Origin of the sequence: Streptomyces sp. CLV115 (assembly GCF_038448545.1) — a bacterium.
In the GTDB taxonomy this organism is placed as follows: Bacteria; Actinomycetota; Actinomycetes; order Streptomycetales; family Streptomycetaceae; genus Streptomyces; species Streptomyces sanglieri.
Genome location: NZ_JBCEWQ010000014.1, coordinates 1 through 107,915, shown reverse-complemented (window position 1 = coordinate 107,915; position 107,915 = coordinate 1). Strand labels below are relative to the sequence as shown.

Sequence of the window (107,915 nt, the reverse complement as noted above, 5' to 3'; positions counted from 1 at the left end):
GAACGGACGCTTCCTTTGTACTCACCCGCAGAACACTCTCTGGGGCTTTCCTCCGGGCTTTTCCCTTCGGTCTTGCGTTTCCGACTCTATCAGACTCTTTCGTGTCCGATTCCCGGTCGAAGCGGGATCCTGCTTTTTCGCTTTCCAGTTCTTCGCTTTCGCGTTTCCCTTTCCGGCGGTTCCAACCTTACCAGACTCTTTTCGTTCCGTTTCCGGTCCGAATTTGAATTCCGGTGACCTTGGAGAGGCCTTGCCTTTCGGCGTGTCCGCTACATTAGTCGATTTCCTTGGCGGCTCATAATCGAGCCGAAAGGGATTGAATTACGGCATGCCGAATTCGCACCCGCCAGGGTGATTCGTAGGTAGTGGTTGGCCGCTCAGGGATGCTTCGGATGTGGTCCGGTGGACCTCATCGACAGCAGCACCCGTCTCAAGCGGCTCGGACTACATTAGGCGTCCCTCAAGGGCGAGTCAAGTTGCGCGTCGACGTGGCACATGGGCCCGGTAGGGGCTCACCGTGGGGTCACCGTCGATCCAGAATCGCCAGGGATGTGCGGCGCCGTCGCCGCCCACTCCGGTCCGGGGGCCGTTGCGTACCTGGTCGCGTGGGGGCGGGGTGCCGTGCAGTACGGACAGCGGGGCGCCGGGACGGGCGATGGCGTCGGTGCCGTTCAGCGCTCGGTCGACATCGAGGGCGGTGGCCAGGCGGGCCGGGCCTTTGGCCAGTTCCTTGTCATTGCGGGCCGAGTTTCGACGTTCGCGGGTGAGTTCGGCACCGACCTGGATGTCGCCGGCGCGGAGCAGGACCCCGCTCGCCCTGCCCTCGGGGCCGCACACCAGGTTGAGGCAGTGCCACATGCCGTAGGTGAAGTAGACGTACGCATGGCCGGGCGGTCCGAACATGACGCTGTTGCGTGCGGTGCGGCCTCTGAAGGCGTGCGAACCGGGATCGATCTCGCCTGCGTATGCCTCCACCTCGGTGAGGCGGAGCTCGATGGGTCCGTCCGGTGTGGCTCGCACCAGGGTCCGGCCCAGGAGGTCGGGTGCCACGTCCAGTACGGGGCGGTCGAAGAAGTCGCGTGTCAGCGGCGTACGGTCCAAGCCCTCGATCATGGCGGTCGAGGGTACCGGGAACCGACTACGGTCGTGGCGCGTATCTAGGGGTCAGGACCAAGGAGGAGTAAACATGGGCTTCAAGCGGCTGCTCGCGAGCATGGGTGCCGGTGGCGCTTCGGTGGAGACCGAGCTCTCCGAGCTCAACGTCGTACCGGGTGGGGTCGTCCAGGGCGAGGTGCGGGTCCAGGGCGGTTCCGTGGATCAGCGGATCGAGGGACTCTCCGTGGGCCTGCAGGCGCGGGTCGAGGTCGAGGGCAACGACACGGAGACCAAGCAGGACATCGAGTTCACCAAGCTGCGCCTCGGTGGCGCGTTCGAGGTGCGGGCCGGTGCCGTGCACGTCGTGCCCTTCGGGCTCGAAATTCCCTGGGAGACGCCGATCACGATGTTCGCCGGTCAGCATCTGCACGGCATGAACATCGGTGTGACCACGGAGCTGGAGATCGCGCGGGCGCTGGACTCGGGCGACCTGGACCCGATCAATGTGCACCCGCTGCCGGCCCAGCAGGCCATCCTCGACGCCTTCGGCCGGCTCGGCTTCGGCTTCCGCAGCGCGGACATGGAGCGCGGTCACATTCGCGGTACGCGTCAGCGGCTGCCCTTCTACCAGGAGATCGAGTTCTTCCCGCCGCAGCAGTACCGCGGGCTGAACCAGGTGGAGCTGACGTTCGTCGCGGACGACCGTGAGATGGACGTCGTCCTGGAGATGGACAAGAAGTCGGGCCTCTTCAGCGAGGGCAGCGACTCCTACCGCTCGTTCAAGGTCGGGCTGCACGACTACCAGGGGACCGACTGGGCGGCGTACCTCAATCAGTGGCTGGCGCAGGTCGGCGGTCAGCGCAACTGGCTCTAGGGTCGGTGGGAGACCTGCTGACAGCAGGAGAGCGATCAGGAGAGGTGCTGACGTGACCGAGCCGAAGAGGGCGCCGCTGCCGCACGACTTCCATCCGGAGGTGCCGTCGTTCACGGTGGCGAGCGAGGATCTCGCCCCCGGTGCCGTGCTGGCGGACGCTCAGGTGTTCGCGGCCGGGAACACCTCGCCGCAGCTGCGGTGGGAGGGTTTCCCGGCCGAGACCAAGAGTTTCGCCGTGACCTGCTTCGACCCCGATGCCCCCACCGGCAGCGGGTTCTGGCACTGGGTGCTCTTCGACATTCCGGCGTCGGTCACGGAGCTCCCGGCCGGTGCGGGCGGCGGGAAGTTCGAGGGACTGCCCGCCGGCGCCGTCCAGGCCCGTAACGACTACGGGTCGAAGGACTTCGGCGGTGCCGCTCCGCCGGCCGGGGAGAACCACCGTTACGTGTTCACGGTGTACGCGGTGGACACCGAGAAGCTGGGTGTCGACAGCGATGCGTCGCCCGCGGTCGTCGGTTTCAACCTGCGGTTCCACACGCTGGGCCGTGCTCAGCTGATCGGCGAGTACACCGGTCCCGCCTAGTACCCGGTGAGCCGAGAGTTCCCCCGCTGTTTGCCCTGCCCTGGTCCTGGAGAGATCAGGGCAGGGCATTTTTTTATTGCGTTGTCCATCACGGCTCGCCCGGCCAGAGTTGATCCGGGCCTGCCAGGGGGCGGCCGGCACACGGGAGGTGGGCGAGATGCGGGACACGCTGGTACTGAACGCGAGCTTCGAGCCGCTGTCGACGGTGACGCTGAACCGTGCGGTGGTGCTGATTCTTCAGGACAAGGCCGTCGTCGAGCAGTCGCATCCCGATCTCCGTATGCGTGGTGCCGCCGTGGACATTCCGGTGCCCCGGGTGATCAGGCTCTGCCGGTACGTACGGGTGCCGTTCCGAAGACATGCCCCCTGGTCGCGGAGGGGTGTGCTGATACGGGACCAGCACCGGTGCGCGTACTGCGGGCGGCGGGCGAGCACCGTCGACCACGTGGTGCCGCGCGCCCAGGGGGGTCAGGACACCTGGCTCAACACGGTGGCGTCCTGTGCCGAGGACAATCACCGCAAGGCGGCCCGGACGCCGGAGCAGGCGGGGATGCCGCTGCTGCGCCAGCCGTTCGTGCCGTCTCCCGCGCAGGCGATGCTGCTGGCGATGGGGTCCGGTGACCGGTCGGCGCTGCCGGAGTGGCTGGAGGGCACCGCAGCGTAGGCGGTGTACGCATTTCGTCGTGGTGAAGCCCGTCTCCGTGGGGAGGCGGGCTTCGCCGTGTCAGCGGAGCAGCAGCTGGACGATGGCGGCCGTGCCGACCGCGACGATGAGGACGCGCAGCACGGTGGGGCTGAGGCGGCGGCCGATCCTGGCACCGATCTGGCCGCCCAGCGCGGAGCCGACCGCGATCAGTACGACGGCTGTCCAGTCGAAGTGCGCGACGAAGAGGAAGAAGAGCGCGGCGATGCTGTTGACGACGGCGGCCAGGACGTTCTTGACGGCGTTGAGGCGCTGCATGGTGTCGTCGAGCAGCATGCCCATCAGGGAGAGGTAGATGATCCCCTGGGCGGCGGTGAAGTAGCCGCCGTAGACGCTGGCGAGCATCAGGCCGACGAACAGCAGCGGTCCGCCGTCGGGACGGGTGGGGGTGCCGGTGTGCTCACGCCGGCGCTGGACCGCTTTGCTGATGCGTGGTTGCAGGATGACCAGGACCAGAGCCAGGGCCACCAGGATCGGCACGATGGTCTCGAAGGCCGTCGAGGGCAGGGCCAGCAGGAGGGTGGCACCGGTGAGGCCGCCCACGAGGGCGCCGACCGCGAGCTTGAGTACGCGGCGGCCCTGTCCCTTGAGCTCCTCGCGGTAGCCGATGGCGCCGCTGACGGAACCGGGTATCAGGCCGAGGGCGTTGGAGACGGTCGCCGTGACCGGGGGAAGGCCGGTGGCGAGCAGTACGGGGAAGGTGATCAGCGTTCCCGAGCCGACGATCGTGTTGATCGTGCCTGCGCTGATGCCCGCGACGAAGACGGCGAGCATCTCCCAGATGTTCATTGCGTACCCCCCGTGCATGATCGGTGCTTGGTGCATTGATCATGCACGGGGCGTGTACGCGTCAGTCGACCGGGGGCTGTTCCCGGCGTTCCTTGCTGGTGTCGAAACCGGGGGCGCCGTTGCCGAGGTTGCCGAAGGCGCCGCTGAGGCCCTTGAGGGCGTCGCCGATCTCGCTGGGCACGATCCAGAGCTTGTTGGCGTCGCCCTCGGCGATCTTCGGGAGCATCTGGAGGTACTGGTACGAGAGGAGCTTCTGGTCCGGGTCGCCGGCGTGGATCGACTCGAAGACCGTACGGATCGCCTGGGCCTCGCCCTCGGCCCGCAGGGCCGATGCCTTGGCCTCACCTTCGGCGCGCAGGATCGCGGACTGCTTCTCGCCCTCCGCGGTGAGGATCGCGGACTGGCGCGTTCCTTCGGCCTGGAGGATCGCGGCGCGCTTGTCACGGTCGGCGCGCATCTGCTTCTCCATCGAGTCCTGGATGGAGGTGGGCGGCTCGATCGCCTTGAGCTCGACGCGGTTGACGCGGATGCCCCACTTGCCGGTGGCCTCGTCGAGGACGCCGCGCAGGGCCGCGTTGATCTCCTCGCGGGAGGTCAGGGTCCGCTCCAGGTCCATGCCACCGATGATGTTGCGGAGGGTGGTGACGGTGAGCTGCTCGATCGCCTGGATGTAGCTGGCGACTTCGTAGGTCGCGGCCCGCGCGTCGGTCACCTGGTAGTAGATGACGGTGTCGATGTTGACGACCAGGTTGTCCTGGGTGATCACCGGCTGGGGCGGGAACGGCACGACCTGTTCACGGAGGTCGATGCGGTTGCGGATGGAGTCGATGAATGGAACGACGATGTTCAGGCCCGCGTTGAGCGTGCGGGTGTAACGGCCGAAGCGTTCCACAATGGCGGCGCTGGCCTGCGGGATGACCTGGATCGTCTTGATCAGGGCGATGAAGACGAGCACCACCAGAATGATCAGAACGATGATGATCGGTTGCATCGTGTTCCTCGTTGCCCTTCGGTTGCCGACGGATCGCGATGATCGAGGTCGAGTTCGCGGGAGGGGCCGGAAGCTGTACCGGCCCCGATCTCATGATGATCGACATCGAGTCTGACAGAACGCGCTCTGCCTTGTGGGTGGTTCGGTCACATGACGACTGCCGTGGCTCCGTCGATGTCGACGACATCGACCTGTTGGCCGGGATCGAAGCTCTGGCCCTCGTCGAGTGCGCGGGCGGACCAGATCTCACCGGCCAGCTTGATCCGGCCGCCGCTGCTGTCGACCCGCTCCAGGACAACTGCCTGACGGCCTTTCAGCGCATCGATGCCGGTGGCGAGTTGGGGCCGGTCGCTGCGGTGTCTGGCGGCGATCGGGCGGACCACCGCGATGAGCGCCACGGAGACCACGACGAACACCAGCACCTGGGCCACGATGCCGCCGCCGAGTGCCGCGACGACAGCCGCTGCGACCGCTCCGACGGCGAACATGCCGAACTCGGGCATCGCAGTCATGACGAGTGGGATGCCCAGTCCCACTGCGCCGATCAGCCACCACACCCACGCGTCGATGTCCACGGGGCCATGGTAGAACCGCGACCGCCCTCGCGGACAGGGCGCAAGCCGGCCGCTGCGCCGAGTTGCGGCCGGGAGCCGGTGCCGGCGGGGGTTACGAGAGCGGCAGTCCGTGGGCCGTGTAGCGGTCGCCGGTGTGCTCGACGACGAGCGGCAGTCCGAAGCACAGGGAGAGGTTGCGGGAGCTGAGTTCGGTCTCCATGGGGCCCGCGGCGAGCACCTTGCCCTGGCGGATCATCAGGACGTGGGTGAACCCGGGGGCGATCTCCTCGACATGATGGGTGACCATGATCATGGAGGGGGCGTACGGGTCGCGGGCCAGCCGGCCGAGGCGCCGGACCAGGTCCTCGCGGCCGCCGAGGTCGAGTCCCGCCGCCGGCTCGTCGAGGAGCAGCAGTTCGGGGTCGGTCATCATGGCGCGGGCGATCAGGGTGCGCTTGCGCTCGCCCTCGGACAGGGTGCCGAACTTGCGGTCGAGGTACTCGGTCATGCCGAGCCGGTCGAGGAAGGCGCGGGCGCGCTCCTCGTCGACGGCCTCGTAGTTCTCGTGCCAGGTGGCGGTCATGCCGTACGCGGCGGTGAGCACCGTCTGCAGCACGGTCTGGCGCCGGGGCAGCTTCTCGGCCATGGCGACGCCCGCGATGCCGATGCGGGGACGGAGCTCGAAGACGTCGGTGCCGACGCCGCCGAGCTGCTCGCCGAGGATCTTGGCGGTACCGGTGCTCGGGAAGAGGTAGCTGGACGCGATGTTGAGGAGGGTGGTCTTGCCGGCGCCGTTGGGGCCGAGGATGACCCAGCGCTCCCCCTCCTTGACCGACCAGGAGACGTCGTCCACCAGAGCGCGTCCGTCGCGGACCACGGATACGTCCACCAGCTCCAGTACATCGCTCATGGCGCGTTGTCTCCCCATGCAGTGTCGAGATCGTCGGTACCTGTGGGCACAGCTCCCAGGGAAATCTACGCCACCGCGCGAGTGCTCCCGGCGCTGGGCCCGAGTGACGACAGCCCCCGGGTCCGTTCCCTAGGGTGTTCCCATGCTTTCGGAACCACGCTCAGGGCTGTTGGCCGCTTGGGGAAACGCGCTTCTGGCGGGACTGGTGTCGCCGGACGAGGCGGCGCTCGCCATTGTCGGGGAGGACGCGGTGCACCGCGTGGAGGGGCTGCCGGGCGAGGCGGGGCCGGTCGGGCTCACGCTGGCGCTCGGCCGGCTGCGGGGTCTGGGGGTGACGGGCTTCCGGGTGGCGCTGCCGGCGCCGGGCCATCCGCTGGGGCTGAGCGGACCGCCGGACTTCAACGCGCGGGCGTTGGAGGCCGAGGAGGCGGTGGTGGCCTTCGGTGCGCCGTACGGACTGGTTCCCGAGGTGCGTGAGGTGGGACCGGCCGGGGATCTGCACATCGAGGTGGTGTGGCGTTGTCTGGCGGTGCGGGAGGCGCCGCCGGCCGATGTGCCGTCGCTGGGCGAGGCGGAGCGGGAGCTCGCCGAGGCGTTGCGGGACGCGACGGCGGTGCTGTCGCGGTTGGACGTGGCCGGTTCGGGGCCGGTGGCGGACGCGGCGGTGGACGCGTACCGGGCGCGGGCGGAGCGGGGGCGCGAGGTGCTGGCTCCGGGTTATCCGCCGCGGGCGGTGCGGGTGCTGGAGCTGGCGCAGCGGGTGGGGCTGCTGATCTCGGTGGCGTACGAGAACGGGCACGGCGGGGCGGTGAGCGCCTCGGAGATCGCGGCCAGGGGCGAGGCGCTGCGGCCGGTGGAGCGGGTGGCCCGGCGGGCGCAGGTCGCCGCGTACAACGCGTATGTGGAGGAGCGCGAGCGGGAGCGGTGAGCGGGAGCCGCCGGACGGGCGGACGGCGGGAGCCGCCGGACGGGCTCGATGCGCCCGTCCGGCGAGGTGTGACCGTGGCGCCGGCCGGCCGCGGGGTCGGTCAGCCGTTCAGGCCGAGGTTGCCGAAGGCCGGGTTGAGCAGGCCGATCACGTCGACCGTGCTGCCGACCACGTCGACGTGCACCGGGACCTGAATCAAGTTGCCGCTGACCACGCCCGGGAGTGGGCCGCGTCGCCGCCGGCGCCCGCGCCGTGTCCGGTGGCGGAGGCGGCGCCCGCGCCGGCGGCGACGATCCCACCGGCGATCACGGTGACGGCAGCGGCCTGCTTCAGGATCCTCCTGGCGTGGCAGCGGCCGACCGCCGCAGCACCCCGGAGAACGCCCCGGGGCCGAACAGGTTGCGCCGTCCGGGTGACACACACCCGGCAGTATGAATCTCAGCCCGGAGGAAGACGGTCCGCGCCCGGACGAAGACGGTCCGCTCCGGCGCAGGTCAGCCCGCCGCCCCGTGTCGCACCGCCCACAGGGCCGCCTGGGTCCGGTCCGAGAGGTCGAGCTTCATCAGGATGTTCGAGACGTGTGTCTTGACGGTCTTCTCGGAGAGGACCAGCGCTCGCGCGATCTCGCGGTTGGAGCGGCCGTCGGCGATCAGTCCGAGCACCTCCCGCTCCCGTTCGGTGAGGGTGCTCCCCCGGCCCGTGCCGCTGCCCGAGTCCTCCTGGGCGAGCAGGGCCCCCGCGACCTCCGGCTGGAGCAGGACGTGGCCCGCGTACACCGAGCGGATCGCACCGGCCAGGGCGTCCGGGTCGACGTCCTTGTACACGTAACCGGAGGCTCCGGCGCGCAGCGCGGGGACCACGGTGCGCTGCTCGGTGAAGCTGGTGACGATGAGGACCTTGGCCGGGCTCTCCAGCTCACGGAGCCTGCGCAGCGCCTCGATGCCGTCGGTGCCGGGCATCTTGATGTCCATCAGGACGACATCGGGGCGGAGCTCCTCGGTCCTGGCCACTCCTTCGGCACCGTCGGCCGCCTCGCCGACCACCTCTATGTCGTCCTGGATCTCCAGGAACGTCCGCAGGCCGCGGCGGACCACCTGGTGGTCGTCGACCAGCAGCACCCTGATGATCTTGTCAGGCACCGGGTACCTCCATCTCGATCGTGGTGCCCCTGCCGGGCGCCGATTCAACGTTGAGCCTTCCGCCGACGCCGTTCGCACGGTCCCGCATGGACACCAGGCCCAGGTGCCTGCCCGCCTGCCGGATCGCCGCGGGTTCGAAGCCGCTGCCGTCGTCGGTGATCCGCAGCAGTGTGCCGCTGCCGTGCCGGGCCAGTGTGACCTCGACGTGCTCCGCCCCGGAGTGGCGCAGTGCGTTGTGCAGGGCCTCCTGGGAGACCCTCAGCAACGCCTCTTCGTGGGCGGCCGGCAGGGCCCGGGTGCCCAGGCTCTCGAAGGTGACCCGGGCGGTGTGGGCCCGGTCCAGGACCTGGATCTGGGTACGGAGGGTGGCGACCAGGCCGTCCTCGTCGAGCGCGGCGGGGCGCAGCTCGACGACGGCGGCGCGCAGCTCGTCCACGGCTTCCGCGGCGAGCGCGGCAACCTGCTGGAGCTCACCCTTGGCGCGGGCCGGGTCGCGGTCCACCAGGGCGGCGGCGGCCTGGGCCGTCAGCCGCAGCGAGAAGAGCTTCTGGCTCACCGCGTCGTGCAGCTCGTGGGCGAGCCGGGACCGCTCCTCGGCGATGGTGAGCTCGCGGCTGCGTTCGTAGAGCCGGGCGTTGGTGAGGGCGATCGCCGCGTGCTGGGCGAGGATGGCCAGCAGTTCCTCGTCCTCGGCGGTGAAGCCGCAGCTGCCCTCGGGCTTGGGGCAGCGCTTGTTGGCGAGGAAGAGCGCGCCGATGACCTCCTCGCCGTCCCTGATGGGCAGGCCGAGGAAGTCGGACATGTCGGGGTGGGCGGCGGGCCAGCCCTCGAAGCGGGGGTCCTTGCGGACATCGGCGAGCCGCTCGGGCTTCGCCTCGTGGAGCATCGAGGCGAGGATGCCGTGCTGTCTGGGCAGCGGGCCGATGGCCTTCCACTGCTCGTCGCTGACACCGTCGACGACGAACTGGGCGAAGCCGCCGTGGTCGTCTGGGACGCCCAGGGCGGCGTACTCGGCGTCCAGCAGCTCGCGGGCCGAGACGACGATCTTCTTCAGGACGTCGCGCACTTCGAGATGCCGGCTCATGGCGAGCAGCGCGGCGCTCACGGCGGCGAGACCCGACGACGGGCGATGGCTCATGGCCTCACCGTACCGGCGGGGTTCGAACGCCGTATCGGCCTGTGGACGGCCGCCGGTTAGGGCGCAGGGACTAGGTCCCTCCGCCAGTTCGCGAGAACCGCCTCCCCTCAGGGACGGCCTTCCTCCAGGACCGGCCTCCTGTACGGGAACGGCCCCGCACACAAGGGATGCGGGGCCGTCAGATACCCCACACACCCCGGAATCTCACACTCCGGATTGCTGGAGCAACGGTTTGTGAGGTTGCCACCCGCCCGGTGTGAGGCCGCGCATAGGACCCACGTCACTTACGAAGTCTGCTAGTGGACACATAAGCGCCACATCAATGGTTATGAGCGCGGGCCGACACGTTCGAGCGGAGCCCCGGTCCACTACCCGGGTTCGTACGTCACACCTTTGCCACCAGATTTTGCGGGCGCTAAGAATTGCTCTCGTCCCCGACGGAGATGCGCGAACGCCTCCCGTCTTCGTCCTCCGTGAGGACTCCCGCTATTCGAAGAGGTGCGTCTGCATGTCCGTGTCCAGCATCCCCGGCCGTCGTCGTCGCCTGAACAAGACCCAGAAGCTCTCCGTCGCGGGAATCTCCGCCATGGCCGTCGCCGCACTCTCGTTCTCGCTCGTCCCCGCCAACGCCGACCCCAAGCCCGAGGCCGAGACCCCCGTGTCCGCCGCCCCCGTGGTCCTCGCGTCGGCCGCCGGTACTCCGCAGGCCAAGGCCGTGCAGGCCAGCATCATCGAGCAGCACTCCACCGCCGAGAAGCTGGTGAAGGCCGCCGACCTCGCCAGGGCCAAGAAGGCCGCCGCCGCGAAGGCCAAGGCCGCCAAGGCCGCCGAGGCCGCCGAGGTCAAGGCCCGGGCCGCCGCGAAGGCCAAGGCCGAGGCCGCCGCCAAGGTGAGGGCGAAGGCCGTCGCCGCCGAGCGCACCGCGCCGCAGGCCGCCAGCCGCTCCGAGGCCCGTACCCCGGTGTACGCGAACAACCTGGACGGCTGGATCAACCAGGCCCTGGACATCATGCGGGCGAACGGCATCCCCGGCTCGTACAACGGTCTGCACCGCAACATCATGCGCGAGTCGACCGGCAACCCGAACGCGGTCAACGGCTGGGACATCAACGCCCAGAACGGCACCCCGTCCTGCGGCCTGCTCCAGGTCATCCAGCCGACGTTCAACGCGTACCACGTCCCGGGCACCTCGTCGAACATCTACGACCCGGTCGCCAACATCACCGCCGCGGCCAACTACGCGGCCGACAAGTACGGCTCGATCGACAACGTCAACAGCGCCTACTGACCGGCACCGCGGATCGCCGGACGGCATCCGCACACGCCGAAGGGCGGCACCCCGCGTGGGGTGCCGCCCTTCGGCGGTCGTGTGCCGGGCCCGCGCTACTTGCGCATGACCTCCGGCTCGTGGCGGCGCAGCAGTCGCGCGACCACGACGCCGCAGATGATGCCGAGCAGCAGCAGCACCGAGATGTTGATCCCCCACTGAGTGGCCGAGTGCTCCCACAGCGGGTCGAGATCGGTCGGGTTCTTCGGATCCCACGGCGCCATGAGGTGCGAGAGGTCGAGCGTCGTGCCCGCGCCCGCGATGGCCCAGCGGGACGGCATCAGCCAGGCGAACTGCTCCAGGCCCGGCGAGCCGAACACCTGGAAGAGGATGCCGGTGAAGACGACCTGGACGATCGCGAACATGACCAGCAGCGGCATGGTCTTCTCGGCGGTCTTCACCAGCGAGGAGATCACCAGGCCGAACATCATCGAGGTGAAGCCGAGCACGATGATCGTCAGGCAGAGCTCGACGGCCGGCGGCATGATCAGGCCCTCGGCCGGCAGCTCGCGGGTGGCGAAGCCGATGCCGCAGATGATGACGCCCTGGAAGGCGGTGATCACGCCGAGGACGATCACCTTCGACATCAGATAGGCGGAGCGGGAGAGGCCGGTGGCCCGTTCCCGTTCGTAGATGACGCGTTCCTTGATCAGTTCTCGTACGGAGTTGGCCGCGCCGGAGAAGCACATGCCGACCGCGAGGATCAGCATGATCGTTCCGGCCGCTCCGTTGAACCGGGACGGCGGCTTCGGCGGGGCCAGGCCGAAGTCGGCCGGGATGACCACGCTGACGACGCCGAGCACCGCGGGCAGGATCACCATCAGACCCATGAAGCCCTTGTCGGACGCGATCACCGAGACGTAGCGGCGCATCAGGGTCCACAGCTGGGCCGACCAGCTCTGCGGCTTCGGCGGGCGCATCTGCTGCGGGGGCGGCATGTGTACGGACTGTGCGGCGACGGCGTCGATGTCCGCGGCGTACATCTGGTAGTGCTGCGATCCGCGCCAGCGGCCCGACCAGTCGTAGTCGCGGTAGTTCTCGAACGCGGAGAAGACGTCGGCCCAGGTGGTGTAGCCGAAGAAGTTGAGCGCTTCCTCCGGCGGGCCGAAGTAGGCGACGGACCCGCCCGGCGCCATGACCAGCAGCTTGTCGCAGATCGCCAGCTCGGCGACGGAGTGCGTGACGACCAGGACGGTGCGGCCGTCGTCCGCCAGACCGCGCAGCAACTGCATGACGTCGCGGTCCATGCCCGGGTCGAGGCCGGAGGTCGGCTCGTCCAGGAATATCAGCGACGGCTTGGTGAGCAGCTCAAGGGCGACGGAGACGCGCTTGCGCTGACCGCCGGAGAGCGAGGTGACCTTCTTGTCCTTGTGGATGTCGAGCTTGAGCTCGGCGAGGACTTCGAGGATCCGGGCCTGGCGCTCGGCCTCGGTGGTGTCCGCGGGGAAGCGGAGCTTGGCCGCGTACTTGAGCGCCTTGGTGACGGTGAGTTCCTTGTGCAGGATGTCGTCCTGCGGGACCAGACCGATGCGCTGGCGCAGTTCGGCGAACTGCTTGTACAGGTTCCGGTTGTCGTAGAGCACGTCGCCCTGGTTGGCGGGCCGGTAGCCGGTGAGCGCCTTGAGCAGGGTGGACTTGCCGGAGCCGGACGGGCCGATGACCGCGACGAGCGACTTCTCCGGGACGCCGAAGGAGACGTCCTTGAGGATCTGCTTCCCGCCGTCGACCGTCACCGTGAGGTGGCGGGCGGAGAAGGAGACCTCACCGGTGTCGACGAACTCTTCGAGCCGGTCGCCGACCAGGCGGAAGGTCGAGTGGCCGACACCGACGATGTCGTTCGGCCCGATCAGCGCGGAGCCCGACTTCTGCAGCGGCTGACCGTTGACGTACGTGCCGTTGTGGGATCCGAGGTCACGGATCTCGAAGCGGCCGTCGGGGGTCGCGTGGAATTCGGCGTGGTGGCGGGAGACCTGGAGGTCGGAGACGACCAGTTCGTTCTCCAGCGCACGACCGATGCGCATGACGCGACCGAGGTCCAGCTGGTGGAACGTGGTCGGGCTGCGGTCTCCGTACACCGGCGGAGCCCCCGCGGCTCCGCCCGTGCCGGGCGGGTTCGCCACGCCCTGCTGCTGCGGGACCTGCGGTTGCACGGGCTGCTGCGGCGGCACTCCCTGGGGTGCCTGCTGCGGCCAGCCCTGCTGCGGCTGCTGCGGCTGGTGCGGGGCGGGGGCCTGCCGGCCGGGCCAGCCGGCGCCGCCCTGCTGGGGCTGCTGGACCGGTGCCTGCTGGGCACCCGCGCCCTGTCCGCTGTACGCGTCGGCACCCGCCGCGGCGGTGAGGCTCAGCCGCGGGCCGTCAGTGGCATTGCCCAGGTGCACGACCGAGCCGGGGCCGATCTCCAGTTGCTGGATCCGGTTGCCCTGCGCATAGGTTCCGTTGGTGCTGCCGTGGTCCTCGATGAACCAATTCCGGCCTCCCCAGCTGATCGTGGCGTGCCGCCACGACACTCTGGCGTCGTCGATCGTCAGGTCGCCCTGCGGATCGCGACCCAGGGTGTACGACCTGGACGGATCGAGCGTCCAGGTCCTGCCATTCAATTCCAGTACGAGTTCCGGCACTCCGCGCCCCACTAGTTGTCCCCCGAGTTACCCCCATCGCAGGGAGTCTAGGGATGCTGAACATCGTGGGGAACTATTCCAGGAGCGGTCCCCGATACGAAAGTCGAGCAGCCCGAAGACCCTGCCTGGACCTGCATCGTTACGGTGCCGACACGAACCGCGGAAGCGGCGCGCGGCCAAAGGGAACAGGGCACGGCAAGCGACCCGAGTGCGCATGAATCACCGGTTTCCGGAACATCCCGGTCACCCCGCGCCCGTGGTCCCGCAGCCCTGCCGGACACCGGCCGGATCCGGGCGCGCGCGGTCCGTCACCACGCGCGGGCGCCGGGCGGGTGTGGGTGTCCGACGCGCTGTCCGGTCCTCGGGACGGGCCGCCGGAGCGCCGGGGCGGACCGATACGGTGGAAGCACCATGAGCGCATCTCAGCCACCTCGGTCCTCCTCGTCTCCTGAGTCCCCTGAGTCCCGTTCCGAGCCCCCCGGGTCCTCTCGGGGCGCCGGCACCCCCACCCTTCTCGTGAAGATCTTCGGGAAGGACCGCCCCGGTATCACCGCCGGGCTCTTCGACACCCTCGCCGCCTACTCGGTCGACGTCGTCGACATCGAGCAGGTCGTCACCCGTGGCCGCATCGTCCTGTGCGCGCTGGTCACCGCCCCGACCGCGGGCGGCACCACCGAGGGCGATCTGCGGGCGACCGTGCACAGCTGGGCCGATTCGCTGAAGCTCCAGGCCGAGATCATCTCCGGTACCGGTGACAACCGGCCGCGTGGTGACGGGCGTTCCCATGTGACGGTGCTCGGGCACCCGCTGACCGCGGAGTCGACCGCCGCCATAGCGGCCACGATCACCTCCACCGGCGGCAACATCGACCGCATCTTCCGGCTCGCGAAGTATCCGGTCACGGCGGTCGAGTTCGCCGTGTCCGGCACCGCCACCGAGGAACTGCGCACCGCACTGGCGACGGAGTCCGCCGGCATCGGCGTCGATGTCGCGGTGGTGTCGGCCGGTCTGAGCCGCCGGGCACAGCGCCTGGTGGTCATGGACGTCGACTCGACACTCATCCAGGACGAGGTCATCGAGCTCTTCGCCGCCCACGCGGGCTGCGAGGACAAGGTCGCCGAGGTGACCGAGCAGGCGATGCGCGGCGAGCTCGATTTCGAGCAGTCGCTGCACGCGCGGGTGGCGCTGCTGGCCGGGCTCGACGTGTCGGTGGTGGACAAGGTGCGTGCCGAGGTGCGACTGACGCCGGGCGCGCGCACCCTGATCCGTACGCTGAAGCGGCTCGGCTATCAAGTCGGTGTGGTCTCGGGCGGGTTCACCCAGGTCACCGACGATCTGAAGGAACGGCTCGGGCTCGACTTCGCCTCTGCCAACACGCTGGAAGTGGTCGACGGAAAGCTCACCGGCCGGGTCGTCGGCGACATCGTCGACCGGGCCGGCAAGGCCCGGCTGCTGCGCAGCTTCGCCGAGCAGGCCGGGGTGCCGCTGGCGCAGACCGTCGCGATCGGTGACGGTGCCAACGACCTGGACATGCTGAACACCGCCGGGCTCGGGGTGGCCTTCAACGCCAAGCCGGTGGTCCGCGAGGCCGCGCACACCGCGGTGAACGTGCCGTTCCTGGACACCGTGCTGTATCTGCTCGGCATCACCCGCGAGGAGGTCGAGGCCGCCGACGGCCTCGTCGACTGACGCGTTCGCACAGCGTCGACCGACGCGACTCACGCGTTCGCACAGATGTGTCGCAGGCCCCCGGCGCTACTCGCGCCGGGGCCCTGCGACGTACGGGAACGAGGTCAGTCGTTGGGCGTCCAGTACTCGACCAGCTTGCCCACTCCGTGTTCCACGCCCTTCCAGGAGCCGGTGAACTCGACGACGGCGAACGCCGCGGTGGGGAAGCCGCCGCGGGTCATCCGGGACAGTGCGTCGCCCTCGGACGACTCCGAGAGGGCGTCGGCGACCGCGTGCATACCGGGGTTGTGGCCGATGACCAGGAGGTTGTGCACATCGTCGGGGGTCTCGTTGATCAGCGCGATCAGCTCACCGAGGGATGCCTCGTACAGCCGGTCCTCGTACACGGTCCTGGGGCGCTGCGGCATCTCGTGGACGGCCAGCTTCCACGTCTCGCGGGTCCGGGCCGCGGTGGAGCAGAGGGCCAGCTCGGGGGCGATCCCGGAGTCGACGAGTTTGCGGCCCGCGACGGGGGCATCCTTGCGGCCGCGCTCCGCGAGCGGTCGCTCGTGGTCGGAGTCCTGCGACCATTCCGCCTTTGCATGCCTGAGAAGGACGATCCTGCGAGGTGTATCGACGCTCATACACCTCAGCTTCGCATGAAATGTGCCGCCCGGCGCAGGGTGTTGGCGGGCTTCCGCGGGGTGCGCGGACGACGTCAGCCGGTCACCAGGGCCGTGATTCGCGCGAGCAACCGGCTGATCGCCGGGTCGGCGGTCGCGGCCTGCGCCTCGCCGGATCCCATGATCAGCAGCAGAAGTGCGGCGAACGCGATCGCGGGCAGCGCGATGGCCCACCAGGGCAGCCGGACCTCGACGCTTCCGGTGGCCGGGTGGGTGGTCGGGGTGTGCGTTCGGGCCGGCATGTCCGCCTCCGCGGGTCTTCGGTGCTGATACCGAAAACCTACGGACTCGGGGCGGCCTGCCCCATCCGGCGGTCCACCCACTTCACCCTGACCCTGGCCCCCTAGGGGACACGGGGGCCAGCCCCACCATCGGCGGCCGTACGGCCCGAAGGACGCGTACGGCCGGGGGTGCGCATGGCCGGTGGCCGTACTGCTCAAGGAGATGCGTACGGCTCATGGGGCACGTACGGCTCAGGGGGACGCGATCGAGGCGATCACTGCGACGATCACGGTGATCAGCAGCATCGCCCCGAGCACCATGAGGAACTTCTTCTGACCGTTCTGGGGATTCGGGTCGAGCACAGGAGACATGGGCTCAGTCTCGCACTTCAGCATTCGTCCTCGATGGTCCGGTCCCGCCCGGCGAGGATTCCGACCGCCATCTGCGGCACCATGAGGCCCGCCATCAGTGCGATCGGCAGTTCCCAGCCGCCGCTGTGCTGGTAGAGCACACCGATCAGCAGCGGTCCCGGGATCGAGATCAGATAGCCGACGGACTGCGCGAACGCGGACAGCCGGACCACTCCGGCCCCGCTGCGGGACCGCATGCCGATCATGGTCAGGGCGAGCGGGAAGGAGCAGTTCGAGATGCCCAGCAGCAGCGCCCAGGCCCAGGCGCCGCCGGCCGGTGCGAGGTAGAGGCCCGCGTAGCCGAGGAGGCCGCAGCTGCCGAGGAAGACGACGATCGCGCCCTGGTTCTTCATCCGGGTCGCGACCCGGGGGATGACGAAGGCGAGCGGCACGCCCATCGCCATGGTCACGGCGAGCAGCACACCCGCCGTGCCGGCCGAGACCCCGGCGTCGCGGAAGATCTGCGGCATCCATCCCATGGTGATGTACGCGGCGGTGGCCTGCAGCCCGAAGAAGCAGGCGAGGGCCCAGGCGGTACGGCTGCGGGTGATCCGCAGGGCGGGGGCGTCCGGCTGCTGGGCGGCCTGCTTCCCCGGGGCACCGCCGCGGTCCCGTACCAGCGGGATCCAGGGCAGGATCGCGGCGGCGGCGAGCACGGCCCAGACCCCGAGCCCGAGCCGCCAGCTGCCGCCCATCGCACTGGTCATGGGCACGGTCACGGCGGCGGCCAGCGAGGTGCCGAGGGCCAGGGCCATCGAGTAGAGCCCGGTCATGGAGCCGACCCGGTCCGGGAACCAGCGCTTGACGATCACCGGCATCAGGACGTTGCTGACGGCGATGCCCATGAGGGCGAGGGCGCTCGCGGCGAGGAAGCCGGCCGTCCCGCCGACGAGCGGCCGGATCACCAGACCGGCGGTGATGGCGGTCATGCCGGCGCAGACGACCGCGCCCGGGCCGAAGCGGCGGGCGAGGCGCGGCGCCATGATGCCGAAGACCGCGAAGCAGAGCGGCGGTACGGAGGTCAGGACACCGGCGACGCTGCCGCTCATGTGCAGCCCGTCGCGCACCTCTTCGAGGAGGGCGCCGAGGCTGGTGATGGCGGGGCGGAGGTTGAGCGCGGTGAGGACCAGCCCGACGACGACCAGCCGGAGCATCCAGGGGGCGGCCCCGTCGGCGGCCGGTGTTGTCCGGGAGGCCGGCGGGGTCCGCACGGCCGTGGCTGTCCGCGCGGCCGTGGATTTCGTGGGGTCGTCCACCGTGGTGGCGGGGGTCAAGGTCCGGGTCTGGGGCCGGGTCTCGTCGTCGGGCATGAGGCCCATCATAGAATCATGGGATGATTGATTGTCCAATCGTTCTGGAGCCACCCCGGTAACGGGCCGCTCTGAGACGATTCGCGGCAGGCGGAGCAACGTTCCCGCCGTCCCCGCAGCCCCCGTCCGCCACCCAAGCAACCCGACCAAGGAGCACCATGACGCTGACGTCTCCGCGGCGTTCGGCCCTCGCCGACCAGGTGATCGCCCAGTTGAGGAACCAGATCACCTCGGGCGAGTGGCCCGTGGGTTCGCGCATTCCCACCGAGCCCGAGCTGGTGGAGCAGCTGGGGGTGGCCCGCAACACCGTGCGCGAGGCCGTGCGCGCCCTCGCGCACAACGGCCTGCTCGACATCCGGCAGGGCTCGGGCACCTATGTCGTGGCCACCAGCGAGCTGGCCGGGGTGATGCACCGCCGTTTCGCCTCCGCCGATCCCCGCCATGTCGCCGAGCTGCGCTCCACCCTGGAGTCCTCGGCGGCGAGGCTGGCGGCCGCCCGGCGCACCGAGCGGGATCTCAAGCAGCTGGACGCGCTGATGGCGCGCCGGGAGGAGACCTGGGCCGAGGGTGACGCCGAGGCGTTCGTCGCGGCGGACGCGACGCTGCACCTGGCCGTGGTCGCCGCCTCGCACAACGACGTACTGACCGGTCTCTACGCCGACCTGGGCGATCTGCTGCGCGACTATCTCCGCGGCGACATCGGTCATGAGCTGCGGCCGGAGAACCACATGGACCACGGCAGGCTGGTCGAGGCGATCCGGGCGGGGGACGGGGAGGCGGCGGCGGCCGAGGCCGCGAGCCATGCGTTGAGCTGTCTGGTGGACCGGGTATAGGCCCCTCGTCCGGGTCATGCCGGGTTCGCGTGCCCCGGTGCCGGGCCGCTGCGAGGTCTCAGGCCGTCGACGGGTCACGCACCTGGTGCGTGACCCAGACGGCGCCGACTTCCTTCCAGCAGCGGTCGTCGATCCGTACGGTCCGGCCGGGGGCCACGTCGACCGGGGCGGCGTCGGCGTCTATGTCCCACCAGCGGCGGCACTCGGTGTGCAGCTGTACCCGGTCGGTGGAGGGGTACGGGTTGTGGCAGTACGTGACGACCCGGGAGCCCCGGACCGACGTACGGCATTCGGCTCCGGCGGGGTCGGGAGGAGCGGCGGGGGCGGACGCCCCGGCCCCCATCCGCCCCGCCACGGATATCCCCACCGGGGCGGCGAGTCCGGCGACGGCTATGGAGGCCGCCAGCAGGGCGCAGGTCCGGCGACGTGTGGCGCGCACGGCGACCTCCTCCCCGCAGCCTGACCCGAAGTCCGGTTCACCACATTCTGCGGTGGATCGACCATCTTTTCGACTTGAGCGGGCCGGAGCCGGGCCCGGACGCACCGGAGCCGCGCACCACCTGCTCGGAGGTGGTACGCGGCCCGGTCCGTGCCTGTCCCGCGGGGTCAGGCACCCATCATGTGCACGCCACCGTCGACGTGGATGATCTCGCCCGTGGTCTTCGGGAAGAAGTCCGAGAGCAGCGCGACGATGCCGCGGCCGGCCGGCTCCGGGTCCGTCATGTCCCAGGAGAGCGGGGAGCGGGTGTTCCACACGTCCGCGAGCTCGGTGAAGCCGGGGATGGACTTCGCGGCCATGGACTTGAGCGGTCCGGCCGAGACCAGGTTGCAGCGGATGTCGTCCTTGCCCAGGTCACGGGCGAGGTAGCGGGAGGTGGCCTCCAGCGCGGCCTTGGCCGGGCCCATCCAGTCGTACTGCGGCCAGGCGAACTGCGCGTCGAAGGTGAGGCCGACGATCGAGCCGCCGTCGTTCATCAGCGGCTTGCAGGCCATGGCGAGCGACTTCAGCGAGAACGCCGAGACGTGCATCGCGGTGGCGACGGACTCGAACGGGGTGTTGAGGAAGTTGCCGCCGAGCGCGTCCTGCGGCGCGAAGCCGATGGAGTGGACGACGCCGTCGAGCGAACCGAGCTCGTCCCGGACCAGGCCCTCCAGCCGGTCCAGGTGCTCGGTGTTGGTCACGTCCAGCTCGATGACCTTGGCCGGCTTCGGCAGCTTCCTGGCGATGCGCTCCGTGAGCGTGGGGCGGGGGAAGGCGGTCAGGATGACTTCGGCACCCTGCTCCTGGGCCACCTTGGCGGCGTGGAAAGCGATGGACGACTCCATCAGCACACCCGTGATGAGGATGCGCTTGCCGTCGAGAATTCCGCTCATGGTGATCAGTGACCCATGCCCAATCCGCCGTCAACGGGGATGACGGCTCCAGTGATGTACGACGCGTCGTCGGAGGCGAGGAAGCGCACCGCGGCGGCGATCTCCTCGGGCTGCGCGTAGCGGCCGAGCGGCACCTGGGACACGATGCCCTTGCGCTGCTCCTCGGTGAGCACCTGCGTCATGTCGGTGTCGACGAAACCGGGCGCGACGACGTTGAAAGTGATGTTCCGCGAACCGAGTTCACGGGCCAGCGACCGGGCGAAGCCGACCAGACCCGCCTTGGACGCGGCGTAGTTCGCCTGCCCGGCCGAGCCGAGCAGTCCGACGACGGAGGAGATGAGGACGACGCGGCCCTTCTTGGCGCGCAGCATGCCGCGGTTGGCGCGCTTGACGACCCGGAAGGTGCCGGTGAGGTTGGTGTCGACGACAGACGTGAAGTCGTCCTCGGACATCCGCATCAGCAACTGGTCCTTGGTGATACCGGCGTTGGCGACCAGCACCTCGACGGGACCGTGCTTCTCCTCGATCTCCTTGTAGGCCTGCTCCACCTGTTCGGCGTCCGTGATGTCGCAACGGACCGCCAGGCAGCCCGCCTCGATGAGTTCCCGGGGCGGCTCGCCGGAGCGGTGGGTGATCGCGACCTTGTCGCCGTTGTCGGCGAAAGCGCGGGCGATGGCGAGGCCGATGCCCCGGTTTCCTCCGGTGACGAGAACCGAGCGGCTCAACGGATCACCCTTTCCCTAGCGGTCTGGTACATCGAAAACCTATCGGTACCCGGTGCTCCACGAGGAATCGGCCCCTGACAGCGCCTCCCCCCGGGCACTGTGGGGTTCCTACAGAGGGACGCCGGCCGGGCCGCGCCGTGTCCGGACCGGCGGCGGACGGCCTCCGGGATCCCCGGTGGGGGCACCGTCCGGCGTGATTCACTTCCGTGGTGCATCGAGAAGGGAATTTCCTGTGCCCCACGAGGTAGATCAGTCATTCCTGGCCCTGCCGCTGCGGGCCCTCGCCGACGCGGCGCTCGCCCGCGCGCGTGCGCTGGGTGCCGCGCACGCGGATTTCCGTCTGGAGCGGGTGCGCAGCGCGTCCTGGCGGCTGCGCGACGCCCGGCCTTCCGGGTCCTCGGACACCACCGATCTGGGCTACGCGGTGCGGGTGGTGCACGGCGGGGCGTGGGGGTTCGCGTCCGGCGTGGACCTGACGATGGACGCCGCGGCGAAGGTGGCCTCGCAGGCCGTCGCCATGGCGAAGCTGTCGGCGAAGGTGATCGCGGCGGCCGGCTCGGACGAGAGGGTCGAGCTGGCGGACGAGCCGGTGCACGGCGAGCGGACCTGGGTCTCGGCGTACGGCATCGACCCCTTCGACGTACCGGCCGAGGAGAAGGCGGGGCTGCTCGCCGAGTGGAGCGGTCGGCTGCTGGGCGCCGAGGGCGTCGCGCATGTGGACGCCTCGCTGATGACCGTCCACGAGAACAAGTTCTACGCGGACACGGCGGGCACCGTCACCACCCAGCAGCGGGTGCGGCTGCATCCGCAGCTCACCGCGGTGGCCGTGGACGGGACGACCGGTGAGTTCGACTCGATGCGGACGACCGCCCCGCCGGTGGGCCGCGGCTGGGAGTACCTGACCGGGACCGGCTGGGACTGGGACGACGAACTGGCCCGGATCCCCGGGCTGCTGGCCGAGAAGATGCGGGCGCCGAGCGTCGAGGCGGGCACGTACGACCTGGTCGTCGACCCGTCCAACCTCTGGCTGACCATCCACGAGTCGATCGGGCACGCCACCGAGCTGGACCGGGCGCTGGGCTACGAGGCGGCGTACGCCGGGACCTCGTTCGCCACCTTCGACCAGTTGGGGAAGCTGACGTACGGCTCCCCCGTGATGAACGTGACCGGTGACCGCACGGCCGAGCACGGGCTCGCGACCATCGGGTACGACGACGAGGGCGTCGAGGCGCAGTCCTGGGACCTGGTCAAGGACGGGACGCTGGTCGGGTACCAGCTGGACCGGCGGATGGCGAAGCTGACCGGGCTGGGCCGTTCCAACGGCTGCGCGTTCGCGGACTCGCCCGGCCATGTCCCCGTCCAGCGGATGGCCAATGTGTCACTGCGGCCGGACCCGGGCGGGCTGTCCACGGAGGACCTGATCGGCGGGGTGGAGCGCGGGATCTACGTGGTCGGCGACCGGTCCTGGTCGATCGACATGCAGCGCTACAACTTCCAGTTCACCGGTCAGCGTGCGTACCGGATCCGCAACGGCCGCCTCGCGGAGCAGGTCCGCGACTTCGCGTACCAGGGGGTCACACCCGAGTTCTGGGGGTCCATGGAGGCCGTGGGCGGACCCTCCACGTACGTGCTGGGAGGGGCCTTCAACTGCGGCAAGGCCCAGCCGGGGCAGATCGCCGCCGTCTCCCACGGATGCCCCACGGCACTGTTCCGGGGCGTGAACATCCTGAACACGACGAACGAGTCGGGGCGCGACTGACGACGCGCCCGCCGGGTCCGGGAGCTGCCGACCGGTTCGTGGGGGGCCCGCGGGCCCCGCACGACCGCTCCCCCGCGGCCGCTCGCCGCAGCCTCGGAAACACCGGGTTGCGGCGGCGTATCACGGCGTATCGTCGGGGACGAAAATTTCCGTGGTGACTGTTCGGGGGACGTCGATGAGTGGTGGACCGGGTCCATGGGGACCGTACGGCGGTGGACCGCAGCCAGGGGGAGGACAGCCCGGGTGGCCGCCCCGGCCGCAGGGCCCGGGAGTGCCGCCGCAGGGCCGGCCGCCGAACGGGGGGCCGCAGCCGGGGTGGGCCCCTGCCCGGCCCGGGTCCGCAACCGGGGTGGGGTCCGCAGCCCGGACCGTCGCGGCCGCCGTCGCGGATGCGGCGGGCGTTCCGGCTGCTCAACCCGATCGCGGCCGGGCGCCAGGTGTGCAAGCCGTCGCGGCCGGACCGGGTGGACGATCCGGCGGTGAAGCGGATCCAGGTCCTGCGCATGGTGGTCGGTCTCGCCGCGATGGTGTGGATCCTGGTGTCGTACCGGATCACCTCGGACGCCAAGTCCCTGGCCTATCAGCGGTTCGACCAGATCCTGACGTCCGCGACCCTGCTGGCGGCCACGTTGCCGGTCGCCGTCGGCGCGTTCGTCCTCGCGAGCCGCTCGCACACCCGGCGCCTGTATCTGCGACGGGCGCTGAAGCCGCTCGGGGCGCTGCTGGCGCTGGCCGGCACGATTCTGTACTTCGTGCTGATCACCTCCGGCGCGCTGACCGGCGGCCCCTTCGGGCAGATGCCCGAGAAGCCGTCCACGGCCGACTACATGCACCTCATGTACGAATTCTTCCTCATCCTCGTGATGCTGTGGGCGTTCGTGTTCGTGGTCTACGGTGCCGGCCTGGCGCTGGTGCACGTGTTCCGCACCGCGGACATCCACGAGGTGCTGCCCCCGGTCATCGCGATCGTGCTGGTCTGGGAGCTCGCGGTCGCGGACCTGTTCTCGAACACCTTCGACGGTGTTCCCGCACTGGTGCGGGGCGCGGCGGTCTTCGGCGGTCCGCTGTCGGTCACCGCGGTGAGCCTCTGGGAACTGCGGCGCCTCAGGACCCGGCACGGGCTCACCCTGCGTCGGGCGCTGGGCCGCTGACCCGGTCGACAACCGGGTGGCGGGGCCGGACCGCTGGATAGTGTGTGTGATCTCAATACGACGCAGGAGGCCGGACGATGAGCCGCGACAGCAAGCCGCACGAGATCGTCGAGCGGGCGCTCGAACTGTCCACCGCCGACGGCTGTGTGGTCATCGCCGACGAGGAGTCGTCCGCGAACCTGCGCTGGGCCGGCAACGCGCTCACCACGAACGGGGTGACGCGGGGGCGGACCCTGACCGTCATCGCGACCGTCGACGGGGCACAGGGCACCGCGTCCGGTGTGGTGTCCCGGTCCGCGGTCACCGCCGACGACCTGGAGCCGCTGGTGCGGGCCGCCGAGGCCGCCGCGCGGGGAGCCGGTCCGGCGGAGGACGCGCAGCCCCTGGTCACCGGGGTGCCCGCGTCTCCGGACTTCACGGACGCACCGGCCGAGACGGACTCGGACGTCTTCGCGGAGTTCGCCCCGGCGCTCGGCGACGCCTTCGCCCGCGCGCGCTCCGGCGGCCGTGAGCTGTACGGCTTCGCCCACCACGAGCTGACCTCGACGTACCTCGGTACGTCGACGGGGCTGCGGCTGCGCCACGACCAGCCGACCGGGAAGCTGGAGCTCAACGCGAAGTCCCCCGACCGCACCCGTTCGTCCTGGGCGGGCCGCTCGACGCGCGACTTCAAGGACGTCGACCCGGCCGGGCTGGACGCCGAACTGGCGCAGCGGCTGCGCTGGGCCGAGCGCCGCATCGCGCTGCCCGCCGGGCGGTACGAGACACTGCTGCCGCCTTCCTCCGTCGCCGACCTGCTGATCTACCAGCTGTGGTCGTCGGCCGCGCGGGACGCCGCGGAGGGCCGGACGGTGTTCTCCGCGCCGGGTGGCGGGACCAGGCTCGGCGAGACGCTCTCCGGACTGCCGCTGACGCTGAGCAGCGATCCGTACGCGTCCGGCCTGGAGGCCGCGCCGTTCGTGATCGCCCACGCGTCCGGGGACAGCTCCTCGGTCTTCGACAACGGACTGCCGCTGGCCCGGACCGACTGGATCCGGGACGGCCGGCTGGAGCATCTGACGACCACCCGGCACACGGCGGGGCTGACCGGGCAGCCGGTCGCACCGGCCGTCGACAACCTGGTGCTGGAGGCCGGCGGTGAGCGGTCCCTGGACGAGATGGTGGCCGCGACGACCGGGCGCGGGCTGCTGCTGACCTGCATGTGGTACATCCGGGAGGTCGACCCGGCGACGCTGCTGCTGACCGGGCTGACCCGCGACGGGGTGTATCTCGTCGAGGACGGCGAGGTCGTCGGCGAGGTGAACAACTTCCGGTTCAACGAGTCGCCGGTGGACCTGCTGTCACGGGCCACGGAGGCGGGCCGTACGGAGAAGACGCTGCCACGCGAGTGGAGCGACTGGTTCACCCGGGCCGCGATGCCCGCGCTGCGCGTCCCGGACTTCAACATGAGCTCGGTGAGCCCGGGCGTCTGACCCGCCTAGACTGGGCGGGAAAACTTCTTTCCCCCATTCATCATGAGGAGCACCGGAACCGTGACGGACATCGTCGACGAGCTGAAGTGGCGCGGGCTGTTCGCCCAGTCCACTGACGAGGACGCACTGCGCAAGGCTCTCGCGGACGGTCCCGTCACCTTCTATTGCGGCTACGACCCCACCGCGGCCAGTCTGCACGTCGGCCATCTGGTGCAGGTGCTCACCATGCGCCGGCTCCAGCAGGCCGGTCTGCGGCCGCTCGCCCTGGTGGGCGGGGCCACCGGTCAGATCGGGGATCCGCGGCCGACCGCGGAGCGCACGCTGAACGATCCGGAGACGATCGCCGGCTGGGTGACGCGGCTGCGGTCCCAGATCGAGCCGTTCCTGTCCTTCGAGGGCGAGAACGCGGCGGTCATGGTGAACAACCTGGACTGGACCTCGGGCATGTCCGCGATCGAGTTCCTCCGGGACATCGGCAAGCACTTCCGGGTCAACAAGATGCTGACCAAGGAGTCCATCGCCCGGCGGCTGGAGTCCGACGAGGGCATCAGCTACACGGAGTTCAGCTACCAGCTGCTCCAGAGCATGGACTTCCTGGAGCTGTACCGGCGCTACGGCTGCACCCTCCAGCAGGGCGGCAGCGACCAGTGGGGCAACCTCACCGCGGGTCTCGACCTGATCCACCGTCTGGAGCCGGGCGCCGAGGTGCACGCGCTGGCGACGCCGCTGATGACGAAGGCGGACGGGACCAAGTTCGGCAAGTCCGAGAGCGGGGCCGTCTGGCTGGACCCGACGATGACGACGCCGTACGCGTTCTACCAGTTCTGGCTGAACGTGGACGACCGGGACATCTCGCGGTACATGCGCGTCCTCAGCTTCCTCAGCCCCGCGGAGCTGGAGGAGCTGGAGAAGGTCACCGAGGAGCGTCCGCAGGCCCGGACGGCGCAGCGCGCGCTGGCCGAGGAGCTGACGACGCTGGTGCACGGTGCGGATCAGTGCGCCGCGGTCATCGCCGCGTCGAAGGCGCTCTTCGGTCAGGGTGAGCTCGGCGAGCTGGACGAGGCGACGCTGAGCGCCGCTCTGTCCGAGGTGCCGCACGCGCGGGTCACCGAGCTGGGCCCGCTGGTGGACCTCCTGGTGGAGGTCGGCCTGGCGCCGAGCAAGTCGGGCGCCCGCCGCACGGTGAAGGAGGGCGGTGCGTACGTGAACAACGTCAAGGTCACGGACGGTGAGAGCGCACCGGCCCGCGAGGAACTGCTGCACGGGCGCTGGCTGGTGCTGCGCCGGGGCAAGAAGAACCTCGCGGCCGTCGAGGTCACCGGCTGATCCCGGACCGCGTCGACACTGCGGCCGGACACGCGTGACGCGTGTCCGGCCGCAGTTCTCCGTGTGCCCGGTGTTTCAGGTCTCCCGGTGCTTCACGTCTTCTGTCTGGTGCCGCGGATCGAGGCCCACAGCATGTCGCCGACGCCGACGACCACCACCGCGCCGATCAGCTGGAGCAGATGGCGGATCCAGTCGATGCCCTTGGTGTCGTTGACTCCGATCCAGGTGGCGACGGCGTTGCCGAGGACGCTGCCGATGATGCCGAAAATGATCGTCAGCCAGAGTGGGATGTTCTGTTTGCCGGGCAGGATCGCCTTCGCGATCAGACCGAGCACCAGGCCCACGATGATTGCCCACAACCAGCCCATGTCGCCTCCTCGTGCGACGCGATGTCGCGCATGTGCGCCCAGTCTCGGCCCGGGAGCCGTGCCCCGCATGCCGGAGGGGCCGTACGTGGGGCGCGGATACCGATATGTACGAACACAGTGCGCCCCGGTCTCGAAGCCCCGGGCCGCCGGGCGTACCGTGGTTCGCGGTCCGGTCCGGGGAGCGTCCGGTGCGGGAACGATGTGTCCCCCGGCCCGCGAGGCACCGGGGGAAGGGTGATGGAGACGTGATGCGGAAGCAGAGCGACGGTGAGGTCTTCCGGATCACGGGGGCCCGGCAGGGGCTCGCGGACGATGTACGCGGCAGACAGCGGCGCTATGTGATCTCGATGTCCGTGCGGACGGTCGCGGTGATCCTGGCCGCGGTGCTGTGGAACGTGGAGCGGTACGTCGCGATCGTGGCGCTCGCGCTCGGGGTGCTGCTTCCGTACGTGGCGGTGGTCATCGCCAACGCGGGCCGGGAGAACACCCCTTCGCTGCCCTCCACCTTCGTACCGGCGCCGATGCGGCCGGTGCTCGACGCGGCGCCGGTGGCCGGTGCCGCGGACCCGGGTCCGGAGGGCGACGGGGTGCGGCGCGGCGGGGAATCGGCCTGAACCCGGTCGGGTGCGCACTACACCGTAGGCTCAAGAAAACCTCAGATCAATCATGAAGTTACGGTGCACTGGACCCCGGTCTGCGTGACATACTTCGTAGGCGCTCCGCATCCCCCGTCGGAGCGACGGACCGACGCCGGGCAGCTCCCCCCGTGGCTGCTCGGCGTCGTTTTTTCTCCGCCCGGGAGTGCCCGGGCCGTCCGGTGAGCCCGGCCGGGCCGAGGGCCCGTATCCGCGCTGACCTAGGGTTGAGTCCGTGAACTCCCCTGAAACCGCGGCCGGGAACGCCGCCGCCGCACCGATCTGTTCCGCCAAGGGCTGCCGGGCCGACGCCGTGTGGGTGCTCGCCTGGAACAACCCGAAGCTGCACACCCCGGAGCGCCGCAAGACCTGGCTGGCCTGTGAGGAACACCGGGAGCACCTCTCCTCGTTCCTGGACGTCAGGAGTTTCCTCAAGGAAGTCGTGACCCTGACGGAGTGGGAGTCCCGCGGACCGGGACCGGACGCGCCCTAGGGCCCCAAGCTCAAGAAAAGCTCAGATCAATCGTGAGGTTGCGGTGCAACCCTCCCCGTTGCTCGTGACAGACTTCGTACGCGCTCCGCGTCGTTCCTCGGGGCAGGCTCGCTGACGGACGGGCCGTCAGCGGGGCTGCTGGACGAACGAGGAGGAGCTGTGAGTGATCAATGCGATGTGAAGCCTCGCCGGCGAAGGTGGACCGATGCCGAGAGGTGGCAGGTCTGTCTGGCGATGGCAGGGCTGTTCGTGGCGATCATTGCCGCTGTGGGGCAGTTCATGCAGTAGCGGTCCCCACACACGAGACGGTCGCGACCGGAGCTGCATACGCAGAAGCCCGGTCGACAGTTGGGCGACCGGGCTTGTGAACTGCGCCGGAGGGTCTGGCTCGGGGTGCATCCCGGGCCGGGCCCTTCGTGCCGCTCGGCACCGGGTGAAAGCCGACACCCGGTGATTCGGCACGGAGAAATATATCGCAGACCTGAGCCGTGTCCGTGGAGTCCCGCCTGGATCGCGACGCTCTTTGGGCGTACGACGGAGCTTCACGGACGCTGCCTGAGGGCTGTCCCGCAATTCCTGGCGGGACAGCCCTTAGCCGCCGATCGCCGACATCGGCCGGTCCGGTTGCAGGAAGGACGGATCGTCCAGGCCGGATCCGGCCTTCTTCCCCCACATCGCGAGCGTCCAGATCCGGGCGATCTCCTCGTCCGGCGCGTCCGAACGCAGGGCGCCGCGCAGGTCGGTCTCCTCGCGGGCGAAGAGGCAGGTGCGCACCTGGCCGTCGGCGGTGAGCCTGGTGCGGTCGCAGGCCCGGCAGAAGGGCCGGGTGACGGAGGCGATGACGCCGACCCGGTGGGGGCCGCCGTCGACGAGCCAGCGCTCGGCGGGGGCGGAACCGCGCTCCCCGGCGCCCTCCTCGGTGAGGGTGAAGCGGGTGCGCAGCGAGCGGAGTATGTCGCCTGCCGTGATCATGCCGTCGCGCTTCCAGCCGTGCTGGGCGTCGAGCGGCATCTGCTCGATGAAGCGGAGCTCGTACCCGTGCTCGACGGCCCAGGCGAGCAGCTCGGGGGCCTCGTCGTCGTTGAGCCCCGGCATCAGGACGGTGTTGACCTTGACGGGGGCGAGTCCGGCTTCGCGGGCGGCTTCGAGGCCGGCCAGCACGTCGTGATGGCGGTCGCGGCGGGTGAGGGTCTTGAAGACGTCGGGGCGCAGGGTGTCCAGCGAGACGTTGACCCGGTCGAGCCCGGCGGCCTTGAGGGCGGCGGCGGTGCGCCCCAGGCCGATGCCGTTGGTGGTGAGCGACATCCGGGGGCGCGCGGCGAGGGCGGCGCACCTCTCGACGATGGAGACGAGCCCGGGGCGCAGCAGCGGTTCGCCGCCGGTGAAGCGGACCTCCGTGATGCCGAGCCGGGTGACGGCGATGCCGATCAGCCGGACGATCTCGTCGTCGGTGAGCAGGTCGGGCTTGGCCAGCCATTGCAGGCCCTCTTCCGGCATGCAGTACGTGCACCGCAGATTGCACCGGTCGGTCAGCGAGACGCGCAGGTCGGTGGCTACCCGGTCGTAGGTGTCGATGAGCATGTGGGCCCCCTCCCCCGATTGCTTCCCGGTGCCGATTGCGCTCTGTGTCCGGCCCTTCCGGCTGACTCCTTCGAGACTACGCGAGAGCGGTGACATCGGCGGGGCCCGTTTGGCACGAGGTGGGGCGCGGCCGTGTCGTAGGGTCCTACGACACGGCCCCGGAGCGGGAGGGCGCCCGGGCGCCGCTCGCTCAGTGCGCTCCGACGCCGGTGAGGGACTTGACCTCCAGCTCGGCGTACTTGCCCTTGTCCGGCTCCTCCTTCGAGAGGAGGGAGCCGATCCAGCCGAGCAGGAAGCCCAGCGGGATCGAGATCAGGCCGGGGTTCTCCAGCGGGAACCAGGCGAAGTCGACGCCCTTGAACATCGACGTCTTCGGGTTGCCGGAGACGACCGGCGAGAACAGCACCAGGATCACCGAGCTCGCCAGACCGCCGTAGATCGACCAGAGGGCGCCCTGGGTGGTGAACCGCTTCCAGAAGAGGCTGTAGAGGATGGTCGGCAGGTTGGCGGAGGCGGCGACGGCGAACGCCAGTGCCACCAGTCCGGCGACGTTCATGTCGCGGGCGAAGGCGCCCAGCACGATCGCGACCGCGCCGATGAGGACGGTGGCCCAGCGGGCCGCCCGCATCTCCTCCTTCTCGGTGGCCTTTCCCCTGCGGATGACGTTGGCGTAGATGTCGTGTGCGAAGGAGGACGAGGAGGCGAGGGTGAGTCCCGCGACGACGGCGAGGATGGTGGCGAAGGCGACGGCCGAGATCACGGCGAGGAGCACGGCGCCGCCGGTGGTGCCCACCCCGCCGAGGTATTCGGCGAGCTGCGGGGCGGCCGCGTTGCCGGCCGGGTTCTTCGCCTTGATCTCGTCGGGGCCGATGAGGGCCGCGGCGCCGAAGCCGAGGGCGATCGTCATCAGGTAGAAGGCGCCGATGATGCCGATGGCCCAGTTGACCGACTTGCGGGCGGCCTTGGCGGTCGGGACCGTGTAGAAGCGGATCAGGATGTGCGGCAGGCCGGCGGTGCCGAGGACCAGGGCGATGCCGAGCGAGAGGAAGTCCAGCTTCGAGGTGCCGGTGGCACCGTACTTGAGGCCGGGCTCCAGGAACGCCGCTCCGTGGCCGCTCTTCTCGGCGGCCGTGCCCAGCAGGTCGGAGATGTTGAAGTCGAACTTCAGCAGCACCAGGAAGGTCATCAGCAGGGCACCGGCGATGAGCAGCACGGCCTTGACCATCTGCACCCAGGTGGTGCCCTTCATGCCGCCGATGGTGACGTACACGATCATCAGTACGCCGACGAGGGCGACGATGAGGATCTTGCCCGCGTCGCTGGTGATGCCGAGCAGCAGGGAGACCAGGACGCCCGCGCCCGCCATCTGGGCCAGCAGGTAGAAGATCGAGACGACGATGGTGGAGACGCCGGAGGCGGTACGGACCGGGCGCTGGCGCATCCGGTAGGCGAGGACGTCACCCATGGTGTAGCGGCCCGAGTTGCGCAGGGGTTCGGCGACCAGCAGCAGGGCGACGAGCCAGGCGACGAGGAAGCCGATGGAGTAGAGGAAGCCGTCGTAGCCGAAGAGGGCGATGGCCCCGGCGATGCCGAGGAAGGACGCGGCGGACATGTAGTCGCCGGAGACCGCGAGTCCGTTCTGGAAGGCGGTGAACTGGCGGCCGCCCGCGTAGAAGTCGGACGCGCTCCTGGTCTGCCGGCCGGCCCAGACGGTGATGCCCAGGGTCGCGGCGACGAACACGGCGAAGAGCGTGATGATCAGCGGCCGGTGCTCGGTGGTCGAGGAGCCGGCGGCCAGCTGGACGGCGGTGTGCGAGTGGTACGCGGCGCTCATGCGTCGGCCTCCATGCGGGACTTGATGGCCTCGGCCTTCGGGTCGAGCTTCGCGGCGGCGTGCCGGGAGTAGAACCAGGCGATGAGGAAGGTGGTGACGAACTGGGCGAGGCCGAACACGAAGGCCACGTTGATGTTGCTGTACACCTTGGTACCCATGAAGCCGCCCGCGTAGTTGGACAGCAGCACGTAGAGCAGGTACCAGAGGACGAACGCGATGGTCAGCGGAAAGGCGAACGAGCGGTACGAACGGCGCAGTTCACCGAACTCCCCGCTCTCCTGCATCTCGACGAAGTCCTCGGTGGTGGGCCGGTCAGGGCGGGTGTCCGTACTGGCCTCGGGCGGGGGTGCATCGGTAGCCACGGAATCTCCTCGCGACGCGGGTGCGGTGGTGTCGGTGACGGTGGATCTCACTGGGAACGCGGGGTGTCGGGGGCGTCGGTGCACCTCCCCCGACAACGGCACGGAGGGCACGGCGAAGCGGTTCATGGCGGATCCGTACTTCTCCCGGGCGCCGTTTCACGTCCGTCCGCCGGAACCGGTCCCGCGAACTCATTGAACAGCGGGGATGATCAGCGATAACTTCCTGGTCATGTACGCGACTGGATGCGCCCCGTGTCCGGTCGACCGGTACGGATGATGTGGAGACCCCATGGCTCATCTGGGATCCAGACGGACGCGCGCACTGTCGTTGCCCGTCGGATTGGCACTCACCGCTTCGCTCGGTTTCCTGCCGACCGCGGCCGCCTCTGCCGCACCCCTGGACGCGCAGCCCGCGGCTGCGGTGTCGACGGACGGCCCGAAGCTCTCGTACGTGGTCAACACGCGGAGCAGCCACGGGACCGTCAAGCAGGTGAAGAAGGCGATAGCCGCGGCCGGCGGCACGGTGGTGGTCGCCTACGAGCAGATAGGCGTCATCGTCGTCCACTCGCAGAACCCGGACTTCGCGCAGACGATCCGCCGGGCCAAGGGCGTCGATTCGGCCGGGGCCACCCGCACCAACCCGATCGTTCCTCAGGCCACCACGGACACCGGGGTCGAGCAGCCGCTCACCGCCGCGCAGGCAAAGGCCGCGTCGGCCGAGGCCACGGGCGACCAGGATCCGATGGAGCCCCTGCAGTGGGATCTGCCCGCCATCAAGGCGGACCAGGCGCACAAGCGGACGCTCGGCAGCAGCAAGGTCACGGTCGCGGTCATCGACACGGGCGTCGACGACACCCACCCGGACCTGGCGCCGAACTTCGACCGCGGCGCGTCGGCGAGCTGCGTCTCCGGGGCGCCGGACACCACGGACGGGGCCTGGCGTTCGGCGCCGACCGAGAGCAACCACGGCACGCACGTCGCGGGCACCATCGCCGCCGCGAAGAACGGCGTCGGGGTGACGGGTGTCGCCCCGGGCGTCAAGGTCGCCGGCATCAAGGTGGCGAACCCGGACGGCTTCTTCTACACCGAGTCGATCGTCTGCGGCTTCGTCTGGGCCGCCGAGCACGGTGTCGATGTCACCAACAACAGCTATTACACCGACCCGTGGATGTTCAACTGCAAGAACGACCCGGACCAGGGCGCCCTGGTCGAGTCCGTCGCGCGCGCCACGCGGTATGCGGAGAGCAGGGGCACGGTCAACATCGCCTCGGCCGGCAACAGCGGCTTCGACCTGGCCTCCGACGCGATCGAGGACACCACCAGCCCGAACGACACCTCGGCCGTCACCCGGACGATCAACCCGCGTGAGTGCCTCGACATCCCGGTGCAGCTGCCGGGCGTCGTGACGGTCTCCGCGACCGGCGCCAAGGGTCTGAAGGCCTCCTACTCGAACTACGGCAACGGCGTCATCGACGTCGCGGCCCCGGGCGGCGACTCCACGGTCTACCAGACGCCCGCCCCGCCGGCCACGAGCGGCCTGATCCTGTCCACGCTGCCGGACGGCAAGTACGGCTACAAGGCCGGTACGTCGATGGCCTCCCCGCACGTCGCGGGTGTCGCGGCCCTGATCAAGTCGACGCACCCGCACGCCTCGGCGGCCACGGTGAAGGCGCTGCTGAGCGCCCAGGCCGACGCCACCGCGTGCGGTGCCCCGTACGACATCGACGGTGACGGCAAGATCGACGCCGTCTGCGAGGGCGGCAAGAACCGCAACGGCTTCTACGGCGCCGGTGTGGTGAACGCGCTGAACGCGGTCCGCCGGTAGTCGGGACGCGGAACGACGGGAGGGCCGGTCCAGAGTCTCCGGCCGGCCCTCCCGGGCCCCTTTCCCCTCGATGGCACTCAGTGCCATAGTGCGGGAATGAATCAGGCCCCCCTGTCCGGTACCGAGCAGGCCTGGGCGGCGCTCGGCGGCGACCCCGCGCTCCTCGCGCGCCTCGGGTCCTCTGCGCACCTCGGGTCCTCGACACCCCCCGGGTCTCCTGCGCACCTCGGGTCGCGCGGCTCCGGCGAGCTGCTTCCCGCCCGGCTGCCCGTCATGGAGCTGGCCCGTTCCGCCGTCGCGGTCTGTTCGCTGGCCGCCGCCGAACTGGCCGCGCGCCGCACCGCGCGCCCCGTGCCACGGGTCCGGATCGACGACGGCGCGGTGGCCACGGCGTTCACCAGTGAGCGCCATCTGCGGATCGACGGGCGCGCGGCAACCACGTTCGCCCCGCTGTCCCGGTTCTGGCGCACGGCCGACGGCTGGGTGCGCACGCACGCCAACTACCCGCACCACCGGGCCCGGTTGCTCGCCACGCTCGGGCTGCCCGCGGACACCCCGGACGACATCGCCGTGGACACCGCCGCCGCCTCGTTCGCCGGGCGCGCGAGCGACGAGATCGAGCGGACGGTGTACGCGGCGGGCGGCCTGGCCGTGGCCGCCCGTACGCCCGGCGAGTGGGCGGCCGACCCCCGTGGCGCGGCCCTCGCGGGCACTCCGCTGGTGGGCAGGGACCGTATCGACCATGCGACGGCGCGCCGGACGGCGGCGCTCGCCGGTGAACCGCTGCTGCCCGCCGCCGGGTTGCGCGTGCTGGACCTCACCCGGGTCATCGCCGGGCCGGTGGCCACCCGTACGCTCGCGCTGCTCGGCGCGGACGTCCTGCGGATCGATGCCCCGCAGCTCCCGGAGAGCCCGGACGCACACTGCGACACCGGTTTCGGGAAGCGGTCGGTGGACCTGGATCTCGGCAGCCGCTCCAGTGCGGCCGCGTTCGACGGGCTGCTGGCCGACGCGGACGTGGTCGTCGTCGGCTACCGGCCCGGTTCCGTCGAACGGTTCGGGCTCACGCCGCAGGCCCTGGCCGCGCGCAGACCGGGGCTGGTGATCGGGCGGCTCTCGGCCTGGGGGCACGGTCCGTGGGCGCGGCAGCGCGGTTTCGACAGCCTGGTCCAGGTGGCCACCGGCATCGCCTCCGTCGAGGCCGCCGGCCCCGGGGCCCGGCCCGGAGCGCTGCCCGCCCAGGCGCTCGACCACGGCACCGGCCATCTGCTGGCCGCCGCCGTGCTGCGGGCGCTGACCGAGCAGCACGACGAGGGCGGCTCCCGGCTGGTCACGCTATCGCTCGCCCGGACCGCCGCCTGGCTGCTCGACGAACTGCCGCGCTGCGGGAAGCCGCATGCGGACGCGGATGCGGGCGCGAATGCGGGCGCGAATGCGGGCGCGGGCACAGCGGCGAGTGCGGCCGCGGCTCCCTCGTACGACCCGGAGAAGTGGCTCACCGAGACGGACGGCCCGCTGGGACGGCTGCGGCACGCGGTGCCACCGGTCGCCTTCGAGGGCTCCCCCGCCGGCTGGTCGCGCCCGCCCGGCCCGCTGGGGGCGGACGCGGCCGTCTGGCTCACGGCTTGATGAGCACCTTCAGCGCCGTGCGCTCGTCCATCGCCTTGTAGCCGACCGGGACGTCGTCGAGGCCGACGGTCAAGTCGAAGACGGGCGACGGGTCGATCGTGCCGGCCAGGACGTCGGGGAGCAGCTCCGGGATGTACGTGCGCACCGGGGCCACGCCGCCGCGCAGGGCGATGTTCCGGTCGAACATGACGCCGAGGTCCAGGCCGGTGCCGCTGCCGTGCGGCACACCGACGTAGCCGATGGAGCCGCCGTCGCGGGTGATCCCGACGGCGGTGCGCATCGACTGTTCGGTGCCTACGGCCTCGATCACGGCGTGCGCGCCCTCGCCGCCGAGCAGTTCCCGTACGGCTTCGACCGCCGCCTCGCCGCGGTCGGCGACGACGTCCGTGGCGCCGAAGGAGCGGGCGATGTCCGTGCGCGCCCGGTGGCGGCCGAGCGCGATGATCCGCTCGGCGCCGAGCCGCTTGGCGGCCATGACGCCGCAGAGTCCGACCGCTCCGTCGCCGACGACCGCGACCGTGGAGCCGGGCTTCACGCCCGCGCCGACGGCGGCGTGGTGTCCGGTGCCGAGCACGTCGGACAGGGCGAGGAGCGCGGTGAGCAGGTGGTCGTCGGCGGCCGCGGCGGCGGGGAGCTTGATCAGCGTGCCGTCGGCGAACGGGACGCGCACGGCCTCGCCCTGACCGCCGTCGGATCCGGCCGAGCCCCAGAATCCGCCCTGCGGGCAGGAGGTCGTCAGCCCCTCGGCGCAGTAGGCGCAGGTGCCGTCGGACCAGACGAACGGGGCGACCACGAGATCACCGACGGCGAAGCCGGCCACGTCGGAACCCGCCTCCTCGACGATCCCGAGGAACTCGTGCCCGATGCGCTGGCCCGGCTGCCGGGCCGATTCCCCCCGGTACGCCCACAGGTCGCTGCCGCAGATGCAGGCCCGCAGGACCCGCAGCACCACATCGGTGGGCTGCTGGATCGCGGGGTCGGGCACCTCCTGCACGCGTATGTCGTGGGGGGCGTGGATGACGGTGGCGCGCATGCGTGGGGGTCCTTGCCGTTCTCAGCTGCTGGTACTCCGTTCACGGTACGCCCCGGGAGCGACACCACCCCATTCCGGCCCTGGTGCGAGCGCTCCGGCGGTCAGCAGGAACTGCGCCGCGATGTAGGTGAGCATGACCCAGAAGTCGGGCGCGGGCAGCTGCGGCCAGTCCGCGATGCCGGTGGCGATCAGCGCGTCGGAGAGCAGGAAGAGCGCCCCGCCGGCGGCCGCGTACCGGCCGAGCGTGCCGGCCCGGAACGCCATCGCCGTGAGCAGCAGGCTGTAGCCGGTCATCGGGATCCGCATGTCGGCGGGCAGCCCGGGCCAGAGCAGCGCGACGAAGACGGTCAGGACGACGGCGTACGCGACCCCGGCGGGCAGCGAGCCGCGGGCCCGTCCGAAGAGCCACAGGTAGCAGACGTGCCCGACGGCGAAGGAGCCCATCCCGACGAGGAAGGCGGCATCGGCGTCGGCCAGCAGGAACGTGTCACCGCCCCAGCCGAACAGCAGCGCCGCGACGAGCAGCCGGGGTCCGCGCCGGGCGGCGGCGTACCCCGCCAGCAGCGGCATCAGCAGCGGCTTGGCGACCAGATGGGCGGCCGGGACGCCGGCGAGCAGCCCGGCGAGGTCGACGGCCGAGGCCACCAGGAAGGCGATGAACAGCGGTCGTACGAGACGCTCCCGCCGGTCCGGTACGGCGTCCGCGCTCATCCGGTGCGCTCCTGCGCACCGGCGGCCGTCCGGGCGGCCGTTCCGCCCGGCTGCCAGCCGGGCCCGCGGAAGATCCGCCCGGCCCGCTCGCCCCAGCTGCCCGCCTTCCGCACGTCACGGGCGATGGCGGCGTACTCGTGGGTGGCGACGCGGAGCGGATTGAAGGTGTCGATGTTCTTGGTGAGCCCGAACACCGGCCGCTCGGTCTCGGCGGTGAACGACCCGAAGAGCCGGTCCCACACGATCAGGATGCCGCCGAAGTTCCGGTCCAGGTAGCCGCCCTGCGACGCGTGGTGCACCCGGTGGTGGGAGGGCGTGTTCAGTACGTACTCGAAGGGCCTGGGCAGCTTGTCGATGCGTTCCGTGTGCACCCAGAACTGGTAGACGAGGTTGGCCGACGAGCAGAAGGCGAGCGCCGCCGGATGGACCCCGCACGCGATCATCGGCAGGTAGAACGGCCAGACGGTCAGCGAGGTCCAGGGCTGGCGCAGCGCGGTGGAGAGGTTGAACTTCCGGCTGGAGTGGTGGACCACGTGGCAGGCCCAGAGGATCCGGATGACGTGGTGGCCGCGGTGGGACCAGTAGTAGAAGAAGTCCTGTGCGAGCAGCATCAGCAGGACGGTCCACCACAGCACGGGGACGCGGAGCGGGGTCAGTTCGTAGACCGCGGTGTAGATCGCGACGATGGGCACTTTCCACAGCAGGTCGAAGACCAGGCTGCCCAGCCCCATGGTGATGCTGGTGACGGCGTCCTTCGTCTCGTATCCGGCGGCGTCCTCGTCGGGGTGGAAGTGGTGGAGGGCCATTTCCAGAACAGTGAGCAGGACGAAGGCCGGTATGGACCAGAGCACTACATCGGGCAGGTTCGGCGGCATGCGAGCACCGTAGAGCCGCAGGTCGGCCCGGGACTAGACGTTGTTACCAACAAGTATGCGAGACACGGTGTCAGCAGTCTTTGGTGACTTCTGCCAAATGCGTTGCCCCTGCGGGGCACCCGAGCCCGGCGTGATCCGAACGGAGCGCCCTCAGACCCCCGCCGCCCCCAGCAGATGCCCCGCCCCATAGGTCACCGCCATCGCCAGCGCTCCCCCGCACATGTTCCGCAGCACCGCCGGCCCCGCCGCCGCCTCGCCCAGCCGGGCGCTCCACCAGCCGGTGAGAGCCAGCGCGGCCAGTACCGACAGCACCGTGACCAGGAGCCGCAGCGACGCCGGGGGCAGCACGATCGCCAGCAGCGGCAGCAGCGCGCCGACCGTGAACGCCAGGAAGCTCGCGCCCGCCGCGTGCCACGGGTTCGTCAGCTCGTCCGGGTCGATGCCCAGCTCCACCACCGCGTGGGCGCGCAGCGCATCGCGTTCGGTGAGCTGGACGGCGGCCTCGCGGGCGACCTCACGGCTCAGGCCCTTGCCCTCCAACAGGCCGGTCAGCTCGACCAGTTCCGCCTCGGGTGCCTCCTTCAGCTCCTGCTTCTCCGTGGCCAGCGCGGCCATCTCCGAATCGCGCTGGGTGGAGACGGAGACGTACTCGCCCGCCGCCATCGACATGGAGCCGGCCAGCAGTCCCGCCAGACCGGCGGTGAGCAGGGTGCCCCGGTCGGCCGTGGCGCCGGCCACGCCGACGACCAGTCCGGCGGTGGAGACCACCCCGTCGTTGGCGCCGAGGACCGCGGCACGCAGCCAGTTCAGCCGCGTGCCGAGCCCGTTGCCGTGCGGTTCGTCGTGCGCCCGGATATCCGTCACCCGGGGATGGTCTCACCCTGCCCGGTCACCAGACGCGCACCGACCCGCCCGGAGCGAAGGCGGGGCTGGTCGCGCCGGCCGGGACCTCCTTCAGCGGCTCGGCGATCTCCTCGACCGTCGGGCCGACCTCGGCCGCGACGCGGTCGAGCGCCGCCAGGTCGAAGCCGTAGACGCGGGCCGCGTTGCCGCCGGTCATCGCCGCGACCTCCTCGGGCGCCACGCCCGCGTACGCGATCCGCAGGGCCTCCCTCGTGTACGGGGCGGTGCCCTCGTCGTGCGGGTAGTCGCTGCCCCACATGATCTTTTCGAGGCCGATCCGGTCGCGCAGCGGCGCCTCGTGGGGGCGCATGAAGCTGGCACCGACGTAGCAGTTGTCGCGCCAGACCTCGCCGGGGCTCGCGCCCATCGAGGCGGCCAGGCCCGCGCCGAACCTGGATTCGGCAGTGGTCGCCCGGGTCGCCGCCGCGACGAGGCGGCCGTGGTAGTAGTCGAGCATCTCGACGACGCCCGGGATCCAGCCGGAGCCCTGTTCGGTGAGGACCAGTTTCAGTCCGGGGTGGCGGCGGAAGGCCCCGCCGAAGATCAGGTGCCACAGCGCCCGGTGGGAGAACCAGGTCGTCTCCACCATGAAGACGGCGCGGGCCGCCGGTTCGTCGCCGAGCGGCGGGGAGGCCGAGCCGCCGTGGTGGTTCACCGGTACGTCCAGCTCCTCGCAGACCGCCCACAGCGGGTCGTACGTCCGCGAGTACAGCTCCGGGACGCCCGAGCCGGGCGGGGCGCCGGGCAGCAGGATGCCGCCGGTGAGTCCCGCCTCCTTGGTGCGGCGGATCTCGCGGACCGCCTCGGCCGGATCGTTGAGGAGGATCTGCGCGACGCCCGCCCGCCGGCCCGGCGCCTGCGCGCAGAAGTCGGCGAGCCAGCGGTTGTGGGCGCGCAGTCCGGCCCAGCGCTGTTCGTACTCCTGCCGGGAGGGTGCGGGGGCCATCAGGGAGGCGGAGGGGAAGAAGGGCGGGATGGTGTTGGGGAAGACGACCTCCGCGACGATGCCGTCGGCCTCCAGTTCGGCGAGGCGGCGGGCGGAGTTCCAGTTGCGGTCGGCGGTGTCGGCGAGGAGGTCCTCGTACGGATTGACGTACGTGGCCGCCCACGCGTCGAAGTCGTCGTGGTGCTTGGACTCCAGGTAGGGCCGGTAGTCCAGGAGGTCGGCGCCGGCGTGGCAGTCGGCGGAGATGACGGTGTAGCGCTCGCGGGGCATCAGCCGGCCCCCAGGACCGGGAAGTCGTGGCCGGTCAGCCAGTGCCGGCCGGTCTCGCGCGAGCGTGCCCAGGACGCCTCGACCGCCGTCTGGTCGGGGCTCTGGCCCAGGTCGGCGGGGGTGGGGCCGATGCGTTCGGCGATCGGGGCGAGCTTCGCCGTGTCGAAGCCGAACACCTCGGCGGCGGCGAGGCCCAGCATGCGGCGGGTCTCGGCGACGGGGATGTCGTGGAAGGTGTCGCGCAGCCACTGGGCGGTGTTCGGCCAGGTGCCTTCGGGATGCGGGAAGTCGCTGCCCCACAGGATGTTGTCGACGCCGATCTCGTACCGCTGGGCGAGTTCGCGGCGCTTGGTGTTCGTGGCGCAGATGAAGACCTGGCGGTCCAGGTACTCGTGCGGGGGCCGCTTCAGTTCGGCGAACGGGGAGAGCTTCTTGCCGCCGTGGGCGCCGAGGTAGAGCCGGTCCATGAACCACAGGAGGTTCGGCAGCCACCAGCAGCCGGACTCGGCGACGCCGAACCGCAGCCCGGGGTGGCGTTCGAAGGCGCCCGACCACAGCAGGAACCAGAGCGGGCGGGACGGCCACCAGGTGACCTCGGAGACGTAGATCCCGAGGTGGTCGCCGTACTCGTGGCGCGGGGCCGCGCCGGAGTGGGTGACGACGGGCATGCCCGTCTCGGCGGCGGCCGCCCAGACGGGGTCGTACCGCCGGTCGTGGTAGGGCGCCTTGTCCACCCACATGGAGGGGATCATCAGCGCGCCGAGGCCGGATTCCTTCGCCCGGTGGATCTCCGCGACGACCCGGTCGACCTCGCCGGTGACGGGCAGCAGGGCGACCCCGCAGTGGCGTTCGGGGTTCTGCGCGACGAAGTCGGCGAGCCAGCGGTTGTGCGCCTGCGCGCCCGCCATGCCCAGCTCCGGGTCCTGGTCGCCGGAGAGACCGAGGCCGACGCCGAACGGGGCGGCGGTCCGGCTGTCGACGGCGTCCGCGTCGGGGAAGACCACCTCGGCGGCCACCCCGTCGCCGTCCAGTTCCTTCAGGCGCCGGGCGGCGTCCCAACCGCCCTTCAGACCCTCCTCGTTGTCGTGGAACCACTTGTCGGCGAAGGCCTCGTTGCGTACGCCGAGGCGGGTCATCTCCTCACGGCGGCGGTCGCGGCCGGCGAGGAAGTCGTCGAACTCCCGGTGGAAGCGGGGATCGAGATAGGGCCGGTACTCCTCGGTGGGCAGCCCGGCGTGGCAGTCGGAGGAGATGATCAGGTACGGGTCGTCGTCGGACATCGCTCGCTCCTCAGTCGAGAATGAAGTTCTCCAGGTACGACGGGTTGGCCCGGTCCAGCATCGACTGCGACCTGGCGCGGATCTGCCGGTCGCTGTGCTCGCTGTCCGGCAGCATCCAGAAGCGGCCGGCACGGATCCCGTCCACGACGGTCGCCGCGACGTCCTCCACCGGGGTGAACTCCACCTCGTGGCCCGCCTCCCGCATGGCGGACTCCCACTGGCCGAGGCTGCGGTACGGGGTCCTGCGCGGGCGTTCCTTGGCGTACCGCTGCGGCCGGTTGCGGTGCGACTCCCACAGTCCGGTGCGGAGCATGTGCGGGCCGGGGAAGAGCACCGAGGCGCCGACCTCGACGCCCTCCGCCCTCAGGTGCGCGTACAGCGACTCGGTCATCGTGACGACGGCGGACTTGGTGACCGCGTACACGGAGGCGGTCGGCAGCGGGGCGATCCCGCCGTCCCCGGACGAGGTGTTGACGACGTGTCCGGGGGCGCCGCCCGCGATCATGCGGGGCACGAACGCCTGGATGCCGTGGAAGACACCCCAGACGTTGACGGCGAACGCCCACTTCCAGTCGTTCGGCTCGTGCTCCCACATCCGGCCCTCGGCCCCGGAACCGACCCCGGCGTTGTTGCACAGCACGTGCACGGCGCCGAAGGTGTCGTACGCGGCCTCGGCCAGCGCCTGCACGGATTCGCGTTCGCCGACGTCGACGCCCCTGGCCAGCACCCGCGCACCGTCCCGGCGCAGTTCGCCCGCCGCCTCGCCGAGCGCGCCCTCCTCCACGTCGGCGAGGACCACCTTCAGCCCCTCGGCGGCGAACCTGCGTGCCATCGCGAGGCCGATGCCGCTCGCGGCGCCGGTGACGACGGCGACCTGGCCCTCCTCCAGTCTCATCGGACGCTCCCTTCCGGCGGTCCGTCGTGGATCTGCTGCGGGTCGTCGTAGCGCTGGTGGATGTACGGCAGCAGCGCCTCGGCGCTCACCCGGGCCACGGCCCTGCCCTGCTGGTCGCTGGTCTTCTCGCCGATGGTGAGCTCGACCAGCCGGCGTACGGGGAGGTCGGCGACCGGGTCGTACACCGACTCGCGCAGCACCACGTCGCCCGAGATCCGTTCCAGCCTGCGGACCTTCTCGTGGCGGGTGCAGTGGACCAGGACGGGGTCGGAGTCGAAGCCCTCGCCGTCCACGGCGGGCAGGTACTTGAAGTAGAAGTCGAGCTTGCCGGCCGGTTCGGGCACAGGGAGCGGTCCGCTCACCGCGCCGCGCACCTCGACGAACGCGATGCCGTGCCGGGCGAGCGCGGCACGGACGACGAGGCCGTCGCGTTCGACGGTCACCTCGCCGAGCTTCTTCGGTTCGCCGAACACCTCACGGCCGCCGATCAGCGCCCGTTCATGGGTCATCGGCATGACGAGCGGATACCAGCCCTGGTGGCCGTCGTGGATCGCCGCGACGGCGACCGAGCCGGCACCGAGCGGGTAGCCGGGGAGCTCGACCGTACTGATACCGGCCCGGACGAGCGGGCGCTCGGCGGGCTTGAGAGGTGGCGGGAGGACGGCCGCCACCGCGTCGGGGTCGCTCTCCCAGAGGGCCACCACGCCGGTGGACCAGATGTCGGGGAGCCGGGAGCGGGCCGCGCGGGCCGCCGCGATCTCGGCCCCGGTGCGCGCGCCATACCGTACGCGTGCCATGTCGTACCACCCTTCTCGGTCGTCCGTGTCTCGCGTTCTCCGCGTCTCGCGTTCTCCGTGCCGGGTTCTGTAACACAGTTACACCGATGCCGATGAAGGGTAAATAGGCATGCGTGCAACGGATTTCGAGAACCAGGGAGCGCTGTGGCGCGATCGTCGCTGACCCGCGAAGAGGTCCTGGACACGGCCGCCGCCCTGCTGAAGCGGCACGGCCCGCAGGCCCTCACCATGCGCGCCCTCGCCGCGGAGCTGGGCACCGCGGTCACCTCGATCTACTGGCATGTCGGCAACCGCGAGTCGCTGCTGGACGCCCTCGTCGAGCGCACCGTGCGGGAGATGGGCACCCTGCGCCCGGCCGGCCGGACCCCGGCGGCCCGCATCGTCTCCGTCGCCCGCGCCCTGCGCCGCGAGCTGCGGGCCAGACCGCATCTGATCGCGATGGTCCACGAACGGGGGCTCACCGAGCGGATGTTCCTCCCCGCGCAACAGGCCCTCGTCCACGAGGTGCACGCCGCGGGGCTGCGCGGGGCGCGGGCGGCCGCGGCGGTGCGGGCGGTGCAGTTCCAGACCGTCGGTTTCCTGCTCGTCGAGCGCAACCGGGAGCGGTCCCCCGTCCAGTCCCCCGGTGAGGGCGATCTGTGGACCGCCTCCGCCGCGGACGGCGATCCGGCGCTGGCCCGCGCCCTGGCCCGGCCCGCCGACCCGGACCGGCTGTTCGCCGATTCCGTACGGGCTCTGGTGGAAGGGCTGCTGGCCGGCCCGTACGGCAGCGGCCGGACGGCGGAACCGGGACGCGGGGGCGGATGACGGCCGAATAGGAGACTGTCAGTCGCGGCCCGTATTCTCTGTGACCATGCTCGACGACCGCCAGACCGCAGCACCGTGGCCGACCGCCTACCCGCAGGGGTACGCGGTCGTCGACGTGGAGACCACCGGACTCGCACGGGACGACCGGATAGTGTCCGCCGCCGTCTACCGCCTGGACGCACAGGGCAACGTCGAGGACCACTGGTACACCCTCGTCAACCCCGAGCGCGATCCCGGCCCGGTCTGGATCCACGGCCTGACCAGTGAGGTGCTCGAAGGCGCCCCGCTCTTCCCGGAGGTCGCAGCCCAGCTCTCCGAGCGGCTCGCGGACCGCGTCCTCGTCGCGCACAACGCGGCCTTCGACTGGTCGATGCTGGCCCGGGAGTACGCCCGGGCCTCGGTCGTGGCCCCCGTCGAGCAGCGGCTGTGCACCATCGCGCTGGCCAAGGAGCTGCGGCTGCCGCTGCCCAACCACAAGCTGGCGTCGCTGGCCGCGCACTTCGGCGTCGTGCAGCAGCACGCCCACCACGCGCTGGACGACGCCCGGGTGCTGGCCGAGGCGTTCCGGCCGAGTCTGCACGCGGCGGCGCGGGGCGGGGTGCGGCTGCCGCTGCTGGAGTGCCGGCCGCTGACCGAGTGGTCGGACTCCCCGGTCACACCGAGGATCGGCCATCAGCCTTCGCACGGTCAGAACAGCTGGCGCGCCTCGCGCAAGCTCCCGCCGTGCCCGTATCCGAACCCCGGGCGGTACGAGAAGGACAAGCCCCTGATGCAGGGCATGCGGGTGGCCTTCTCCGGGGACACCTCGGTGGACCGCGAGCTGCTGGAGGACCGGGCCGTGGAGGCGGGGCTGCACGTGGCGACCAGCGTCTCCCGGCTGACCAGCCTGCTGGTCACCAACGACCCGGACGCGGCGACGTCGAAGACGGTCAAGGCGAAGTCGTTCGGCACCCCGATCCTGGACGAGAGCGCCTTCACCCATCTGCTGCGCGATGTGGCACCCGCCTCCGGCCGGGTGCCCGCGCCGTCATCGGAGTGAACCGGCGGCGACTCGCCCGCCCACCGCTCGCCCGCCCCGGCCCCGGCGTCCCACCCTGTGGCGCATGGCACGTTGTGAGGTTTGCGGAAACGACTACGGGATGTCCTTCGAGGTGCACGCGCAGGGCGCGGTGCACGTCTTCGACTGCTTCTCCTGCGCCATCCACCGCATGGCACCCATCTGTGAGCACTGCCGGGTCCAGATCATCGGCCAGGGCGTCGAGGTCGACGGGCACTGGTTCTGCGGCGGCCACTGCGCCCGCGCCGAGGGGAAGGTGGGCATCATCGACAAAGTCTGAGCAGCGGCCGCAGCGCCCGCTTCCCCGACCCCTGCGCGAGGCGCCCCACGGCAGAGTTGTACCGTCGTGGGGTGTACCGCTTCCTGTTGACCCGGCAGTGGCTGATCCTCGCCCTCCTCGCCCTCGTCCTGATTCCCACCATGGTCGAGCTGGGCCTCTGGCAGCTGCACCGGCATGAGCACAAGGTCGCGCAGAACGCCCTGATCTCCCGCAATCTCAAAGCGGCGCCGGTGCCGGTCGCCTCGCTCACCGCCCCGGGCCACACGGTCCCGCGCTCCGACTACTGGCGGACGGTGACGGCCACCGGCACGTACGACACCAGGCATCAGGTGGTCGTACGCCGCAGGACCTCCACCGACGGCCGGATCGGCGTCCACGTACTGACCCCGCTCGACCTCAAGGGCGGCGGCACGGTCCTGGTCAACCGGGGCTGGGTGCCCTCCGCCGCGAGCCAGCAGGCCTTCCCCGACGTGCCGGCCGTGCCCCGGGGCGAGGTGACCGTCACCGGCCGGCTCAAGGCCGACGAGACGACGAGCGCCAGCGGCATCAAGGACATCTCGGACCTGCCGGACCGCCAGGTGATGCTGATCAGCAGCGCCCAGGAGGCCAAGAGGCTCGCCCGGCCGGTGCTCGGCGGCTACATCGAGCAGACCGCGCCCGAGTCCGTCGGCGACTTCCCGGAGCTGATCGAGGCCCCCGACGACGGCTCGATCGGCCCGCACATGGCGTACGCCGTGCAGTGGTGGCTCTTCGCCGCCGGTGTTCCCGTCGGGTACGTGGTGCTGGCGCGCCGGGAGAAGCGCGACCGGGCAGAGGCGGCGAAGGCCGCTGCCGGGGAGCAGCGGCCCGCCGAGCCGGAGAAGCCGGAACCCGCCACGGCCTGACGACGTGTCCGCCGGATGCGGGCCGGGACGTTCCCGGCCGGGTGACCCCCGTGGGCCGGGATTGCTTAACGGGGCCCGGGTTCGGGAACACGCCAGAACGTGACCCCACGCATCGAGGACTACGCCCTCATCGGCGATCTCCAGACAGCCGCCCTGGTCGGCAGAAACGGTTCTGTCGACTGGCTCTGTCTGCCCCGCTTCGACTCGGGCGCCTGCTTCGCCGCCCTGCTCGGCGACGAGGACAACGGCCACTGGCGGATTGCCCCCAAGGGCGCGGACATCTGTACCCGGCGCGGCTACGCGGGTGACTCCCTCGTCCTGGAGACGTTCTGGGAGACCCGCACCGGCACGGTCAAGGTCATCGACTTCATGCCGCAGCGCGACCGGGAACCCGACGTCATGCGGATCGTCGAGGGTGTCAGCGGCACCGTCGAGATGAGCTCCGTGATCCGGCTGCGCTTCGACTTCGGCTCGGTCGTGCCGTGGATGCGCCGCTCGCAGGGGCACCGGGTGGCGGTCGCGGGGCCGGACTCGGCCTGGCTGCGCAGCGAGCCGCCGGTCAAGACCTGGGGCCAGCAGTTCTCCACCTGCTCGTCGTTCAGCGTCTCGGCGGGCGAGAAGGTGGCGTTCGTCCTGACCTGGCATCCCTCGCACTCGCCCCGCCCCGAGCTGGTCGACCCGCACGAGGCGCTGGAGAACACCCTGTCCGACTGGGCCGAGTGGTCCGCCCGGTGCAAGTACCGGGGGCCCTACCGGGAAGCGGTGATCCGCTCGTTGATCACGCTGAAGGCGCTGACCTTCGGCCCGACCGGCGGCATCGTGGCGGCGCCCACCACCTCGCTGCCGGAGGAGATCGGGGGCGTACGGAACTGGGACTACCGCTTCTGCTGGCTGCGGGACTCCACGCTGACCCTGGGCTCCCTCGTCTCGGCCGGCTATCTGGAGGAGGCCGCCGCCTGGCGGGACTGGCTGCTGCGGGCGGTCGCCGGGGATCCGGCCGACCTCCAGATCATGTACGGCCTCGCGGGCGAGCGCAGGCTGCCCGAGGCGGAGCTTTCGTGGCTGCGCGGCTACGAGAACTCCGCCCCGGTCCGGATCGGCAACGCCGCGGTCCGCCAGCGTCAGCTCGATGTGTACGGGGAGGTCATCGACTCCTTGCGGCTCGCCCGGGAAGCCGGGCTGGACGACAAGCCGCACGCCTGGAACCTGCAGCTCAGCCTGCTCGGCTTCCTGGAGTCCACCTGGCGCGAGCCGGACGAGGGGCTGTGGGAGATCCGCGGCCAGCGCCGTCACTTCGTGCACTCCAAGGTGATGGCCTGGGTCGCCGCCGACCGCGCCGTACGCACCCTGGAGAACAACCCCTCGCTGGCCGGCGACGCCGACCGGTGGCGGGCGATGCGGGACGCCGTGCACCGGGAGGTGTGCGAGAAGGGGTACGACCCGGAGCGGAACACCTTCACGCAGTCCTACGGATCGCGGAACCTGGACGCCGCGACGCTGCTGATCCCCCGGACCGGTTTCCTGCCGCCGGACGACCCCCGGGTGATCGGTACGGTCGACGCGGTCCGGGCCGAGCTGGGCAGGGACTGTCTGGTCCGCCGCTACAGCACGGACGGCGCCTCGATCGACGGGCTGCCCGGCAGCGAAGGGGCCTTCCTGGCGTGCTCGTTCTGGATGGCGGACGCCCTGCGCCTGACCGGGCGCGGCGAGGAGGCCCGGGACCTCTTCGAACGGCTGCTGGCGCTCCGCAACGACGTGGGGCTGCTCGCCGAGGAGTACGACACCGTCGGCCGCCGCCAGCTGGGCAACTTCCCGCAGGCGTTCAGCCACATCGGCCTCGTGGGCACCGCCATGGCACTGGCCGGGGAGGACACGCTGGAGCCGGACGCGGCAGGATAGGGCCATGGATCTTGGACTGAAGGACCGTGTGTACATCGTCACCGGAGCGACCCGGGGGCTGGGCAACGCCACGGCGCGGGCGCTCGCCGACGACGGGGCGAGGGTGATCGTCACCGGCCGGGAGGAGAGGCGTGCCGAGGCGGCCGCCGCCGAACTGGGGCCGGACGCGGTCGGCCTCGGCGCCGACAACGCCGACCCGGCGTCCGCGCGGCGTCTGGTGGACGCGGCGCACGAACGGTTCGGCCGGCTGGACGGCATCCTCATCAGCGTCGGCGGGCCGGCCCCCGGTTTCCTCGCCGACAACACCGACGAGCAGTGGCAGTCGGCCTTCGATTCGGTGTTCCTGGGTGCGGTGCGGCTCGCCAGGGCCGCGGCGGACGTGCTCGGCGAGGGCGGCGTCATCGGCTTCGTGCTCTCCGGCTCCGTGTACGAGCCGATCCCCGGGCTGACCATCTCCAACGGGCTCCGTCCCGGCCTGGCCGGTTTCGCCAAGTCCCTGGCGGACGAGCTCGGTCCGCGCGGGATCCGGGTGGTGGGCGTGCTGCCGGCCCGGATCGACACGGACCGGGTGCGTGAGCTGGACGCCCTCTCGGGCGACGCGGAGGCCGCCCGGACGGCCAACGAGGCGCAGATCCCGCTGCGGCGCTACGGCACCCCGGAGGAGTTCGGCCGGACCGCGGCGTTCCTGCTCTCGCCCGCGGCCTCGTATCTGACGGGCATCATGGTGCCGGTCGACGGCGGCTCCCGGCACGGCTTCTGAGCCGGAGCCCGGCACCGGTCGCCGGCCGGAACCGTCCGGCGGCCGGGAGGGCCACGGCAGCGGCGGTCAGCTCACCCGCTCCGCGCGGTGCCTGACCGCCCTCAGCCGCACCTCGGCCGGCAGCTCGGCCAGCCCCGCCGAATCCCGCGCATGGGCCAGCGCCTCGTCGCCGAGGCGGCCGAGCGTCTCGTCCGGCGCCGCGTGCGGCTCCATCAGCAGGCGGATCCTGGCGTGCGGCGAGCTGCGCCGGCCGGTCAGCGCGACCTGGGCGCTGGCCACCCCGTCCAGCGTTCCCGCCTCGCCGGCGAGCACCCCTTCCAGGGCCCGGCCCCGCAGCAGCGCCCCCTCGCCGTCCCCGCTGTCCACCAGGATCTCGGAGAGGCGGGCCCGGCGCAGCTGGGCCAGCAGCCACCACAGGGCGAGCACGACCACGACGGCGAGGACGGCGATGACCGTCGGCCACCACCAGCCCTGATCCCGCCAGCGGTACCGGTCGGCCACGCTGACGAGCACATCGTCCTTGCCGTACCAGGGCCACCAGGACGGCACGGCGAGGCCGAGGCCGGCGGCGAGCACCGCGCCGCCGCCGCAGATCAGCACCAGCCCGGCGAGGCCGAGCAGTGCCCGGTTGACGGTCCTGAGCAACGGATTCACCCCTTCTTCGCGGGCCGGCGGACATGTACGGACAGGCTCGGCGGCCGGGCCAGTCCCAGCTCCTTGATACCGGTCCCGAGCACGGTGTCCAGATCGGCACGTACCTCGTCGAGTTCACGGAAGTGCGACACGGCGCGCACCACCGCCCTGCGCCGGCCCATCCGGACCCGCACCGACTGCACCCCGGACACCTCGACGGCCCGGTCGCGCAGCACCAGTGCGGCCGCGGACCGGTCGAGTGCGGCGCGTACGCCGGGGCGGTCGCGGCGCATGGGCAGCAGGGCGCGGAGGCCGGGGGTGGCGGCGAGCACCAGCAGCCACAGGCCGATCGCCACGGCCGCCGCGGCGGCGCCGAGCAGCCAGGCGCTGTGCAGCGGGCGCTCGGCGAGCTGGCCGGCCAGCGACCGGCGCCAGCGCATTGCCGGATGGCCGGCCCGTACCGCCGCCACGTCGTAGAGCAGCAGTCCGGTGCCGCCGAGGACCAGCAGTGCCAGGACCGCCGCGGGGATCCGGCGCGCCGACCAGAAGCGGCCCGCCCCAAAGGCGCCCGCCTGCCGGGCGGGTACCGGGTCGTACGCGGCGGAGGAGGCGGACTGGTCGAGTTCGAGCACGTCCCCCTGTTCGACGGGGCCGGTGGTGGGCGGCGCCTGGGCGGGCCGCTCCGGTCCGTGGGGCTCGGTCACTGGATCCTCCCCTGTGCCGCGGCGCTCGCTCCCGTCGGGTGCAAGCGCTCGACCTGTACGGCCACCTCGGGCACTTCCATCCCCGCCAACGCCCTTACCCGCTCGGCGACATGCCGACGCACACGGCCGCACCGGCGGCCGATGTCGCAGGGGTAGCCGAGCTCCAGGCTCACCCGCACCCGGGCGGTGCCCCGGTGCACCGTGACGGTGGCGCGCGGCGGGGCACCCTGCTCCGGCGGCTCGTCGATCGCCTCCTTCGCCGCCTGCGCGGCGATCTTCGCGACCACCCGGTCGGCGATCCGGGTCTCCCCGCGCTCACCTGCGGCGATCCGGTCCTTCGCCCCCGACAACGCCGTCACCGCCGTCGGTCGCCGCGCCCGCGACTCCGGAAGAAGTCGCCGAGCTCCAGGTCGCCCTCCAGGAGGCGACCGACGACGAAGCCGACCGCCCCGAGTGCGGCCACCAGCAGGAAGGCCCCGAAGCCGCCGAAGTACCCGGCGAATGCGAGCGCCATGCCGGCCACCATGCCGGCCACAGCCATGCTCATCGTGTGCTCCTCAACTGCCTCTCGCCGGAGGCCTACTGGAGGCGTGGCTCCGGCTGGTCCTCGTCGTCGGCCTCGTCGGGCAGCTTCACGTCGCTCACCGCGATATTGACCTCGACGACCTCCAGGCCGGTCATCCGCTCGACCGCCGCGACCACGTTCTCCCGCACGTCACGGGCCACGTCGGAGATCGACACGCCGTAATCGACGACGATCTCCAGGTCGAGCGCGGTCTGCGACTCGCCGACCTCCGCCTTCACCCCGCGGGTGACGGACTTGCCACCGCCGGGTACCCGGTCGCGCACCGCTCCGAAGGTGCGTGAGAAGCCGCTGCCCATCGCATGGACGCCGACCACGTCGCGGGTCGCCATTCCGGCGATCTTCTCGACCACGCCGTCGGCGATGGTCGTACGGCCGCGGGTGGCGGGCGCTCCCCCACCGCGTTTGACCAGGTGGCTCGATTCCTTGTCGGGGCTCTCGGGGCGGTTCCGCTGCGTGGTGTCGGTCATCGCCATCTTTCCCTTCTGAGCATGTTGTACCTCTTTGCCCACATTAGGTGTGCTTGCTCCGCAGCGCGCCGTGGATGCGGCAGGCTGGGGCAATGACGACGGCTGACGACCCACGCAGGGCGGACGGATGGACAGCGGCGGTCCGGCAACGGCTCGGCCTCGGCCGGCTCCTTCCGCTGGGCGGCCCGGCGGACGGGGCCTGGATCTCCGAGCGGGCCGCGGTCGCGGTGCTGCGCCGCGCGGTGACGGGCCCCGGCCTCGTGCTCGGGGAGCTGAGGATCTCGGTGGCCGATCCGGACGGGGCGCCGGAGGCGGAGGTGGAGCCGCCGCCCAGCGCGCTGCGGCCGGGTCCGCTGCGGATCGAGGCGGCCGTGTCGGCGGTGTCCGGTCAGCCGCTGCCCGCCGCGGCCGAGGCGCTGCGCTCGGCACTGCTGACGGCGGCCGGCCGGCGGCTGGGCCTGGTGGTCGCGGCGGTGGACGTCCGGGTGACGGAACTGCTGGACGCGGCGCCCGAGCCACCGGCCGCCGTCCCGGCCGAGGTGCGCAGGGCAAGGGCGGAGGGGGCCGCGGCGTCCGCGGCGGCGGGTGTCGCGGGTGTGGTGACGCTGACCCGGGTGCTGGGGCACGCGGTGCACGCGCGCCCGGACCATGTGCGGGTCGAGCTGGCGACGGCCCCGGACCACCGGGCGCTCGACGTGGCCCGTGCGGTGCGGGCCGCCGTGGCGGCCGCGGTGGAGGGCGATCCCTCGGTCGCGGTGCTGGTCACGGCGGTGGTGGAACAGGACTGATCGCGGGGCGGGTCCGGGAATCCGGGGTCCGGCCCGCCGCGCGACCGGGCAGGTCCGGGGTCCGGACCCGCCGCGCGACCGGGCAGGTCCGGGGTCCGGACCCGCCCCGCGACCGGGCAGGTCCGGGGTCCGGACCCGCCCCGCGACCGGGCAGGTCCGGGGGCCGAACTCCGGCCCGCCCCGCGATCGTCGTCGGTCTCAGTCGGTGATGCCCGCCAGATCGCGCAGCCGACGGCCCTGCGCGGCCCGTTCGGCGACGCGCTGCTCCTCGTAACCGCGCGAGACGGCACCGCTCAGCAGCGCCTTGGTCTCCACGACGGCGTCGCGCGGGGCGGCCAGCAGCGCGCCGGCCAGATCGCGGGCCGCCGCGTCCAGCTCACCGGCCGGGACGACGAGATTGGCCAGGCCGGTGCGCCCGGCCTCCTCGGCGTGCACGAAGCGGCCCGTGGCGCAGATTTCGAGCGCGCGGGCGTACCCCACCAGGTTGACCAGGGGGTGCGTACCGGTGAGGTCGGGCACCAGACCGAGGCTGGTCTCGCGCATGGCGAACTGCACGTCCTCGGCGACGATCCGCAGATCACAGGCGAGGGCGAGCTGGAAGCCGGCACCGATCGCATGCCCCTGGACGGCCGCGATCGACACGATGTCGTTGCGGCGCCACCAGGTGAACGCCTCCTGGTACTCGGCGATGGTCGCGTCGAGCTCGGCCTCCGGGCCGCGCGCCATGTCGAGGAAGGACGGCTCGCCGTCGAACCCCTCGGGGGTGAACGCCTGCCGGTCCAGTCCCGCGGAGAAGGATTTGCCCTCGCCGCGGAGCACGACGACCCGCACACTGCCGGGCAGTGCCCGGCCGGCCTCCGTCAACGCCCGCCACAGAGCGGGGGACTGAGCGTTGCGCTTGGCCGGATTGGTGAGGGTCACCGTGGCGACCGCGTCGTCGACGGTGAGTCGTACGCCGTCCTTGTCGAGCACAGAGTCGATCGAGGTCATGGGGCGCCTCCGGTTCCGTTCAGTCAGCATGCACAGCTAAGTGACTGAACAGTAACCACCCGGTCGACATCGCTGCCGGCCGGGTGGCCACCGCCGAAAGCCGGTGAACCCCGGGGCGGACCGGACGGCCTGCCCCGACCGCGCGGGCCGTCAGGCCGTGGCGGCCTTCTTGCCCCGTGTCGCTCCGCCGCGTCCCCGCAGCGTGACTCCGGACTCACTGAGCATCCGGTGGACGAATCCGTAGGAGCGGCCGGTCTCTTCGGCCAACGCCCGGATGCTCGCACCGGAGTCGTACTTCTTCTTCAGGTCTGCCGCGAGCTTGTCGCGCGCGGCGCCGGTCACCCGGCTGCCCTTCTTCAGAGTCTCGGCCACCCGTGCCTCCTCATGGGAAGTGCGCTCTGGACTCTCATGATCACCCCTCGGGGGCTTCCTGGCCACCCATTCGGCAAGGTCCGTGCGACCCGGTTCCCGGCCGGAGAACGGGCCGACACGACCGGAATCCCGCATTCCGTGGGGCTGTGGCGGCGGACGGAACAGGGCCCGGGGCGAATCGGCAGGTCAGGGCCACACGGGGAACAGGACCCCCGTACGGGTGCACCCGGCAGGTATCTGCCGGGTGCCGCGCCGGGGTACGAGACGTACTCACGCAGATGATGGATCACGCGTAGGCGCAATGATCCGGACGGAGTGGATCAGACGGGCCGCGGGCGGGATCAGGCAAGCGCGACCAGGTCCTGGTAGTCCGCACCCCACAGGTCCTCGACGCCGTCGGGCAGCAGGATGATGCGCTCCGGCTGGAGTGCCTCGACCGCTCCCTCGTCGTGGGTGACGAGGACGACGGCGCCCTTGTACGTGCGCAGCGCGCCGAGGATCTCCGCGCGGCTGGCCAGGTCGAGGTTGTTGGTCGGCTCGTCCAGCAGCAGCACATTGGCGGAGGAGACCACCAGGGTCGCCAGGGCGAGACGGGTCTTCTCGCCGCCGGAGAGGACACCGGCGGGCTTGTCGACGTCGTCGCCGGAGAAGAGGAAGGAGCCCAGCGTCTTGCGGACCTCGACCAGGTCGAGGTCGGGCGCCGCGGAGCGCATGTTCTCCAGGACGGAGCGGTCCGGGTCGAGGGTCTCGTGCTCCTGGGCGTAGTAGCCGAGCTTGAGACCGTGGCCCTCGATCACCTTGCCGGTGTCCTCTCCGGCGGCGAGAAGACCCGTCTCGCCCTGGCGACCCTGGTGGTCTCCTCCGCCAATGTGCTGCTGCTGGACGAGCCGACCAACAACCTCGACCTGGCCAGCCGCGCGGAGATCCTCGGCGCGCTGCGCACGTACAAGGGCGCCGTCGTCCTCGTCACCCACGACGAGGGAGCGGTCGAGGCACTCCAGCCGGAGCGCATCATCCTGCTGCCCGACGGCGTCGAGGACCTGTGGGGTGCGGACTACCAGGACCTGGTCGCGCTTGCCTGATCCCGCCCGCGGCCCGTCTGATCCACTCCGTCCGGATCATTGCGCCTACGCGTGATCCATCATCTGCGTGAGTACGTCTCGTACCCCGGCGCGGCACCCGGCAGATACCTGCCGGGTGCACCCGTACGGGGGTCCTGTTCCCCGTGTGGCCCTGACCTGCCGATTCGCCCCGGGCCCTGTTCCGTCCGCCGCCACAGCCCCACGGAATGCGGGATTCCGGTCGTGTCGGCCCGTTCTCCGGCCGGGAACCGGGTCGCACGGACCTTGCCGAATGGGTGGCCAGGAAGCCCCCGAGGGGTGATCATGAGAGTCCAGAGCGCACTTCCCATGAGGAGGCACGGGTGGCCGAGACTCTGAAGAAGGGCAGCCGGGTGACCGGCGCCGCGCGCGACAAGCTCGCGGCAGACCTGAAGAAGAAGTACGACTCCGGTGCGAGCATCCGGGCGTTGGCCGAAGAGACCGGCCGCTCCTACGGATTCGTCCACCGGATGCTCAGTGAGTCCGGAGTCACGCTGCGGGGACGCGGCGGAGCGACACGGGGCAAGAAGGCCGCCACGGCCTGACGGCCCGCGCGGTCGGGGCAGGCCGTCCGGTCCGCCCCGGGGTTCACCGGCTTTCGGCGGTGGCCACCCGGCCGGCAGCGATGTCGACCGGGTGGTTACTGTTCAGTCACTTAGCTGTGCATGCTGACTGAACGGAACCGGAGGCGCCCCATGACCTCGATCGACTCTGTGCTCGACAAGGACGGCGTACGACTCACCGTCGACGACGCGGTCGCCACGGTGACCCTCACCAATCCGGCCAAGCGCAACGCTCAGTCCCCCGCTCTGTGGCGGGCGTTGACGGAGGCCGGCCGGGCACTGCCCGGCAGTGTGCGGGTCGTCGTGCTCCGCGGCGAGGGCAAATCCTTCTCCGCGGGACTGGACCGGCAGGCGTTCACCCCCGAGGGGTTCGACGGCGAGCCGTCCTTCCTCGACATGGCGCGCGGCCCGGAGGCCGAGCTCGACGCGACCATCGCCGAGTACCAGGAGGCGTTCACCTGGTGGCGCCGCAACGACATCGTGTCGATCGCGGCCGTCCAGGGGCATGCGATCGGTGCCGGCTTCCAGCTCGCCCTCGCCTGTGATCTGCGGATCGTCGCCGAGGACGTGCAGTTCGCCATGCGCGAGACCAGCCTCGGTCTGGTGCCCGACCTCACCGGTACGCACCCCCTGGTCAACCTGGTGGGGTACGCCCGCGCGCTCGAAATCTGCGCCACGGGCCGCTTCGTGCACGCCGAGGAGGCCGGGCGCACCGGCCTGGCCAATCTCGTCGTCCCGGCCGGTGAGCTGGACGCGGCGGCCCGCGATCTGGCCGGCGCGCTGCTGGCCGCCCCGCGCGACGCCGTCGTGGAGACCAAGGCGCTGCTGAGCGGTGCCGTCTCGCGCGGTTACGAGGAGCAGCGCGTCGCCGAACGGGCCGCGCAGGGCCGTCGGCTGCGCGATCTGGCGGGCATCACCGACTGAGACCGACGACGATCGCGGGGCGGGCCGGAGTTCGGCCCCCGGACCTGCCCGGTCGCGGGGCGGGTCCGGACCCCGGACCTGCCCGGTCGCGGGGCGGGTCCGGACCCCGGACCTGCCCGGTCGCGCGGCGGGTCCGGACCCCGGACCTGCCCGGTCGCGCGGCGGGCCGGACCCCGGATTCCCGGACCCGCCCCGCGATCAGTCCTGTTCCACCACCGCCGTGACCAGCACCGCGACCGAGGGATCGCCCTCCACCGCGGCCGCCACGGCGGCCCGCACCGCACGGGCCACGTCGAGCGCCCGGTGGTCCGGGGCCGTCGCCAGCTCGACCCGCACATGGTCCGGGCGCGCGTGCACCGCGTGCCCCAGCACCCGGGTCAGCGTCACCACACCCGCGACACCCGCCGCCGCGGACGCCGCGGCCCCCTCCGCCCTTGCCCTGCGCACCTCGGCCGGGACGGCGGCCGGTGGCTCGGGCGCCGCGTCCAGCAGTTCCGTCACCCGGACGTCCACCGCCGCGACCACCAGGCCCAGCCGCCGGCCGGCCGCCGTCAGCAGTGCCGAGCGCAGCGCCTCGGCCGCGGCGGGCAGCGGCTGACCGGACACCGCCGACACGGCCGCCTCGATCCGCAGCGGACCCGGCCGCAGCGCGCTGGGCGGCGGCTCCACCTCCGCCTCCGGCGCCCCGTCCGGATCGGCCACCGAGATCCTCAGCTCCCCGAGCACGAGGCCGGGGCCCGTCACCGCGCGGCGCAGCACCGCGACCGCGGCCCGCTCGGAGATCCAGGCCCCGTCCGCCGGGCCGCCCAGCGGAAGGAGCCGGCCGAGGCCGAGCCGTTGCCGGACCGCCGCTGTCCATCCGTCCGCCCTGCGTGGGTCGTCAGCCGTCGTCATTGCCCCAGCCTGCCGCATCCACGGCGCGCTGCGGAGCAAGCACACCTAATGTGGGCAAAGAGGTACAACATGCTCAGAAGGGAAAGATGGCGATGACCGACACCACGCAGCGGAACCGCCCCGAGAGCCCCGACAAGGAATCGAGCCACCTGGTCAAACGCGGTGGGGGAGCGCCCGCCACCCGCGGCCGTACGACCATCGCCGACGGCGTGGTCGAGAAGATCGCCGGAATGGCGACCCGCGACGTGGTCGGCGTCCATGCGATGGGCAGCGGCTTCTCACGCACCTTCGGAGCGGTGCGCGACCGGGTACCCGGCGGTGGCAAGTCCGTCACCCGCGGGGTGAAGGCGGAGGTCGGCGAGTCGCAGACCGCGCTCGACCTGGAGATCGTCGTCGATTACGGCGTGTCGATCTCCGACGTGGCCCGTGACGTGCGGGAGAACGTGGTCGCGGCGGTCGAGCGGATGACCGGCCTGGAGGTCGTCGAGGTCAATATCGCGGTGAGCGACGTGAAGCTGCCCGACGAGGCCGACGACGAGGACCAGCCGGAGCCACGCCTCCAGTAGGCCTCCGGCGAGAGGCAGTTGAGGAGCACACGATGAGCATGGCTGTGGCCGGCATGGTGGCCGGCATGGCGCTCGCATTCGCCGGGTACTTCGGCGGCTTCGGGGCCTTCCTGCTGGTGGCCGCACTCGGGGCGGTCGGCTTCGTCGTCGGTCGCCTCCTGGAGGGCGACCTGGAGCTCGGCGACTTCTTCCGGAGTCGCGGGCGCGGCGACCGACGGCGGTGACGGCGTTGTCGGGGGCGAAGGACCGGATCGCCGCAGGTGAGCGCGGGGAGACCCGGATCGCCGACCGGGTGGTCGCGAAGATCGCCGCGCAGGCGGCGAAGGAGGCGATCGACGAGCCGCCGGAGCAGGGTGCCCCGCCGCGCGCCACCGTCACGGTGCACCGGGGCACCGCCCGGGTGCGGGTGAGCCTGGAGCTCGGCTACCCCTGCGACATCGGCCGCCGGTGCGGCCGTGTGCGTCGGCATGTCGCCGAGCGGGTAAGGGCGTTGGCGGGGATGGAAGTGCCCGAGGTGGCCGTACAGGTCGAGCGCTTGCACCCGACGGGAGCGAGCGCCGCGGCACAGGGGAGGATCCAGTGACCGAGCCCCACGGACCGGAGCGGCCCGCCCAGGCGCCGCCCACCACCGGCCCCGTCGAACAGGGGGACGTGCTCGAACTCGACCAGTCCGCCTCCTCCGCCGCGTACGACCCGGTACCCGCCCGGCAGGCGGGCGCCTTTGGGGCGGGCCGCTTCTGGTCGGCGCGCCGGATCCCCGCGGCGGTCCTGGCACTGCTGGTCCTCGGCGGCACCGGACTGCTGCTCTACGACGTGGCGGCGGTACGGGCCGGCCATCCGGCAATGCGCTGGCGCCGGTCGCTGGCCGGCCAGCTCGCCGAGCGCCCGCTGCACAGCGCCTGGCTGCTCGGCGCCGCCGCGGCGGCCGTGGCGATCGGCCTGTGGCTGCTGGTGCTCGCCGCCACCCCCGGCCTCCGCGCCCTGCTGCCCATGCGCCGCGACCGCCCCGGCGTACGCGCCGCACTCGACCGGTCCGCGGCCGCACTGGTGCTGCGCGACCGGGCCGTCGAGGTGTCCGGGGTGCAGTCGGTGCGGGTCCGGATGGGCCGGCGCAGGGCGGTGGTGCGCGCCGTGTCGCACTTCCGTGAACTCGACGAGGTACGTGCCGATCTGGACACCGTGCTCGGGACCGGTATCAAGGAGCTGGGACTGGCCCGGCCGCCGAGCCTGTCCGTACATGTCCGCCGGCCCGCGAAGAAGGGGTGAATCCGTTGCTCAGGACCGTCAACCGGGCACTGCTCGGCCTCGCCGGGCTGGTGCTGATCTGCGGCGGCGGCGCGGTGCTCGCCGCCGGCCTCGGCCTCGCCGTGCCGTCCTGGTGGCCCTGGTACGGCAAGGACGATGTGCTCGTCAGCGTGGCCGACCGGTACCGCTGGCGGGATCAGGGCTGGTGGTGGCCGACGGTCATCGCCGTCCTCGCCGTCGTGGTCGTGCTCGCCCTGTGGTGGCTGCTGGCCCAGCTGCGCCGGGCCCGCCTCTCCGAGATCCTGGTGGACAGCGGGGACGGCGAGGGGGCGCTGCTGCGGGGCCGGGCCCTGGAAGGGGTGCTCGCCGGCGAGGCGGGAACGCTGGACGGGGTGGCCAGCGCCCAGGTCGCGCTGACCGGCCGGCGCAGCTCGCCGCACGCCAGGATCCGCCTGCTGATGGAGCCGCACGCGGCGCCGGACGAGACGCTCGGCCGCCTCGGCGACGAGGCGCTGGCCCATGCGCGGGATTCGGCGGGGCTGGCCGAGCTGCCGGCCGAGGTGCGGCTGAGGGCGGTCAGGCACCGCGCGGAGCGGGTGAGCTGACCGCCGCTGCCGTGGCCCTCCCGGCCGCCGGACGGTTCCGGCCGGCGACCGGTGCCGGGCTCCGGCTCAGAAGCCGTGCCGGGAGCCGCCGTCGACCGGCACCATGATGCCCGTCAGATACGAGGCCGCGGGCGAGAGCAGGAACGCCGCGGTCCGGCCGAACTCCTCCGGGGTGCCGTAGCGCCGCAGCGGGATCTGCGCCTCGTTGGCCGTCCGGGCGGCCTCCGCGTCGCCCGAGAGGGCGTCCAGCTCACGCACCCGGTCCGTGTCGATCCGGGCCGGCAGCACGCCCACCACCCGGATCCCGCGCGGACCGAGCTCGTCCGCCAGGGACTTGGCGAAACCGGCCAGGCCGGGACGGAGCCCGTTGGAGATGGTCAGCCCGGGGATCGGCTCGTACACGGAGCCGGAGAGCACGAAGCCGATGACGCCGCCCTCGCCGAGCACGTCCGCCGCGGCCCTGGCGAGCCGCACCGCACCCAGGAACACCGAATCGAAGGCCGACTGCCACTGCTCGTCGGTGTTGTCGGCGAGGAAACCGGGGGCCGGCCCGCCGACGCTGATGAGGATGCCGTCCAGCCGGCCGAACCGTTCGTGCGCCGCGTCCACCAGACGCCGCGCGGACGCCGGGTCGGCGTTGTCGGCGCCGAGGCCGACCGCGTCCGGCCCCAGTTCGGCGGCGGCCGCCTCGGCACGCCTCTCCTCCCGGCCGGTGACGATCACCCTCGCCCCGTCGTCGGCGAGCGCCCGCGCCGTGGCGTTGCCCAGCCCCCGGGTCGCTCCGGTGACGATGTACACACGGTCCTTCAGTCCAAGATCCATGGCCCTATCCTGCCGCGTCCGGCTCCAGCGTGTCCTCCCCGGCCAGTGCCATGGCGGTGCCCACGAGGCCGATGTGGCTGAACGCCTGCGGGAAGTTGCCCAGCTGGCGGCGGCCGACGGTGTCGTACTCCTCGGCGAGCAGCCCCACGTCGTTGCGGAGCGCCAGCAGCCGTTCGAAGAGGTCCCGGGCCTCCTCGCCGCGCCCGGTCAGGCGCAGGGCGTCCGCCATCCAGAACGAGCACGCCAGGAAGGCCCCTTCGCTGCCGGGCAGCCCGTCGATCGAGGCGCCGTCCGTGCTGTAGCGGCGGACCAGACAGTCCCTGCCCAGCTCGGCCCGGACCGCGTCGACCGTACCGATCACCCGGGGGTCGTCCGGCGGCAGGAAACCGGTCCGGGGGATCAGCAGCGTCGCGGCGTCCAGGTTCCGCGATCCGTAGGACTGCGTGAAGGTGTTCCGCTCCGGGTCGTACCCCTTCTCGCACACCTCCCGGTGCACGGCGTCCCGCATCGCCCGCCACCGGTCGGCGTCGCCGGCCAGCGAGGGGTTGTTCTCCAGGGTGCGTACGGCGCGGTCGGCGGCGACCCAGGCCATCACCTTGGAGTGCACGAAGTGACGGCGCTGGCCGCGGATCTCCCACAGCCCCTCGTCCGGCTCGCGCCAGGTGGACTCCAGGAAGCCGAGCAGGCTGAGCTGCAGGTTCCAGGCGTGCGGCTTGTCGTCCAGCCCGGCTTCCCGGGCGAGCCGCAAGGAGTCGATGACCTCCCCGTACACATCGAGCTGACGCTGGCGGACCGCGGCGTTGCCGATCCGGACCGGGGCGGAGTTCTCGTAGCCGCGCAGCCACGAAAGCTCCGCCTCGGGCAGCCTGCGCTCGCCCGCGAGGCCGTACATGATCTGGAGGTCGGCCGGATCCCCGGCGACCGCCCGCAGCAGCCAGTCCCGCCAGGCGGCGGCCTCCTCCAGATAGCCGGCCGAGACGAGGGAGCCCAGGGTCAGCGTGGAGTCCCGCAGCCAGCAGAAGCGGTAGTCCCAGTTCCGTACGCCCCCGATCTCCTCCGGCAGCGAGGTGGTGGGCGCCGCCACGATGCCGCCGGTCGGGCCGAAGGTCAGCGCCTTCAGCGTGATCAACGAGCGGATCACCGCTTCCCGGTAGGGCCCCCGGTACTTGCACCGGGCGGACCACTCGGCCCAGTCGGACAGGGTGTTCTCCAGCGCCTCGTGCGGGTCGACCAGCTCGGGGCGGGGCGAGTGCGAGGGATGCCAGGTCAGGACGAACGCCACCTTCTCGCCCGCCGAGACGCTGAACGACGAGCAGGTGGAGAACTGCTGGCCCCAGGTCTTGACCGGCGGCTCGCTGCGCAGCCAGGCCGAGTCCGGCCCCGCGACCGCCACCCGGTGCCCCTGCGAGCGGCGCATCCACGGCACGACCGAGCCGAAGTCGAAGCGCAGCCGGATCACGGAGCTCATCTCGACGGTGCCGCTGACACCCTCGACGATCCGCATGACGTCGGGTTCCCGGTCGCGCTGCGGCATGAAGTCGATGACCTTGACCGTGCCGGTGCGGGTCTCCCAGAACGTCTCCAGGACGAGGGAGTCACCCGCGTAGCCGCGCCGGGTACAGATGTCCGCGCCCTTGGGGGCAATCCGCCAGTGGCCGTTGTCCTCGTCGCCGAGCAGGGCGGCGAAGCAGGCGCCCGAGTCGAAGCGGGGCAGACAGAGCCAGTCGACAGAACCGTTTCTGCCGACCAGGGCGGCTGTCTGGAGATCGCCGATGAGGGCGTAGTCCTCGATGCGTGGGGTCACGTTCTGGCGTGTTCCCGAACCCGGGCCCCGTTAAGCAATCCCGGCCCACGGGGGTCACCCGGCCGGGAACGTCCCGGCCCGCATCCGGCGGACACGTCGTCAGGCCGTGGCGGGTTCCGGCTTCTCCGGCTCGGCGGGCCGCTGCTCCCCGGCAGCGGCCTTCGCCGCCTCTGCCCGGTCGCGCTTCTCCCGGCGCGCCAGCACCACGTACCCGACGGGAACACCGGCGGCGAAGAGCCACCACTGCACGGCGTACGCCATGTGCGGGCCGATCGAGCCGTCGTCGGGGGCCTCGATCAGCTCCGGGAAGTCGCCGACGGACTCGGGCGCGGTCTGCTCGATGTAGCCGCCGAGCACCGGCCGGGCGAGCCTCTTGGCCTCCTGGGCGCTGCTGATCAGCATCACCTGGCGGTCCGGCAGGTCCGAGATGTCCTTGATGCCGCTGGCGCTCGTCGTCTCGTCGGCCTTGAGCCGGCCGGTGACGGTCACCTCGCCCCGGGGCACGGCCGGCACGTCGGGGAAGGCCTGCTGGCTCGCGGCGGAGGGCACCCAGCCCCGGTTGACCAGGACCGTGCCGCCGCCCTTGAGGTCGAGCGGGGTCAGTACGTGGACGCCGATCCGGCCGTCGGTGGAGGTCCTGCGGCGTACGACCACCTGATGCCTGGTGTCGTACGTGCCGGTGGCCGTCACCGTCCGCCAGTAGTCGGAGCGCGGGACCGTGTGGCCCGGGGCGGTGAGCGAGGCGACCGGCACCGGCGCCGCTTTGAGATTGCGGGAGATCAGGGCGTTCTGCGCGACCTTGTGCTCATGCCGGTGCAGCTGCCAGAGGCCCAGCTCGACCATGGTGGGAATCAGGACGAGGGCGAGGAGGGCGAGGATCAGCCACTGCCGGGTCAACAGGAAGCGGTACACCCCACGACGGTACAACTCTGCCGTGGGGCGCCTCGCGCAGGGGTCGGGGAAGCGGGCGCTGCGGCCGCTGCTCAGACTTTGTCGATGATGCCCACCTTCCCCTCGGCGCGGGCGCAGTGGCCGCCGCAGAACCAGTGCCCGTCGACCTCGACGCCCTGGCCGATGATCTGGACCCGGCAGTGCTCACAGATGGGTGCCATGCGGTGGATGGCGCAGGAGAAGCAGTCGAAGACGTGCACCGCGCCCTGCGCGTGCACCTCGAAGGACATCCCGTAGTCGTTTCCGCAAACCTCACAACGTGCCATGCGCCACAGGGTGGGACGCCGGGGCCGGGGCGGGCGAGCGGTGGGCGGGCGAGTCGCCGCCGGTTCACTCCGATGACGGCGCGGGCACCCGGCCGGAGGCGGGTGCCACATCGCGCAGCAGATGGGTGAAGGCGCTCTCGTCCAGGATCGGGGTGCCGAACGACTTCGCCTTGACCGTCTTCGACGTCGCCGCGTCCGGGTCGTTGGTGACCAGCAGGCTGGTCAGCCGGGAGACGCTGGTCGCCACGTGCAGCCCCGCCTCCACGGCCCGGTCCTCCAGCAGCTCGCGGTCCACCGAGGTGTCCCCGGAGAAGGCCACCCGCATGCCCTGCATCAGGGGCTTGTCCTTCTCGTACCGCCCGGGGTTCGGATACGGGCACGGCGGGAGCTTGCGCGAGGCGCGCCAGCTGTTCTGACCGTGCGAAGGCTGATGGCCGATCCTCGGTGTGACCGGGGAGTCCGACCACTCGGTCAGCGGCCGGCACTCCAGCAGCGGCAGCCGCACCCCGCCCCGCGCCGCCGCGTGCAGACTCGGCCGGAACGCCTCGGCCAGCACCCGGGCGTCGTCCAGCGCGTGGTGGGCGTGCTGCTGCACGACGCCGAAGTGCGCGGCCAGCGACGCCAGCTTGTGGTTGGGCAGCGGCAGCCGCAGCTCCTTGGCCAGCGCGATGGTGCACAGCCGCTGCTCGACGGGGGCCACGACCGAGGCCCGGGCGTACTCCCGGGCCAGCATCGACCAGTCGAAGGCCGCGTTGTGCGCGACGAGGACGCGGTCCGCGAGCCGCTCGGAGAGCTGGGCTGCGACCTCCGGGAAGAGCGGGGCGCCTTCGAGCACCTCACTGGTCAGGCCGTGGATCCAGACCGGGCCGGGATCGCGCTCGGGGTTGACGAGGGTGTACCAGTGGTCCTCGACGTTGCCCTGTGCGTCCAGGCGGTAGACGGCGGCGGACACTATCCGGTCGTCCCGTGCGAGTCCGGTGGTCTCCACGTCGACGACCGCGTACCCCTGCGGGTAGGCGGTCGGCCACGGTGCTGCGGTCTGGCGGTCGTCGAGCATGGTCACAGAGAATACGGGCCGCGACTGACAGTCTCCTATTCGGCCGTCATCCGCCCCCGCGTCCCGGTTCCGCCGTCCGGCCGCTGCCGTACGGGCCGGCCAGCAGCCCTTCCACCAGAGCCCGTACGGAATCGGCGAACAGCCGGTCCGGGTCGGCGGGCCGGGCCAGGGCGCGGGCCAGCGCCGGATCGCCGTCCGCGGCGGAGGCGGTCCACAGATCGCCCTCACCGGGGGACTGGACGGGGGACCGCTCCCGGTTGCGCTCGACGAGCAGGAAACCGACGGTCTGGAACTGCACCGCCCGCACCGCCGCGGCCGCCCGCGCCCCGCGCAGCCCCGCGGCGTGCACCTCGTGGACGAGGGCCTGTTGCGCGGGGAGGAACATCCGCTCGGTGAGCCCCCGTTCGTGGACCATCGCGATCAGATGCGGTCTGGCCCGCAGCTCGCGGCGCAGGGCGCGGGCGACGGAGACGATGCGGGCCGCCGGGGTCCGGCCGGCCGGGCGCAGGGTGCCCATCTCCCGCACGGTGCGCTCGACGAGGGCGTCCAGCAGCGACTCGCGGTTGCCGACATGCCAGTAGATCGAGGTGACCGCGGTGCCCAGCTCCGCGGCGAGGGCGCGCATGGTGAGGGCCTGCGGGCCGTGCCGCTTCAGCAGGGCGGCGGCCGTGTCCAGGACCTCTTCGCGGGTCAGCGACGATCGCGCCACAGCGCTCCCTGGTTCTCGAAATCCGTTGCACGCATGCCTATTTACCCTTCATCGGCATCGGTGTAACTGTGTTACAGAACCCGGCACGGAGAACGCGAGACGCGGAGAACGCGAGACACGGACGACCGAGAAGGGTGGTACGACATGGCACGCGTACGGTATGGCGCGCGCACCGGGGCCGAGATCGCGGCGGCCCGCGCGGCCCGCTCCCGGCTCCCCGACATCTGGTCCACCGGCGTGGTGGCCCTCTGGGAGAGCGACCCCGACGCGGTGGCGGCCGTCCTCCCGCCACCTCTCAAGCCCGCCGAGCGCCCGCTCGTCCGGGCCGGTATCAGTACGGTCGAGCTCCCCGGCTACCCGCTCGGTGCCGGCTCGGTCGCCGTCGCGGCGATCCACGACGGCCACCAGGGCTGGTATCCGCTCGTCATGCCGATGACCCATGAACGGGCGCTGATCGGCGGCCGTGAGGTGTTCGGCGAACCGAAGAAGCTCGGCGAGGTGACCGTCGAACGCGACGGCCTCGTCGTCCGTGCCGCGCTCGCCCGGCACGGCATCGCGTTCGTCGAGGTGCGCGGCGCGGTGAGCGGACCGCTCCCTGTGCCCGAACCGGCCGGCAAGCTCGACTTCTACTTCAAGTACCTGCCCGCCGTGGACGGCGAGGGCTTCGACTCCGACCCCGTCCTGGTCCACTGCACCCGCCACGAGAAGGTCCGCAGGCTGGAACGGATCTCGGGCGACGTGGTGCTGCGCGAGTCGGTGTACGACCCGGTCGCCGACCTCCCCGTACGCCGGCTGGTCGAGCTCACCATCGGCGAGAAGACCAGCGACCAGCAGGGCAGGGCCGTGGCCCGGGTGAGCGCCGAGGCGCTGCTGCCGTACATCCACCAGCGCTACGACGACCCGCAGCAGATCCACGACGGACCGCCGGAAGGGAGCGTCCGATGAGACTGGAGGAGGGCCAGGTCGCCGTCGTCACCGGCGCCGCGAGCGGCATCGGCCTCGCGATGGCACGCAGGTTCGCCGCCGAGGGGCTGAAGGTGGTCCTCGCCGACGTGGAGGAGGGCGCGCTCGGCGAGGCGGCGGGCGAACTGCGCCGGGACGGTGCGCGGGTGCTGGCCAGGGGCGTCGACGTCGGCGAACGCGAATCCGTGCAGGCGCTGGCCGAGGCCGCGTACGACACCTTCGGCGCCGTGCACGTGCTGTGCAACAACGCCGGGGTCGGTTCCGGGGCCGAGGGCCGGATGTGGGAGCACGAGCCGAACGACTGGAAGTGGGCGTTCGCCGTCAACGTCTGGGGTGTCTTCCACGGCATCCAGGCGTTCGTGCCCCGCATGATCGCGGGCGGCGCCCCCGGACACGTCGTCAACACCTCGTCCGGGGACGGCGGGATCGCCCCGCTGCCGACCGCCTCCGTGTACGCGGTCACCAAGTCCGCCGTCGTCACGATGACCGAGTCGCTGTACGCGCACCTGAGGGCGGAGGGCGTCGAGGTCGGCGCCTCGGTGCTCTTCCCCGGCCCGCACATGCTCCGCACCGGACTGTGGGAGTCGCACCGCAACCGGCCGCAGCGGTACGCCAAGGAACGCCCGCGCAGGACCCCGTACCGCAGCCTCGGCCAGTGGGAGTCCGCCATGCGGGAGGCGGGCCACGAGGTGGAGTTCACCCCGGTGGAGGACGTCGCGGCGACCGTCGTGGACGGGATCCGTGCCGGCCGCTTCTGGATGCTGCCGGACAGCGAGCACAGCGACCGGCAGATCCGCGCCAGGTCGCAGTCGATGCTGGACCGGGCCAACCCGTCGTACCTGGAGAACTTCATTCTCGACTGAGGAGCGAGCGATGTCCGACGACGACCCGTACCTGATCATCTCCTCCGACTGCCACGCCGGGCTGCCCACCGAGGAGTACCGGCCCTATCTCGATCCCCGCTTCCACCGGGAGTTCGACGACTTCCTCGCCGGCCGCGACCGCCGCCGTGAGGAGATGACCCGCCTCGGCGTACGCAACGAGGCCTTCGCCGACAAGTGGTTCCACGACAACGAGGAGGGTCTGAAGGGCGGTTGGGACGCCGCCCGGCGCCTGAAGGAACTGGACGGCGACGGGGTGGCCGCCGAGGTGGTCTTCCCCGACGCGGACGCCGTCGACAGCCGGACCGCCGCCCCGTTCGGCGTCGGCCTCGGTCTCTCCGGCGACCAGGACCCGGAGCTGGGCATGGCGGGCGCGCAGGCGCACAACCGCTGGCTCGCCGACTTCGTCGCGCAGAACCCCGAACGCCACTGCGGGGTCGCCCTGCTGCCCGTCACCGGCGAGGTCGACCGGGTCGTCGCGGAGATCCACCGGGCGAAGGAATCCGGCCTCGGCGCGCTGATGATCCCCTCCATGTGGGTGGACAAGGCGCCCTACCACGACCGGCGGTACGACCCCGTCTGGGCGGCCGCCGCCGAGACGGGCATGCCCGTCGTCACCCACTCCGGCGCGGCCCCGCGCCACGAGTACGGCGACCACCTCGGGATCTACGTCTCCGAGGTCACCTGGTGGCCGTCCCGCCCGCTCTGGTTCCTGCTGTGGTCGGGCGCCTTCGAACGCCACCCCGGGCTGCGGTTCGGCGTCGCCGAGTCCGGCTGCTGGTGGCTGCCGAACCTCCTGTGGTTCATGGACCGGCTCTACCTCGGCGCCCACGGCGGCAAGAAGCTCTCCCCGTTCGCCGAACTGAAGCGGCCCCCGCACGAGTACCTGGACCGCCAGGTCTTCATCTGCGCCACGAACACCAAGCGCCGCGAACTCGCCCAGCGGTACGAGATCGGCGTCGACAACATCCTGTGGGGCAGCGACTTCCCGCATCCCGAAGGCACCTGGCCGAACACCGCCCAGTGGCTGCGCGACACCTTCCACGACATCCCCGTCGCCGAGACCCGCCGCATGCTGGGCCTCGCCGCCGCCGAGGTGTTCGGCTTCGACACGGCGAAGCTCGCCCCGATCGCCGAACGCATCGGCCCCACCCCCGCCGACCTGGGCCAGAGCCCCGACCAGACGGCGGTCGAGGCGTCCTGGGCACGCTCGCGCGAGACCGGCCGGCACTGGCTGACCGGCCACGACTTCCCGGTCCTGGGGGCCGGCTGATGCCCCGCGAGCGCTACACCGTCATCTCCGCCGACTGCCACGCCGGCGCCGACCTCCTGGACTACCGGCCCTACCTGGAGTCCAAGCACCACGACGACTTCGACGCGTGGGCGGCCACGTACGTCAATCCGTACGAGGACCTCCTCGCCGACACCGCCGACCGCAACTGGAACTCCGCCCGCCGCCTCGCCGAACTGGAGGCCGACGGCATCGTCGCGGAGGTCGTCTTCCCCAACACCATCCCGCCCTTCTTCCCCTCCGCCTCCCTGATGGCCCCCGCACCCTCCCGGCAGGAGTACGAACAGCGCTGGGCCGGACTGCGCGCCCACAACCGCTGGCTCGCCGACTTCTGCGCGCAGGCGCCGGGCCGGCGGGCGGGCGTCGCGCAGATCCTCCTCAACGATCCGGCCGAGGCGGTCCGCGAGATCCGCCGCACCAAGGAGGCGGGACTCACCGGCGGCATCCTGCTGCCCGGCGCCCCGCCCGGCTCGGGCGTCCCGGAGCTGTACTCGCGGACGTACGACCCGCTGTGGGCGGTCTGCGAGGAGCTGGACGTACCGGTGAACCACCACGGCGGCTCGGCCTCCCCGCCGCTCGGCGACGAACCGGCGGCCCGCGCCGTCTTCATGGTGGAGACGACCTGGTTCTCCCACCGGGCGCTGTGGCACCTGATCTTCGGCGGGGCCTTCCGCCGCCACCCCGGACTGAAACTGGTCCTCACCGAACAGGGCTCCGGCTGGATCCCGGGCGTCGTCGAGATGCTCGACTACTACCACGGCCGCCTCGTCGCGGCGGCGACCCGGGCGACCACTGCCGAATCCAGGTTCGGCGCGGGCCTGGCCGCCTCGATGGGCGCGAGCCCCGGCGAGGTCTGGCGCGACAACTGCTACGTCGGTGCCAGCTTCATGCGCCCCCACGAGGCGCCGCTGCGCGACCGGATCGGCCTCGAAAAGATCATGTGGGGCAGCGACTACCCGCACGACGAGGGCACCGCCCCGTACACGAGGGAGGCCCTGCGGATCGCGTACGCGGGCGTGGCGCCCGAGGAGGTCGCGGCGATGACCGGCGGCAACGCGGCCCGCGTCTACGGCTTCGACCTGGCGGCGCTCGACCGCGTCGCGGCCGAGGTCGGCCCGACGGTCGAGGAGATCGCCGAGCCGCTGAAGGAGGTCCCGGCCGGCGCGACCAGCCCCGCCTTCGCTCCGGGCGGGTCGGTGCGCGTCTGGTGACCGGGCAGGGTGAGACCATCCCCGGGTGACGGATATCCGGGCGCACGACGAACCGCACGGCAACGGGCTCGGCACGCGGCTGAACTGGCTGCGTGCCGCGGTCCTCGGCGCCAACGACGGGGTGGTCTCCACCGCCGGACTGGTCGTCGGCGTGGCCGGCGCCACGGCCGACCGGGGCACCCTGCTCACCGCCGGTCTGGCGGGACTGCTGGCCGGCTCCATGTCGATGGCGGCGGGCGAGTACGTCTCCGTCTCCACCCAGCGCGATTCGGAGATGGCCGCGCTGGCCACGGAGAAGCAGGAGCTGAAGGAGGCACCCGAGGCGGAACTGGTCGAGCTGACCGGCCTGTTGGAGGGCAAGGGCCTGAGCCGTGAGGTCGCCCGCGAGGCCGCCGTCCAGCTCACCGAACGCGATGCGCTGCGCGCCCACGCGGTGGTGGAGCTGGGCATCGACCCGGACGAGCTGACGAACCCGTGGCACGCGGCGGGCGCGAGCTTCCTGGCGTTCACGGTCGGCGCGCTGCTGCCGCTGCTGGCGATCGTGCTGCCCCCGGCGTCGCTGCGGCTCCTGGTCACGGTGCTGTCGGTACTGGCCGCGCTGGCTCTCACCGGCTGGTGGAGCGCCCGGCTGGGCGAGGCGGCGGCGGGGCCGGCGGTGCTGCGGAACATGTGCGGGGGAGCGCTGGCGATGGCGGTGACCTATGGGGCGGGGCATCTGCTGGGGGCGGCGGGGGTCTGAGGGCGCTCCGTTCGGATCACGCCGGGCTCGGGTGCCCCGCAGGGGCAACGCATTTGGCAGAAGTCACCAAAGACTGCTGACACCGTGTCTCGCATACTTGTTGGTAACAACGTCTAGTCCCGGGCCGACCTGCGGCTCTACGGTGCTCGCATGCCGCCGAACCTGCCCGATGTAGTGCTCTGGTCCATACCGGCCTTCGTCCTGCTCACTGTTCTGGAAATGGCCCTCCACCACTTCCACCCCGACGAGGACGCCGCCGGATACGAGACGAAGGACGCCGTCACCAGCATCACCATGGGGCTGGGCAGCCTGGTCTTCGACCTGCTGTGGAAAGTGCCCATCGTCGCGATCTACACCGCGGTCTACGAACTGACCCCGCTCCGCGTCCCCGTGCTGTGGTGGACCGTCCTGCTGATGCTGCTCGCACAGGACTTCTTCTACTACTGGTCCCACCGCGGCCACCACGTCATCCGGATCCTCTGGGCCTGCCACGTGGTCCACCACTCCAGCCGGAAGTTCAACCTCTCCACCGCGCTGCGCCAGCCCTGGACCTCGCTGACCGTCTGGCCGTTCTACCTGCCGATGATCGCGTGCGGGGTCCATCCGGCGGCGCTCGCCTTCTGCTCGTCGGCCAACCTCGTCTACCAGTTCTGGGTGCACACGGAACGCATCGACAAGCTGCCCAGGCCCTTCGAGTACGTACTGAACACGCCCTCCCACCACCGGGTGCACCACGCGTCGCAGGGCGGCTACCTGGACCGGAACTTCGGCGGCATCCTGATCGTGTGGGACCGGCTCTTCGGGTCGTTCACCGCCGAGACCGAGCGGCCGGTGTTCGGGCTCACCAAGAACATCGACACCTTCAATCCGCTCCGCGTCGCCACCCACGAGTACGCCGCCATCGCCCGTGACGTGCGGAAGGCGGGCAGCTGGGGCGAGCGGGCCGGGCGGATCTTCCGCGGGCCCGGCTGGCAGCCGGGCGGAACGGCCGCCCGGACGGCCGCCGGTGCGCAGGAGCGCACCGGATGAGCGCGGACGCCGTACCGGACCGGCGGGAGCGTCTCGTACGACCGCTGTTCATCGCCTTCCTGGTGGCCTCGGCCGTCGACCTCGCCGGGCTGCTCGCCGGCGTCCCGGCCGCCCATCTGGTCGCCAAGCCGCTGCTGATGCCGCTGCTGGCGGGGTACGCCGCCGCCCGGCGCGGACCCCGGCTGCTCGTCGCGGCGCTGCTGTTCGGCTGGGGCGGTGACACGTTCCTGCTGGCCGACGCCGATGCCGCCTTCCTCGTCGGGATGGGCTCCTTCGCCGTCGGGCACGTCTGCTACCTGTGGCTCTTCGGACGGGCCCGCGGCTCGCTGCCCGCCGGGGTCGCGTACGCCGTCGTCCTGACCGTCTTCGTCGCGCTGCTCTGGCCCGGGCTGCCCGCCGACATGCGGATCCCGATGACCGGCTACAGCCTGCTGCTCACGGCGATGGCGTTCCGGGCCGGCACGCTCGGCCGGTACGCGGCCGCCGGCGGGGCGCTCTTCCTGCTCTCCGACGCGCTGATCGCCACCGGCATCGCGGACTGGCCGCAGCTGCCCGCGCCCGACTTCTGGGTCATGCTCACCTACATCGCGGCGCAGTTCCTGCTGACCGCCGGAGCGCTCGCACCAGGGCCGGAATGGGGTGGTGTCGCTCCCGGGGCGTACCGTGAACGGAGTACCAGCAGCTGAGAACGGCAAGGACCCCCACGCATGCGCGCCACCGTCATCCACGCCCCCCACGACATACGCGTGCAGGAGGTGCCCGACCCCGCGATCCAGCAGCCCACCGATGTGGTGCTGCGGGTCCTGCGGGCCTGCATCTGCGGCAGCGACCTGTGGGCGTACCGGGGGGAATCGGCCCGGCAGCCGGGCCAGCGCATCGGGCACGAGTTCCTCGGGATCGTCGAGGAGGCGGGTTCCGACGTGGCCGGCTTCGCCGTCGGTGATCTCGTGGTCGCCCCGTTCGTCTGGTCCGACGGCACCTGCGCCTACTGCGCCGAGGGGCTGACGACCTCCTGCCCGCAGGGCGGATTCTGGGGCTCGGCCGGATCCGACGGCGGTCAGGGCGAGGCCGTGCGCGTCCCGTTCGCCGACGGCACGCTGATCAAGCTCCCCGCCGCCGCGGCCGCCGACGACCACCTGCTCACCGCGCTCCTCGCCCTGTCCGACGTGCTCGGCACCGGACACCACGCCGCCGTCGGCGCGGGCGTGAAGCCCGGCTCCACGGTCGCGGTCGTCGGCGACGGAGCGGTCGGACTCTGCGGCGTCATGGCCGCCAAGCGGCTCGGCGCCGAGCGGATCATCGCGCTCGGCCGCCACCGGGCGCGCACGGACATCGCCCGCTCCTTCGGCGCCACGGACGTCGTCGCCGACCGCGGCGAGGCGGCGGTCGAAGCCGTACGGGAACTGCTCGGCGGCGAGGGCGCGCACGCCGTGATCGAGGCCGTAGGCACCGAACAGTCGATGCGCACCGCCGTCGGGATCACCCGCGACGGCGGCTCCATCGGCTACGTCGGTGTGCCGCACGGCAGCGGCACCGGCCTGGACCTCGGCGTCATGTTCGACCGGAACATCGCCCTGCGCGGCGGCGTGGCCCCGGTGCGCACGTACATCCCGGAGCTGCTCCCCGACGTCCTGGCCGGCACGATCGACCCGTCGCCCGTCTTCGACTTGACCGTCGGCCTCGACGACGTCCCGGTCGGCTACAAGGCGATGGACGAGCGCACGGCGCTGAAGGTGCTCATCAAGCCGTGAGCCAGACGGCCGCGTCCGCCCCCAGCGGGCCGGGCGGGCGCGACCAGCCGGCGGGGGAGCCCTCGAAGGCGACCGGTGGCACCGCGTGCCGCAGCCGTCCCAGCGGGCCGTCCGTCTCGGTGAGCCACTTCTCCGGGTCGTACGAGGGAGCCGCGGCCGCACTCGCCGCTGTGCCCGCGCCCGCATTCGCGCCCGCATTCGCGCCCGCATCCGCGTCCGCATGCGGCTTCCCGCAGCGCGGCAGTTCGTCGAGCAGCCAGGCGGCGGTCCGGGCGAGCGATAGCGTGACCAGCCGGGAGCCGCCCTCGTCGTGCTGCTCGGTCAGCGCCCGCAGCACGGCGGCGGCCAGCAGATGGCCGGTGCCGTGGTCGAGCGCCTGGGCGGGCAGCGCTCCGGGCCGGGCCCCGGGGCCGGCGGCCTCGACGGAGGCGATGCCGGTGGCCACCTGGACCAGGCTGTCGAAACCGCGCTGCCGCGCCCACGGACCGTGCCCCCAGGCCGAGAGCCGCCCGATCACCAGCCCCGGTCTGCGCGCGGCCAGGGCCTGCGGCGTGAGCCCGAACCGTTCGACGGAACCGGGCCGGTAGCCGACGACGACCACGTCCGCGTCGGCCAGCAGCCCGTCGAACGCGGCCGCACTGGAGCGGCTGCCGAGATCCAGGTCCACCGACCGCTTCCCGAAACCGGTGTCGCAGTGTGCGTCCGGGCTCTCCGGGAGCTGCGGGGCATCGATCCGCAGGACGTCCGCGCCGAGCAGCGCGAGCGTACGGGTGGCCACCGGCCCGGCGATGACCCGGGTGAGGTCCAGCACGCGCAACCCGGCGGCGGGCAGCAGCGGTTCACCGGCGAGCGCCGCCGTCCGGCGCGCCGTCGCATGGTCGATACGGTCCCTGCCCACCAGCGGAGTGCCCGCGAGGGCCGCGCCACGGGGGTCGGCCGCCCACTCGCCGGGCGTACGGGCGGCCACGGCCAGGCCGCCCGCCGCGTACACCGTCCGCTCGATCTCGTCGCTCGCGCGCCCGGCGAACGAGGCGGCGGCGGTGTCCACGGCGATGTCGTCCGGGGTGTCCGCGGGCAGCCCGAGCGTGGCGAGCAACCGGGCCCGGTGGTGCGGGTAGTTGGCGTGCGTGCGCACCCAGCCGTCGGCCGTGCGCCAGAACCGGGACAGCGGGGCGAACGTGGTTGCCGCGCGCCCGTCGATCCGCAGATGGCGCTCACTGGTGAACGCCGTGGCCACCGCGCCGTCGTCGATCCGGACCCGTGGCACGGGGCGCGCGGTGCGGCGCGCGGCCAGTTCGGCGGCGGCCAGCGAACAGACCGCGACGGCGGAACGGGCCAGCTCCATGACGGGCAGCCGGGCGGGAAGCAGCTCGCCGGAGCCGCGCGACCCGAGGTGCGCAGGAGACCCGGGGGGTGTCGAGGACCCGAGGTGCGCAGAGGACCCGAGGCGCGCGAGGAGCGCGGGGTCGCCGCCGAGCGCCGCCCAGGCCTGCTCGGTACCGGACAGGGGGGCCTGATTCATTCCCGCACTATGGCACTGAGTGCCATCGAGGGGAAAGGGGCCCGGGAGGGCCGGCCGGAGACTCTGGACCGGCCCTCCCGTCGTTCCGCGTCCCGACTACCGGCGGACCGCGTTCAGCGCGTTCACCACACCGGCGCCGTAGAAGCCGTTGCGGTTCTTGCCGCCCTCGCAGACGGCGTCGATCTTGCCGTCACCGTCGATGTCGTACGGGGCACCGCACGCGGTGGCGTCGGCCTGGGCGCTCAGCAGCGCCTTCACCGTGGCCGCCGAGGCGTGCGGGTGCGTCGACTTGATCAGGGCCGCGACACCCGCGACGTGCGGGGAGGCCATCGACGTACCGGCCTTGTAGCCGTACTTGCCGTCCGGCAGCGTGGACAGGATCAGGCCGCTCGTGGCCGGCGGGGCGGGCGTCTGGTAGACCGTGGAGTCGCCGCCCGGGGCCGCGACGTCGATGACGCCGTTGCCGTAGTTCGAGTAGGAGGCCTTCAGACCCTTGGCGCCGGTCGCGGAGACCGTCACGACGCCCGGCAGCTGCACCGGGATGTCGAGGCACTCACGCGGGTTGATCGTCCGGGTGACGGCCGAGGTGTCGTTCGGGCTGGTGGTGTCCTCGATCGCGTCGGAGGCCAGGTCGAAGCCGCTGTTGCCGGCCGAGGCGATGTTGACCGTGCCCCTGCTCTCCGCATACCGCGTGGCGCGCGCGACGGACTCGACCAGGGCGCCCTGGTCCGGGTCGTTCTTGCAGTTGAACATCCACGGGTCGGTGTAATAGCTGTTGTTGGTGACATCGACACCGTGCTCGGCGGCCCAGACGAAGCCGCAGACGATCGACTCGGTGTAGAAGAAGCCGTCCGGGTTCGCCACCTTGATGCCGGCGACCTTGACGCCCGGGGCGACACCCGTCACCCCGACGCCGTTCTTCGCGGCGGCGATGGTGCCCGCGACGTGCGTGCCGTGGTTGCTCTCGGTCGGCGCCGAACGCCAGGCCCCGTCCGTGGTGTCCGGCGCCCCGGAGACGCAGCTCGCCGACGCGCCGCGGTCGAAGTTCGGCGCCAGGTCCGGGTGGGTGTCGTCGACGCCCGTGTCGATGACCGCGACCGTGACCTTGCTGCTGCCGAGCGTCCGCTTGTGCGCCTGGTCCGCCTTGATGGCGGGCAGATCCCACTGCAGGGGCTCCATCGGATCCTGGTCGCCCGTGGCCTCGGCCGACGCGGCCTTTGCCTGCGCGGCGGTGAGCGGCTGCTCGACCCCGGTGTCCGTGGTGGCCTGAGGAACGATCGGGTTGGTGCGGGTGGCCCCGGCCGAATCGACGCCCTTGGCCCGGCGGATCGTCTGCGCGAAGTCCGGGTTCTGCGAGTGGACGACGATGACGCCTATCTGCTCGTAGGCGACCACCACCGTGCCGCCGGCCGCGGCTATCGCCTTCTTCACCTGCTTGACGGTCCCGTGGCTGCTCCGCGTGTTGACCACGTACGAGAGCTTCGGGCCGTCCGTCGACACCGCAGCCGCGGGCTGCGCGTCCAGGGGTGCGGCAGAGGCGGCCGCGGTCGGCAGGAAACCGAGCGAAGCGGTGAGTGCCAATCCGACGGGCAACGACAGTGCGCGCGTCCGTCTGGATCCCAGATGAGCCATGGGGTCTCCACATCATCCGTACCGGTCGACCGGACACGGGGCGCATCCAGTCGCGTACATGACCAGGAAGTTATCGCTGATCATCCCCGCTGTTCAATGAGTTCGCGGGACCGGTTCCGGCGGACGGACGTGAAACGGCGCCCGGGAGAAGTACGGATCCGCCATGAACCGCTTCGCCGTGCCCTCCGTGCCGTTGTCGGGGGAGGTGCACCGACGCCCCCGACACCCCGCGTTCCCAGTGAGATCCACCGTCACCGACACCACCGCACCCGCGTCGCGAGGAGATTCCGTGGCTACCGATGCACCCCCGCCCGAGGCCAGTACGGACACCCGCCCTGACCGGCCCACCACCGAGGACTTCGTCGAGATGCAGGAGAGCGGGGAGTTCGGTGAACTGCGCCGTTCGTACCGCTCGTTCGCCTTTCCGCTGACCATCGCGTTCGTCCTCTGGTACCTGCTCTACGTGCTGCTGTCCAACTACGCGGGCGGCTTCATGGGTACCAAGGTGTACAGCAACATCAACGTGGCCTTCGTGTTCGGCCTCGCCCAGTTCGTCACCACCTTCCTCATCGCCTGGTTCTACTCCCGGCACGCCGCCGCGAAGCTCGACCCGAAGGCCGAGGCCATCAAGTCCCGCATGGAGGCCGACGCATGAGCGCCGCGTACCACTCGCACACCGCCGTCCAGCTGGCCGCCGGCTCCTCGACCACCGAGCACCGGCCGCTGATCATCACGCTCTTCGCCGTGTTCGTCGCCGCGACCCTGGGCATCACCGTCTGGGCCGGCCGGCAGACCAGGAGCGCGTCCGACTTCTACGCGGGCGGCCGCCAGTTCACCGCCTTCCAGAACGGACTCGCGGTCTCCGGCGACTACATGTCCGCCGCGTCCTTCCTCGGCATCGCCGGGGCCATCGCCCTCTTCGGCTACGACGGCTTCCTCTACTCCATCGGCTTCCTCGTCGCCTGGCTCGTCGCCCTGCTGCTGGTCGCCGAACCCCTGCGCAACTCGGGCCGCTACACCATGGGTGACGTCCTCGCCTACCGGATGCGCCAGCGCCCGGTCCGTACCGCCTCCGGCGTCTCCACCATCGTCGTCTCGATCTTCTACCTGCTGGCCCAGATGGCGGGCGCGGGCGTCCTGGTCTCCCTGCTGCTCGGCATCACCAGCGACGCGGGCAAGATCCTCATCGTCGCCCTCGTCGGCGTACTGATGATCGTGTACGTCACCATCGGCGGCATGAAGGGCACCACCTGGGTGCAGATGGTCAAGGCCGTGCTGCTCATCGCCGGTGCCCTGCTGATGACCTTCCTGGTGCTGCTGAAGTTCGACTTCAACATCTCCGACCTGCTGGGCACGGCCGCCGAGAAGAGCGGCCACGGAGCGGCGTTCCTGGAGCCCGGCCTCAAGTACGGTGCCACCGGCACCTCGAAGCTGGACTTCCTCTCGCTCGGCATCGCCCTGGTCCTCGGCACCGCCGGCCTGCCGCACATCCTGATCCGCTTCTACACGGTCCCGACCGCCAAGGCCGCCCGCAAGTCGGTCAACTGGGCCATCGGCATCATCGGCGCCTTCTACCTGATGACGATCGCCCTCGGCTTCGGCGCCGCGGCCCTCATCGGCCCCGACGAGATCAAGGCGAAGAACCCGGCCGGCAACGCGGCCGCCCCGCAGCTCGCCGAATACCTCGGCGGGGTGGGCACCACCGGCGGCGCCGTGCTCCTCGCCGTGATCTCGGCCGTCGCCTTCGCCACCATCCTCGCCGTCGTCGCGGGACTCACCCTCGCCTCCTCGTCCTCCTTCGCACACGACATCTACGCCAACGTCATCCGCAGGGGAAAGGCCACCGAGAAGGAGGAGATGCGGGCGGCCCGCTGGGCCACCGTCCTCATCGGCGCGGTCGCGATCGTGCTGGGCGCCTTCGCCCGCGACATGAACGTCGCCGGACTGGTGGCACTGGCGTTCGCCGTCGCCGCCTCCGCCAACCTGCCGACCATCCTCTACAGCCTCTTCTGGAAGCGGTTCACCACCCAGGGCGCCCTCTGGTCGATCTACGGCGGTCTGGCGAGCTCGGTGATCCTGGTGCTGTTCTCGCCGGTCGTCTCCGGCAACCCGAAGACGTCGATGTTCAAGGGCGTCGACTTCGCCTGGTTCCCGCTGGAGAACCCCGGCCTGATCTCGATCCCGCTGGGCTTCCTGCTCGGCTGGATCGGCTCCCTCCTCTCGAAGGAGGAGCCGGACAAGGGCAAGTACGCCGAGCTGGAGGTCAAGTCCCTCACCGGCGTCGGAGCGCACTGAGCGAGCGGCGCCCGGGCGCCCTCCCGCTCCGGGGCCGTGTCGTAGGACCCTACGACACGGCCGCGCCCCACCTCGTGCCAAACGGGCCCCGCCGATGTCACCGCTCTCGCGTAGTCTCGAAGGAGTCAGCCGGAAGGGCCGGACACAGAGCGCAATCGGCACCGGGAAGCAATCGGGGGAGGGGGCCCACATGCTCATCGACACCTACGACCGGGTAGCCACCGACCTGCGCGTCTCGCTGACCGACCGGTGCAATCTGCGGTGCACGTACTGCATGCCGGAAGAGGGCCTGCAATGGCTGGCCAAGCCCGACCTGCTCACCGACGACGAGATCGTCCGGCTGATCGGCATCGCCGTCACCCGGCTCGGCATCACGGAGGTCCGCTTCACCGGCGGCGAACCGCTGCTGCGCCCCGGGCTCGTCTCCATCGTCGAGAGGTGCGCCGCCCTCGCCGCGCGCCCCCGGATGTCGCTCACCACCAACGGCATCGGCCTGGGGCGCACCGCCGCCGCCCTCAAGGCCGCCGGGCTCGACCGGGTCAACGTCTCGCTGGACACCCTGCGCCCCGACGTCTTCAAGACCCTCACCCGCCGCGACCGCCATCACGACGTGCTGGCCGGCCTCGAAGCCGCCCGCGAAGCCGGACTCGCCCCCGTCAAGGTCAACACCGTCCTGATGCCGGGGCTCAACGACGACGAGGCCCCCGAGCTGCTCGCCTGGGCCGTCGAGCACGGGTACGAGCTCCGCTTCATCGAGCAGATGCCGCTCGACGCCCAGCACGGCTGGAAGCGCGACGGCATGATCACGGCAGGCGACATACTCCGCTCGCTGCGCACCCGCTTCACCCTCACCGAGGAGGGCGCCGGGGAGCGCGGTTCCGCCCCCGCCGAGCGCTGGCTCGTCGACGGCGGCCCCCACCGGGTCGGCGTCATCGCCTCCGTCACCCGGCCCTTCTGCCGGGCCTGCGACCGCACCAGGCTCACCGCCGACGGCCAGGTGCGCACCTGCCTCTTCGCCCGCGAGGAGACCGACCTGCGCGGCGCCCTGCGTTCGGACGCGCCGGACGAGGAGATCGCCCGGATCTGGACGCTCGCGATGTGGGGGAAGAAGGCCGGATCCGGCCTGGACGATCCGTCCTTCCTGCAACCGGACCGGCCGATGTCGGCGATCGGCGGCTAAGGGCTGTCCCGCCAGGAATTGCGGGACAGCCCTCAGGCAGCGTCCGTGAAGCTCCGTCGTACGCCCAAAGAGCGTCGCGATCCAGGCGGGACTCCACGGACACGGCTCAGGTCTGCGATATATTTCTCCGTGCCGAATCACCGGGTGTCGGCTTTCACCCGGTGCCGAGCGGCACGAAGGGCCCGGCCCGGGATGCACCCCGAGCCAGACCCTCCGGCGCAGTTCACAAGCCCGGTCGCCCAACTGTCGACCGGGCTTCTGCGTATGCAGCTCCGGTCGCGACCGTCTCGTGTGTGGGGACCGCTACTGCATGAACTGCCCCACAGCGGCAATGATCGCCACGAACAGCCCTGCCATCGCCAGACAGACCTGCCACCTCTCGGCATCGGTCCACCTTCGCCGGCGAGGCTTCACATCGCATTGATCACTCACAGCTCCTCCTCGTTCGTCCAGCAGCCCCGCTGACGGCCCGTCCGTCAGCGAGCCTGCCCCGAGGAACGACGCGGAGCGCGTACGAAGTCTGTCACGAGCAACGGGGAGGGTTGCACCGCAACCTCACGATTGATCTGAGCTTTTCTTGAGCTTGGGGCCCTAGGGCGCGTCCGGTCCCGGTCCGCGGGACTCCCACTCCGTCAGGGTCACGACTTCCTTGAGGAAACTCCTGACGTCCAGGAACGAGGAGAGGTGCTCCCGGTGTTCCTCACAGGCCAGCCAGGTCTTGCGGCGCTCCGGGGTGTGCAGCTTCGGGTTGTTCCAGGCGAGCACCCACACGGCGTCGGCCCGGCAGCCCTTGGCGGAACAGATCGGTGCGGCGGCGGCGTTCCCGGCCGCGGTTTCAGGGGAGTTCACGGACTCAACCCTAGGTCAGCGCGGATACGGGCCCTCGGCCCGGCCGGGCTCACCGGACGGCCCGGGCACTCCCGGGCGGAGAAAAAACGACGCCGAGCAGCCACGGGGGGAGCTGCCCGGCGTCGGTCCGTCGCTCCGACGGGGGATGCGGAGCGCCTACGAAGTATGTCACGCAGACCGGGGTCCAGTGCACCGTAACTTCATGATTGATCTGAGGTTTTCTTGAGCCTACGGTGTAGTGCGCACCCGACCGGGTTCAGGCCGATTCCCCGCCGCGCCGCACCCCGTCGCCCTCCGGACCCGGGTCCGCGGCACCGGCCACCGGCGCCGCGTCGAGCACCGGCCGCATCGGCGCCGGTACGAAGGTGGAGGGCAGCGAAGGGGTGTTCTCCCGGCCCGCGTTGGCGATGACCACCGCCACGTACGGAAGCAGCACCCCGAGCGCGAGCGCCACGATCGCGACGTACCGCTCCACGTTCCACAGCACCGCGGCCAGGATCACCGCGACCGTCCGCACGGACATCGAGATCACATAGCGCCGCTGTCTGCCGCGTACATCGTCCGCGAGCCCCTGCCGGGCCCCCGTGATCCGGAAGACCTCACCGTCGCTCTGCTTCCGCATCACGTCTCCATCACCCTTCCCCCGGTGCCTCGCGGGCCGGGGGACACATCGTTCCCGCACCGGACGCTCCCCGGACCGGACCGCGAACCACGGTACGCCCGGCGGCCCGGGGCTTCGAGACCGGGGCGCACTGTGTTCGTACATATCGGTATCCGCGCCCCACGTACGGCCCCTCCGGCATGCGGGGCACGGCTCCCGGGCCGAGACTGGGCGCACATGCGCGACATCGCGTCGCACGAGGAGGCGACATGGGCTGGTTGTGGGCAATCATCGTGGGCCTGGTGCTCGGTCTGATCGCGAAGGCGATCCTGCCCGGCAAACAGAACATCCCACTCTGGCTGACGATCATTTTCGGCATCATCGGCAGCGTCCTCGGCAACGCCGTCGCCACCTGGATCGGAGTCAACGACACCAAGGGCATCGACTGGATCCGCCATCTGCTCCAGCTGATCGGCGCGGTGGTGGTCGTCGGCGTCGGCGACATGCTGTGGGCCTCGATCCGCGGCACCAGACAGAAGACGTGAAGCACCGGGAGACCTGAAACACCGGGCACACGGAGAACTGCGGCCGGACACGCGTCACGCGTGTCCGGCCGCAGTGTCGACGCGGTCCGGGATCAGCCGGTGACCTCGACGGCCGCGAGGTTCTTCTTGCCCCGGCGCAGCACCAGCCAGCGCCCGTGCAGCAGTTCCTCGCGGGCCGGTGCGCTCTCACCGTCCGTGACCTTGACGTTGTTCACGTACGCACCGCCCTCCTTCACCGTGCGGCGGGCGCCCGACTTGCTCGGCGCCAGGCCGACCTCCACCAGGAGGTCCACCAGCGGGCCCAGCTCGGTGACCCGCGCGTGCGGCACCTCGGACAGAGCGGCGCTCAGCGTCGCCTCGTCCAGCTCGCCGAGCTCACCCTGACCGAAGAGCGCCTTCGACGCGGCGATGACCGCGGCGCACTGATCCGCACCGTGCACCAGCGTCGTCAGCTCCTCGGCCAGCGCGCGCTGCGCCGTCCGGGCCTGCGGACGCTCCTCGGTGACCTTCTCCAGCTCCTCCAGCTCCGCGGGGCTGAGGAAGCTGAGGACGCGCATGTACCGCGAGATGTCCCGGTCGTCCACGTTCAGCCAGAACTGGTAGAACGCGTACGGCGTCGTCATCGTCGGGTCCAGCCAGACGGCCCCGCTCTCGGACTTGCCGAACTTGGTCCCGTCCGCCTTCGTCATCAGCGGCGTCGCCAGCGCGTGCACCTCGGCGCCCGGCTCCAGACGGTGGATCAGGTCGAGACCCGCGGTGAGGTTGCCCCACTGGTCGCTGCCGCCCTGCTGGAGGGTGCAGCCGTAGCGCCGGTACAGCTCCAGGAAGTCCATGCTCTGGAGCAGCTGGTAGCTGAACTCCGTGTAGCTGATGCCCTCGTCGGACTCCAGCCGCCGGGCGATGGACTCCTTGGTCAGCATCTTGTTGACCCGGAAGTGCTTGCCGATGTCCCGGAGGAACTCGATCGCGGACATGCCCGAGGTCCAGTCCAGGTTGTTCACCATGACCGCCGCGTTCTCGCCCTCGAAGGACAGGAACGGCTCGATCTGGGACCGCAGCCGCGTCACCCAGCCGGCGATCGTCTCCGGATCGTTCAGCGTGCGCTCCGCGGTCGGCCGCGGATCCCCGATCTGACCGGTGGCCCCGCCCACCAGGGCGAGCGGCCGCAGACCGGCCTGCTGGAGCCGGCGCATGGTGAGCACCTGCACCAGATGGCCGACGTGCAGACTGGCCGCGGTGGGGTCGTAGCCGCAATAGAAGGTGACGGGACCGTCCGCGAGAGCCTTGCGCAGTGCGTCCTCGTCAGTGGACTGGGCGAACAGCCCGCGCCACTTCAGCTCGTCGACGATGTCCGTCACGGTTCCGGTGCTCCTCATGATGAATGGGGGAAAGAAGTTTTCCCGCCCAGTCTAGGCGGGTCAGACGCCCGGGCTCACCGAGCTCATGTTGAAGTCCGGGACGCGCAGCGCGGGCATCGCGGCCCGGGTGAACCAGTCGCTCCACTCGCGTGGCAGCGTCTTCTCCGTACGGCCCGCCTCCGTGGCCCGTGACAGCAGGTCCACCGGCGACTCGTTGAACCGGAAGTTGTTCACCTCGCCGACGACCTCGCCGTCCTCGACGAGATACACCCCGTCGCGGGTCAGCCCGGTCAGCAGCAGCGTCGCCGGGTCGACCTCCCGGATGTACCACATGCAGGTCAGCAGCAGCCCGCGCCCGGTCGTCGCGGCCACCATCTCGTCCAGGGACCGCTCACCGCCGGCCTCCAGCACCAGGTTGTCGACGGCCGGTGCGACCGGCTGCCCGGTCAGCCCCGCCGTGTGCCGGGTGGTCGTCAGATGCTCCAGCCGGCCGTCCCGGATCCAGTCGGTCCGGGCCAGCGGCAGTCCGTTGTCGAAGACCGAGGAGCTGTCCCCGGACGCGTGGGCGATCACGAACGGCGCGGCCTCCAGGCCGGACGCGTACGGATCGCTGCTCAGCGTCAGCGGCAGTCCGGAGAGCGTCTCGCCGAGCCTGGTCCCGCCACCCGGCGCGGAGAACACCGTCCGGCCCTCCGCGGCGTCCCGCGCGGCCGACGACCACAGCTGGTAGATCAGCAGGTCGGCGACGGAGGAAGGCGGCAGCAGTGTCTCGTACCGCCCGGCGGGCAGCGCGATGCGGCGCTCGGCCCAGCGCAGCCGCTGCGCCAGTTCGGCGTCCAGCCCGGCCGGGTCGACGTCCTTGAAGTCGCGCGTCGAGCGGCCCGCCCAGGACGAACGGGTGCGGTCGGGGGACTTCGCGTTGAGCTCCAGCTTCCCGGTCGGCTGGTCGTGGCGCAGCCGCAGCCCCGTCGACGTACCGAGGTACGTCGAGGTCAGCTCGTGGTGGGCGAAGCCGTACAGCTCACGGCCGCCGGAGCGCGCGCGGGCGAAGGCGTCGCCGAGCGCCGGGGCGAACTCCGCGAAGACGTCCGAGTCCGTCTCGGCCGGTGCGTCCGTGAAGTCCGGAGACGCGGGCACCCCGGTGACCAGGGGCTGCGCGTCCTCCGCCGGACCGGCTCCCCGCGCGGCGGCCTCGGCGGCCCGCACCAGCGGCTCCAGGTCGTCGGCGGTGACCGCGGACCGGGACACCACACCGGACGCGGTGCCCTGTGCCCCGTCGACGGTCGCGATGACGGTCAGGGTCCGCCCCCGCGTCACCCCGTTCGTGGTGAGCGCGTTGCCGGCCCAGCGCAGGTTCGCGGACGACTCCTCGTCGGCGATGACCACACAGCCGTCGGCGGTGGACAGTTCGAGCGCCCGCTCGACGATCTCGTGCGGCTTGCTGTCGCGGCTCATCGTCCGGCCTCCTGCGTCGTATTGAGATCACACACACTATCCAGCGGTCCGGCCCCGCCACCCGGTTGTCGACCGGGTCAGCGGCCCAGCGCCCGACGCAGGGTGAGCCCGTGCCGGGTCCTGAGGCGCCGCAGTTCCCAGAGGCTCACCGCGGTGACCGACAGCGGACCGCCGAAGACCGCCGCGCCCCGCACCAGTGCGGGAACACCGTCGAAGGTGTTCGAGAACAGGTCCGCGACCGCGAGCTCCCAGACCAGCACGATCGCGATGACCGGGGGCAGCACCTCGTGGATGTCCGCGGTGCGGAACACGTGCACCAGCGCCAGGCCGGCACCGTAGACCACGAACACGAACGCCCACAGCATCACGAGGATGAGGAAGAATTCGTACATGAGGTGCATGTAGTCGGCCGTGGACGGCTTCTCGGGCATCTGCCCGAAGGGGCCGCCGGTCAGCGCGCCGGAGGTGATCAGCACGAAGTACAGAATCGTGCCGGCCAGCGCCAGCAGCGCCCCGAGCGGCTTCAGCGCCCGTCGCAGATACAGGCGCCGGGTGTGCGAGCGGCTCGCGAGGACGAACGCGCCGACGGCGACCGGCAACGTGGCCGCCAGCAGGGTCGCGGACGTCAGGATCTGGTCGAACCGCTGATAGGCCAGGGACTTGGCGTCCGAGGTGATCCGGTACGACACCAGGATCCACACCATCGCGGCGAGACCGACCACCATGCGCAGGACCTGGATCCGCTTCACCGCCGGATCGTCCACCCGGTCCGGCCGCGACGGCTTGCACACCTGGCGCCCGGCCGCGATCGGGTTGAGCAGCCGGAACGCCCGCCGCATCCGCGACGGCGGCCGCGACGGTCCGGGCTGCGGACCCCACCCCGGTTGCGGACCCGGGCCGGGCAGGGGCCCACCCCGGCTGCGGCCCCCCGTTCGGCGGCCGGCCCTGCGGCGGCACTCCCGGGCCCTGCGGCCGGGGCGGCCACCCGGGCTGTCCTCCCCCTGGCTGCGGTCCACCGCCGTACGGTCCCCATGGACCCGGTCCACCACTCATCGACGTCCCCCGAACAGTCACCACGGAAATTTTCGTCCCCGACGATACGCCGTGATACGCCGCCGCAACCCGGTGTTTCCGAGGCTGCGGCGAGCGGCCGCGGGGGAGCGGTCGTGCGGGGCCCGCGGGCCCCCCACGAACCGGTCGGCAGCTCCCGGACCCGGCGGGCGCGTCGTCAGTCGCGCCCCGACTCGTTCGTCGTGTTCAGGATGTTCACGCCCCGGAACAGTGCCGTGGGGCATCCGTGGGAGACGGCGGCGATCTGCCCCGGCTGGGCCTTGCCGCAGTTGAAGGCCCCTCCCAGCACGTACGTGGAGGGTCCGCCCACGGCCTCCATGGACCCCCAGAACTCGGGTGTGACCCCCTGGTACGCGAAGTCGCGGACCTGCTCCGCGAGGCGGCCGTTGCGGATCCGGTACGCACGCTGACCGGTGAACTGGAAGTTGTAGCGCTGCATGTCGATCGACCAGGACCGGTCGCCGACCACGTAGATCCCGCGCTCCACCCCGCCGATCAGGTCCTCCGTGGACAGCCCGCCCGGGTCCGGCCGCAGTGACACATTGGCCATCCGCTGGACGGGGACATGGCCGGGCGAGTCCGCGAACGCGCAGCCGTTGGAACGGCCCAGCCCGGTCAGCTTCGCCATCCGCCGGTCCAGCTGGTACCCGACCAGCGTCCCGTCCTTGACCAGGTCCCAGGACTGCGCCTCGACGCCCTCGTCGTCGTACCCGATGGTCGCGAGCCCGTGCTCGGCCGTGCGGTCACCGGTCACGTTCATCACGGGGGAGCCGTACGTCAGCTTCCCCAACTGGTCGAAGGTGGCGAACGAGGTCCCGGCGTACGCCGCCTCGTAGCCCAGCGCCCGGTCCAGCTCGGTGGCGTGCCCGATCGACTCGTGGATGGTCAGCCAGAGGTTGGACGGGTCGACGACCAGGTCGTACGTGCCCGCCTCGACGCTCGGCGCCCGCATCTTCTCGGCCAGCAGCCCGGGGATCCGGGCCAGTTCGTCGTCCCAGTCCCAGCCGGTCCCGGTCAGGTACTCCCAGCCGCGGCCCACCGGCGGGGCGGTCGTCCGCATCGAGTCGAACTCACCGGTCGTCCCGTCCACGGCCACCGCGGTGAGCTGCGGATGCAGCCGCACCCGCTGCTGGGTGGTGACGGTGCCCGCCGTGTCCGCGTAGAACTTGTTCTCGTGGACGGTCATCAGCGAGGCGTCCACATGCGCGACGCCCTCGGCGCCCAGCAGCCGACCGCTCCACTCGGCGAGCAGCCCCGCCTTCTCCTCGGCCGGTACGTCGAAGGGGTCGATGCCGTACGCCGAGACCCAGGTCCGCTCGCCGTGCACCGGCTCGTCCGCCAGCTCGACCCTCTCGTCCGAGCCGGCCGCCGCGATCACCTTCGCCGACAGCTTCGCCATGGCGACGGCCTGCGAGGCCACCTTCGCCGCGGCGTCCATCGTCAGGTCCACGCCGGACGCGAACCCCCACGCCCCGCCGTGCACCACCCGCACCGCGTAGCCCAGATCGGTGGTGTCCGAGGACCCGGAAGGCCGGGCGTCGCGCAGCCGCCAGGACGCGCTGCGCACCCGCTCCAGACGGAAATCCGCGTGCGCGGCACCCAGCGCACGCGCGCGGGCGAGCGCCGCGTCGGCGAGGGCCCGCAGCGGCAGGGCCAGGAATGACTGATCTACCTCGTGGGGCACAGGAAATTCCCTTCTCGATGCACCACGGAAGTGAATCACGCCGGACGGTGCCCCCACCGGGGATCCCGGAGGCCGTCCGCCGCCGGTCCGGACACGGCGCGGCCCGGCCGGCGTCCCTCTGTAGGAACCCCACAGTGCCCGGGGGGAGGCGCTGTCAGGGGCCGATTCCTCGTGGAGCACCGGGTACCGATAGGTTTTCGATGTACCAGACCGCTAGGGAAAGGGTGATCCGTTGAGCCGCTCGGTTCTCGTCACCGGAGGAAACCGGGGCATCGGCCTCGCCATCGCCCGCGCTTTCGCCGACAACGGCGACAAGGTCGCGATCACCCACCGCTCCGGCGAGCCGCCCCGGGAACTCATCGAGGCGGGCTGCCTGGCGGTCCGTTGCGACATCACGGACGCCGAACAGGTGGAGCAGGCCTACAAGGAGATCGAGGAGAAGCACGGTCCCGTCGAGGTGCTGGTCGCCAACGCCGGTATCACCAAGGACCAGTTGCTGATGCGGATGTCCGAGGACGACTTCACGTCTGTCGTCGACACCAACCTCACCGGCACCTTCCGGGTCGTCAAGCGCGCCAACCGCGGCATGCTGCGCGCCAAGAAGGGCCGCGTCGTCCTCATCTCCTCCGTCGTCGGACTGCTCGGCTCGGCCGGGCAGGCGAACTACGCCGCGTCCAAGGCGGGTCTGGTCGGCTTCGCCCGGTCGCTGGCCCGTGAACTCGGTTCGCGGAACATCACTTTCAACGTCGTCGCGCCCGGTTTCGTCGACACCGACATGACGCAGGTGCTCACCGAGGAGCAGCGCAAGGGCATCGTGTCCCAGGTGCCGCTCGGCCGCTACGCGCAGCCCGAGGAGATCGCCGCCGCGGTGCGCTTCCTCGCCTCCGACGACGCGTCGTACATCACTGGAGCCGTCATCCCCGTTGACGGCGGATTGGGCATGGGTCACTGATCACCATGAGCGGAATTCTCGACGGCAAGCGCATCCTCATCACGGGTGTGCTGATGGAGTCGTCCATCGCTTTCCACGCCGCCAAGGTGGCCCAGGAGCAGGGTGCCGAAGTCATCCTGACCGCCTTCCCCCGCCCCACGCTCACGGAGCGCATCGCCAGGAAGCTGCCGAAGCCGGCCAAGGTCATCGAGCTGGACGTGACCAACACCGAGCACCTGGACCGGCTGGAGGGCCTGGTCCGGGACGAGCTCGGTTCGCTCGACGGCGTCGTCCACTCCATCGGCTTCGCGCCGCAGGACGCGCTCGGCGGCAACTTCCTCAACACCCCGTTCGAGTCCGTCGCCACCGCGATGCACGTCTCGGCGTTCTCGCTGAAGTCGCTCGCCATGGCCTGCAAGCCGCTGATGAACGACGGCGGCTCGATCGTCGGCCTCACCTTCGACGCGCAGTTCGCCTGGCCGCAGTACGACTGGATGGGCCCGGCCAAGGCCGCGCTGGAGGCCACCTCCCGCTACCTCGCCCGTGACCTGGGCAAGGACGACATCCGCTGCAACCTGGTCTCGGCCGGACCGCTCAAGTCCATGGCCGCGAAGTCCATCCCCGGCTTCACCGAGCTCGCGGACGTGTGGAACACCCGCTCCCCGCTCTCCTGGGACATGACGGACCCGGAGCCGGCCGGCCGCGGCATCGTCGCGCTGCTCTCGGACTTCTTCCCGAAGACCACGGGCGAGATCATCCACGTCGACGGTGGCGTGCACATGATGGGTGCCTGACCCCGCGGGACAGGCACGGACCGGGCCGCGTACCACCTCCGAGCAGGTGGTGCGCGGCTCCGGTGCGTCCGGGCCCGGCTCCGGCCCGCTCAAGTCGAAAAGATGGTCGATCCACCGCAGAATGTGGTGAACCGGACTTCGGGTCAGGCTGCGGGGAGGAGGTCGCCGTGCGCGCCACACGTCGCCGGACCTGCGCCCTGCTGGCGGCCTCCATAGCCGTCGCCGGACTCGCCGCCCCGGTGGGGATATCCGTGGCGGGGCGGATGGGGGCCGGGGCGTCCGCCCCCGCCGCTCCTCCCGACCCCGCCGGAGCCGAATGCCGTACGTCGGTCCGGGGCTCCCGGGTCGTCACGTACTGCCACAACCCGTACCCCTCCACCGACCGGGTACAGCTGCACACCGAGTGCCGCCGCTGGTGGGACATAGACGCCGACGCCGCCCCGGTCGACGTGGCCCCCGGCCGGACCGTACGGATCGACGACCGCTGCTGGAAGGAAGTCGGCGCCGTCTGGGTCACGCACCAGGTGCGTGACCCGTCGACGGCCTGAGACCTCGCAGCGGCCCGGCACCGGGGCACGCGAACCCGGCATGACCCGGACGAGGGGCCTATACCCGGTCCACCAGACAGCTCAACGCATGGCTCGCGGCCTCGGCCGCCGCCGCCTCCCCGTCCCCCGCCCGGATCGCCTCGACCAGCCTGCCGTGGTCCATGTGGTTCTCCGGCCGCAGCTCATGACCGATGTCGCCGCGGAGATAGTCGCGCAGCAGATCGCCCAGGTCGGCGTAGAGACCGGTCAGTACGTCGTTGTGCGAGGCGGCGACCACGGCCAGGTGCAGCGTCGCGTCCGCCGCGACGAACGCCTCGGCGTCACCCTCGGCCCAGGTCTCCTCCCGGCGCGCCATCAGCGCGTCCAGCTGCTTGAGATCCCGCTCGGTGCGCCGGGCGGCCGCCAGCCTCGCCGCCGAGGACTCCAGGGTGGAGCGCAGCTCGGCGACATGGCGGGGATCGGCGGAGGCGAAACGGCGGTGCATCACCCCGGCCAGCTCGCTGGTGGCCACGACATAGGTGCCCGAGCCCTGCCGGATGTCGAGCAGGCCGTTGTGCGCGAGGGCGCGCACGGCCTCGCGCACGGTGTTGCGGGCCACCCCCAGCTGCTCCACCAGCTCGGGCTCGGTGGGAATGCGCGAACCCACGGGCCACTCGCCCGAGGTGATCTGGTTCCTCAACTGGGCGATCACCTGGTCGGCGAGGGCCGAACGCCGCGGAGACGTCAGCGTCATGGTGCTCCTTGGTCGGGTTGCTTGGGTGGCGGACGGGGGCTGCGGGGACGGCGGGAACGTTGCTCCGCCTGCCGCGAATCGTCTCAGAGCGGCCCGTTACCGGGGTGGCTCCAGAACGATTGGACAATCAATCATCCCATGATTCTATGATGGGCCTCATGCCCGACGACGAGACCCGGCCCCAGACCCGGACCTTGACCCCCGCCACCACGGTGGACGACCCCACGAAATCCACGGCCGCGCGGACAGCCACGGCCGTGCGGACCCCGCCGGCCTCCCGGACAACACCGGCCGCCGACGGGGCCGCCCCCTGGATGCTCCGGCTGGTCGTCGTCGGGCTGGTCCTCACCGCGCTCAACCTCCGCCCCGCCATCACCAGCCTCGGCGCCCTCCTCGAAGAGGTGCGCGACGGGCTGCACATGAGCGGCAGCGTCGCCGGTGTCCTGACCTCCGTACCGCCGCTCTGCTTCGCGGTCTTCGGCATCATGGCGCCGCGCCTCGCCCGCCGCTTCGGCCCGGGCGCGGTCGTCTGCGCCGGCATGACCGCCATCACCGCCGGTCTGGTGATCCGGCCGCTCGTCGGCGGGACGGCCGGCTTCCTCGCCGCGAGCGCCCTCGCCCTCATGGGCATCGCCGTCAGCAACGTCCTGATGCCGGTGATCGTCAAGCGCTGGTTCCCGGACCGGGTCGGCTCCATGACCGGGCTCTACTCGATGGCCCTGGCCCTCGGCACCTCGCTGGCCGCCGCCGTGACCGTGCCCATGACCAGTGCGATGGGCGGCAGCTGGCGGCTCGGGCTCGGGGTCTGGGCCGTGCTCGCCGCCGCCGCGATCCTGCCCTGGATCCCGCTGGTACGGGACCGCGGCGGTGCCCCGGGGAAGCAGGCCGCCCAGCAGCCGGACGCCCCCGCCCTGCGGATCACCCGCAGCCGTACCGCCTGGGCCCTCGCCTGCTTCTTCGGGCTGCAGGCCACCGCCGCGTACATCACCATGGGATGGATGCCGCAGATCTTCCGCGACGCCGGGGTCTCGGCCGGCACGGCGGGTGTGCTGCTCGCCGTGACCATGGCGATGGGCGTGCCGCTCGCCTTCGTCATCCCCCGGGTCGCGACCCGGATGAAGAACCAGGGCGCGATCGTCGTCTTCCTCGGCAGCTGCGGCCTCCTCGGCTACGCGGGCCTCTACCTCGCACCGGCCGGCGGCGCCTGGGCCTGGGCGCTGCTGCTGGGCATCTCGAACTGCTCCTTCCCGCTCGCCCTGACCATGATCGGCATGCGGTCCCGCAGCGGGGCCGGAGTGGTCCGGCTGTCCGCGTTCGCGCAGTCCGTCGGCTATCTGATCTCGATCCCGGGACCGCTGCTGATCGGTGTGCTCTACCAGCACAGCGGCGGCTGGGAACTGCCGATCGCACTGATGGCGGGCCTCATGGTGCCGCAGATGGCGGTCGGAATCCTCGCCGGGCGGGACCGGACCATCGAGGACGAATGCTGAAGTGCGAGACTGAGCCCATGTCTCCTGTGCTCGACCCGAATCCCCAGAACGGTCAGAAGAAGTTCCTCATGGTGCTCGGGGCGATGCTGCTGATCACCGTGATCGTCGCAGTGATCGCCTCGATCGCGTCCCCCTGAGCCGTACGTGCCCCATGAGCCGTACGCATCTCCTTGAGCAGTACGGCCACCGGCCATGCGCACCCCCGGCCGTACGCGTCCTTCGGGCCGTACGGCCGCCGATGGTGGGGCTGGCCCCCGTGTCCCCTAGGGGGCCAGGGTCAGGGTGAAGTGGGTGGACCGCCGGATGGGGCAGGCCGCCCCGAGTCCGTAGGTTTTCGGTATCAGCACCGAAGACCCGCGGAGGCGGACATGCCGGCCCGAACGCACACCCCGACCACCCACCCGGCCACCGGAAGCGTCGAGGTCCGGCTGCCCTGGTGGGCCATCGCGCTGCCCGCGATCGCGTTCGCCGCACTTCTGCTGCTGATCATGGGATCCGGCGAGGCGCAGGCCGCGACCGCCGACCCGGCGATCAGCCGGTTGCTCGCGCGAATCACGGCCCTGGTGACCGGCTGACGTCGTCCGCGCACCCCGCGGAAGCCCGCCAACACCCTGCGCCGGGCGGCACATTTCATGCGAAGCTGAGGTGTATGAGCGTCGATACACCTCGCAGGATCGTCCTTCTCAGGCATGCAAAGGCGGAATGGTCGCAGGACTCCGACCACGAGCGACCGCTCGCGGAGCGCGGCCGCAAGGATGCCCCCGTCGCGGGCCGCAAACTCGTCGACTCCGGGATCGCCCCCGAGCTGGCCCTCTGCTCCACCGCGGCCCGGACCCGCGAGACGTGGAAGCTGGCCGTCCACGAGATGCCGCAGCGCCCCAGGACCGTGTACGAGGACCGGCTGTACGAGGCATCCCTCGGTGAGCTGATCGCGCTGATCAACGAGACCCCCGACGATGTGCACAACCTCCTGGTCATCGGCCACAACCCCGGTATGCACGCGGTCGCCGACGCCCTCTCGGAGTCGTCCGAGGGCGACGCACTGTCCCGGATGACCCGCGGCGGCTTCCCCACCGCGGCGTTCGCCGTCGTCGAGTTCACCGGCTCCTGGAAGGGCGTGGAACACGGAGTGGGCAAGCTGGTCGAGTACTGGACGCCCAACGACTGACCTCGTTCCCGTACGTCGCAGGGCCCCGGCGCGAGTAGCGCCGGGGGCCTGCGACACATCTGTGCGAACGCGTGAGTCGCGTCGGTCGACGCTGTGCGAACGCGTCAGTCGACGAGGCCGTCGGCGGCCTCGACCTCCTCGCGGGTGATGCCGAGCAGATACAGCACGGTGTCCAGGAACGGCACGTTCACCGCGGTGTGCGCGGCCTCGCGGACCACCGGCTTGGCGTTGAAGGCCACCCCGAGCCCGGCGGTGTTCAGCATGTCCAGGTCGTTGGCACCGTCACCGATCGCGACGGTCTGCGCCAGCGGCACCCCGGCCTGCTCGGCGAAGCTGCGCAGCAGCCGGGCCTTGCCGGCCCGGTCGACGATGTCGCCGACGACCCGGCCGGTGAGCTTTCCGTCGACCACTTCCAGCGTGTTGGCAGAGGCGAAGTCGAGCCCGAGCCGTTCCTTCAGATCGTCGGTGACCTGGGTGAACCCGCCCGAGACCACACCGACTTGATAGCCGAGCCGCTTCAGCGTACGGATCAGGGTGCGCGCGCCCGGCGTCAGTCGCACCTCGGCACGCACCTTGTCCACCACCGACACGTCGAGCCCGGCCAGCAGCGCCACCCGCGCGTGCAGCGACTGCTCGAAATCGAGCTCGCCGCGCATCGCCTGCTCGGTCACCTCGGCGACCTTGTCCTCGCAGCCCGCGTGGGCGGCGAAGAGCTCGATGACCTCGTCCTGGATGAGTGTCGAGTCGACGTCCATGACCACCAGGCGCTGTGCCCGGCGGCTCAGACCGGCCGACACCACCGCGACATCGACGCCGATGCCGGCGGACTCCGTCGCCAGTGCGGTGCGCAGTTCCTCGGTGGCGGTGCCGGACACGGCGAACTCGACCGCCGTGACCGGATACTTCGCGAGCCGGAAGATGCGGTCGATGTTGCCGCCGGTGGAGGTGATCGTGGCCGCTATGGCGGCGGTCGACTCCGCGGTCAGCGGGTGCCCGAGCACCGTCACATGGGAACGCCCGTCACCACGCGGCCGGTTGTCACCGGTACCGGAGATGATCTCGGCCTGGAGCTTCAGCGAATCGGCCCAGCTGTGCACGGTCGCCCGCAGATCGCCCTCGGTGGTGCCGCCCGCGGTCGGGGCGGTGACCAGCGCGCACAGGACGATGCGGCCACGGGTGACGACCTGCTCGATGTCGACGACGTCGACCGAGTAGGCGGCGAGGGTGTCGAAGAGCCCGGCGGTGATACCGGGGCGGTCCTTCCCGAAGATCTTCACGAGAAGGGTGGGGGTGCCGGCGCCCCGAGAGGACCCGGGGGGCTCGGAACGGGACTCAGGGGACTCAGGAGACGAGGAGGACCGAGGTGGCTGAGATGCGCTCATGGTGCTTCCACCGTATCGGTCCGCCCCGGCGCTCCGGCGGCCCGTCCCGAGGACCGGACAGCGCGTCGGACACCCACACCCGCCCGGCGCCCGCGCGTGGTGACGGACCGCGCGCGCCCGGATCCGGCCGGTGTCCGGCAGGGCTGCGGGACCACGGGCGCGGGGTGACCGGGATGTTCCGGAAACCGGTGATTCATGCGCACTCGGGTCGCTTGCCGTGCCCTGTTCCCTTTGGCCGCGCGCCGCTTCCGCGGTTCGTGTCGGCACCGTAACGATGCAGGTCCAGGCAGGGTCTTCGGGCTGCTCGACTTTCGTATCGGGGACCGCTCCTGGAATAGTTCCCCACGATGTTCAGCATCCCTAGACTCCCTGCGATGGGGGTAACTCGGGGGACAACTAGTGGGGCGCGGAGTGCCGGAACTCGTACTGGAATTGAATGGCAGGACCTGGACGCTCGATCCGTCCAGGTCGTACACCCTGGGTCGCGATCCGCAGGGCGACCTGACGATCGACGACGCCAGAGTGTCGTGGCGGCACGCCACGATCAGCTGGGGAGGCCGGAATTGGTTCATCGAGGACCACGGCAGCACCAACGGAACCTATGCGCAGGGCAACCGGATCCAGCAACTGGAGATCGGCCCCGGCTCGGTCGTGCACCTGGGCAATGCCACTGACGGCCCGCGGCTGAGCCTCACCGCCGCGGCGGGTGCCGACGCGTACAGCGGACAGGGCGCGGGTGCCCAGCAGGCACCGGTCCAGCAGCCCCAGCAGGGCGGCGCCGGCTGGCCCGGCCGGCAGGCCCCCGCCCCGCACCAGCCGCAGCAGCCGCAGCAGGGCTGGCCGCAGCAGGCACCCCAGGGAGTGCCGCCGCAGCAGCCCGTGCAACCGCAGGTCCCGCAGCAGCAGGGCGTGGCGAACCCGCCCGGCACGGGCGGAGCCGCGGGGGCTCCGCCGGTGTACGGAGACCGCAGCCCGACCACGTTCCACCAGCTGGACCTCGGTCGCGTCATGCGCATCGGTCGTGCGCTGGAGAACGAACTGGTCGTCTCCGACCTCCAGGTCTCCCGCCACCACGCCGAATTCCACGCGACCCCCGACGGCCGCTTCGAGATCCGTGACCTCGGATCCCACAACGGCACGTACGTCAACGGTCAGCCGCTGCAGAAGTCGGGCTCCGCGCTGATCGGGCCGAACGACATCGTCGGTGTCGGCCACTCGACCTTCCGCCTGGTCGGCGACCGGCTCGAAGAGTTCGTCGACACCGGTGAGGTCTCCTTCTCCGCCCGCCACCTCACGGTGACGGTCGACGGCGGGAAGCAGATCCTCAAGGACGTCTCCTTCGGCGTCCCGGAGAAGTCGCTCGTCGCGGTCATCGGCCCGTCCGGCTCCGGCAAGTCCACCCTGCTCAAGGCGCTCACCGGCTACCGGCCCGCCAACCAGGGCGACGTGCTCTACGACAACCGGAACCTGTACAAGCAGTTCGCCGAACTGCGCCAGCGCATCGGTCTGGTCCCGCAGGACGACATCCTGCACAAGGAACTCACCGTCACCAAGGCGCTCAAGTACGCGGCCAAGCTCCGCTTCCCCGCGGACACCACCGAGGCCGAGCGCCAGGCCCGGATCCTCGAAGTCCTCGCCGAGCTCAAGCTCGACATCCACAAGGACAAGAAGGTCACCTCGCTCTCCGGCGGTCAGCGCAAGCGCGTCTCCGTCGCCCTTGAGCTGCTCACCAAGCCGTCGCTGATATTCCTGGACGAGCCGACCTCCGGCCTCGACCCGGGCATGGACCGCGACGTCATGCAGTTGCTGCGCGGTCTGGCGGACGACGGCCGCACCGTCCTGGTCGTCACGCACTCCGTCGCCGAGCTGGCGATCTGCGACAAGCTGCTGGTCATGGCGCCGGGCGGGTCCGTCGCCTACTTCGGCCCGCCGGAGGAAGCGCTCAACTTCTTCGGCTACACCACCTGGGCCGACGTCTTCTCCGCGTTCGAGAACTACCGCGACTACGACTGGTCGGGCCGCTGGCGCGGATCGCAGCACTACCAGATGTACGCCGCGGACATCGACGCCGTCGCCGCACAGTCCGTACACATGCCGCCCCCGCAGCAGATGCGCCCGCCGAAGCCGCAGAGCTGGTCGGCCCAGCTGTGGACCCTGATGCGCCGCTACGTCTCGGTGATCGCGTCCGACAAGGGCTTCATGGGTCTGATGGTGATCCTGCCCGCGGTGCTCGGCGTCGTCAGCGTGGTCATCCCGGCCGACTTCGGCCTGGCCCCGCCGAAGCCGCCGTCCCGGTTCAACGGAGCGGCCGGAACGATCATGCTGATCCTCGCGGTCGGCATGTGCTTCTCCGGCGCGGCCAACTCCGTACGAGAACTGATCAAGGAACGCGTCATCTACGAACGGGAACGGGCCACCGGCCTCTCCCGCTCCGCCTATCTGATGTCGAAGGTGATCGTCCTCGGCGTGATCACCGCCTTCCAGGGCGTCATCATCTGCGGCATCGGCTTCGCCACCCGCGAGCTGCCGGCCGAGGGCCTGATCATGCCGCCGGCCGTCGAGCTCTGCCTGACGATCATCGTGCTCGGCTTCACCTCGATGATGTTCGGCCTGGTGATCTCCTCGCTGGTGAAGACCGCCGAGAAGACCATGCCGCTGCTGGTCATGTTCGCGATCGTCCAGGTCGTCTTCACCGGCATCCTCTTCCAGGTGTTCGGCTCGCCGGGCCTGGAGCAGTTCGCCTGGCTGATGCCGTCCCGCTGGGCCATCGCGGGCGCGGGCACGACGCTCGACCTCTCGCACCTCATGGCGCCGTGGGATCCGAAGAACCCGACCGATCTCGACCCGCTGTGGGAGCACTCGGCCACTCAGTGGGGGATCAACATCTCGGTGCTGCTGCTGCTCGGCATCATCTGCGGCGTCGTGGTCGCGCGACTGCTGCGCCGCCACGAGCCGGAGGTCATGCGCAAGTAGCGCGGGCCCGGCACACGACCGCCGAAGGGCGGCACCCCACGCGGGGTGCCGCCCTTCGGCGTGTGCGGATGCCGTCCGGCGATCCGCGGTGCCGGTCAGTAGGCGCTGTTGACGTTGTCGATCGAGCCGTACTTGTCGGCCGCGTAGTTGGCCGCGGCGGTGATGTTGGCGACCGGGTCGTAGATGTTCGACGAGGTGCCCGGGACGTGGTACGCGTTGAACGTCGGCTGGATGACCTGGAGCAGGCCGCAGGACGGGGTGCCGTTCTGGGCGTTGATGTCCCAGCCGTTGACCGCGTTCGGGTTGCCGGTCGACTCGCGCATGATGTTGCGGTGCAGACCGTTGTACGAGCCGGGGATGCCGTTCGCCCGCATGATGTCCAGGGCCTGGTTGATCCAGCCGTCCAGGTTGTTCGCGTACACCGGGGTACGGGCCTCGGAGCGGCTGGCGGCCTGCGGCGCGGTGCGCTCGGCGGCGACGGCCTTCGCCCTCACCTTGGCGGCGGCCTCGGCCTTGGCCTTCGCGGCGGCCCGGGCCTTGACCTCGGCGGCCTCGGCGGCCTTGGCGGCCTTGGCCTTCGCGGCGGCGGCCTTCTTGGCCCTGGCGAGGTCGGCGGCCTTCACCAGCTTCTCGGCGGTGGAGTGCTGCTCGATGATGCTGGCCTGCACGGCCTTGGCCTGCGGAGTACCGGCGGCCGACGCGAGGACCACGGGGGCGGCGGACACGGGGGTCTCGGCCTCGGGCTTGGGGTCGGCGTTGGCGGGGACGAGCGAGAACGAGAGTGCGGCGACGGCCATGGCGGAGATTCCCGCGACGGAGAGCTTCTGGGTCTTGTTCAGGCGACGACGACGGCCGGGGATGCTGGACACGGACATGCAGACGCACCTCTTCGAATAGCGGGAGTCCTCACGGAGGACGAAGACGGGAGGCGTTCGCGCATCTCCGTCGGGGACGAGAGCAATTCTTAGCGCCCGCAAAATCTGGTGGCAAAGGTGTGACGTACGAACCCGGGTAGTGGACCGGGGCTCCGCTCGAACGTGTCGGCCCGCGCTCATAACCATTGATGTGGCGCTTATGTGTCCACTAGCAGACTTCGTAAGTGACGTGGGTCCTATGCGCGGCCTCACACCGGGCGGGTGGCAACCTCACAAACCGTTGCTCCAGCAATCCGGAGTGTGAGATTCCGGGGTGTGTGGGGTATCTGACGGCCCCGCATCCCTTGTGTGCGGGGCCGTTCCCGTACAGGAGGCCGGTCCTGGAGGAAGGCCGTCCCTGAGGGGAGGCGGTTCTCGCGAACTGGCGGAGGGACCTAGTCCCTGCGCCCTAACCGGCGGCCGTCCACAGGCCGATACGGCGTTCGAACCCCGCCGGTACGGTGAGGCCATGAGCCATCGCCCGTCGTCGGGTCTCGCCGCCGTGAGCGCCGCGCTGCTCGCCATGAGCCGGCATCTCGAAGTGCGCGACGTCCTGAAGAAGATCGTCGTCTCGGCCCGCGAGCTGCTGGACGCCGAGTACGCCGCCCTGGGCGTCCCAGACGACCACGGCGGCTTCGCCCAGTTCGTCGTCGACGGTGTCAGCGACGAGCAGTGGAAGGCCATCGGCCCGCTGCCCAGACAGCACGGCATCCTCGCCTCGATGCTCCACGAGGCGAAGCCCGAGCGGCTCGCCGATGTCCGCAAGGACCCCCGCTTCGAGGGCTGGCCCGCCGCCCACCCCGACATGTCCGACTTCCTCGGCCTGCCCATCAGGGACGGCGAGGAGGTCATCGGCGCGCTCTTCCTCGCCAACAAGCGCTGCCCCAAGCCCGAGGGCAGCTGCGGCTTCACCGCCGAGGACGAGGAACTGCTGGCCATCCTCGCCCAGCACGCGGCGATCGCCCTCACCAACGCCCGGCTCTACGAACGCAGCCGCGAGCTCACCATCGCCGAGGAGCGGTCCCGGCTCGCCCACGAGCTGCACGACGCGGTGAGCCAGAAGCTCTTCTCGCTGCGGCTGACGGCCCAGGCCGCCGCCGCCCTGGTGGACCGCGACCCGGCCCGCGCCAAGGGTGAGCTCCAGCAGGTTGCCGCGCTCGCCGCGGAAGCCGTGGACGAGCTGCGCGCCGCCGTCGTCGAGCTGCGCCCCGCCGCGCTCGACGAGGACGGCCTGGTCGCCACCCTCCGTACCCAGATCCAGGTCCTGGACCGGGCCCACACCGCCCGGGTCACCTTCGAGAGCCTGGGCACCCGGGCCCTGCCGGCCGCCCACGAAGAGGCGTTGCTGAGGGTCTCCCAGGAGGCCCTGCACAACGCACTGCGCCACTCCGGGGCGGAGCACGTCGAGGTCACACTGGCCCGGCACGGCAGCGGCACACTGCTGCGGATCACCGACGACGGCAGCGGCTTCGAACCCGCGGCGATCCGGCAGGCGGGCAGGCACCTGGGCCTGGTGTCCATGCGGGACCGTGCGAACGGCGTCGGCGGAAGGCTCAACGTTGAATCGGCGCCCGGCAGGGGCACCACGATCGAGATGGAGGTACCCGGTGCCTGACAAGATCATCAGGGTGCTGCTGGTCGACGACCACCAGGTGGTCCGCCGCGGCCTGCGGACGTTCCTGGAGATCCAGGACGACATAGAGGTGGTCGGCGAGGCGGCCGACGGTGCCGAAGGAGTGGCCAGGACCGAGGAGCTCCGCCCCGATGTCGTCCTGATGGACATCAAGATGCCCGGCACCGACGGCATCGAGGCGCTGCGCAGGCTCCGTGAGCTGGAGAGCCCGGCCAAGGTCCTCATCGTCACCAGCTTCACCGAGCAGCGCACCGTGGTCCCCGCGCTGCGCGCCGGAGCCTCCGGTTACGTGTACAAGGACGTCGACCCGGACGCCCTGGCCGGTGCGATCCGCTCGGTGTACGCGGGCCACGTCCTGCTCCAGCCGGAGGTCGCGGGGGCCCTGCTCGCCCAGGAGGACTCGGGCAGCGGCACGGGCCGGGGGAGCACCCTCACCGAACGGGAGCGGGAGGTGCTCGGACTGATCGCCGACGGCCGCTCCAACCGCGAGATCGCGCGAGCGCTGGTCCTCTCCGAGAAGACCGTCAAGACACACGTCTCGAACATCCTGATGAAGCTCGACCTCTCGGACCGGACCCAGGCGGCCCTGTGGGCGGTGCGACACGGGGCGGCGGGCTGACCTGCGCCGGAGCGGACCGTCTTCGTCCGGGCGCGGACCGTCTTCCTCCGGGCTGAGATTCATACTGCCGGGTGTGTGTCACCCGGACGGCGCAACCTGTTCGGCCCCGGGGCGTTCTCCGGGGTGCTGCGGCGGTCGGCCGCTGCCACGCCAGGAGGATCCTGAAGCAGGCCGCTGCCGTCACCGTGATCGCCGGTGGGATCGTCGCCGCCGGCGCGGGCGCCGCCTCCGCCACCGGACACGGCGCGGGCGCCGGCGGCGACGCGGCCCACTCCCGGGCGTGGTCAGCGGCAACTTGATTCAGGTCCCGGTGCACGTCGACGTGGTCGGCAGCACGGTCGACGTGATCGGCCTGCTCAACCCGGCCTTCGGCAACCTCGGCCTGAACGGCTGACCGACCCCGCGGCCGGCCGGCGCCACGGTCACACCTCGCCGGACGGGCGCATCGAGCCCGTCCGGCGGCTCCCGCCGTCCGCCCGTCCGGCGGCTCCCGCTCACCGCTCCCGCTCGCGCTCCTCCACATACGCGTTGTACGCGGCGACCTGCGCCCGCCGGGCCACCCGCTCCACCGGCCGCAGCGCCTCGCCCCTGGCCGCGATCTCCGAGGCGCTCACCGCCCCGCCGTGCCCGTTCTCGTACGCCACCGAGATCAGCAGCCCCACCCGCTGCGCCAGCTCCAGCACCCGCACCGCCCGCGGCGGATAACCCGGAGCCAGCACCTCGCGCCCCCGCTCCGCCCGCGCCCGGTACGCGTCCACCGCCGCGTCCGCCACCGGCCCCGAACCGGCCACGTCCAACCGCGACAGCACCGCCGTCGCGTCCCGCAACGCCTCGGCGAGCTCCCGCTCCGCCTCGCCCAGCGACGGCACATCGGCCGGCGGCGCCTCCCGCACCGCCAGACAACGCCACACCACCTCGATGTGCAGATCCCCGGCCGGTCCCACCTCACGCACCTCGGGAACCAGTCCGTACGGCGCACCGAAGGCCACCACCGCCTCCTCGGCCTCCAACGCCCGCGCGTTGAAGTCCGGCGGTCCGCTCAGCCCCAGCGGATGGCCCGGCGCCGGCAGCGCCACCCGGAAGCCCGTCACCCCCAGACCCCGCAGCCGGCCGAGCGCCAGCGTGAGCCCGACCGGCCCCGCCTCGCCCGGCAGCCCCTCCACGCGGTGCACCGCGTCCTCCCCGACAATGGCGAGCGCCGCCTCGTCCGGCGACACCAGTCCCGCCAGAAGCGCGTTTCCCCAAGCGGCCAACAGCCCTGAGCGTGGTTCCGAAAGCATGGGAACACCCTAGGGAACGGACCCGGGGGCTGTCGTCACTCGGGCCCAGCGCCGGGAGCACTCGCGCGGTGGCGTAGATTTCCCTGGGAGCTGTGCCCACAGGTACCGACGATCTCGACACTGCATGGGGAGACAACGCGCCATGAGCGATGTACTGGAGCTGGTGGACGTATCCGTGGTCCGCGACGGACGCGCTCTGGTGGACGACGTCTCCTGGTCGGTCAAGGAGGGGGAGCGCTGGGTCATCCTCGGCCCCAACGGCGCCGGCAAGACCACCCTCCTCAACATCGCGTCCAGCTACCTCTTCCCGAGCACCGGTACCGCCAAGATCCTCGGCGAGCAGCTCGGCGGCGTCGGCACCGACGTCTTCGAGCTCCGTCCCCGCATCGGCATCGCGGGCGTCGCCATGGCCGAGAAGCTGCCCCGGCGCCAGACCGTGCTGCAGACGGTGCTCACCGCCGCGTACGGCATGACCGCCACCTGGCACGAGAACTACGAGGCCGTCGACGAGGAGCGCGCCCGCGCCTTCCTCGACCGGCTCGGCATGACCGAGTACCTCGACCGCAAGTTCGGCACCCTGTCCGAGGGCGAGCGCAAGCGCACCCTGATCGCCCGCGCCATGATGACCGACCCCGAACTGCTGCTCCTCGACGAGCCGGCGGCGGGACTCGACCTCGGCGGCCGCGAGGACCTGGTCCGGCGCCTCGGCCGGCTGGCCCGCGACCCGTACGCCCCCTCCATGATCATGGTCACCCATCATGTCGAGGAGATCGCCCCCGGGTTCACCCACGTCCTGATGATCCGCCAGGGCAAGGTGCTCGCCGCGGGCCCCATGGAGACCGAACTCAGCTCCCGCAACCTCTCCCTGTGCTTCGGACTGCCGCTCGTCGTCGAGCACACCGGCGACCGCTACACGGCCCACGGACTGCCGCTCTCGTAACCCCCGCCGGCACCGGCTCCCGGCCGCAACTCGGCGCAGCGGCCGGCTTGCGCCCTGTCCGCGAGGGCGGTCGCGGTTCTACCATGGCCCCGTGGACATCGACGCGTGGGTGTGGTGGCTGATCGGCGCAGTGGGACTGGGCATCCCACTCGTCATGACTGCGATGCCCGAGTTCGGCATGTTCGCCGTCGGAGCGGTCGCAGCGGCTGTCGTCGCGGCACTCGGCGGCGGCATCGTGGCCCAGGTGCTGGTGTTCGTCGTGGTCTCCGTGGCGCTCATCGCGGTGGTCCGCCCGATCGCCGCCAGACACCGCAGCGACCGGCCCCAACTCGCCACCGGCATCGATGCGCTGAAAGGCCGTCAGGCAGTTGTCCTGGAGCGGGTCGACAGCAGCGGCGGCCGGATCAAGCTGGCCGGTGAGATCTGGTCCGCCCGCGCACTCGACGAGGGCCAGAGCTTCGATCCCGGCCAACAGGTCGATGTCGTCGACATCGACGGAGCCACGGCAGTCGTCATGTGACCGAACCACCCACAAGGCAGAGCGCGTTCTGTCAGACTCGATGTCGATCATCATGAGATCGGGGCCGGTACAGCTTCCGGCCCCTCCCGCGAACTCGACCTCGATCATCGCGATCCGTCGGCAACCGAAGGGCAACGAGGAACACGATGCAACCGATCATCATCGTTCTGATCATTCTGGTGGTGCTCGTCTTCATCGCCCTGATCAAGACGATCCAGGTCATCCCGCAGGCCAGCGCCGCCATTGTGGAACGCTTCGGCCGTTACACCCGCACGCTCAACGCGGGCCTGAACATCGTCGTTCCATTCATCGACTCCATCCGCAACCGCATCGACCTCCGTGAACAGGTCGTGCCGTTCCCGCCCCAGCCGGTGATCACCCAGGACAACCTGGTCGTCAACATCGACACCGTCATCTACTACCAGGTGACCGACGCGCGGGCCGCGACCTACGAAGTCGCCAGCTACATCCAGGCGATCGAGCAGCTCACCGTCACCACCCTCCGCAACATCATCGGTGGCATGGACCTGGAGCGGACCCTGACCTCCCGCGAGGAGATCAACGCGGCCCTGCGCGGCGTCCTCGACGAGGCCACCGGCAAGTGGGGCATCCGCGTCAACCGCGTCGAGCTCAAGGCGATCGAGCCGCCCACCTCCATCCAGGACTCGATGGAGAAGCAGATGCGCGCCGACCGTGACAAGCGCGCCGCGATCCTCCAGGCCGAAGGAACGCGCCAGTCCGCGATCCTCACCGCGGAGGGCGAGAAGCAGTCCGCGATCCTGCGCGCCGAAGGTGAGGCCAAGGCATCGGCCCTGCGGGCCGAGGGCGAGGCCCAGGCGATCCGTACGGTCTTCGAGTCGATCCACGCCGGCGACCCGGACCAGAAGCTCCTCTCGTACCAGTACCTCCAGATGCTCCCGAAGATCGCCGAGGGCGACGCCAACAAGCTCTGGATCGTGCCCAGCGAGATCGGCGACGCCCTCAAGGGCCTCAGCGGCGCCTTCGGCAACCTCGGCAACGGCGCCCCCGGTTTCGACACCAGCAAGGAACGCCGGGAACAGCCCCCGGTCGACTGACGCGTACACGCCCCGTGCATGATCAATGCACCAAGCACCGATCATGCACGGGGGGTACGCAATGAACATCTGGGAGATGCTCGCCGTCTTCGTCGCGGGCATCAGCGCAGGCACGATCAACACGATCGTCGGCTCGGGAACGCTGATCACCTTCCCCGTACTGCTCGCCACCGGCCTTCCCCCGGTCACGGCGACCGTCTCCAACGCCCTCGGCCTGATACCCGGTTCCGTCAGCGGCGCCATCGGCTACCGCGAGGAGCTCAAGGGACAGGGCCGCCGCGTACTCAAGCTCGCGGTCGGCGCCCTCGTGGGCGGCCTCACCGGTGCCACCCTCCTGCTGGCCCTGCCCTCGACGGCCTTCGAGACCATCGTGCCGATCCTGGTGGCCCTGGCTCTGGTCCTGGTCATCCTGCAACCACGCATCAGCAAAGCGGTCCAGCGCCGGCGTGAGCACACCGGCACCCCCACCCGTCCCGACGGCGGACCGCTGCTGTTCGTCGGCCTGATGCTCGCCAGCGTCTACGGCGGCTACTTCACCGCCGCCCAGGGGATCATCTACCTCTCCCTGATGGGCATGCTGCTCGACGACACCATGCAGCGCCTCAACGCCGTCAAGAACGTCCTGGCCGCCGTCGTCAACAGCATCGCCGCGCTCTTCTTCCTCTTCGTCGCGCACTTCGACTGGACAGCCGTCGTACTGATCGCGGTCGGCTCCGCGCTGGGCGGCCAGATCGGTGCCAGGATCGGCCGCCGCCTCAGCCCCACCGTGCTGCGCGTCCTCATCGTCGCGGTCGGCACGGCCGCCATCGTCCAGCTGCTGCTCCGCTGACACGGCGAAGCCCGCCTCCCCACGGAGACGGGCTTCACCACGACGAAATGCGTACACCGCCTACGCTGCGGTGCCCTCCAGCCACTCCGGCAGCGCCGACCGGTCACCGGACCCCATCGCCAGCAGCATCGCCTGCGCGGGAGACGGCACGAACGGCTGGCGCAGCAGCGGCATCCCCGCCTGCTCCGGCGTCCGGGCCGCCTTGCGGTGATTGTCCTCGGCACAGGACGCCACCGTGTTGAGCCAGGTGTCCTGACCCCCCTGGGCGCGCGGCACCACGTGGTCGACGGTGCTCGCCCGCCGCCCGCAGTACGCGCACCGGTGCTGGTCCCGTATCAGCACACCCCTCCGCGACCAGGGGGCATGTCTTCGGAACGGCACCCGTACGTACCGGCAGAGCCTGATCACCCGGGGCACCGGAATGTCCACGGCGGCACCACGCATACGGAGATCGGGATGCGACTGCTCGACGACGGCCTTGTCCTGAAGAATCAGCACCACCGCACGGTTCAGCGTCACCGTCGACAGCGGCTCGAAGCTCGCGTTCAGTACCAGCGTGTCCCGCATCTCGCCCACCTCCCGTGTGCCGGCCGCCCCCTGGCAGGCCCGGATCAACTCTGGCCGGGCGAGCCGTGATGGACAACGCAATAAAAAAATGCCCTGCCCTGATCTCTCCAGGACCAGGGCAGGGCAAACAGCGGGGGAACTCTCGGCTCACCGGGTACTAGGCGGGACCGGTGTACTCGCCGATCAGCTGAGCACGGCCCAGCGTGTGGAACCGCAGGTTGAAACCGACGACCGCGGGCGACGCATCGCTGTCGACACCCAGCTTCTCGGTGTCCACCGCGTACACCGTGAACACGTAACGGTGGTTCTCCCCGGCCGGCGGAGCGGCACCGCCGAAGTCCTTCGACCCGTAGTCGTTACGGGCCTGGACGGCGCCGGCGGGCAGTCCCTCGAACTTCCCGCCGCCCGCACCGGCCGGGAGCTCCGTGACCGACGCCGGAATGTCGAAGAGCACCCAGTGCCAGAACCCGCTGCCGGTGGGGGCATCGGGGTCGAAGCAGGTCACGGCGAAACTCTTGGTCTCGGCCGGGAAACCCTCCCACCGCAGCTGCGGCGAGGTGTTCCCGGCCGCGAACACCTGAGCGTCCGCCAGCACGGCACCGGGGGCGAGATCCTCGCTCGCCACCGTGAACGACGGCACCTCCGGATGGAAGTCGTGCGGCAGCGGCGCCCTCTTCGGCTCGGTCACGTCAGCACCTCTCCTGATCGCTCTCCTGCTGTCAGCAGGTCTCCCACCGACCCTAGAGCCAGTTGCGCTGACCGCCGACCTGCGCCAGCCACTGATTGAGGTACGCCGCCCAGTCGGTCCCCTGGTAGTCGTGCAGCCCGACCTTGAACGAGCGGTAGGAGTCGCTGCCCTCGCTGAAGAGGCCCGACTTCTTGTCCATCTCCAGGACGACGTCCATCTCACGGTCGTCCGCGACGAACGTCAGCTCCACCTGGTTCAGCCCGCGGTACTGCTGCGGCGGGAAGAACTCGATCTCCTGGTAGAAGGGCAGCCGCTGACGCGTACCGCGAATGTGACCGCGCTCCATGTCCGCGCTGCGGAAGCCGAAGCCGAGCCGGCCGAAGGCGTCGAGGATGGCCTGCTGGGCCGGCAGCGGGTGCACATTGATCGGGTCCAGGTCGCCCGAGTCCAGCGCCCGCGCGATCTCCAGCTCCGTGGTCACACCGATGTTCATGCCGTGCAGATGCTGACCGGCGAACATCGTGATCGGCGTCTCCCAGGGAATTTCGAGCCCGAAGGGCACGACGTGCACGGCACCGGCCCGCACCTCGAACGCGCCACCGAGGCGCAGCTTGGTGAACTCGATGTCCTGCTTGGTCTCCGTGTCGTTGCCCTCGACCTCGACCCGCGCCTGCAGGCCCACGGAGAGTCCCTCGATCCGCTGATCCACGGAACCGCCCTGGACCCGCACCTCGCCCTGGACGACCCCACCCGGTACGACGTTGAGCTCGGAGAGCTCGGTCTCCACCGAAGCGCCACCGGCACCCATGCTCGCGAGCAGCCGCTTGAAGCCCATGTTTACTCCTCCTTGGTCCTGACCCCTAGATACGCGCCACGACCGTAGTCGGTTCCCGGTACCCTCGACCGCCATGATCGAGGGCTTGGACCGTACGCCGCTGACACGCGACTTCTTCGACCGCCCCGTACTGGACGTGGCACCCGACCTCCTGGGCCGGACCCTGGTGCGAGCCACACCGGACGGACCCATCGAGCTCCGCCTCACCGAGGTGGAGGCATACGCAGGCGAGATCGATCCCGGTTCGCACGCCTTCAGAGGCCGCACCGCACGCAACAGCGTCATGTTCGGACCGCCCGGCCATGCGTACGTCTACTTCACCTACGGCATGTGGCACTGCCTCAACCTGGTGTGCGGCCCCGAGGGCAGGGCGAGCGGGGTCCTGCTCCGCGCCGGCGACATCCAGGTCGGTGCCGAACTCACCCGCGAACGTCGAAACTCGGCCCGCAATGACAAGGAACTGGCCAAAGGCCCGGCCCGCCTGGCCACCGCCCTCGATGTCGACCGAGCGCTGAACGGCACCGACGCCATCGCCCGTCCCGGCGCCCCGCTGTCCGTACTGCACGGCACCCCGCCCCCACGCGACCAGGTACGCAACGGCCCCCGGACCGGAGTGGGCGGCGACGGCGCCGCACATCCCTGGCGATTCTGGATCGACGGTGACCCCACGGTGAGCCCCTACCGGGCCCATGTGCCACGTCGACGCGCAACTTGACTCGCCCTTGAGGGACGCCTAATGTAGTCCGAGCCGCTTGAGACGGGTGCTGCTGTCGATGAGGTCCACCGGACCACATCCGAAGCATCCCTGAGCGGCCAACCACTACCTACGAATCACCCTGGCGGGTGCGAATTCGGCATGCCGTAATTCAATCCCTTTCGGCTCGATTATGAGCCGCCAAGGAAATCGACTAATGTAGCGGACACGCCGAAAGGCAAGGCCTCTCCAAGGTCACCGGAATTCAAATTCGGACCGGAAACGGAACGAAAAGAGTCTGGTAAGGTTGGAACCGCCGGAAAGGGAAACGCGAAAGCGAAGAACTGGAAAGCGAAAAAGCAGGATCCCGCTTCGACCGGGAATCGGACACGAAAGAGTCTGATAGAGTCGGAAACGCAAGACCGAAGGGAAAAGCCCGGAGGAAAGCCCCAGAGAGTGTTCTGCGGGTGAGTACAAAGGAAGCGTCCGTTC

General features: G+C 71.1%; 113 protein-coding genes and 3 pseudogenes. 58 read left to right on the top strand and 58 right to left on the bottom strand.

All coding sequences use genetic code 11. From position 1 onward, the window contains the following. Positions 1 to 471 precede the first annotated feature (471 nt). A complete protein-coding gene (locus AADR41_RS08330; RefSeq protein WP_342280616.1) occupies positions 472 to 1,113 on the bottom strand; it encodes a DNA-3-methyladenine glycosylase in 642 nt (213 codons plus the stop codon). Positions 1,114 to 1,186: 73 nt separating this feature from the next. On the opposite strand from AADR41_RS08330, the gene AADR41_RS08325 reads away from it, so the two are divergent. From AADR41_RS08325 to AADR41_RS08315, 3 genes are all read left to right on the top strand, one after another. Then, positions 1,187 to 1,969, top strand: a complete 783-nt coding sequence (locus AADR41_RS08325) for a sporulation protein (protein ID WP_342280617.1) — start codon at positions 1,187 to 1,189, stop codon at positions 1,967 to 1,969. A 52-nt stretch (positions 1,970 to 2,021) separates the two neighbouring features. Then, positions 2,022 to 2,552, top strand: coding sequence for a YbhB/YbcL family Raf kinase inhibitor-like protein (locus AADR41_RS08320; RefSeq protein WP_342280618.1), 531 nt, complete (start codon positions 2,022 to 2,024; stop codon positions 2,550 to 2,552). Positions 2,553 to 2,709: 157 nt separating this feature from the next. Continuing rightward, the gene (locus tag AADR41_RS08315) at positions 2,710 to 3,216 is read left to right on the top strand and encodes an HNH endonuclease (RefSeq protein WP_342280619.1); all 507 of its coding nucleotides are present in this window, start codon (positions 2,710 to 2,712) and stop codon (positions 3,214 to 3,216) included. 60 nt (positions 3,217 to 3,276) lie between these two features. On the opposite strand, the gene AADR41_RS08310 is transcribed toward AADR41_RS08315, so the two are convergent. The 4 genes from AADR41_RS08310 to AADR41_RS08295 all read right to left on the bottom strand — a co-directional run bounded on the left by AADR41_RS08310 (position 3,277) and on the right by AADR41_RS08295 (position 6,499). Beyond that, complete coding sequence (locus AADR41_RS08310) at positions 3,277 to 4,044, bottom strand: sulfite exporter TauE/SafE family protein (RefSeq protein ID WP_342280620.1); 768 nt, start codon at positions 4,042 to 4,044, stop codon at positions 3,277 to 3,279. 61 nt (positions 4,045 to 4,105) lie between these two features. Beyond that, complete coding sequence (locus AADR41_RS08305) at positions 4,106 to 5,035, bottom strand: SPFH domain-containing protein (protein WP_124718431.1); 930 nt, start codon at positions 5,033 to 5,035, stop codon at positions 4,106 to 4,108. A 146-nt stretch (positions 5,036 to 5,181) separates the two neighbouring features. Beyond that, positions 5,182 to 5,610 carry an NfeD family protein gene (locus tag AADR41_RS08300; RefSeq protein WP_342280621.1) on the bottom strand — a complete coding sequence of 143 codons (429 nt, stop codon included), beginning with the start codon at positions 5,608 to 5,610 and terminating at the stop codon, positions 5,182 to 5,184. 91 nt (positions 5,611 to 5,701) lie between these two features. After that, the gene (locus tag AADR41_RS08295; RefSeq protein ID WP_342280622.1) at positions 5,702 to 6,499 is read right to left on the bottom strand and encodes an ABC transporter ATP-binding protein; all 798 of its coding nucleotides are present in this window, start codon (positions 6,497 to 6,499) and stop codon (positions 5,702 to 5,704) included. 142 nt (positions 6,500 to 6,641) lie between these two features. Here AADR41_RS08295 and AADR41_RS08290 point away from each other — a divergent pair, with 142 nt between their 5' ends. Then, complete coding sequence (locus AADR41_RS08290) at positions 6,642 to 7,427, top strand: hypothetical protein (protein WP_266916809.1); 786 nt, start codon at positions 6,642 to 6,644, stop codon at positions 7,425 to 7,427. Between the two features lie 100 nt (positions 7,428 to 7,527). Here the strand turns inward: AADR41_RS08290 and AADR41_RS08285 are convergent. From AADR41_RS08285 to AADR41_RS08275, 3 genes and pseudogenes are all read right to left on the bottom strand, one after another. Then, positions 7,528 to 7,763, bottom strand: a pseudogene (locus AADR41_RS08285) (chaplin). A gap of 158 nt (positions 7,764 to 7,921) precedes the next feature. Further along, positions 7,922 to 8,566 carry a response regulator transcription factor gene (locus AADR41_RS08280; RefSeq protein ID WP_342280623.1) on the bottom strand — a complete coding sequence of 215 codons (645 nt, stop codon included), beginning with the start codon at positions 8,564 to 8,566 and terminating at the stop codon, positions 7,922 to 7,924. Next, positions 8,559 to 9,704 carry a GAF domain-containing sensor histidine kinase gene (locus AADR41_RS08275; RefSeq protein ID WP_342280624.1) on the bottom strand — a complete coding sequence of 382 codons (1,146 nt, stop codon included), beginning with the start codon at positions 9,702 to 9,704 and terminating at the stop codon, positions 8,559 to 8,561. Before AADR41_RS08275 ends, AADR41_RS08280 begins: the two co-directional genes overlap by 8 nt. A gap of 508 nt (positions 9,705 to 10,212) precedes the next feature. Here AADR41_RS08275 and AADR41_RS08270 point away from each other — a divergent pair. After that, a complete protein-coding gene (locus AADR41_RS08270) occupies positions 10,213 to 10,992 on the top strand; it encodes a transglycosylase SLT domain-containing protein (protein WP_342280625.1) in 780 nt (259 codons plus the stop codon). Between the two features lie 95 nt (positions 10,993 to 11,087). Here the strand turns inward: AADR41_RS08270 and AADR41_RS08265 are convergent, their stop codons facing one another. Continuing rightward, positions 11,088 to 13,661, bottom strand: coding sequence for an ABC transporter ATP-binding protein/permease (locus tag AADR41_RS08265; protein WP_342280626.1), 2,574 nt, complete (start codon positions 13,659 to 13,661; stop codon positions 11,088 to 11,090). Between the two features lie 399 nt (positions 13,662 to 14,060). Between AADR41_RS08265 and serB (AADR41_RS08260) the strand changes: the two genes are divergently transcribed. Beyond that, positions 14,061 to 15,338, top strand: coding sequence for a phosphoserine phosphatase SerB (gene serB / locus AADR41_RS08260; protein ID WP_342280627.1), 1,278 nt, complete (start codon positions 14,061 to 14,063; stop codon positions 15,336 to 15,338). 104 nt (positions 15,339 to 15,442) lie between these two features. Here serB (AADR41_RS08260) and AADR41_RS08255 read toward each other — a convergent pair whose 3' ends face one another. The 4 genes from AADR41_RS08255 to AADR41_RS08240 all read right to left on the bottom strand — a co-directional run bounded on the left by AADR41_RS08255 (position 15,443) and on the right by AADR41_RS08240 (position 17,942). Further along, positions 15,443 to 15,961 (bottom strand): SixA phosphatase family protein, encoded by a 519-nt coding sequence (locus AADR41_RS08255; RefSeq protein WP_342280628.1) that lies wholly within the window; start codon positions 15,959 to 15,961, stop codon positions 15,443 to 15,445. A 74-nt stretch (positions 15,962 to 16,035) separates the two neighbouring features. Further along, complete coding sequence (locus AADR41_RS08250; RefSeq protein WP_342280629.1) at positions 16,036 to 16,242, bottom strand: hypothetical protein; 207 nt, start codon at positions 16,240 to 16,242, stop codon at positions 16,036 to 16,038. A gap of 231 nt (positions 16,243 to 16,473) precedes the next feature. Beyond that, entirely contained in the window at positions 16,474 to 16,584 is a 111-nt protein-coding gene (locus AADR41_RS08245) for an SGM_5486 family transporter-associated protein (protein ID WP_342280666.1), read from the bottom strand. Positions 16,585 to 16,610: 26 nt separating this feature from the next. Next, on the bottom strand, positions 16,611 to 17,942 hold the full coding sequence (locus AADR41_RS08240; RefSeq protein ID WP_342280630.1) for a CynX/NimT family MFS transporter: 1,332 nt from the start codon (positions 17,940 to 17,942) through the stop codon (positions 16,611 to 16,613). Between the two features lie 158 nt (positions 17,943 to 18,100). Here AADR41_RS08240 and AADR41_RS08235 point away from each other — a divergent pair, with 158 nt between their 5' ends. Continuing rightward, positions 18,101 to 18,775, top strand: coding sequence for a FadR/GntR family transcriptional regulator (locus AADR41_RS08235; protein ID WP_342280631.1), 675 nt, complete (start codon positions 18,101 to 18,103; stop codon positions 18,773 to 18,775). A 58-nt stretch (positions 18,776 to 18,833) separates the two neighbouring features. Here the strand turns inward: AADR41_RS08235 and AADR41_RS08230 are convergent, their stop codons facing one another. From AADR41_RS08230 to fabG (AADR41_RS08220), 3 genes are all read right to left on the bottom strand, one after another. Continuing rightward, positions 18,834 to 19,214: a hypothetical protein gene (locus AADR41_RS08230; protein WP_342280632.1), complete on the bottom strand. Its 381-nt coding sequence runs from the start codon at positions 19,212 to 19,214 to the stop codon at positions 18,834 to 18,836. Positions 19,215 to 19,381: 167 nt separating this feature from the next. Continuing rightward, positions 19,382 to 20,149 (bottom strand): enoyl-ACP reductase FabI, encoded by a 768-nt coding sequence (gene fabI, locus AADR41_RS08225; protein WP_342280633.1) that lies wholly within the window; start codon positions 20,147 to 20,149, stop codon positions 19,382 to 19,384. 5 nt (positions 20,150 to 20,154) lie between these two features. After that, complete coding sequence (gene fabG / locus AADR41_RS08220) at positions 20,155 to 20,874, bottom strand: 3-oxoacyl-[acyl-carrier-protein] reductase (RefSeq protein WP_342280634.1); 720 nt, start codon at positions 20,872 to 20,874, stop codon at positions 20,155 to 20,157. A gap of 232 nt (positions 20,875 to 21,106) precedes the next feature. On the opposite strand from fabG (AADR41_RS08220), the gene AADR41_RS08215 reads away from it, so the two are divergent. The 4 genes from AADR41_RS08215 (at position 21,107) to tyrS (AADR41_RS08200) (ending at position 26,582) form a co-directional block, all read left to right on the top strand. Then, positions 21,107 to 22,633, top strand: coding sequence for a TldD/PmbA family protein (locus AADR41_RS08215; protein ID WP_342280635.1), 1,527 nt, complete (start codon positions 21,107 to 21,109; stop codon positions 22,631 to 22,633). A gap of 389 nt (positions 22,634 to 23,022) precedes the next feature. Then, a complete protein-coding gene (locus tag AADR41_RS08210) occupies positions 23,023 to 23,784 on the top strand; it encodes a hypothetical protein (protein WP_342280636.1) in 762 nt (253 codons plus the stop codon). Positions 23,785 to 23,861: 77 nt separating this feature from the next. Beyond that, positions 23,862 to 25,256, top strand: coding sequence for a metallopeptidase TldD-related protein (locus tag AADR41_RS08205; protein WP_342280637.1), 1,395 nt, complete (start codon positions 23,862 to 23,864; stop codon positions 25,254 to 25,256). A 60-nt stretch (positions 25,257 to 25,316) separates the two neighbouring features. Further along, positions 25,317 to 26,582: a tyrosine--tRNA ligase gene (tyrS, locus tag AADR41_RS08200; protein WP_342280638.1), complete on the top strand. Its 1,266-nt coding sequence runs from the start codon at positions 25,317 to 25,319 to the stop codon at positions 26,580 to 26,582. Between the two features lie 92 nt (positions 26,583 to 26,674). Here the strand turns inward: tyrS (AADR41_RS08200) and AADR41_RS08195 are convergent, their stop codons facing one another. Then, positions 26,675 to 26,950 (bottom strand): GlsB/YeaQ/YmgE family stress response membrane protein, encoded by a 276-nt coding sequence (locus tag AADR41_RS08195; RefSeq protein WP_266916786.1) that lies wholly within the window; start codon positions 26,948 to 26,950, stop codon positions 26,675 to 26,677. Positions 26,951 to 27,198: 248 nt separating this feature from the next. Between AADR41_RS08195 and AADR41_RS08190 the strand changes: the two genes are divergently transcribed. Continuing rightward, positions 27,199 to 27,564, top strand: a complete 366-nt coding sequence (locus tag AADR41_RS08190; protein WP_342280639.1) for a DUF3099 domain-containing protein — start codon at positions 27,199 to 27,201, stop codon at positions 27,562 to 27,564. A 256-nt stretch (positions 27,565 to 27,820) separates the two neighbouring features. Beyond that, positions 27,821 to 28,078: a hypothetical protein gene (locus tag AADR41_RS08185; RefSeq protein WP_342280640.1), complete on the top strand. Its 258-nt coding sequence runs from the start codon at positions 27,821 to 27,823 to the stop codon at positions 28,076 to 28,078. A 591-nt stretch (positions 28,079 to 28,669) separates the two neighbouring features. Here AADR41_RS08185 and moaA (AADR41_RS08180) read toward each other — a convergent pair. From moaA (AADR41_RS08180) to AADR41_RS08170, 3 genes are all read right to left on the bottom strand, one after another. Then, positions 28,670 to 29,659, bottom strand: coding sequence for a GTP 3',8-cyclase MoaA (gene moaA, locus AADR41_RS08180; protein ID WP_342280641.1), 990 nt, complete (start codon positions 29,657 to 29,659; stop codon positions 28,670 to 28,672). A 190-nt stretch (positions 29,660 to 29,849) separates the two neighbouring features. Next, a complete protein-coding gene (locus AADR41_RS08175; RefSeq protein WP_342280642.1) occupies positions 29,850 to 31,493 on the bottom strand; it encodes a solute symporter family protein in 1,644 nt (547 codons plus the stop codon). After that, positions 31,490 to 31,855 (bottom strand): DUF485 domain-containing protein, encoded by a 366-nt coding sequence (locus tag AADR41_RS08170; protein WP_342280643.1) that lies wholly within the window; start codon positions 31,853 to 31,855, stop codon positions 31,490 to 31,492. Before AADR41_RS08170 ends, AADR41_RS08175 begins: the two co-directional genes overlap by 4 nt. Positions 31,856 to 32,144: 289 nt before the next feature. On the opposite strand from AADR41_RS08170, the gene AADR41_RS08165 reads away from it, so the two are divergent. Both AADR41_RS08165 and AADR41_RS08160 read left to right on the top strand, forming a co-directional pair. Further along, the gene (locus tag AADR41_RS08165; protein WP_342280644.1) at positions 32,145 to 33,680 is read left to right on the top strand and encodes a S8 family peptidase; all 1,536 of its coding nucleotides are present in this window, start codon (positions 32,145 to 32,147) and stop codon (positions 33,678 to 33,680) included. A gap of 96 nt (positions 33,681 to 33,776) precedes the next feature. Beyond that, on the top strand, positions 33,777 to 35,309 hold the full coding sequence (locus tag AADR41_RS08160; protein ID WP_342280645.1) for a CoA transferase: 1,533 nt from the start codon (positions 33,777 to 33,779) through the stop codon (positions 35,307 to 35,309). On the opposite strand, the gene AADR41_RS08155 is transcribed toward AADR41_RS08160, so the two are convergent. From AADR41_RS08155 to AADR41_RS08120, 8 genes are all read right to left on the bottom strand, one after another. Continuing rightward, positions 35,299 to 36,342 carry a zinc-dependent alcohol dehydrogenase family protein gene (locus tag AADR41_RS08155; RefSeq protein WP_342280646.1) on the bottom strand — a complete coding sequence of 348 codons (1,044 nt, stop codon included), beginning with the start codon at positions 36,340 to 36,342 and terminating at the stop codon, positions 35,299 to 35,301. The two genes, AADR41_RS08160 and AADR41_RS08155, sit on opposite strands and share 11 nt — an antisense overlap. 21 nt (positions 36,343 to 36,363) lie before the next feature. Then, complete coding sequence (locus AADR41_RS08150; RefSeq protein ID WP_342280647.1) at positions 36,364 to 37,053, bottom strand: lysoplasmalogenase; 690 nt, start codon at positions 37,051 to 37,053, stop codon at positions 36,364 to 36,366. Next, positions 37,050 to 37,928: a sterol desaturase family protein gene (locus tag AADR41_RS08145; RefSeq protein ID WP_342280648.1), complete on the bottom strand. Its 879-nt coding sequence runs from the start codon at positions 37,926 to 37,928 to the stop codon at positions 37,050 to 37,052. Before AADR41_RS08145 ends, AADR41_RS08150 begins: the two co-directional genes overlap by 4 nt. Positions 37,929 to 38,078: 150 nt before the next feature. After that, entirely contained in the window at positions 38,079 to 38,792 is a 714-nt protein-coding gene (locus tag AADR41_RS08140; protein WP_342280649.1) for a VIT1/CCC1 transporter family protein, read from the bottom strand. Positions 38,793 to 38,817: 25 nt separating this feature from the next. Continuing rightward, positions 38,818 to 40,047, bottom strand: coding sequence for an amidohydrolase family protein (locus tag AADR41_RS08135; RefSeq protein ID WP_342280650.1), 1,230 nt, complete (start codon positions 40,045 to 40,047; stop codon positions 38,818 to 38,820). After that, positions 40,047 to 41,327: an amidohydrolase family protein gene (locus AADR41_RS08130; protein WP_342280651.1), complete on the bottom strand. Its 1,281-nt coding sequence runs from the start codon at positions 41,325 to 41,327 to the stop codon at positions 40,047 to 40,049. Before AADR41_RS08130 ends, AADR41_RS08135 begins: the two co-directional genes overlap by 1 nt. 10 nt (positions 41,328 to 41,337) lie before the next feature. Continuing rightward, positions 41,338 to 42,222 (bottom strand): SDR family NAD(P)-dependent oxidoreductase, encoded by an 885-nt coding sequence (locus AADR41_RS08125; protein WP_342280652.1) that lies wholly within the window; start codon positions 42,220 to 42,222, stop codon positions 41,338 to 41,340. After that, positions 42,219 to 43,019 carry an acetoacetate decarboxylase family protein gene (locus tag AADR41_RS08120; RefSeq protein WP_342280653.1) on the bottom strand — a complete coding sequence of 267 codons (801 nt, stop codon included), beginning with the start codon at positions 43,017 to 43,019 and terminating at the stop codon, positions 42,219 to 42,221. The genes AADR41_RS08125 and AADR41_RS08120 overlap by 4 nt, the downstream gene beginning before the upstream one ends. Positions 43,020 to 43,163: 144 nt before the next feature. Here AADR41_RS08120 and AADR41_RS08115 point away from each other — a divergent pair, with 144 nt between their 5' ends. The 6 genes from AADR41_RS08115 to AADR41_RS08090 all read left to right on the top strand — a co-directional run bounded on the left by AADR41_RS08115 (position 43,164) and on the right by AADR41_RS08090 (position 48,706). Continuing rightward, positions 43,164 to 43,826, top strand: coding sequence for a TetR/AcrR family transcriptional regulator (locus tag AADR41_RS08115; RefSeq protein ID WP_342280654.1), 663 nt, complete (start codon positions 43,164 to 43,166; stop codon positions 43,824 to 43,826). A 40-nt stretch (positions 43,827 to 43,866) separates the two neighbouring features. After that, entirely contained in the window at positions 43,867 to 44,865 is a 999-nt protein-coding gene (locus tag AADR41_RS08110; RefSeq protein WP_342280655.1) for a DEDDh family exonuclease, read from the top strand. Between the two features lie 64 nt (positions 44,866 to 44,929). Next, complete coding sequence (locus tag AADR41_RS08105) at positions 44,930 to 45,163, top strand: hypothetical protein (protein ID WP_072482991.1); 234 nt, start codon at positions 44,930 to 44,932, stop codon at positions 45,161 to 45,163. A 71-nt stretch (positions 45,164 to 45,234) separates the two neighbouring features. After that, positions 45,235 to 46,047, top strand: a complete 813-nt coding sequence (locus tag AADR41_RS08100) for an SURF1 family cytochrome oxidase biogenesis protein (RefSeq protein WP_342280656.1) — start codon at positions 45,235 to 45,237, stop codon at positions 46,045 to 46,047. A gap of 99 nt (positions 46,048 to 46,146) precedes the next feature. Beyond that, positions 46,147 to 47,946 carry a glycoside hydrolase family 15 protein gene (locus tag AADR41_RS08095; protein WP_342280657.1) on the top strand — a complete coding sequence of 600 codons (1,800 nt, stop codon included), beginning with the start codon at positions 46,147 to 46,149 and terminating at the stop codon, positions 47,944 to 47,946. Between the two features lie 4 nt (positions 47,947 to 47,950). Then, positions 47,951 to 48,706 carry an SDR family oxidoreductase gene (locus AADR41_RS08090; protein ID WP_342280658.1) on the top strand — a complete coding sequence of 252 codons (756 nt, stop codon included), beginning with the start codon at positions 47,951 to 47,953 and terminating at the stop codon, positions 48,704 to 48,706. 66 nt (positions 48,707 to 48,772) lie between these two features. Here AADR41_RS08090 and amaP (AADR41_RS08085) read toward each other — a convergent pair whose 3' ends face one another. The 5 genes from amaP (AADR41_RS08085) to AADR41_RS08065 are packed head-to-tail and all read right to left on the bottom strand — an operon-like array spanning position 48,773 to position 51,096. Beyond that, entirely contained in the window at positions 48,773 to 49,351 is a 579-nt protein-coding gene (gene amaP, locus AADR41_RS08085) for an alkaline shock response membrane anchor protein AmaP (protein WP_446750993.1), read from the bottom strand. 5 nt (positions 49,352 to 49,356) lie between these two features. Continuing rightward, complete coding sequence (locus AADR41_RS08080; protein ID WP_342280660.1) at positions 49,357 to 50,043, bottom strand: DUF6286 domain-containing protein; 687 nt, start codon at positions 50,041 to 50,043, stop codon at positions 49,357 to 49,359. Beyond that, entirely contained in the window at positions 50,040 to 50,402 is a 363-nt protein-coding gene (locus AADR41_RS08075; RefSeq protein ID WP_342280661.1) for a hypothetical protein, read from the bottom strand. The genes AADR41_RS08080 and AADR41_RS08075 overlap by 4 nt, the downstream gene beginning before the upstream one ends. Further along, positions 50,399 to 50,590 (bottom strand): hypothetical protein, encoded by a 192-nt coding sequence (locus AADR41_RS08070; RefSeq protein WP_342280662.1) that lies wholly within the window; start codon positions 50,588 to 50,590, stop codon positions 50,399 to 50,401. The genes AADR41_RS08075 and AADR41_RS08070 overlap by 4 nt, the downstream gene beginning before the upstream one ends. Positions 50,591 to 50,622: 32 nt before the next feature. Beyond that, the gene (locus AADR41_RS08065; RefSeq protein ID WP_342280663.1) at positions 50,623 to 51,096 is read right to left on the bottom strand and encodes an Asp23/Gls24 family envelope stress response protein; all 474 of its coding nucleotides are present in this window, start codon (positions 51,094 to 51,096) and stop codon (positions 50,623 to 50,625) included. A 92-nt stretch (positions 51,097 to 51,188) separates the two neighbouring features. On the opposite strand from AADR41_RS08065, the gene AADR41_RS08060 reads away from it, so the two are divergent. Continuing rightward, positions 51,189 to 51,884 carry a hypothetical protein gene (locus AADR41_RS08060; protein WP_342280664.1) on the top strand — a complete coding sequence of 232 codons (696 nt, stop codon included), beginning with the start codon at positions 51,189 to 51,191 and terminating at the stop codon, positions 51,882 to 51,884. A 198-nt stretch (positions 51,885 to 52,082) separates the two neighbouring features. Here the strand turns inward: AADR41_RS08060 and AADR41_RS08055 are convergent, their stop codons facing one another. The 3 genes and pseudogenes from AADR41_RS08055 to AADR41_RS08045 form a co-directional block, all read right to left on the bottom strand. Next, positions 52,083 to 52,874 (bottom strand): enoyl-CoA hydratase/isomerase family protein, encoded by a 792-nt coding sequence (locus AADR41_RS08055; RefSeq protein WP_342280665.1) that lies wholly within the window; start codon positions 52,872 to 52,874, stop codon positions 52,083 to 52,085. A 150-nt stretch (positions 52,875 to 53,024) separates the two neighbouring features. After that, positions 53,025 to 53,246 (bottom strand): helix-turn-helix domain-containing protein, encoded by a 222-nt coding sequence (locus AADR41_RS08050; RefSeq protein ID WP_018518904.1) that lies wholly within the window; start codon positions 53,244 to 53,246, stop codon positions 53,025 to 53,027. Between the two features lie 341 nt (positions 53,247 to 53,587). Then, a pseudogene (locus AADR41_RS08045) lies at positions 53,588 to 54,061 on the bottom strand (ATP-binding cassette domain-containing protein); the annotation flags it as partial. On the opposite strand from AADR41_RS08045, the gene AADR41_RS08040 reads away from it, so the two are divergent. From AADR41_RS08040 to AADR41_RS08030, 3 genes are all read left to right on the top strand, one after another. Then, positions 53,996 to 54,328: an ATP-binding cassette domain-containing protein gene (locus AADR41_RS08040; RefSeq protein ID WP_446750994.1), complete on the top strand. Its 333-nt coding sequence runs from the start codon at positions 53,996 to 53,998 to the stop codon at positions 54,326 to 54,328. The pseudogene AADR41_RS08045 and the gene AADR41_RS08040 sit on opposite strands and share 66 nt — an antisense overlap. A gap of 341 nt (positions 54,329 to 54,669) precedes the next feature. Next, positions 54,670 to 54,891 carry a helix-turn-helix domain-containing protein gene (locus tag AADR41_RS08035; RefSeq protein WP_018518904.1) on the top strand — a complete coding sequence of 74 codons (222 nt, stop codon included), beginning with the start codon at positions 54,670 to 54,672 and terminating at the stop codon, positions 54,889 to 54,891. 150 nt (positions 54,892 to 55,041) lie between these two features. Next, the gene (locus AADR41_RS08030) at positions 55,042 to 55,833 is read left to right on the top strand and encodes an enoyl-CoA hydratase/isomerase family protein (RefSeq protein WP_342280665.1); all 792 of its coding nucleotides are present in this window, start codon (positions 55,042 to 55,044) and stop codon (positions 55,831 to 55,833) included. A 198-nt stretch (positions 55,834 to 56,031) separates the two neighbouring features. Here the strand turns inward: AADR41_RS08030 and AADR41_RS08025 are convergent, their stop codons facing one another. Next, positions 56,032 to 56,727, bottom strand: coding sequence for a hypothetical protein (locus AADR41_RS08025; RefSeq protein WP_342280664.1), 696 nt, complete (start codon positions 56,725 to 56,727; stop codon positions 56,032 to 56,034). Positions 56,728 to 56,819: 92 nt separating this feature from the next. Here AADR41_RS08025 and AADR41_RS08020 point away from each other — a divergent pair, with 92 nt between their 5' ends. The 5 genes from AADR41_RS08020 to amaP (AADR41_RS08000) are packed head-to-tail and all read left to right on the top strand — an operon-like array spanning position 56,820 to position 59,143. Next, positions 56,820 to 57,293 (top strand): Asp23/Gls24 family envelope stress response protein, encoded by a 474-nt coding sequence (locus AADR41_RS08020; RefSeq protein ID WP_342280663.1) that lies wholly within the window; start codon positions 56,820 to 56,822, stop codon positions 57,291 to 57,293. A 32-nt stretch (positions 57,294 to 57,325) separates the two neighbouring features. Beyond that, positions 57,326 to 57,517, top strand: coding sequence for a hypothetical protein (locus AADR41_RS08015; protein ID WP_342280662.1), 192 nt, complete (start codon positions 57,326 to 57,328; stop codon positions 57,515 to 57,517). Then, positions 57,514 to 57,876: a hypothetical protein gene (locus AADR41_RS08010; protein WP_342280661.1), complete on the top strand. Its 363-nt coding sequence runs from the start codon at positions 57,514 to 57,516 to the stop codon at positions 57,874 to 57,876. Before AADR41_RS08015 ends, AADR41_RS08010 begins: the two co-directional genes overlap by 4 nt. Continuing rightward, complete coding sequence (locus AADR41_RS08005; RefSeq protein WP_342280660.1) at positions 57,873 to 58,559, top strand: DUF6286 domain-containing protein; 687 nt, start codon at positions 57,873 to 57,875, stop codon at positions 58,557 to 58,559. Before AADR41_RS08010 ends, AADR41_RS08005 begins: the two co-directional genes overlap by 4 nt. Positions 58,560 to 58,564: 5 nt before the next feature. Further along, entirely contained in the window at positions 58,565 to 59,143 is a 579-nt protein-coding gene (gene amaP, locus AADR41_RS08000; protein WP_446750993.1) for an alkaline shock response membrane anchor protein AmaP, read from the top strand. Between the two features lie 66 nt (positions 59,144 to 59,209). On the opposite strand, the gene AADR41_RS07995 is transcribed toward amaP (AADR41_RS08000), so the two are convergent. The 6 genes from AADR41_RS07995 to AADR41_RS07970 all read right to left on the bottom strand — a co-directional run bounded on the left by AADR41_RS07995 (position 59,210) and on the right by AADR41_RS07970 (position 64,752). Then, a complete protein-coding gene (locus tag AADR41_RS07995) occupies positions 59,210 to 59,965 on the bottom strand; it encodes an SDR family oxidoreductase (RefSeq protein WP_342280658.1) in 756 nt (251 codons plus the stop codon). A 4-nt stretch (positions 59,966 to 59,969) separates the two neighbouring features. Beyond that, positions 59,970 to 61,769: a glycoside hydrolase family 15 protein gene (locus AADR41_RS07990; protein WP_342280657.1), complete on the bottom strand. Its 1,800-nt coding sequence runs from the start codon at positions 61,767 to 61,769 to the stop codon at positions 59,970 to 59,972. 99 nt (positions 61,770 to 61,868) lie between these two features. Beyond that, complete coding sequence (locus AADR41_RS07985) at positions 61,869 to 62,681, bottom strand: SURF1 family cytochrome oxidase biogenesis protein (protein WP_342280656.1); 813 nt, start codon at positions 62,679 to 62,681, stop codon at positions 61,869 to 61,871. A gap of 71 nt (positions 62,682 to 62,752) precedes the next feature. Beyond that, the gene (locus AADR41_RS07980; protein WP_072482991.1) at positions 62,753 to 62,986 is read right to left on the bottom strand and encodes a hypothetical protein; all 234 of its coding nucleotides are present in this window, start codon (positions 62,984 to 62,986) and stop codon (positions 62,753 to 62,755) included. A 64-nt stretch (positions 62,987 to 63,050) separates the two neighbouring features. Beyond that, entirely contained in the window at positions 63,051 to 64,049 is a 999-nt protein-coding gene (locus tag AADR41_RS07975) for a DEDDh family exonuclease (protein ID WP_342280655.1), read from the bottom strand. A gap of 40 nt (positions 64,050 to 64,089) precedes the next feature. Then, positions 64,090 to 64,752, bottom strand: a complete 663-nt coding sequence (locus tag AADR41_RS07970; RefSeq protein ID WP_342280654.1) for a TetR/AcrR family transcriptional regulator — start codon at positions 64,750 to 64,752, stop codon at positions 64,090 to 64,092. A gap of 144 nt (positions 64,753 to 64,896) precedes the next feature. Between AADR41_RS07970 and AADR41_RS07965 the strand changes: the two genes are divergently transcribed. The 8 genes from AADR41_RS07965 to AADR41_RS07930 all read left to right on the top strand — a co-directional run bounded on the left by AADR41_RS07965 (position 64,897) and on the right by AADR41_RS07930 (position 72,617). Beyond that, the gene (locus AADR41_RS07965) at positions 64,897 to 65,697 is read left to right on the top strand and encodes an acetoacetate decarboxylase family protein (RefSeq protein ID WP_342280653.1); all 801 of its coding nucleotides are present in this window, start codon (positions 64,897 to 64,899) and stop codon (positions 65,695 to 65,697) included. Continuing rightward, a complete protein-coding gene (locus tag AADR41_RS07960; RefSeq protein WP_342280652.1) occupies positions 65,694 to 66,578 on the top strand; it encodes an SDR family NAD(P)-dependent oxidoreductase in 885 nt (294 codons plus the stop codon). Before AADR41_RS07965 ends, AADR41_RS07960 begins: the two co-directional genes overlap by 4 nt. A gap of 10 nt (positions 66,579 to 66,588) precedes the next feature. Next, positions 66,589 to 67,869: an amidohydrolase family protein gene (locus AADR41_RS07955; RefSeq protein WP_342280651.1), complete on the top strand. Its 1,281-nt coding sequence runs from the start codon at positions 66,589 to 66,591 to the stop codon at positions 67,867 to 67,869. Beyond that, complete coding sequence (locus AADR41_RS07950; protein WP_342280650.1) at positions 67,869 to 69,098, top strand: amidohydrolase family protein; 1,230 nt, start codon at positions 67,869 to 67,871, stop codon at positions 69,096 to 69,098. The genes AADR41_RS07955 and AADR41_RS07950 overlap by 1 nt, the downstream gene beginning before the upstream one ends. A gap of 25 nt (positions 69,099 to 69,123) precedes the next feature. After that, the gene (locus AADR41_RS07945; RefSeq protein WP_342280649.1) at positions 69,124 to 69,837 is read left to right on the top strand and encodes a VIT1/CCC1 transporter family protein; all 714 of its coding nucleotides are present in this window, start codon (positions 69,124 to 69,126) and stop codon (positions 69,835 to 69,837) included. Positions 69,838 to 69,987: 150 nt separating this feature from the next. Then, positions 69,988 to 70,866, top strand: a complete 879-nt coding sequence (locus AADR41_RS07940) for a sterol desaturase family protein (protein ID WP_342280648.1) — start codon at positions 69,988 to 69,990, stop codon at positions 70,864 to 70,866. Then, the gene (locus AADR41_RS07935; protein WP_342280647.1) at positions 70,863 to 71,552 is read left to right on the top strand and encodes a lysoplasmalogenase; all 690 of its coding nucleotides are present in this window, start codon (positions 70,863 to 70,865) and stop codon (positions 71,550 to 71,552) included. The genes AADR41_RS07940 and AADR41_RS07935 overlap by 4 nt, the downstream gene beginning before the upstream one ends. Positions 71,553 to 71,573: 21 nt before the next feature. Then, a complete protein-coding gene (locus tag AADR41_RS07930) occupies positions 71,574 to 72,617 on the top strand; it encodes a zinc-dependent alcohol dehydrogenase family protein (protein WP_342280646.1) in 1,044 nt (347 codons plus the stop codon). On the opposite strand, the gene AADR41_RS07925 is transcribed toward AADR41_RS07930, so the two are convergent. Together AADR41_RS07925 and AADR41_RS07920 are read right to left on the bottom strand one after the other, a co-directional pair. Beyond that, the gene (locus AADR41_RS07925; protein WP_342280645.1) at positions 72,607 to 74,139 is read right to left on the bottom strand and encodes a CoA transferase; all 1,533 of its coding nucleotides are present in this window, start codon (positions 74,137 to 74,139) and stop codon (positions 72,607 to 72,609) included. The two genes, AADR41_RS07930 and AADR41_RS07925, sit on opposite strands and share 11 nt — an antisense overlap. A gap of 96 nt (positions 74,140 to 74,235) precedes the next feature. Then, entirely contained in the window at positions 74,236 to 75,771 is a 1,536-nt protein-coding gene (locus AADR41_RS07920; protein ID WP_342280644.1) for a S8 family peptidase, read from the bottom strand. A gap of 289 nt (positions 75,772 to 76,060) precedes the next feature. Here AADR41_RS07920 and AADR41_RS07915 point away from each other — a divergent pair, with 289 nt between their 5' ends. The 3 genes from AADR41_RS07915 (at position 76,061) to moaA (AADR41_RS07905) (ending at position 79,246) form a co-directional block, all read left to right on the top strand. Further along, on the top strand, positions 76,061 to 76,426 hold the full coding sequence (locus tag AADR41_RS07915) for a DUF485 domain-containing protein (RefSeq protein WP_342280643.1): 366 nt from the start codon (positions 76,061 to 76,063) through the stop codon (positions 76,424 to 76,426). After that, positions 76,423 to 78,066, top strand: coding sequence for a solute symporter family protein (locus AADR41_RS07910; protein WP_342280642.1), 1,644 nt, complete (start codon positions 76,423 to 76,425; stop codon positions 78,064 to 78,066). Before AADR41_RS07915 ends, AADR41_RS07910 begins: the two co-directional genes overlap by 4 nt. A 190-nt stretch (positions 78,067 to 78,256) precedes the next feature. Beyond that, entirely contained in the window at positions 78,257 to 79,246 is a 990-nt protein-coding gene (moaA, locus tag AADR41_RS07905; protein ID WP_342280641.1) for a GTP 3',8-cyclase MoaA, read from the top strand. A 591-nt stretch (positions 79,247 to 79,837) separates the two neighbouring features. Here moaA (AADR41_RS07905) and AADR41_RS07900 read toward each other — a convergent pair. Both AADR41_RS07900 and AADR41_RS07895 read right to left on the bottom strand, forming a co-directional pair. Next, a complete protein-coding gene (locus AADR41_RS07900; protein WP_342280640.1) occupies positions 79,838 to 80,095 on the bottom strand; it encodes a hypothetical protein in 258 nt (85 codons plus the stop codon). A 256-nt stretch (positions 80,096 to 80,351) separates the two neighbouring features. Further along, positions 80,352 to 80,717 carry a DUF3099 domain-containing protein gene (locus AADR41_RS07895; RefSeq protein ID WP_342280639.1) on the bottom strand — a complete coding sequence of 122 codons (366 nt, stop codon included), beginning with the start codon at positions 80,715 to 80,717 and terminating at the stop codon, positions 80,352 to 80,354. A gap of 248 nt (positions 80,718 to 80,965) precedes the next feature. Between AADR41_RS07895 and AADR41_RS07890 the strand changes: the two genes are divergently transcribed. After that, positions 80,966 to 81,241: a GlsB/YeaQ/YmgE family stress response membrane protein gene (locus tag AADR41_RS07890; RefSeq protein WP_266916786.1), complete on the top strand. Its 276-nt coding sequence runs from the start codon at positions 80,966 to 80,968 to the stop codon at positions 81,239 to 81,241. A 92-nt stretch (positions 81,242 to 81,333) separates the two neighbouring features. On the opposite strand, the gene tyrS (AADR41_RS07885) is transcribed toward AADR41_RS07890, so the two are convergent. The 4 genes from tyrS (AADR41_RS07885) to AADR41_RS07870 all read right to left on the bottom strand — a co-directional run bounded on the left by tyrS (AADR41_RS07885) (position 81,334) and on the right by AADR41_RS07870 (position 86,809). Further along, positions 81,334 to 82,599 carry a tyrosine--tRNA ligase gene (tyrS, locus tag AADR41_RS07885; protein WP_342280638.1) on the bottom strand — a complete coding sequence of 422 codons (1,266 nt, stop codon included), beginning with the start codon at positions 82,597 to 82,599 and terminating at the stop codon, positions 81,334 to 81,336. 60 nt (positions 82,600 to 82,659) lie between these two features. After that, complete coding sequence (locus tag AADR41_RS07880) at positions 82,660 to 84,054, bottom strand: metallopeptidase TldD-related protein (protein WP_342280637.1); 1,395 nt, start codon at positions 84,052 to 84,054, stop codon at positions 82,660 to 82,662. Between the two features lie 77 nt (positions 84,055 to 84,131). Continuing rightward, positions 84,132 to 84,893, bottom strand: a complete 762-nt coding sequence (locus AADR41_RS07875; protein ID WP_342280636.1) for a hypothetical protein — start codon at positions 84,891 to 84,893, stop codon at positions 84,132 to 84,134. Between the two features lie 389 nt (positions 84,894 to 85,282). After that, a complete protein-coding gene (locus AADR41_RS07870; protein ID WP_342280635.1) occupies positions 85,283 to 86,809 on the bottom strand; it encodes a TldD/PmbA family protein in 1,527 nt (508 codons plus the stop codon). 232 nt (positions 86,810 to 87,041) lie between these two features. Between AADR41_RS07870 and fabG (AADR41_RS07865) the strand changes: the two genes are divergently transcribed. From fabG (AADR41_RS07865) to AADR41_RS07855, 3 genes are all read left to right on the top strand, one after another. Then, positions 87,042 to 87,761, top strand: coding sequence for a 3-oxoacyl-[acyl-carrier-protein] reductase (gene fabG / locus AADR41_RS07865; RefSeq protein WP_342280634.1), 720 nt, complete (start codon positions 87,042 to 87,044; stop codon positions 87,759 to 87,761). A gap of 5 nt (positions 87,762 to 87,766) precedes the next feature. Further along, positions 87,767 to 88,534 carry an enoyl-ACP reductase FabI gene (gene fabI, locus AADR41_RS07860; RefSeq protein ID WP_342280633.1) on the top strand — a complete coding sequence of 256 codons (768 nt, stop codon included), beginning with the start codon at positions 87,767 to 87,769 and terminating at the stop codon, positions 88,532 to 88,534. A 167-nt stretch (positions 88,535 to 88,701) separates the two neighbouring features. Beyond that, positions 88,702 to 89,082: a hypothetical protein gene (locus tag AADR41_RS07855; RefSeq protein WP_342280632.1), complete on the top strand. Its 381-nt coding sequence runs from the start codon at positions 88,702 to 88,704 to the stop codon at positions 89,080 to 89,082. A 58-nt stretch (positions 89,083 to 89,140) separates the two neighbouring features. Here AADR41_RS07855 and AADR41_RS07850 read toward each other — a convergent pair whose 3' ends face one another. Further along, positions 89,141 to 89,815: a FadR/GntR family transcriptional regulator gene (locus AADR41_RS07850; RefSeq protein ID WP_342280631.1), complete on the bottom strand. Its 675-nt coding sequence runs from the start codon at positions 89,813 to 89,815 to the stop codon at positions 89,141 to 89,143. A gap of 158 nt (positions 89,816 to 89,973) precedes the next feature. On the opposite strand from AADR41_RS07850, the gene AADR41_RS07845 reads away from it, so the two are divergent. The 4 genes from AADR41_RS07845 (at position 89,974) to AADR41_RS07830 (ending at position 92,473) form a co-directional block, all read left to right on the top strand. Then, complete coding sequence (locus AADR41_RS07845; protein WP_342280630.1) at positions 89,974 to 91,305, top strand: CynX/NimT family MFS transporter; 1,332 nt, start codon at positions 89,974 to 89,976, stop codon at positions 91,303 to 91,305. A 26-nt stretch (positions 91,306 to 91,331) separates the two neighbouring features. After that, positions 91,332 to 91,442, top strand: coding sequence for an SGM_5486 family transporter-associated protein (locus tag AADR41_RS07840; protein ID WP_342280666.1), 111 nt, complete (start codon positions 91,332 to 91,334; stop codon positions 91,440 to 91,442). Between the two features lie 231 nt (positions 91,443 to 91,673). Further along, entirely contained in the window at positions 91,674 to 91,880 is a 207-nt protein-coding gene (locus AADR41_RS07835) for a hypothetical protein (RefSeq protein ID WP_342280629.1), read from the top strand. 74 nt (positions 91,881 to 91,954) lie between these two features. Beyond that, positions 91,955 to 92,473 (top strand): SixA phosphatase family protein, encoded by a 519-nt coding sequence (locus AADR41_RS07830; protein ID WP_342280628.1) that lies wholly within the window; start codon positions 91,955 to 91,957, stop codon positions 92,471 to 92,473. Between the two features lie 104 nt (positions 92,474 to 92,577). Here the strand turns inward: AADR41_RS07830 and serB (AADR41_RS07825) are convergent, their stop codons facing one another. After that, positions 92,578 to 93,855: a phosphoserine phosphatase SerB gene (serB, locus tag AADR41_RS07825; RefSeq protein WP_342280627.1), complete on the bottom strand. Its 1,278-nt coding sequence runs from the start codon at positions 93,853 to 93,855 to the stop codon at positions 92,578 to 92,580. 399 nt (positions 93,856 to 94,254) lie between these two features. On the opposite strand from serB (AADR41_RS07825), the gene AADR41_RS07820 reads away from it, so the two are divergent. After that, positions 94,255 to 96,828, top strand: a complete 2,574-nt coding sequence (locus tag AADR41_RS07820) for an ABC transporter ATP-binding protein/permease (RefSeq protein ID WP_342280626.1) — start codon at positions 94,255 to 94,257, stop codon at positions 96,826 to 96,828. Between the two features lie 95 nt (positions 96,829 to 96,923). Here the strand turns inward: AADR41_RS07820 and AADR41_RS07815 are convergent, their stop codons facing one another. Further along, positions 96,924 to 97,703: a transglycosylase SLT domain-containing protein gene (locus AADR41_RS07815; protein WP_342280625.1), complete on the bottom strand. Its 780-nt coding sequence runs from the start codon at positions 97,701 to 97,703 to the stop codon at positions 96,924 to 96,926. A 508-nt stretch (positions 97,704 to 98,211) separates the two neighbouring features. Here AADR41_RS07815 and AADR41_RS07810 point away from each other — a divergent pair. The 3 genes and pseudogenes from AADR41_RS07810 (at position 98,212) to AADR41_RS07800 (ending at position 100,388) form a co-directional block, all read left to right on the top strand. Beyond that, entirely contained in the window at positions 98,212 to 99,357 is a 1,146-nt protein-coding gene (locus tag AADR41_RS07810; RefSeq protein WP_342280624.1) for a GAF domain-containing sensor histidine kinase, read from the top strand. Further along, positions 99,350 to 99,994 (top strand): response regulator transcription factor, encoded by a 645-nt coding sequence (locus AADR41_RS07805; protein ID WP_342280623.1) that lies wholly within the window; start codon positions 99,350 to 99,352, stop codon positions 99,992 to 99,994. Before AADR41_RS07810 ends, AADR41_RS07805 begins: the two co-directional genes overlap by 8 nt. Positions 99,995 to 100,152: 158 nt before the next feature. Further along, positions 100,153 to 100,388, top strand: a pseudogene (locus tag AADR41_RS07800) (chaplin). A gap of 100 nt (positions 100,389 to 100,488) precedes the next feature. Here AADR41_RS07800 and AADR41_RS07795 read toward each other — a convergent pair. After that, complete coding sequence (locus tag AADR41_RS07795; RefSeq protein WP_266916809.1) at positions 100,489 to 101,274, bottom strand: hypothetical protein; 786 nt, start codon at positions 101,272 to 101,274, stop codon at positions 100,489 to 100,491. Positions 101,275 to 101,416: 142 nt separating this feature from the next. Between AADR41_RS07795 and AADR41_RS07790 the strand changes: the two genes are divergently transcribed. The 4 genes from AADR41_RS07790 (at position 101,417) to AADR41_RS07775 (ending at position 104,639) form a co-directional block, all read left to right on the top strand. After that, positions 101,417 to 102,214: an ABC transporter ATP-binding protein gene (locus AADR41_RS07790; protein WP_342280622.1), complete on the top strand. Its 798-nt coding sequence runs from the start codon at positions 101,417 to 101,419 to the stop codon at positions 102,212 to 102,214. Between the two features lie 91 nt (positions 102,215 to 102,305). Next, on the top strand, positions 102,306 to 102,734 hold the full coding sequence (locus AADR41_RS07785; RefSeq protein ID WP_342280621.1) for an NfeD family protein: 429 nt from the start codon (positions 102,306 to 102,308) through the stop codon (positions 102,732 to 102,734). A 146-nt stretch (positions 102,735 to 102,880) separates the two neighbouring features. Further along, a complete protein-coding gene (locus AADR41_RS07780; protein WP_124718431.1) occupies positions 102,881 to 103,810 on the top strand; it encodes an SPFH domain-containing protein in 930 nt (309 codons plus the stop codon). A gap of 61 nt (positions 103,811 to 103,871) precedes the next feature. Continuing rightward, entirely contained in the window at positions 103,872 to 104,639 is a 768-nt protein-coding gene (locus tag AADR41_RS07775; protein ID WP_342280620.1) for a sulfite exporter TauE/SafE family protein, read from the top strand. Positions 104,640 to 104,699: 60 nt separating this feature from the next. Here the strand turns inward: AADR41_RS07775 and AADR41_RS07770 are convergent, their stop codons facing one another. From AADR41_RS07770 to AADR41_RS07760, 3 genes are all read right to left on the bottom strand, one after another. Continuing rightward, positions 104,700 to 105,206 (bottom strand): HNH endonuclease, encoded by a 507-nt coding sequence (locus AADR41_RS07770; protein ID WP_342280619.1) that lies wholly within the window; start codon positions 105,204 to 105,206, stop codon positions 104,700 to 104,702. Positions 105,207 to 105,363: 157 nt separating this feature from the next. Continuing rightward, positions 105,364 to 105,894: a YbhB/YbcL family Raf kinase inhibitor-like protein gene (locus tag AADR41_RS07765; RefSeq protein WP_342280618.1), complete on the bottom strand. Its 531-nt coding sequence runs from the start codon at positions 105,892 to 105,894 to the stop codon at positions 105,364 to 105,366. A 52-nt stretch (positions 105,895 to 105,946) separates the two neighbouring features. Further along, the gene (locus AADR41_RS07760; RefSeq protein ID WP_342280617.1) at positions 105,947 to 106,729 is read right to left on the bottom strand and encodes a sporulation protein; all 783 of its coding nucleotides are present in this window, start codon (positions 106,727 to 106,729) and stop codon (positions 105,947 to 105,949) included. A 73-nt stretch (positions 106,730 to 106,802) separates the two neighbouring features. Between AADR41_RS07760 and AADR41_RS07755 the strand changes: the two genes are divergently transcribed. Further along, positions 106,803 to 107,444, top strand: a complete 642-nt coding sequence (locus AADR41_RS07755; RefSeq protein ID WP_342280616.1) for a DNA-3-methyladenine glycosylase — start codon at positions 106,803 to 106,805, stop codon at positions 107,442 to 107,444. The last annotated feature ends 471 nt before the right edge of the window (positions 107,445 to 107,915 follow it).

Excerpts from the sequence above, each read along its gene's own strand:
- AADR41_RS08310 (WP_342280620.1), bottom strand. The coding sequence starts at position 4,044 with ATGAACATCTGGGAGATGCTCGCCGTCTTCGTCGCGGGCATCAGCGCA.
- AADR41_RS08305 (WP_124718431.1), bottom strand. The coding sequence starts at position 5,035 with ATGCAACCGATCATCATCGTTCTGATCATTCTGGTGGTGCTCGTCTTC.
- AADR41_RS07770 (WP_342280619.1), bottom strand. The coding sequence starts at position 105,206 with ATGCGGGACACGCTGGTACTGAACGCGAGCTTCGAGCCGCTGTCGACG.
- AADR41_RS08235 (WP_342280631.1), top strand. The coding sequence starts at position 18,101 with ATGACGCTGACGTCTCCGCGGCGTTCGGCCCTCGCCGACCAGGTGATC.
- AADR41_RS08070 (WP_342280662.1), bottom strand. The coding sequence starts at position 50,590 with ATGAGCATGGCTGTGGCCGGCATGGTGGCCGGCATGGCGCTCGCATTC.
- AADR41_RS08020 (WP_342280663.1), top strand. The coding sequence starts at position 56,820 with ATGACCGACACCACGCAGCGGAACCGCCCCGAGAGCCCCGACAAGGAA.
- AADR41_RS07950 (WP_342280650.1), top strand. The coding sequence starts at position 67,869 with ATGCCCCGCGAGCGCTACACCGTCATCTCCGCCGACTGCCACGCCGGC.
- AADR41_RS08325 (WP_342280617.1), top strand. The coding sequence starts at position 1,187 with ATGGGCTTCAAGCGGCTGCTCGCGAGCATGGGTGCCGGTGGCGCTTCG.
- AADR41_RS07850 (WP_342280631.1), bottom strand. The coding sequence starts at position 89,815 with ATGACGCTGACGTCTCCGCGGCGTTCGGCCCTCGCCGACCAGGTGATC.
- AADR41_RS07795 (WP_266916809.1), bottom strand. The coding sequence starts at position 101,274 with ATGCTTTCGGAACCACGCTCAGGGCTGTTGGCCGCTTGGGGAAACGCG.
- AADR41_RS07775 (WP_342280620.1), top strand. The coding sequence starts at position 103,872 with ATGAACATCTGGGAGATGCTCGCCGTCTTCGTCGCGGGCATCAGCGCA.
- AADR41_RS08155 (WP_342280646.1), bottom strand. The coding sequence starts at position 36,342 with ATGCGCGCCACCGTCATCCACGCCCCCCACGACATACGCGTGCAGGAG.
- AADR41_RS07920 (WP_342280644.1), bottom strand. The coding sequence starts at position 75,771 with ATGGCTCATCTGGGATCCAGACGGACGCGCGCACTGTCGTTGCCCGTC.
- AADR41_RS08065 (WP_342280663.1), bottom strand. The coding sequence starts at position 51,096 with ATGACCGACACCACGCAGCGGAACCGCCCCGAGAGCCCCGACAAGGAA.
- AADR41_RS08290 (WP_266916809.1), top strand. The coding sequence starts at position 6,642 with ATGCTTTCGGAACCACGCTCAGGGCTGTTGGCCGCTTGGGGAAACGCG.
- AADR41_RS08330 (WP_342280616.1), bottom strand. The coding sequence starts at position 1,113 with ATGATCGAGGGCTTGGACCGTACGCCGCTGACACGCGACTTCTTCGAC.
- AADR41_RS08130 (WP_342280651.1), bottom strand. The coding sequence starts at position 41,327 with ATGTCCGACGACGACCCGTACCTGATCATCTCCTCCGACTGCCACGCC.
- AADR41_RS08145 (WP_342280648.1), bottom strand. The coding sequence starts at position 37,928 with ATGCCGCCGAACCTGCCCGATGTAGTGCTCTGGTCCATACCGGCCTTC.
- AADR41_RS08135 (WP_342280650.1), bottom strand. The coding sequence starts at position 40,047 with ATGCCCCGCGAGCGCTACACCGTCATCTCCGCCGACTGCCACGCCGGC.
- AADR41_RS07880 (WP_342280637.1), bottom strand. The coding sequence starts at position 84,054 with ATGAGCCGCGACAGCAAGCCGCACGAGATCGTCGAGCGGGCGCTCGAA.
- AADR41_RS07845 (WP_342280630.1), top strand. The coding sequence starts at position 89,974 with ATGCCCGACGACGAGACCCGGCCCCAGACCCGGACCTTGACCCCCGCC.
- moaA (WP_342280641.1), bottom strand. The coding sequence starts at position 29,659 with ATGCTCATCGACACCTACGACCGGGTAGCCACCGACCTGCGCGTCTCG.
- AADR41_RS08030 (WP_342280665.1), top strand. The coding sequence starts at position 55,042 with ATGACCTCGATCGACTCTGTGCTCGACAAGGACGGCGTACGACTCACC.
- AADR41_RS07940 (WP_342280648.1), top strand. The coding sequence starts at position 69,988 with ATGCCGCCGAACCTGCCCGATGTAGTGCTCTGGTCCATACCGGCCTTC.
- AADR41_RS08025 (WP_342280664.1), bottom strand. The coding sequence starts at position 56,727 with ATGACGACGGCTGACGACCCACGCAGGGCGGACGGATGGACAGCGGCG.
- AADR41_RS07955 (WP_342280651.1), top strand. The coding sequence starts at position 66,589 with ATGTCCGACGACGACCCGTACCTGATCATCTCCTCCGACTGCCACGCC.
- AADR41_RS08150 (WP_342280647.1), bottom strand. The coding sequence starts at position 37,053 with ATGAGCGCGGACGCCGTACCGGACCGGCGGGAGCGTCTCGTACGACCG.
- AADR41_RS08205 (WP_342280637.1), top strand. The coding sequence starts at position 23,862 with ATGAGCCGCGACAGCAAGCCGCACGAGATCGTCGAGCGGGCGCTCGAA.
- AADR41_RS08190 (WP_342280639.1), top strand. The coding sequence starts at position 27,199 with ATGCGGAAGCAGAGCGACGGTGAGGTCTTCCGGATCACGGGGGCCCGG.
- AADR41_RS08240 (WP_342280630.1), bottom strand. The coding sequence starts at position 17,942 with ATGCCCGACGACGAGACCCGGCCCCAGACCCGGACCTTGACCCCCGCC.
- AADR41_RS07780 (WP_124718431.1), top strand. The coding sequence starts at position 102,881 with ATGCAACCGATCATCATCGTTCTGATCATTCTGGTGGTGCTCGTCTTC.
- AADR41_RS08165 (WP_342280644.1), top strand. The coding sequence starts at position 32,145 with ATGGCTCATCTGGGATCCAGACGGACGCGCGCACTGTCGTTGCCCGTC.
- AADR41_RS08315 (WP_342280619.1), top strand. The coding sequence starts at position 2,710 with ATGCGGGACACGCTGGTACTGAACGCGAGCTTCGAGCCGCTGTCGACG.
- AADR41_RS08160 (WP_342280645.1), top strand. The coding sequence starts at position 33,777 with ATGAATCAGGCCCCCCTGTCCGGTACCGAGCAGGCCTGGGCGGCGCTC.
- AADR41_RS07815 (WP_342280625.1), bottom strand. The coding sequence starts at position 97,703 with ATGTCCGTGTCCAGCATCCCCGGCCGTCGTCGTCGCCTGAACAAGACC.
- AADR41_RS07960 (WP_342280652.1), top strand. The coding sequence starts at position 65,694 with ATGAGACTGGAGGAGGGCCAGGTCGCCGTCGTCACCGGCGCCGCGAGC.
- moaA (WP_342280641.1), top strand. The coding sequence starts at position 78,257 with ATGCTCATCGACACCTACGACCGGGTAGCCACCGACCTGCGCGTCTCG.
- AADR41_RS07895 (WP_342280639.1), bottom strand. The coding sequence starts at position 80,717 with ATGCGGAAGCAGAGCGACGGTGAGGTCTTCCGGATCACGGGGGCCCGG.
- AADR41_RS08125 (WP_342280652.1), bottom strand. The coding sequence starts at position 42,222 with ATGAGACTGGAGGAGGGCCAGGTCGCCGTCGTCACCGGCGCCGCGAGC.
- AADR41_RS08270 (WP_342280625.1), top strand. The coding sequence starts at position 10,213 with ATGTCCGTGTCCAGCATCCCCGGCCGTCGTCGTCGCCTGAACAAGACC.
- AADR41_RS07760 (WP_342280617.1), bottom strand. The coding sequence starts at position 106,729 with ATGGGCTTCAAGCGGCTGCTCGCGAGCATGGGTGCCGGTGGCGCTTCG.
- AADR41_RS08210 (WP_342280636.1), top strand. The coding sequence starts at position 23,023 with ATGCGGCGGGCGTTCCGGCTGCTCAACCCGATCGCGGCCGGGCGCCAG.
- AADR41_RS07810 (WP_342280624.1), top strand. The coding sequence starts at position 98,212 with ATGAGCCATCGCCCGTCGTCGGGTCTCGCCGCCGTGAGCGCCGCGCTG.
- AADR41_RS08175 (WP_342280642.1), bottom strand. The coding sequence starts at position 31,493 with ATGAGCGCCGCGTACCACTCGCACACCGCCGTCCAGCTGGCCGCCGGC.
- AADR41_RS07935 (WP_342280647.1), top strand. The coding sequence starts at position 70,863 with ATGAGCGCGGACGCCGTACCGGACCGGCGGGAGCGTCTCGTACGACCG.
- AADR41_RS08105 (WP_072482991.1), top strand. The coding sequence starts at position 44,930 with ATGGCACGTTGTGAGGTTTGCGGAAACGACTACGGGATGTCCTTCGAG.
- AADR41_RS07965 (WP_342280653.1), top strand. The coding sequence starts at position 64,897 with ATGGCACGCGTACGGTATGGCGCGCGCACCGGGGCCGAGATCGCGGCG.
- AADR41_RS07755 (WP_342280616.1), top strand. The coding sequence starts at position 106,803 with ATGATCGAGGGCTTGGACCGTACGCCGCTGACACGCGACTTCTTCGAC.
- AADR41_RS07995 (WP_342280658.1), bottom strand. The coding sequence starts at position 59,965 with ATGGATCTTGGACTGAAGGACCGTGTGTACATCGTCACCGGAGCGACC.
- AADR41_RS08120 (WP_342280653.1), bottom strand. The coding sequence starts at position 43,019 with ATGGCACGCGTACGGTATGGCGCGCGCACCGGGGCCGAGATCGCGGCG.
- serB (WP_342280627.1), top strand. The coding sequence starts at position 14,061 with ATGAGCGCATCTCAGCCACCTCGGTCCTCCTCGTCTCCTGAGTCCCCT.
- AADR41_RS07910 (WP_342280642.1), top strand. The coding sequence starts at position 76,423 with ATGAGCGCCGCGTACCACTCGCACACCGCCGTCCAGCTGGCCGCCGGC.
- AADR41_RS07835 (WP_342280629.1), top strand. The coding sequence starts at position 91,674 with ATGCCGGCCCGAACGCACACCCCGACCACCCACCCGGCCACCGGAAGC.
- AADR41_RS08060 (WP_342280664.1), top strand. The coding sequence starts at position 51,189 with ATGACGACGGCTGACGACCCACGCAGGGCGGACGGATGGACAGCGGCG.
- AADR41_RS07830 (WP_342280628.1), top strand. The coding sequence starts at position 91,955 with ATGAGCGTCGATACACCTCGCAGGATCGTCCTTCTCAGGCATGCAAAG.
- AADR41_RS07790 (WP_342280622.1), top strand. The coding sequence starts at position 101,417 with ATGAGCGATGTACTGGAGCTGGTGGACGTATCCGTGGTCCGCGACGGA.
- AADR41_RS08195 (WP_266916786.1), bottom strand. The coding sequence starts at position 26,950 with ATGGGCTGGTTGTGGGCAATCATCGTGGGCCTGGTGCTCGGTCTGATC.
- AADR41_RS08055 (WP_342280665.1), bottom strand. The coding sequence starts at position 52,874 with ATGACCTCGATCGACTCTGTGCTCGACAAGGACGGCGTACGACTCACC.
- AADR41_RS07930 (WP_342280646.1), top strand. The coding sequence starts at position 71,574 with ATGCGCGCCACCGTCATCCACGCCCCCCACGACATACGCGTGCAGGAG.
- AADR41_RS07980 (WP_072482991.1), bottom strand. The coding sequence starts at position 62,986 with ATGGCACGTTGTGAGGTTTGCGGAAACGACTACGGGATGTCCTTCGAG.
- AADR41_RS08275 (WP_342280624.1), bottom strand. The coding sequence starts at position 9,704 with ATGAGCCATCGCCCGTCGTCGGGTCTCGCCGCCGTGAGCGCCGCGCTG.
- AADR41_RS08295 (WP_342280622.1), bottom strand. The coding sequence starts at position 6,499 with ATGAGCGATGTACTGGAGCTGGTGGACGTATCCGTGGTCCGCGACGGA.
- serB (WP_342280627.1), bottom strand. The coding sequence starts at position 93,855 with ATGAGCGCATCTCAGCCACCTCGGTCCTCCTCGTCTCCTGAGTCCCCT.
- AADR41_RS08090 (WP_342280658.1), top strand. The coding sequence starts at position 47,951 with ATGGATCTTGGACTGAAGGACCGTGTGTACATCGTCACCGGAGCGACC.
- fabI (WP_342280633.1), top strand. The coding sequence starts at position 87,767 with ATGAGCGGAATTCTCGACGGCAAGCGCATCCTCATCACGGGTGTGCTG.
- AADR41_RS08250 (WP_342280629.1), bottom strand. The coding sequence starts at position 16,242 with ATGCCGGCCCGAACGCACACCCCGACCACCCACCCGGCCACCGGAAGC.
- fabI (WP_342280633.1), bottom strand. The coding sequence starts at position 20,149 with ATGAGCGGAATTCTCGACGGCAAGCGCATCCTCATCACGGGTGTGCTG.
- AADR41_RS08015 (WP_342280662.1), top strand. The coding sequence starts at position 57,326 with ATGAGCATGGCTGTGGCCGGCATGGTGGCCGGCATGGCGCTCGCATTC.
- AADR41_RS07925 (WP_342280645.1), bottom strand. The coding sequence starts at position 74,139 with ATGAATCAGGCCCCCCTGTCCGGTACCGAGCAGGCCTGGGCGGCGCTC.
- AADR41_RS08255 (WP_342280628.1), bottom strand. The coding sequence starts at position 15,961 with ATGAGCGTCGATACACCTCGCAGGATCGTCCTTCTCAGGCATGCAAAG.
- AADR41_RS07875 (WP_342280636.1), bottom strand. The coding sequence starts at position 84,893 with ATGCGGCGGGCGTTCCGGCTGCTCAACCCGATCGCGGCCGGGCGCCAG.
- AADR41_RS07890 (WP_266916786.1), top strand. The coding sequence starts at position 80,966 with ATGGGCTGGTTGTGGGCAATCATCGTGGGCCTGGTGCTCGGTCTGATC.